Raw genomic sequence first — 112,424 nt, 5'->3', positions numbered from 1 at the left:
CTTCGGCACCAATGTCGGCATCGGCAGCCAGGGGCTCGTCATGGCCGGCAGTCCCGAACAGAAAGCGGAGTGGCTGCCCAGGATCGGGAGCGGCGAGATCATCACCAGCTTCGCGTTGACCGAACCCGATGTCGGCTCCGATTCGGGCGCGGTGAAGACCAAAGCCGTATGGGACGGCCAGGCTTATCGCCTGTCGGGTACCAAGCGCTTCATCACCAATGCCGACAAGGCCGACCTGTTCACCGTGATGGCGCGGACCGGCGACGCGCCGGGCGGGCGCGGCGTGTCCGCCTTCCTGGTCCCGCGCGATCTTGCCGGCGTATCGATCGGCGAACCCGAGAAGAAGATGGGGCAAAAGGGCGCCAAGGTTGCCGACGTGATCTTCGATGATGTCGTGGTGCCAGTCGAGAACCGGCTCGGCGCCGAGGGCGAAGGCTTCAAGATCGCGATGCGCGTGCTCGACCGCGGGCGGCTGCACATCTCGGCGGTGTGCGTCGGCGTCGCCGAGCGGCTGATCGCCGATTGCGTCGCTTATGCCAGCGAGCGCAAGCAGTTCGGCAAGCCGATCGCCGAACACCAATTGATCCAGGCGATGATCGCCGATTCGAAGACCGAGGCGCTCGCCGCCCGCGCTTTGGTGCTCGAGACGGCAGCGGCCAAGGACGAAGGCAAGGATGTCGTCATGGAGTCCGCCGCGGCCAAATATTTCGCCAGCGAGATGGTCGGCCGCGTCGCCGATCGCGCGGTGCAGATCTATGGCGGCGCCGGTTATATCGCCGATTACGGCATCGAGCGGCTGTACCGCGACGTCCGCCTGTTCCGCATTTACGAAGGCACCAGCCAGATCCAGCAACTCATCATCGCGCGCGAGACGCTGAAGCGCGGGGGGTGATCAAAACCCCCCTCCCGCTTGCGGGAGGGGTTGGGGGAGGGCGTGTCTCTTCTCGCTAATCGACGCAAACAAGCCCTCCCCTTGCCCCTCCCGCAAGCGGGAGGGGAAATAAGGAGACAGACATGGACACCAGCAAGTTCTTCAGCCTCGAAGGGCGCGTCGCGCTGATCACCGGGGGGTCGCGGGGCATCGGCAAGATGATCGCCGCGGGATACATCGCGCAGGGGGCCAAGGTGTACATCTCGTCGCGCAAGGCGCCGGCCTGCGAGGAAACCGCCGCCGAACTCGGCCCGAACTGCATTCCGCTGCCGATGGATGTCTCGACCGTCGACGGCTGCAAGGCACTCGCCGCCAAACTGGCCGAGCATGAGGATCATCTCGACATCCTGGTCAACAATGCCGGCGCCGCCTGGGGCGTGCCGTTCGAGGACTTCCCGGAAAGCGGCTGGGACAAGGTGATGGACCTGAACGTCAAGTCGCCCTTCTTCATGACCCAGGCACTGCATGGCCTGCTCAAGGCGCAGGCGAGCTACGACAAGCCAAGCAAGGTCATCAACATCACCTCGATCGACGGCCTGCGGCTCAACCCGTGGGAGACGTACAGCTATCACGCCTCGAAAGCGGCGCTGATCTATCTCACCAAGCGGATGGCGGCGCGGCTGATCAAGGACGCGATCATCGTCACCAGCCTGGCCCCCGGCGCCTTCGCGAGCGAGATGAACCGCGCCGCGCGCGATCATGGGGAGGAGGTCGCCAAGAGCATTCCGATGCGCCGTATCGGCACCGACGAGGACATGGCCGGCGCCGCGATCTTCCTCGCCAGCCGCGCGTCGGATTATGTCGTCGGCGATACGCTGGTGGTCGATGGCGGCCTGGTCAACGCGCAAGTGGGCACGTCGATCGACGCCTAGGGCCGAAATTCCCTCTCCCTGTGGGAGAGGGAGAGTTCGAGCTTTGGCCTGCCCCCGGCAGGTCAAGGTCCGGTCCGGGGGACCGGACCTCGCTCGAACTCGCCGCAGGCGCGGAAGGGTGAGGGCAGCGACCGCCCCTGCCCTCACCCTTCGCTACTTCGCAGCTCGACCCGCGTCGGGTGAATGGCGCCCCGCGCCATTCAGGTCATGCCGGGGGCATGACCGACCCGACGCGCCCAAAGGGAGGGGGTTAGGAAGCCGCCGTGCCTTTTCCATTCTGCGGATGGTTCGGCGTCAAAATCAGCGTCCGCCCCTCCACACGCCAGCTCTTGAGCCGCGACAGGAAGTTCATCCCGATCACGTCCATGTCGCCGAAGGCCGGCGAACTGACGACGGGCAGATCGCGCGCGACGATATTGCCGATGCGCAATTCGGGCACCGTCGCGGTATCGGCGCGAACCGATCCGTTAGCGGTCTGGATGATCATCGGGAATGGGCTCGGGCTGAGCCGCAGCCCCGCCGCGTCCACGGTATCGGTCGACAAAGCGGTCACCGTCGCGCCGCTGTCGACCAGCATCTTGCGTTCGACATGGCCGAACCGGACGGTAACCCAGAAATGGCCGTCATCAGCCATCGGCACGCGCATTTCCTTGCCGACGACCTGTTGCCCGTCCTCAAGGTGCAGCATCTTGGCGACACGCGCGAACATCGGATCGAACCGCCCGCGCTCGCCGACCAGCATCACGATCAGCCCGAGCGAGACGACCAGCGCCGTCATCGATAACAGGCGCCCGACCACCCGAAACCGCCGAGCGAGCAGCATCAGCACGATAACGATGCCGATCAGGATATATAGCGGCAACGAGCCACCCAGAGCGTCAGCCATGCGCGCCACCTGCCATGGACTAGATGTATGGCGGCTGAGCGTTATGTCCAGCCTCGTGGCGGCGGGGCGCGGCCGAGCAGGTCTGCGGACGGCGACCCGAAATCACGGCGCGCTGCCGACCACCTTCGCCTCGTGCCGCGCCAGGCTATAGGCACGGCGCATGTCGCGCGTCATGCCACTCATCGCCCAGGATCTTGCCATGTCGGGGCAATAATGCGGATCCTCCCGCGATTCGTAGGGCGTGATCTCGGCGCCATGATCGGCGCAGAATCGCCGCGTCGCATCGACCACACGTCGCCGCAATTCGGCCCGCCCCGATGGCGTATCGGTCGAAACGTCCGCGACCCGGATGCTCAGCCGAGGCTCGCTCGCCAATGCCGAATGGTCGGCGCAGGCGCCAAGCAGGATTGCGACAGCACAAATAGTGACCCGCATTCGTATCTCCTGAAATTGGGCAAGCCGGTCCCGTGGCGCGGAATCGCGCTTGCCTGGGTGACGTCGATGGATAGTGGCGGCTAGGTGCCGCTCAGTTTGTCGGCCTTGTTGTCGAGGTCGTCGGCACTACCGCGAAATCCCTTCGCGATAGCCAGATTGCTCGCCCGCACGGCGCTGGATTGTCCTGGCAGATTGGCGACGCGTTCGAGCTCTTCGGCGCGCGCGCGAAATCCCACGGCGGTGCCGCGCATCCCTTCGCCAAGGCCACGACGCTGTTCCTCCGCGCCGCGTTTGGCGGCAGCAGCGCCCCCCTCTTCCTCGCGCTTCGCCGCGGCGGCCTCTGCGTCCTGCGGCGAGTCATCGATCACTGCCCGCGCATCCGGCATGCCAGCCACCTGGCGATCCGTACCGCCCGTGGCCGCCAATGCGAACCGTGCGGTCGAGCTCCCCTTGATCCCGCTACCGAGGCGCTTCAACATTCGGCCGCCAGCCTGGCCGGTGCTGCGCACGGCATCGGGCCAAGCCGACGGTGCTGCTGCCGCTGCTGAGGGCGGGACAGGCGGCGCAGGCGGTTCGGGAATCGGCGGCTGCGGTGCGGGCGGCGCGGGAGCAATGCGCACGATATGCGCAGCCGCGAGCGGCACGGCGGTGCTCAGCGCCACCACGAGCAGCAACGCCGGCATCAGCGGCCGCATGCGCCCCCCCGCGTCACCGTCGAGTACGGTAATGATCCGGCGCGCCAGCGCGGTCCGCGAGAATGCCATGCCGTTGGCTTCGGAATGGACCGGGCGTCCGCCGGCGGCCGCGAGCAACGCCTGGGCATAATCGTAGCGGTCGACCCGGTCCAACGCATCGGCGTCGGCCGCCAGCTCGACCTCGCGCATCAATTGGCGAGCGACCAGCCACACCAATGGATTGAACCAGAACAAGGCAATGGCCATGCGGGCGGCGACTAGCCCCAGCCAATCGAAGCGGCGGATATGCGCCATTTCGTGCGCGATGACCGCCTTCGCCTGTTCGGGGTGATCATGCGTCGCCGAGCCGATCAGGATCCAGGCGGGCACGATTCCCCAGCTGAGCGGCGTCGCGGCATGTGGCGAAACCAGCAAGCGGAGCGGTCGGCGGAAGCCGGCGGCTTCCTGATCCATCACCCGCCGCCAGTGCGGATCGATCGCGGGCTGAGCGGCGTGCGTCCAGCGCCGCAACGTCCACAGTCCCGTCAGGAAACGGACCAGGAGCAGCACGACCCCGGCAGCGTAGAGCATCGCCACCATGACCGCGCCGTCGAGCGTCGCAGCAGGCGCGCGCGGCATTTCGGCCGCAGTCGCCGGGATGCTCCACGTTGCAACCGCGTTCGATACGGTCTCGGATGCCGGCAGCAAGGCGAGATCGAGTGGCGGCAACAGCGGCGCGAGCAGGAACAACGCGAGCGAAGCGACCAGCGCCGCCTGCAGCAAAGCGGCGCGCTCCGCCGCTGGCCGGCCACGCATCGCAGTGCTGACGAGCAAGGCCGCGCCGGCAATCAGCGCCGATTTGCAGCCGAGGTCGATCAGCAGCCCCAGCATCATTTCGCATCCCGCCGGGCTTGGTCGATCATACGCTGGAGCGCATCGATCTCGTTGGGCGCGAGCTTGGGCTCCATCCCCAGCAACGCGGTCGCCGCGCTCGCGGCAGAGCCGTGGAAGAAGGTCTGCACCAGCCGCTGCAATGCCCCTTCCGCGACCGCATTGGTCTGTGGCACGGGCGCATAGATATAGGCTTGGTTCTCGGTCCGGTGCGCGATCAGGCCCTTGGCCACCAGCCGCGCGAGCAGCGCGCGTACCGCCGAATCGCTGGGCGGGTCGATCATCGCGCCGCGGACGGCCGACGCAGTGCCCTCCCCCAGGCCGCACAGGATCTCGAAAATCTCACGCTCGCGGCGCGGCAACGAATCGATCATCACGACCTCCTGCTACGTTTGTAGCATGCTACAAACGTAGCAGCAAGAGGCGTGTTCTCAGTGTATGAAACCCATAGTCGCCATTGCCATAGTTGCGATCAGGTAAAAGACGATCAGCAACCCCGCGATCACCCCGCCGACTATTCGCAATATTGCCGCGTCTTTCGACGCGATCGCCCAGATGGCGAGGAACAGCGCACGCGCGATACCGACCGCGGCGCTGATGAGCGCGAACGTCGTCCCGATGCTCGCGGCAGACGAGAAGCCGCGATAAAAGGGGATCATCAGCGACAGGACCGGCATCAGCAGCGCCGGCACGATCGCCAATACCAGCCCGATGATCTTAAGCGCCGTTGCGTCGCGCGACTGCGCGGCCCACCAGACTAGCCAGAATGCGGCGGCGGTCCCCAGCCATTGCGGCAGCAGGACCCATACGCCCATCGCCGGGCTCACCGCGCGACCCCGCCCGCAGCGAGCACCGCCAGTGTGACCAACTCGCTCGCGGTCGAGGTCATCGGCGCGATCTGGACCGGCTTTTCCAGTCCGACCAGCATGGGCCCGATCACCGCGTCGCCACCCAATTCGCGCAGCAATTTGGCCGAGATATTGGCCGATTGCAGCCCGGGCATGATCAGCACATTGGCCGGGCCCGACAGACGGGCGAATGGATAATTCGCTAACTGGCGCGGATTGAGCGCGACGTCGGGCGCCATTTCGCCCTCATATTCGAAGCTGACCTGGCGCTGATCGAGCACGCCCACCGCGGCACGCAGATTCTCGAGCCAGCGCCCCTCCGGGTTGCCGAAGGTCGAATAGCTCAGGAACGCTACGCGCGGTTCGTGACCCATGCGACGGGCGACGGCGGCGGTCTGTTCGGCGATGTCGGCGAGTTCTTCGGCGCTCGGACGCTCGTTGATCGTGGTATCGGCCATGAACACGGTGTGCGTCTGGCCGACCATGACATGGATGCCGAACGCGGTCCGCCCGGCCTCGATGTCGATCACCTTGCGCACTTCGCGCATCGTCTGGGCATAGGTCCGGGTAACGCCGGTGATCATCGCATCGGCCTCGCCGAGCTGGAGCAGGACGGCGCCGAAGATGTTGCGGTCCTGGTTGATCATCCGCTCGCAATCGCGGCGCAGATAGCCACGGCGCTGGAGCCGCTGGTAGAGGAAATCGACCATCCGCGGCACCAGAGCCGAAGTGCGGCTGTTGTGGACCTCGTAACTCTCGACGTCCTTGACGCCGAGCGCACGCAGCCGGTCGTGGACGTCGTCGCGTCCGACCAGCACAGGTGTGCCATAACCGCCCTCGCGGAATGCCGCCGCGGCGCGCAACACGACTTCCTCCTCGCCTTCCGCGAACAGTACGCGCTTGGGCTGCGCGCGCGCGCCTTCATAGGCCTGGGCGAGCACACCGGTGGTCGGGTTGAGCCGGCCACGCAGCTGCTGGCGATAGGCCGCCATGTCGAGGATCGGCTTGGTCGCGACTCCCGAATCCATCGCCGCCTTGGCGACCGCGGACGGGACGAGCTCCATCAACCGCGGATCGAACGGCGCGGGGATGATATATTCGGGACCGAACGTATGGCGCACGCCATAAGCGACGGCGACTTCCTCGGGCACCGCCTCGCGCGCCAGTTCGGCGATCGCATGCGCGGCGGCGATCTTCATTTCCTCGTTGATCCCGGTCGCGCGGACGTCGAGCGCGCCGCGGAAGATGAACGGGAAGCCAATGACGTTGTTGACCTGGTTGGGATAGTCCGAGCGCCCGGTCGCGATAATCGCGTCGGGACGCGCTTCCTTGGCCAGTTCGGGGCGGATTTCAGGCTCGGGATTGGCCATCGCGAAGATGATCGGCGCTTTGGCCATGTCGCGCACCATGTCGGCGGTGACCGCGCCCGCCGCCGACAGGCCAAGAAAGACGTCGGCACCGTGCATCGCTTCCTTGAGCGTTCGCTTTTCGGTCACGACGGCATGCGCCGACTGCCATTGATTGATCTTGTCACGCCCCTGATAGATCACGCCCGAACGGTCGCACATGATGACGTTTTCATGCCGCACGCCCATCGCCTTGATCAGCTCGGTGCAGGCGATCGCCGCCGCGCCCGCGCCGTTGACCGCGACCTTGATGTCCGAAAGATGCCGGCCGGTCAGCAGGCAGGCGTTGATCAGGCCGGCCGCGGTGATGATCGCGGTGCCATGCTGGTCGTCATGGAAGACCGGGATGTTCATCCGCTCGCGCAGTGTCTGCTCGATGATGAAGCATTCGGGCGCCTTGATGTCCTCGAGGTTGATGCCGCCGAAGCTCGGCTCCATCAGCTCGACCGCGTCGATGATGCGGTCCACATCCTCGGTCTTGAGTTCGATATCGATCGCATCGACATCGGCGAACCGCTTGAAGAGGACCGCCTTGCCTTCCATCACCGGCTTGGACGCCAAGGCGCCGAGATTGCCCATGCCCAGGATCGCGGTCCCGTTCGAGATGACCGCGACCAGATTGCCCTTGGCGGTATAATCATAGGCGGTCGCGGGATCGTCGGCGATCGCTTGCACCGGAATGGCCACGCCGGGCGAATAAGCCAGCGCCAGGTCGCGCTGCGTCGTCAGCGGTTTCGACGCGATGATCTCGATCTTGCCGGGCCGCCCCTCCGAATGGAACAGCAATGCTTCGCGGTCGGAAAACTGCACGGAAGATTCGTCGGCCATCCTGGTCCTCTCTGTTGCGCCCGTCTTTAGGTGCGCGTTGGGGAGAAGGAAACCGGCTTCCGGGCCCTTGACGTACTTTTGCCGACAGGGATGCGCTGCCCGCCGGGCGGGAATCCGCACACTTTACCCACAGCAAAGGGCGAAAGCGGGATTTGCGCCGCAGATCGGCTGGGCTAACCGACGCCAATGGCTGACGCCGCCCCGACCCCGATGATGGCCCAGTATCTCGCCTTGAAGGCGGAGGCTGGAGATTGCCTGCTCTTCTACCGGATGGGCGATTTCTTCGAATTGTTCTTCGAAGACGCGAAAATCGCCAGCGCCGTGCTCGACATCGCCCTGACCGCGCGCGGCGAGCATGACGGGGAGAAGATCCCGATGTGCGGTGTGCCGGCGCATGCCGCGGTCGGTTATCTGCAACGGCTGATCAAGGCCGGCCACCGCGTCGCCATCGCCGACCAGACCGAGACCCCGGCCGAGGCCAAGAAGCGCGGCGGCTCCAAGGCCTTGGTCGCGCGGGCGATCATCCGCGTGGTGACTGCCGGCACCCTGACCGAGGAAGCCCTGCTCGATTCCCGCACCGCCAATTGGTGCGTCGCGATCGGCGAAGCGGCGGGCGGCATCGCTGTCGCCGCCGCCGACGTTTCGACCGGGCGGTTCGAATTGGTCGAAACCGATGCCGGCGGCTTGTCCGCCGAACTTGCGCGGCTGAACGCGGCCGAAGTGCTGGCGAGCGAAGGCAGCGCGTTTGGACATTATGCCACCGTGCTGCGCCCGCGCGGCGAGTTCGATTCGACCGCCGCCGAAACGCGGTTGAAGCGGGTTTATGGTGTCGCCACGCTTGACGGCTTCGGACAATTGAGCCGCGCCGGCATGGCCGCGGCCGGCGGGTTGGTCGCCTATCTCGACCATACGGCGAAAGGCTCGCTGCCGTTCCTGCGGCCGCCTCGGATCGGCAATGCCGGCGAAGCGATGGCGATCGACGCCGCGACGCGCGACAGCCTGGAACTCACCCAGACCCAGACCGGCCAGCGTAAGGGCAGCCTGCTCGACGCGGTCGATCGGACCGTGACCGGCGCCGGCGCGCGGTTGCTTGCCGGGGATATCGGCGCGCCGCTGATGGACCGCGCGGCGATCGAGGCGCGGCTCGACCTCGTCCAGCGGTTGCACGACGACGGCGCCTTGCGCGAAAGCCTGCGCGCGACCTTGCGCAGCCTGCCCGATATCGGCCGCGCGCTGGGACGTCTGGTCGCCGGCCGCGGCGGCCCGCGCGATCTTGGACAGTTGCGCGACGGCCTCGATGGTGCCTGGTTGCTCGGTGAGCGGGTCGACGCGCTCGATGCGCCGCCGCCATTGCTCCAGGACATCGTGCCTCGGCTTCGCGGCCACGGGGCGCTGATCGACCTGCTCAAGCGCGCGCTCGTCCCCTCACCGCCGATCGACGCGTCCGACGGCGGCTATATCGCCGAAGGGTATGACGCCGAGCTCGACGATCTGCGCGATATCGGCGCCGGCGGCCGCCGCGCGATCGCTGCGCTCGAGGCGGAATATCGCAACCGCACCGGCACGAGCGCGCTCAAAATCCGTCATAACGGCGTGCTCGGCTATCATGTCGAGGTTCCCGCCAAGACCGCCGATCCGCTGATGGCACCCGACAGCGGGTTCACCCATCGCCAGACGCTGGCCGGCGTCGTCCGCTTCAACGCGCCCGAACTCCACGAACTGGCGATGAAGGTCACCCAGGCCGGCAGCCATGCGCTTGCCGCCGAGGCGGCGCATCTCGAGGAACTGACCCAGACCGCGCTCGCCGGTCGCGAGGCGATCGCCGCGACCGCCGACGCGCTGGCGCGGCTCGACGTTGCGGCCGGGCTGGCCGAGCGCGCCGCCGAGGACGGCTGGGCTCGGCCCAGCTTGGTCGATCATGCCTGTTTCGAGGTCGAAGGCGGGCGCCACCCGGTGGTCGAGGCCGCCGTCCAGCGCAGCGGCGAACGCTTCGTCGCCAATGATTGCGTGCTTTCCGAAACCTCGCGGCTGTGGCTGGTCACCGGCCCGAACATGGGCGGCAAGTCGACTTTCCTCCGCCAGAACGCGCTGATCGCGGTACTCGCCCAGGCGGGCAGCTATGTCCCCGCCGCACGCGCCGAACTCGGGCTGGTCGACAAATTGTTCAGCCGCGTCGGCGCGTCGGACAATCTCGCGCGCGGGCGGTCGACCTTCATGGTCGAAATGGTCGAGACCGCCGCGATCCTGGCGCAAGCCACGCCGCGCAGCTTCGTCATCCTCGACGAAGTCGGGCGCGGTACGTCGACCTATGACGGCCTAGCCATTGCCTGGGCAGTGGTCGAGGCGATCCATGAAGACAATCGCTGCCGCTGCCTGTTCGCGACGCATTATCACGAGCTGACGCGGCTTGCCGAACGCTGTGATGCACTGAGCCTTCACCATGTCCGCGCGCGCGAATGGAAAGGCGATCTGGTCCTGCTCCACGAAGTCTCCGAGGGACCCGCCGACCGTTCCTACGGCCTCGCGGTGGCGCGCCTCGCCGGGCTGCCGCCGGCCACGGTCGCGCGTGCCAAGGCGGTGCTGGCCAAGCTCGAGGCGGGCCGCGCCAAGACTGGGGGGCTTGCTGCGGGACTCGACGACCTGCCGCTATTCGCCGCCGCGATCGAGGCGGAGGAAGAGGAATGCGACGCCGTCCGTGCCGAACTCGACAGCCTCGATGTCGACGCGCTCAGCCCGCGTGAGGCGCTGGACGTGCTGTATCGCCTGAAACGGCTAGCGCACGACGCTTAGGGTCAGATTGGCACAATAGCTGTCAAGTCGGGCGTTCGGTCCGTTGCGGCCATTTCCGAACTGTGGCAGAGATCGCCTCGGGGACAGGAGGGGATTCGATGGATCGCGATAAACGCGGTCCGGCACCAGATCATCTGGCCGCGAAAATGGAGGGAAGGGCCATTTCCGCGCCCAGCCAGATCGGCGAAGCCTTGTGGCGCGGCCGGTTGAGGATGGGTTTGTCGCTGGATGACGTGGCGCGCCGGGCCGGCACCGACCTGCAGATCGTCAGTGCGATCGAGAATTCGGATTTCGGCCGACTGCCTGGCGCCGGCGCGACGATCGCGGCGGCACGTGCTTATGCCCGGGTCGTCAAACTGCCTGAACGGTGGGTGGCGCTGACCCTTGCCGCCGAACTGGCACGGATCGCCGTCTCCTCGTTACCGATCACGTGATTCCGATGTGCCTCAGCTGAAATCGACCAGCGCCGGCCGTCCCGCAACATAAGCGCTTTTGGGGTCGTTGAACGGGAAGCCGCCGGGCACCAGTCGTCCGAACAGCGCCGCGGTCCGCATCGTCGCCGTGGCCCCCATGATCGCGGCTCCAGGCCCGGCCAGCAAATCGTCGGACAGCAGCACGCCGCGTCCGCGCTCGACCAGCTTGCCAGCCGCGACCGTCGCCAGGATCTGGCGTCGTACCGTCGAATAGGGGATCGTCAGCGCGCGCGAGATCGCCGCCGCGGAAACCGGATCGCGCTGCTCGATCGGCACGAAGGTAGCGGTTTCCGAATAACGACGCGCCAATTCGCTATCGAGCGTGATCCGCCGCACGCTCGCGACCAGCACCGCTCCGACGATGGCGAGTTCCAGCCAGTCCGACACGAACAAGCCGACATTGTCGAACGCGCCCAGTGCCAGGTCGATCGACGCCGCCAGCGTGATGTCGGCGCGATAGGGCTGATCGACTGTCGCGGTACGCGGGAGCGGCATGTCGAAGGCGTGGAATTCGTCGGCCAGCCAGACCAGCGAATCGTGCAGATGGACCAGCAATGCCGCGACATCGGGATCGTCGCGCAATGCAATCGGGATCACCACGCCATTATTCGTGCGCGCGCACAATCCAGCTTCGATTAGCGCGTTGACATGGCGGCGGACGGTTTCGAACGGGCGGTGCAGCGACTGCGACAGCGCGTTGATGCTGATGCCGCCACTATCGGCCTGGCTACGCGGCGCATTGGGCCAATCGGCCAGCACGTCGCCGCTGGCACGCAATATCGCCAGGAAGAAGATGCCGCGATCGAACACGAACGACCCGCCGGCAAGTTTGCGTACGATAGCGATCGCCCTGACCAGGCTGGTTAGCTGCGTTTCCACCAGCAGGCGCGAAGCCAGCCGCGATTGTGTCCGTTCCGGCGTTACCGGCGGCTCAAGGTTCATAATTCCCACCCCGCACCAAAAGAGGCGCCCTGCCAAGCCATTACAGTAAGATTACCGCGCCGCAAACCATCTGAGCGACCCAAATTCGGACGCTTTGTCAGCCGCAAAGCAGTCCTGGCCAATCAGCGTCGTTGCGGTAGCGGCACAATGGTGCGATCCTCCGATCGAGTCGGGGGGCTTCTGATGGATTTGTTTGGAGAGGAACTCGACCGCAACATGCCGGTCCTGTCCGCGGATGCGGTCGGTCGGGCGTTGCGGTCGGCGCGTGAGCAATTGGGATTGTCGCTGGCCGAGGTCGCCGACGTGACCCGGATGGCGGTGCGCCATCTCGAAGCGATCGAGCAGGCGCGCTTCGACGGTTTCTCCGCCCCGGTCTATGCGCTTGGATTCGCCCGCAACTACGCTCGTGCCGTCGGCCTACCGCTGCCTTGGATCACCGACTGCCTGCGCGGCGAGATCTCCGCGTTCTTCGCCGATCGCGAACGCTTCGATCTCGGCTGGACCGCCGAGGGGCTGCAGCACGGCCGCTAGAGGGAGTGGCCCGGCACCGTTACCGTTTCAGCTTTGCTGAAACAAATTCTAGGCCATAACCACGCGTGACGCCGCGTGCGTTCGCGACTATCGCCGGGTCATGCCCGCACGCTTCGACAGCCTGCCCCACCGCCGCGCGATCATCGATCGCCGCATATTGGCCGATGCGCTCAAGGCGCTGGAGGGCGACGACCGTACCAAGCTCCGCCACGCGGCGACCGCTCTGCTCAAACAGGCGCTGCAATCGGGCCGCGCCGAGATCGAGCGCCGGCTGCTCGAACACCCGTCGCGCGGGCTGGAGATCGCGGCCAGCCAGGCGTTCCTGATCGACCAGATTCTGCGCCTGCTCTACGATTTCACCGTCGAGCGGCTCTATCGGCTGAGCAACCCGACCGCCGCCGAGCGCCTGACCCTGATAGCGGTCGGCGGCTATGGCCGCGGCGAGATGGCGCCGCATTCGGACGTCGATATCGGTTTCCTGACGCCGTGGAAGGAAACGCCCTGGCACGAGCAAGTCGTCGAATCGATGCTCTATGCCTTGTGGGATCTGGGGCTGAAGGTCGGCCAGTCGACCCGCAGCCTCGACGATATGGTCCGCCAGGCAAAGGGCGACGTCACGGTCCGCACTGCTTTGCTCGAGGCGCGCTATGTCTGGGGCGACCAGGACCTTTACGACGAGGCCGCGCGCCGCTTCAAGGCGGAGGTCCAGTCGGATACCGCGCGCGTGTTCATCACCGAGAAGCTCGCCGAGCGCGACTTGCGCCATAAACGCATGGGCGACACGCGGTACGTGGTCGAACCCAATGTCAAAGAAGGCAAAGGCGGATTGCGCGATCTGCACGCGCTCTTCTGGATCGGCAAATATGCCTATAACGTCCAGAACGCCGCGCAACTGGTCGATGTCGGGCTGTTCACCCGCGCCGAATATGCCCAGTTCCACCGCGCCGACAATTTCCTATGGGCGGTGCGCTGCCACCTCCATTCGCTGTCGCGGCGGGCCGAAGACCGTCTGACCTTCGACATGCAGCGCGAGATCGCCGAGCGGATGCGCTTCGCCGACCGGCCGGGCAAGTCCAAGGTCGAGCGCTTCATGCATTATTATTTCCTGCAGGCGAAGGCGGTCGGCGACCTGACCGGGGTCTTTCTGGCGCATCTCGACGATAAATTCGCGGCGCGCGGGCGACGCTTCGGCCTGCCGGTGCTGCGCCGCCGCCCGAGCAAACTCAACGGCTTCGTGCTCGACCGTGGTCGGCTGGCGCTACCCGACGAGGATTTCCTCGCCCAGAAACCCAGCCGATTGATCGAGATGTTCGTGCTGGCCGACCGTCACGGTCTCGAAATCCATCCGCTGGCGATGCGCGCCGCCGCGCGCGACGCGAAGCTGGCCGACGACATTCGCCGCGACCCCGAAGCGAACGCCTTGTTCCTCGAGGTGCTGACCAGCCGCCACAATCCCGAGACCACGTTGCGCTGGATGAACGAGGCCGGGGTGTTCGGCCGTTTCGTACCCGATTTCGGCCGCGTCGTCGCGCAAATGCAGTTCGACATGTACCATCATTATACGGTCGACGAGCATACCATCCACGCGATCGGGCTGTTGAGCCGGATCGAACGCGGCGACCTGACCGAAGATCATCCACTCAGCCACGCGATCATGAAGCAGATCGCGTCGCGCCGCGTCCTCTATGTCGCGGTGCTGCTGCACGATATCGCCAAAGGGCGCGGCGGCGATCATTCGGTGCTCGGCGCCGAAGTCGCGCAGCGGCTGTGCCCGCGCTTCGGGATGACCGCGGCCGAGACCGAGACGGTCGCCTGGCTGGTCCGCTATCATCTGCTGATGTCGGCGACCGCGTTCAAGCGCGACCTGTCCGACTTCAAGACGATCCTCGATTTCTGCGAGGCAGTGCAGAGCCCGGAGCGGCTGCGCTTGCTGTTGACGCTGACGGTGGTCGATATCCGCGCGGTCGGTCCCGGCGTTTGGAATGGCTGGAAACGCCAGCTCCTCACTGACCTCTATGAAGCGGCGGAAGAAGTGCTCAGGCTGGGCCACAAGCAGAAGGGACGGAGCGAACGCGTCGCGGCCAAGCAGTACGCGGTCGCCGCCGCGCTCGGCTGGGACGACAAGACCTTCGCGTCGGTCGTCAAGCGCCTGCCCGAATCCTATTGGGTGGCGGAACCCGACCATGCGCTGATCGCCAATCTGAAGCTGATGGCCGAGGCCGGCGACGAGCCGTTATCGATCGCCAGCCAGGTCGATGCGGATCGCGGCGCGACGCTGGTCACCATCTACGCCGCCGACCATCCGGGGTTATTCTACCGCATCGCCGGTGCGATCAGCGTGGCGGGCGGCAACATCATCGACGCGCGGATCCATACGACCCGCGACGGCATGGCGATCGATAATTTCCTGGTCCAGGATCCGCTCGGCCGCCCGTTCGATGATTCCGCCCAGCTGACCCGATTGCGACGCGCGATCGAGGATGCGCTGGCCAATCGCAACAAGCTCAGCGACCGCCTCAAGGCGAAGCCACTACCGCGTCCGCGCGCCGAGGCGTTCGACATCAATCCCGCGGCCTTCGTCGACAACCATGCCTCGAACCGCTTCACCGTGATCGAGGTCAATGCGCGCGATCGCCCTGCCTTGCTGCACCAACTCGCCCAGGCGCTGTTCCAGTCGAAAGTGACAATCCACTCGGCGCATGTCGCGACCTATGGCGAGCGCGCGGTCGATACTTTCTATGTAACCGACCTGACCGGCGACAAGATCGAGGCGCCGGCACGGGTCAAGACACTCGAACGCCGGCTGGTCGATGCCGCGATGGGAGAGATGGCCGCCGAGGCGGCCTGACAGAGGAGAACACAATGCCGGTACTCGGAGTTGGTGGAATATTCTTCCGCGCAAAGGATCCCGACGCGCTCAACGCATGGTATCGCGAGCATCTCGGCATTGGCGCGGGTTGCGCGGCGGAGGATACCGGGCCGCCGGAAGAATGGACCTGGAAAGTACAGGGCGGTCCGATGGTATTCGCGCCGTTCAAGGCGGATACCGATTATTGGGCGACCGACCATCAGTTCATGCTCAATTTCCGCGTCAACGACCTCGACGGCCTGCTCGAGCAATTGAACGCCAGTGGGATCGACGTGATCGTGAAACCGGAATGGGACTCGCCCGAAACCGGGCGTTTCGCGCGTATCCATGATCCCGAGGGCAATCCGATCGAATTGTGGGAAGCGCCGGCTTGAGTCTATCCGATCCCCAACCGCCCGGCGCCGCGTTCCAAGCAAGGCTTAAAGACGATCTCGATGCGCTGACCCGCCGCCATCGCCGGCGTGCGCTGGCCGCCCGGACCGGCCACGATTTCGCCTCGAACGACTATCTCGGCCTCGCCGGGTCGCCCGAAATGCGGGCGATCGTCGCCGACGCGCTGGCGCGGGGCGTACCGATCGGCGCGGGCGGATCGCGTCTGTTGCGCGGCAATCACGAGGAGCATGAAGCGCTCGAAGCGGAGGCAGCGCGCTGGTTCGGTAGCGAGGCCGCGCTCTATTTCAGCACCGGCTTCGCCGCCAATGGCGGATTGTTCGCGGCTTTGCCCGGCGCCGACGACCTCGTCGTCCATGACGAATTGATCCATGCCAGCGCGCATGATGGCATGCGGCTCGGCCGCGCCGCGCGCGTATCGGCCAGGCACAACGATGCCGACGCCGTCGCCGATGCAATCGCGCAATGGCGGCGCGAGGGCGGCCGCGGCCGGCCATGGATCGCGGTCGAGAGCCTCTATTCGATGGATGGCGACCGCGCCCCGCTCGGCGATCTGGTGGCGATCGCCGACCGCGAGGATGCCGTGCTGATTGTCGACGAGGCGCATGCGACCGGCGTGTTCGGACCGGTCGGGCGCGGGCTCGCCGCCGAATGGGAAGGCCGCGGCAACCTCATTACCTTGCGCACCTGCGGCAAGGCGCTGGGGGCTGAGGGCGCGTTGGTCTGCGCCTCTCGCGCAGTATGCGATACCCTGATTAACCGCGCCCGCGGCTTCATCTTCTCGACCGCGCCCTCCCCACTGATGGCCGCGGCGGTGCGCGGTGCCCTCGCTTTGCTCGAGCGCGAACCGGAACGGATCGCCACGCTCGATGGCCTGGTGCGCCACGCGCACGATCGCCTCGTCCCGCTCGGCGCGCTTGCCAGCGGGTCGCCGATCATGCCGGTGATCATCGGCGATGACGCGCGGACGATGGAGATTGCCGGGCATCTCCAGGCACAGGGTTTCGACGTACGTGGCATCCGCCCGCCGACCGTCCCTGTCGGCACTGCGCGGCTACGACTGTCGATCACGCTCAACGTCGATGCCGCGACGATCGATGCGCTCGCCCAGGCGCTGAAAGAGGCATTGTGACTGCGATCGTCGTCACTGCCACCGGCACCGATATCGGCAAGACAGTGTTCGCCGCCGCGCTCACCGCCGCGCTCGACGGCTGCTATTGGAAGCCGGTCCAGGCCGGGCTCGACGATGGCAGCGACCTGGAGCGAGTCGGACGATTGTCGGGCCTGCCGGCCGCGCGTCTGCTGCCCGAAGCCTATCGTCTGACCACCCCCTGCTCGCCACACCGCGCGGCGGAGATCGATGGTGTGACGATCGATGTGGACGCGCTCGAACCACCGCGGTGCGACCGGCCCTTAGTGATCGAAGGCGCCGGCGGCGTGCTGGTGCCTTTCACGCGACAGGCGACGTTCGCGGACGTGATGGCGCGCTGGCAGCTGCCGGTGGTGCTCGTCGCCGCGACGTCGCTCGGCACGATCAGCCACAGCCTGGCCGCGATTGAAGCGTTGCGCGCACGCAAGGTCGATATTCGCGGGGTGGCCTTTGTCGGCGATGCTGTCGAGGATAGCGAAGCGACGATCGCGGATATGGGCGGGGTCAAACGGCTTGGCCGCCTGCCGATGCTCGACCCGCTCGACCCCGGTGCGCTGGCCGCAGCCTTCGCCGCCAATTTCGATCTGGCCGATTTCCGATGAGCGGTTCGCCAGTCTGGCACCCCTTCACCCAGCATGGCCTAGGCGAGCCGATCCCGCTGGTGACGCATGCCGAAGGTGCGGTGCTCCACACCGCCGACGGCCGACGCGTGATCGATGCCATCTCGTCCTGGTGGGTGACGACGCACGGCCATTGCCATCCGCGCATCATGGCCGCGATCGCCGCGCAGACGCAAAAGCTCGACCAGATCATCTATGCCGGCTGGACGCACGAGCCGGCCGAGACGCTGGCGCGCGGGCTGACCGCGATCATGCCCCCCGCGCTCACCCGCGTCTTCTATTCGGACAGCGGATCGACCAGCGTCGAGGTCGCGCTCAAGATGGCGCTCGGGTTCTGGACCAATCGCGGCGAGGCGCGGCACCGCATTCTGGTGTTGGAGCATAGCTATCACGGCGACACGATCGGCGCGATGTCGGTCGGCGCGCGCGGGGTATTCAACCGGGCCTATGCGCCATTGCTGTTCGATGTCGGCACGATCCCCTTTCCCGCCGAAGGTCATGAACAGGTGACGCTCGACGCGCTGGAGACGGCATGCCGCGAGCATCCCGCGGCGTTCATTGTCGAGCCGCTGATCCTCGGCGCCGGCGGGATGCTGATCTATCCGGCGCACGTCCTGGCCGAGATGCGCGCAATCTGTGCGCGGCACGACGTGCTGTTCATCGCCGACGAGGTGATGACCGCCTGGGGTCGCACCGGCACTCTGCTGGCCTGCGAACAAGCCGATGTCGTGCCGGACATTTTGTGCTTGTCGAAGGGGTTGACCGGCGGCGCGGTCCCGCTCGCGGTGACGATGGCGACGCGGCCGATCTTTGACGCGCATCTGTCCGACGATCGCGCCAAGATGTTCTTCCACTCATCGAGCTACACCGCCAACCCCATCGCCTGCGCTGCGGCGGTCGCCAATCTGGAGATCTGGCGCGACGAGCCGGTGCTACAGCGGATCGCCGATCTGGGCGCGCGGCAGCAGGCGCGACTCGATGCGCTGAGCGGCGTCACGGGAAAGCGGCGGATCGGGTCCATCGCAGCGATGGAAGTGCCGGTGGGCGACGGCGGCTATCTCGCCGCGATCGGGCCGCGCTTGCTGAAGCATTTTCGCGAGCGCGACGTGCTGCTGCGACCGCTCGGCAACACGGTGTACGTAATGCCGCCTTACTGCATCGACGATGCGGAATTGGATACGGTTTACGAGGCGATTGCGACGGCGGATTGAGCGACGTTCCGCCCTCTCACCCGTCATGCCGGACTTGTTCCGGCATCCAACGTGCAGATTAGGGAATAGCTGGAGCCTGTTGTCCAGCGCTTGCCGCCCGTTGGCCCCCGGGACAAGCCCGGGGTGACGTCGGTAGTTGGGGCGCCGGAGCCGGCGCGAAGTGAATTCGCGCCGTCGGCCGGCGCCTGCGGCGCCGCCGGCCGGGCTCGGTGCCGGGCGCGGAATAGCGACGCTATTCCGCCACACCGAGCCCTACTTCGGCGAGAGCACCATCAGCATCTGACGGCCTTCCATGCGCGGATAGCTTTCGACCTTCGCGTCCTCGGCGGTGTCATCCTGCACGCGCTTCAACAGGTTCATGCCGAGCTGGCCATGGCTCAGCTCGCGACCGCGGAAGCGGAGCGTCACCTTGACCTTGTCGCCCTCACCGATGAATTTGTGGATGGCCTTCATCTTCGTCTCATAATCATGATCGTCGATGTTCGGACGCATCTTGATCTCCTTGATCTCCTGCGTCTTCTGGCTCTTGCGAGCGAGGTTGGCCTTCTTCTGCGCCTCGTACTTGAACTTGCCGACATCGAGGAACTTGGCCACGGGCGGATCTGCGTTGGGCGACACTTCGACGAGGTCGAGACCAAGCCCTTGGGCCTGCTCCATCGCCTCTTTGGTGTACATAACACCCAGATTCTCGCCTTCATGGTCGATCACTCGAACCTTGGGCGACTGGATCCATTCGTTGAATCGGGGGCCGTTCATCGGCGGCGCCTGGTTTGGTCGGCGCATCGTGGGAGGACGGATAGGTACTGCTCCTTTGGGTTGTGAGGTGCCTGATATAGAATTTTGCCGACGGATTTAAAAGCCGCGACAGCAAAACTAGGCATTTATGATCGGGAATAGCGGTTCGCGATCGGCGCAATCCACGCCGGCGGCAACATTTCCTCACGATTGCGCACGATTACGGCAATGCGGGGGCGATAGTCAGAAGCCGCCGCCGGGACTCGGTCTCGCCATAGAAGACCCTGCCGGGCGGCCGCAGGAGGAACGTTCACCTCATCGCACAGGGGAATGTTCCATGATCTATCGCCTCGCCGCCATCGCGGCGGCGCCGTTGCTGGCCGCCATGCCTGCCGCCGCGCAGGAAGAGCCGCCCAAGCCGGTCACCGTGTCGGCCAATGTCGCCCTGGTGTCCGACTATCGTTTCCGCGGCGTGTCGCAGACCGACAAGCATGCTGCGTTGCAGGGCGGCGTCACCGTCACGCACGAAAGCGGCGTCTATGCCGGCGCCTGGGCCTCGAACCTTTCCGGCTGGGGCACGTTCGGCGGCGCCAACCTGGAACTCGACCTGTTTGCCGGGATCAAGAAGCCGATCGCCAGCGGCACCAATATCGACGTCGGCCTGACCTGGTACATGTACCCCGGTGGCGCCGACACGACCGATTTCGCCGAACCTTATGTCAAGCTTAGCACCACGATCGGACCGGCCAATCTGCTCGCCGGTATCGCTTATGCGCCGAAGCAGAAGGCGCTGGGCAATTTCTCCAACACGCCTGAGAGCCGGGGCCGGGCGCAGGACAATCTCTACCTCTGGGGCGATGCCAGCGTCGGTATTCCCAAGACCCCGCTGACCGCCAAGGCGCATCTCGGCCATTCCAACGGCAATCCCGGACTCGGGCCCAACGGCACCAGCGTCGCCCCGACCGGCGAATATTTCGACTGGTCGCTCGGGGTCGACTACGTGATCGGCCCGGTCACGCTGGGTGTGTCGTATGTCGATACCGATATCAGCAAGGCGAGGTCGGCTTATCTGCTGCCCAATTTCGCCTCGACCAAGAACGGGTCGTCGATCGCCGATGCCACCGCGGTGTTTTCGGTCAGCGCCGCCTTCTGAAAACAAACGGGCGGCGAAAAGCCGCCGCCCGCCGTTCGAATCAGGCCTGTGCCTCGGCCTCCGCCGCGACGGCGAGGTCGGGCGGCATCGCGGCGCGCTGCAATTGTCCGATCACCGCGGCCAAGGTCAGCACCTGCTGGCGATCGCTGCCCAGCTGGCGCAGCGCCACCGTGCCTTCGTCGGCTTCGCGCTTGCCGACGACGAGCAGGTTCGGGACCTTGGCCAGGCTGTGCTCGCGCACCTTGTAGTTGATCTTCTCGTTGCGCAGATCGGTTTCGACTCGCAGCCCCGCCTTGCGCAGCTCGGCCGCGACCTGTTCGGCATAATCGTCGGCGTCGGACACGATCGTCGCCACCACCACCTGGGTCGGCGCCAGCCAGAGCGGGAAACGCCCGGCGTGATGCTCGATCAGGATGCCGATGAAGCGCTCGAAACTGCCCAGGATCGCGCGATGAAGCATGATCGGGCGATGACGTTCGCCATCGTCGCCGACATAGCTCGCGTCGAGCCGCTCGGGCAGCACCGTGTCGGTCTGGATCGTGCCGACCTGCCATGTGCGCCCGATCGCATCGGTCAGATGGAATTCGAGCTTGGGCGCGTAGAAGGCCCCCTCGCCCGGCAATTCCTCCCAGCCGAATTCCTCGGTGTTGCGGCCCGTCGCCGCCACCGCGTCACGTAGCGATTGTTCGGACCAGTCCCACATCTCTTCGCTGCCGAAGCGCTTGTCAGGACGCAATGCGAGCTTGATCGCATATTTGTCGAAGCCCAGGTCCTTGTAGACGATATCGAGCAAGTCGATGAACGCCGCGACTTCGCCCACCAACTGGTCGGCGCGGACGAAGATATGTGCATCGTCCTGGGTGAACTGGCGCACGCGCATGATGCCGTGCAGCGCCCCGTGCGGCTCGTTGCGGTGGCAGCAGCCGAATTCGGCCATGCGGATCGGCAGGTCGCGATACGATTTGATCCCCTGGCGGAAGATCAGGATGTGCGCCGGGCAGTTCATCGGCTTGAGCGCCATCCATTGCGCGTCGTCAGAGACCAAAGGCCCCTCGTCGTCGATGTTCGGCACCTCATCGGGGATGACGAACATGTTCTCGCGATATTTGCCCCAATGGCCGGACTTTTCCCATTGGCGGGCGTCCATCACCTGCGGCGTCTTCACTTCCTCATAGCCCGCGGCGTCGAGCCGGCGGCGCATATAGGCTTCGAGCTCGCGCCAGATCATATAGCCCTTGGGGTGCCAGAACACCGATCCATGCGCTTCGGCCTGGAGGTGGAACAGGTCCATCTCCTGCCCGATCTTGCGGTGGTCGCGCTTGGCCGCTTCCTCGAGCATCACCATGTGCGCATCGAGCTGCTTCTTGTTGAGCCAGCCCGTGCCATAGATGCGCGAGAGCATCGCGTTATTCTGATCGCCGCGCCAATAGGCGCCCGACACGCGGGTCAACTTGAATGCCTGGGGATCGAGCTTGCCGGTCGAGGCGAGATGCGGACCGCGGCACATGTCGAGCCACGCATCGGGGCGATTGCCGGCCTTGTAGACCGTCAGTTCCTCGCCCTCGGGCAGTTCGGCGGCCCATTCGGCCTTGAACGTCTCGCCCTGCGCCTTCCAGCGCGCGATCAGATCGGCGCGGCTCCACACTTCGCGGATCAGCGGCTCGTCGCGCGCGATAATGGCGCGCATTTCGGCCTCGATCGCGGGAAGCTCTTCCTCGGTGAACGGTCCATGCTCGGGGGTCGGCGCGAAGTCGTAATAGAAGCCGTCATCGGTCGCCGGGCCGAAGGTGATCTGCGTGCCCGGGAACAGATTCTGCACCGCCTCGGCCAGGACATGCGCGAAATCGTGGCGCGCGAGTTCGAGCGCGTCCTTCTCGTCCCTGGATGTCACAAGCGCGAGTTGGGCATTGCCCTCGAAGGGCCGCATAATGTCGCGCAATTCGCCGTCGACGCGCGCGGCGATCGCCGCCTTGGCCAAACCGGGGCCGATCGCGGCGGCGATATCGGCCGGGGTCGTGCCGGGCGCGACCTCGCGAACCGAGCCGTCGGGGAGCGTGATCGAGAGCATTTCCATGGTCGTTCCTGTCAGTTGGCGCGCCTATGCACCGGGCAGCGTCCGAGGGAAAGACTGGAACGGGGGAGCGGACGCCGACCTCACCCGTTCCCGGGCGAGGCGATCGGCGAGAGCGTCAGTCGCGCGCGCCGAACACCCCCCGGAAACCCGGGGTAGTGGTGGTAGTCGTGGGGAACGCGCGGTTCATGGCCGGGGATATAGGGCGAGTTCGTAAACATCGCCACCCCCTCGATAAACACCCCTTATCATCGCCTTCCGAGCTTCGATTCATGCAGACGGCGGATCGCCGCTAAAGCATGCGCAGGAGGATCGCCCGATGGACAAGACCGTCATCCTGCGCCGCTGGTCGGCGCGCATCCGTACCGACGATGAGGCGGACTATGTCGCCTATATCGCCGGCACTGGGCTCGACGATTACCGCGCGACGCCGGGCAATCTCGGCGCGCAGATGCTGGTCCGCACGCTTGGCAACGGCGAAAGCGAGGTCACCACGCTCAGTTGGTGGGAGTCGATCGATGCGATCGCGGCGTTTGCCGGCGAGGATATCGACCGCGCGCGCTACTATCCGGAGGACGACCGCTTCCTGCTCACCCGACCCGAATATGTCGAGCATCACCGCGTGGTCGGCGGTGCCGAAATACGTCCCGGCGCTAGCGCATGACCATGGCGGCTGGCTGAGCCGTTAGGGTCCGTATTCAATTACCACGAGGTCGTGACGGAGCCGATTTTGGTGTCCGGCGAGGAGCAAGGAGGGAGCGATGCTTGTAGCATCGTGACCGACGCGCGACGACGTCCGGGCGGCAAAATCGGCCCGCCGCTGTGCGGTTGCCCGCAGGAGCCCGCCGAGCGTCGTCGCTTGCTTGCGCGTAGCTTTAAGCTACGCGTCTGCGCTGCGCTCCTAGTCGGCGGGCTCCTGCGGGCAATCACGATCCTCGTGGTAATTGAATACGGACCCTAGGCCGATCAGGCGGCCTGAGCACCGACAATGTCGTTGCGATGTGCGCGCAACCGCGCATGGTCATCGTCGCTCAAATCGGGTGCCATCATTTGGCGCACCTGGGCGATATGCGCGCGGACGCGGCCGTTGAACCAGGCAACCCCGGCGGCAACCCCGTCCCAGTCGAGCGGCGCGTCGGCGGCGCGCGCCATGAGTTCGCGGACGTTGAAGCGCAGATCCTCGGTCAGTGCGATACACTCGACCTTGAGCTCGTTGACCCGCGCACGCGTGCTGGCGTCGGCACGCTCCAGCATCGGTGCGAACACCTCGCGGTGGACGAACAATTGGTAGGAGGCGAGGACCAAAGCGGAATCGGCGATGCGCCGCTTGATCAGCTCTTCGCTCCCCGCGTCGCGCGCGATCAGCCAGGCCTCGCCTTCGGCCATCATGCGTTCGATCTTGGCGTGATATTCTTCCAGCGTCTGCGGCATCGGGGACCTCTCGATCACCCGATCGCTAACCGGAATTGGTTAGCAAAGGCTTTGGAGAACTACGTAGTTCAACGGATGTGGCCAATATGGGTACGATTATCCCCGGGATATGACCTGGCCGAACGGCACGACATGGTTGTTGCTGTCATGCCCGATCAGCGCGCGACCCTCATACGGGACCTTCATGATCTTGCTCCAGTCCCAGGCGATCTGGTCGGGATTGTGCCCGAAATCGGCCTGACCGTCGGCGGGCGGCAAGGTGATCGAGCCGACGCGCAATGAGGCGATCCCCGCCAACTGGGTCGAATTGGCGACGTGGAACATCATCCGGTCGACGCGATAGAGATGCTCGCTGACTTCCTCGACCAGCAGATCGTGATCGGTCAGATCGGGCAGCCACGGCGTGCCGATCATTGCGTCCAGGATCGACAGGTTGAACGCCGCCGCCGGGCGCCCCGAACCGATGATCCCGGGATCGAGTCCCGCTTTGTCGCCATGGACCAGCCAGCCCAATGTCCGCCGGACCGAGGCGCCATTGTCGTTGCGCGTGACGTCGATCGGCATCGGGCCGTGGATCGGCTTGCCGATCTTGTGCGCGTAGAGCGCGCCGAGCATGAACCCCATGTCCGAATAACCGATATAGGATTTGCGCTTGGCGGCGTCTTCGAGGTGCGGGAAGATCAGCGGGAACAGCCGGTTCGACCCATAGCCGCCGCGCGCGAACCAGACCGCATGGACACTGGGATCGTTGGCATATTTGAGGAAAGTGTCGGCGCGCAGCTGATCCGGGCCCGCCCAGGTATGGCCGCCACCCGAGGCCCAGCTTTGCGGATCGATCACCAATTCGACATCGTATTCGGCGGCGATTGCCGGCAGCGCGTCGAGCGAATGTTCGTCGACCCGGTTGGCGGGCGCCATCACCGCAATTTTCATGTGCCCTGCCGTCCCGTTCTTGCCGTCGTCCGTGAAAGCGGGGATAGCCCGGCGCGATGGATATGAGCAAACCCTGTTTCTTCGTCGGGATCGGCGGATCGGGCATGATGCCGCTGGCGATGATCCTGGCGGCGCGCGGCGCGACCGTCGCGGGATCGGACCGCAGCCTCGACCAGGCGCGGCTGCCCGCCAAGTTCGACTATCTGCGCGACCTGGGCGTCACCCTGTTCCCGCAGGATGGCAGCGGCATCACCTCGCCCGATCAGATCGTCATCGCCTCGGCGGCGATCGAGCCGACCGTGCCCGATATGATCGCCGCGGAACGGCTCGATTGCCCGCGCCGTACGCGCGCGGAAATGCTTGCCGATCTGTTCAACGCCAGCACGATGCCGATCGGCGTCGCCGGCACCAGCGGCAAGTCCACCGTGACCGGGATGATCGGCTGGATCCTCCATGCGCTGCGCCGCGATCCGTCGGTGATGAACGGCGCGGTGATGAAGAATTTCGCCACGCCCAACGCGGCCTTCGCCAGCGCGCTGGTCGGCGGCGGCGACGCCTTCGTCAGCGAAGTCGACGAAAGCGACGGCTCGATCGCCTTGTTCGCGCCGCGCATCGCGGTGCTCAACAATGTCAGCCTCGATCACAAGAGCCTCGACGAGCTCAACCAATTGTTCGGCGACTTCATCGCCAAATCCGAGATCGCAATCGTCAATCTCGATAACGAGGATGGGGCGCGGCTGGCCGGAACCTTGCCCGCCAATCGCGTGATCGGGGTCGCGCTCAAGGCCGACGCCGAGATCATGGCGACCGACATTGTCGAAGAGCCCTATGGCGCCAATTTCCAGCTCGTCGCGCGCGGGCAAGATCCGGTCGCGGTCGAACTCCAGGTGCCGGGGCGCCACAACATCGCCAACGCGCTCGCCGCGATCGCCGCATGCCACGCGGCCGGCATCTCGTTCGAGGATGCAGCGGTCGCGATCGGCGGATTCACCGGGCTGCGCCGCCGCTTCGAACTGGTCGGCGAAACCAACGGCATCGCTGTGCTCGACGATTTCGGGCACAATCCCGACAAGATCGCCGCGACGCTGACGACGCTCCATGCCTTTCCCGGCCGGCTGATCGTGCTGTTCCAACCGCACGGTTACGGTCCGCTCAAGACGATGCGCCGCGAACTCGTCGCCGCCTTTGCCGATGGGTTGAAGCAGGACGACGTCCTGATCCTGCCCGATCCGGCTTATTATGGTGGCACCGTCACGCGCGAAGTGACCAGCGCCGACATCGTCGCCGATATCCAGGCGGCCGGCCGCAACGCCAGCCACATCGCCGATCGCGCCGAAGCGGCGGACAGGATCGCGGGGATCGCCCGACCCGGCGACCGCGTGGTGGTGATGGGCGCGCGTGACGACACGCTGAGCCTGCTCGCGGGCGATATATTGGCGAAGATCGCGGGTAGCTGAGGTTGCGTAAGCGGCGCACCGCTCGATAGGCCGCAAAGAAAGAGCGGCGCGCGGGTGTCCCCACGCGCCGCCCGGTATCTCGCTCAGTCGAAATTACTGAACGGTGATCGGCTCAGCCGTCAGCGCCGGCACGGCCTGACCCTGCAACATCACGGCGGAGTGGCCGCTGATCAGCATCGATCCCAGCAGGGCGGCGACGGTGTTACCTTTGCCTTCCTGACGGTGCTTGCCTTTCAGCGCATAGGTACGCCCGCCGACGGTAACGGTCTGGAACGCGACTTCGAACTTCGCCGACTTGCCGCCGATTCCCTTGCCGGTCCGCCAGGTGATCTTGCCTTTCACAGCGGCGCCGCGCGGAATGACGACCACCCCTTTTTCGACCACGTCGTTGACGACTTGGAATGACGCCTCGTCGCCTTCCTTCATCTTCTTCGACGTGATGTCGGCAACCGGAGCCACGGTCACGGTCGTGTCCGCAGGCAGCACCGTTTCCGCCTGAGCGGGCACGGCAAATAACAGCGCACCCATCAGTGCGCCCATCAAATATAGCTTCATTTCTTTCCCCCTGCCCTGCACGTCGAATCGTGCACTAACGACGGCAAAATGAAACCATCTCAAGCTGCTCACGTCAATCTACCGCTCGCCCGCCTGGAGAGCGAACCAAGGCACACGCTTTTTTTGTAAAGCGCCCCTGAGCCGCCGGCGCCCGGGTTTCTACCCGTTCCCGGCGTCGCGTTGGTCCGTCAGCAAGCGCCGATCGTGACGCGCGAACAATCTGTTCCACAGCCGCACATTGGCGGCATGGCGCGCGGCGCGTTCACGGCGGCGTTTGCGGCGCTGCGGTTGCTGAACAGCGCGCATAACCAAGATCGCCGCCCCCGCCACGGCACCGATCGCCAATATGAACAGCAATACCGACTCCACGCCCGTTCTCCCCCCAAGGCGATCCAATCGGCTTCATATCACTTTCGATATAGCCACTCCACCGTCATGCCGTCGCAGAGCGGGACACCCTAGCCACCACAGCGGTCGCCTGTTTTGTAAAGCACCCTTGACTGACAAGCACGCTTTACTGTAAAGCTCCCTTTACCGATTCGAAAGGAGACTTTACATGATCATGAGCCCCGCCGGTTGGCGCTACAACAAACGGGTCATCGTCCTCAGCCTGATCTATTCCGCGTTCCTGATCGGCGCGGTTTATGGGTTCAAACATCATCTGGTGAGCGGCGCCTTCGCCTGGATCGTGGCGATCCTGCCCGCGCTTCCGATCATCGGCATCTTCGCGGCGATCGGGCTATATCTGGTCGAGGAGCAGGACGAATATGTCCGCATGCTGATGGTCCGCCAGACGCTCTGGGCGTCGGGCTTCTCGCTCTCGATCGCGACCGTGTGGGGCTTTCTCGAAAGCTTCGAACTGGTCAGCCATATCGAGGTCTATTGGGTCTCGGTCCTGTGGTTCGGCGGGCTCGGCCTCGGCAACTTTGCCAACCGGCTGACGATGGGAAGAGGTCAATGAACAACCGCCTCAAGGTGCTGCGCGCCGAGCGCAACTGGAGCCAGGGCGACCTTGCCGACAAGCTCGAAGTCAGCCGGCAAAGCGTCAACGCGATCGAGACCGGCCGCTACGACCCCTCACTCCCCCTCGCCTTCAAGATCGCCGAGCTGTTCGAGCTCGCCATCGAAGACATCTTCGTTTCTCCGTCAAAGGAAGCCTGAACCATGAACCACTTCGCTCTCCGTTTCGCGGTTGCCGTCCTCGCGCCGCTCGCGATCCTCCAGCCCAATATCGGCCATTGCGCCCCCGCCGCCGCGAGCGGCACCGCCGAGGCTCGGATGGACCACATCTCCATCACCGAGACCGGCAAGGGATCGCCGGTGATCCTGATCCCCGGCCTGTCCTCGCCGCGCGCGGTGTGGGACGGCGTGGTGCCCGATCTCGCCAAGTCGCACCGCGTCATCCTGGTCCAGGTCAACGGCTTTGCCGGCGACGATGCCGGCACCAATCTCAAGCCGGGCGTGCTCGACGGGATCGTCGGCGATCTCCACACCTACATCGCCAAGCAAAAGCTGCAGGGCGCGGCGGTGGTCGGCCATTCGATGGGCGGACTGGTCGGGCTGATGCTGGCCAAGGCGCAGCCCGGCGACGTCGGCAAGCTGATGATCGTCGACTCGCTGCCCTGGTACGGCATGTTGTTCGGCCCGGGCGCGACGGTTGATACGGTCAAGCCGCAAGCGGCGGCGATGCGCGACCGCTTCACGGCGAGCTATGGCAAGCCCAACCCGGCGGCGAACCAGGCGATGGCGGCGCGGTTCGCGCTGCGCCCCGAGGCCCAGGCCAAGGTCGCGGGCTGGATGGGCCAGACCGACGCGCGCGTCTCGGCCGAGGCGATGTATGAGGACATGATCACCGACCTGCGCGGCGACATGGGCAAGATCGCGACCCCGATCACGATGCTCTACCCGACCTCCCCGGCATTGCCCAAGGCGGCGGCCGAGCCGCTTTACACCGCCGCCTATAAGGATGCACCGCACGCGACGTTGGTCGAGGTGCCCGACAGCGCGCATTTCATCATGCTCGACCAGCCGGCGGTGTTTTTGAAGACGCTGATGGCGTTTGTTGGGTGACCTCTATCTCCCCTCCCTGCTTGCAGGGAGGGGCTGGGGGTGGGTGCGCGCGTCTGCGCGCCTAAAAAGACGCATTGATCGACCACCAAAACAGCGTCGGACGAGGCATCGAGCCTCGCCCGACGCTAAACCCACCCCTTAATCCCCTCCCTGCAAGCAGGGAGGGGAGCCCTAATTCACCCCTCCTACTTCGTGGGAGGGGCTTTTTGTTTGCCCGCCCTCCCCCTACAGCCCTCCCCATGACCGATACCCCTGCCCGCCCCGCGCTCGCTTATCATCTGACCGTCGGCAAAGGGCCGCCGGTAGTCTTCCTGCCCGGTTATGCTAGCGACATGAGCGGGTCGAAGGCGGTCGCGCTGGAGGAGTGGGCGAAGGCAGTCGGCCGGACCTATCTGCGCTTCGATTATGGCGGCTGCGGCGCGAGCGAGGGGGACTTCGCCGATCAGACGCTGACCGGCTGGCGCGACGACGTGCTGGCGATGCTCGACATGCTGGCCGAACCGGCGATCCTGGTCGGATCGTCGATGGGCGGCTGGATCATGCTGATGATCGCGCGCGACCATCCCGAGTTGGTCGCGGCGTTGGTCGGCATCGCGCCGGCGCCCGACTTCACCGACTGGGGCTTCTCGATGGAGGAGAAGATGAAGCTGCTCCAGGACGGCCAGTTCGAGCGGCCGTCGCCTTATTCGGACCAGCCCACCATCTATACCAGCCGCTTCTGGCAGTCGGGCGAGGCGTCGCGCCTGACCGCGTCGACGCTGGCGATCGACTGCCCGGTGCGCATCCTCCACGGCTGGGGCGATCGCGACGTGCCGCATGAGCGCACCGTCCATCTGGCGCGGATGATCCGTTCAGCCGATGTGCAGCTGACCTTGATCAAGGACGGCGACCACCGGTTGTCGCGCGACCAGGATATCGCGCTGCTGATCCGGACGATCGAAGGACTGTCACCGCACTCATGATCCTGCTCCCGCTGATGTTCCAGGTCGGGTCTACCCCGTCGCCGCTGTCGCCGAACGACCAGCGTTACGCTGCCTGCGTCTCCCTGGCGACGAGCGATCCCAAGGCGGCCGAAGCCGAGGCCGATCGCTTCCGCATCGCCGGCGGCGGCGCCAAGGCGCGACAATGCCAGGGCATGGCCTATGCGCAGGAATCGCGCTGGGGCGACGCGGCGACCGCGTTCGAGGGTGCGGCGCGCGATGCCGATGCGGCCCGCGATCCGCAGGCGGCGCGTTATTGGGCGCAGGCCGGCAATGCCTGGCTGGCGGCGGGCGACGCGGTCAAGGCGCAGACCGCGCTGACCACCGCGATCACCGCCGGGACGCTGGACAATTTCGGCCGTGGTGAGGCGCTGCTCGACCGCGCCCGCGCCCAGGTCGCGGCCGGGCGCCTCGCCTCGGCGCGCGGCGACATCGATGCCGCGCAGGAAGCGACGCCCAAGGATCCGCTCGCCTGGCTGTTGTCGGCGACGCTGGCGCGCCGGATGAACGACTTGCCGCGCGCCCAGACCGATATCACCGAGGCGCTGAAATTGTCGTCGGACGATGCCTCGGTCCAGCTCGAGGCCGGCAATATCGCCGCTTTGTCGGGCGATGCCGATGCGGCGAGGACGGCGTGGCAGGCCGCGGCCAAGCTCGCGCCGGGTACCGCGACCGCGGACAATGCCCGCGCCGCGCTCGCCCAGTTCGATACGCCGGCACCGGCAACGCCGGCAGCTCCGAGCCCGGCGCCAGCCAAGAAACCCTGACCGCGGGACTCCCCTCCCTTTTAGGGAGGGGCCGGGGGTGGGTGCGCGCGTCTGCGCGCCCACAAAGACTCAAATGCCGACCGCAAAACAGCATCGGACGAGGCATCGAGCCTCGCCCGACGCTGAACCCACCCCTTAATCCCCTCCCTGCAAGCAGGGAGGGGAGAACTGAATGTCGATCGCCCTGACCGTCATCTCGTACTGGCGCCGCCGCAGCCGCTTCCCTATCTCCCCGTTGCACTACCAGCAGGGAGAAGAAGGATGAAATATCTCCACACCATGATCCGGGTCAGCGATCCGGACGCGACGGTGCGGTTCTTCGAATTGCTGGGGCTGAAGGAAGTGCGCCGGTTCGACAATGAGAAGGGCCGCTTCACCTTGATCTTCCTCGCCGCGCCCGAGGATATGAACGAGCCCGGCCAGCGCGCCGAGGCCGAAGTCGAGCTGACCTATAACTGGCCGCCCGAAGACGGCGAGGCCGAGCTTTATTCGGGCGGGCGCAATTTCGGCCACCTCGCCTATCGCGTCGACAATATCTACGAGACCTGCCAGCGGCTGATGGACGCCGGCGTGACGATCAACCGTCCGCCGCGCGACGGCCACATGGCGTTCGTCCGCACCCCCGACAATATCTCGATCGAGTTGCTCCAGAACGGCGTGCTCGAGCCGGCCGAGCCCTGGGCATCGATGTCCAATACGGGGGAATGGTGACCCGGTGAGTGCGGCGACCGATCGCTTCCTGGCGCTGACTGGCGCGCGGCTGCCGCTGGTCCAAGCGCCGATGGCCAATTTCGCCGGCGGCGCGCTGGCGATCGCCGCGCTCAAGGCGGGCGCGGTCGGATCGCTCGCCTGCGCGGTGCTGTCGCCCGAGCAGGTCGCGGCCGAGGTTGCAGCGATCCGGGCGGCGGCAACGGGGCCGCTCAACGTCAATTTCTTCTGCCACAAACTCGGCCCGCAACCGAACGAGAGCGCCTGGCATGCGGCGCTCGCGCCCTTCTACCAGGCGGAGGGGGTCGCCCCACCCGCCCAGCCACCGGTGTTGCGCAAGCCGTTCGACGCGGCGATGGCCGAGGTGATCGAGGCGGTGCGGCCGGAGATCGTCAGCTTCCATTTCGGCCTGCCCGAGCGCGACCTGCTCGATCGCGTCCGGGCGACCGGCGCCAGGATCTTCGGCAATGCGACCAATGTGATGGAGGCGCAGTTTCTCGCCGGCGCCAAGGTCGACGCGATCGTCGCCCAGGGGTTCGAAGCGGGCGGCCATGCCGGGCATTTCCTGATCGGCCATCGTCCGATCGGCGTGCTGGCGCTGGTGCGGCAGATCCTGAAGGACGTGGACCTGCCGGTGATCGCGGCGGGCGGCATCGCCGATGTCGGCGCCGCCCGGGGCGCGACAGCGGCGGGCGCGGCGGCGGTGCAGGTCGGTACCGCCTATCTCCGCACCCCCGAAGCGACGACCAGCGCGGTGCACCGCCGGCGGTTGGCCGAGGCCGGGCCGGAGGATAGCGTCTTCACCAACCTGTTCTCCGGCGGGCTCGCGCGGGGGTTGCACAACCGGCTGATCGAGGCGCTGGGCCCCGTCAGCGAGCTTGCCCCGCCTTTCCCTTATGCCAGTGCCGCGCTGGCGCAATTGCGCGCCAAGGCCGAAGCCGAGGGCCGCGGCGACTATTCGCCGTTATGGGCGGGGCAAGGCGTCCGGCTGGTGGGCGACGAACCCGCCGAACAATTGACCGCCAGGCTCGGCGCCGCGGCGCTGGAAGGAAGCAGGATATGAGCAAGCTCGACATCGTTCGCATTGCCGCGCTCAGCGACAATTACATCTGGTTGGTCCACGATCCCGACAGCGGCGAGACGATGGTGGTCGATCCCGCCGAGGCTGCAGGCGTTGAGCTTGTGCTGGTCGAACGCGGCTGGCGGCTGACCGCTATCTGGAACACGCACTGGCACCCTGACCACACCGGCGGAAACGCCGATTTGAAGGCCGGTTGGAACGTGCCCGTAATCGCGCCCGCCGCCGAAGCCGCGAAGATCCCGACCGCCGACCGGCTGGTCGCGGAAGGCGATATCGTGATGCTCGGCGCGCACGCTGCCACGGTGCTCGAAACCCCCGCGCACACCGCCGGACACATCACTTATCATTTCGCCGATGACGGCGCCGTCTTCACCGGCGACACGCTGTTCGCGATGGGATGCGGCCGCTTGTTCGAAGGCACCGCTGAGCAGATGTATGCCAATATGCAACGGCTGGCCGACTTGCCGCCCGAGACATCGGTCTATTGTGCGCACGAATATACGCTGTCGAACGCCCGCTATGCGCGGGTCGCCGAGCCCGACAATGACGCGATTGCCGATCGCCTGGGCGAGGTGGAAAAGATGCGCGAGCGTGGCGAGGCGACGGTGCCGACGACGATCGCGCTGGAACGCGCCACCAATCCGTTCATGCGCGCACAATCGATTGAACAATTTGCCGAAAGGCGAGCCTCTAAGGATGTATTCCGCGGCTGAACCGGTGTAGGATCGGGCCGAGGGGATGCGAAGGAGCCGCTTATGCGTAACCGTATCTTTCCGCTCGCGTCGTTGTCCGTAGCGGCAATCGCGCTGTCGTCCTGCGCGATGACGCCCGCCGAGACCGCGCGCGCCGCCGATGCCAAGGCCGCGACCCAGGCGGCACTGGGCAAGGAACTCGCCGGGCTGACGCCGACCGAGACCACGGACTGTATGTACAGTTATCAGTCTTCGTCGCTCAAGGCCTATGGCGGGACCCTGGTCTATAGCGTCAGCAAATCGCTCAAATATGTCAATGACACGGGCGGCGGCTGCGAAGCGGTCGAACGCGGCGACATTCTGGTCACCAAATCGCCGAGCGGGCGGCTATGCCGCGGCGATATCGCGCGCACGGTGATGCAGGGATCGCACATGCCGTCGGGCAGCTGCGCGCTGGGATCGTTCACCACCTATCGCGCGAAGTGACGCCATGCGTATTGCATTGATCCCCATCGCCGCACTCGGCCTGATCGGCGCCGCCGCACCCGCCGCCCCGCGCCAGGAAACCGTAGAGAGCGCGCTTGCCGGACGAATTGCGGGCAAGCCCGTCGATTGCGTCGACCATTCGCGGCTCGACGGCCCACAAGTCATCGACGAAAAGACGCTGATCTATCATGAATCGGGCCGTCGTATCTGGCGTAACGACCTGATCGGGGAGTGCCGTGGCCTCAAGCCGATGGACACGTTGATCGTCGACGTCTTCGGCACCCAACTGTGCCGCAACGACCATTTCCGCGCGCTGACGCCCGGCACGACGATCCCCGGCGCGATCTGCCGGTTGGGCAAGTTCACGCCCTACGACAAGCCGGCCAAGGCGAAGTAGAGTCGATTCCCTCCCAGCCGTCATCCCGGCGGACACCCTCGTCAATCCGACGTTGGCCTCAGGCGGTCGCGCGATGCTGCTCGAGATCCCAGCTTTCGCTGGGATGACGAATAGGCCGGGATGACGAATTGGCGTTGAATGTCGATCCGTTCTGGTGTTGCAACCTTGCCCCGCACCCCGCCCCTCGTCAAAGCACGAAGCGGCTGAGGTCGGTGTCGCGCGCGATCGAGGCGAGTTGCTTGTCGACATAGGCGGCGTCGATCGTCAGGCTGGTGCCCGATCGGTCCTCGGCGTCGAAGCTCACTTCCTCGATCAGCTTTTCCATCACCGTCTGCAGCCGCCGCGCGCCGATATTCTCGACCGCGGCGTTCACTTCGGCGGCGATCTTCGCCACCGCGCGGATGCCGTCGTCGGTAAAGTCGATCGTCACGCCTTCCGTCGCAATCAGCGCCTTATACTGTTCGGGCAGCGACGCCTTGGTATCGTTGAGGATGGCGACGAAATCGTCCTCGGTCAGGCCCTTCAGTTCGACCCGGATCGGCAGGCGCCCTTGAAGCTCGGGCAGCAGGTCGGACGGCTTGGCGACGTGGAACGCCCCGCTCGCGATGAACAGGATGTGGTCGGTCTTCATCGGGCCGTATTTGGTCGCGACCGTGGTGCCCTCGATCAATGGCAGCAAGTCGCGCTGCACGCCTTCGCGGCTGACCGAGCCGCCGCGCACGTCACTGACCGCGATCTTATCGATCTCGTCGAGGAACACGATCCCGTTGGATTCGGCATCGATCAGCGCGACCCGCGCAACGTCTTCCTGATCGAGGCGCTTGTCGGCTTCCTCCTCGACGAGCTTGTCCCAGGCCGAGGGCACGGTCAGCTTGCGGCGCTTCATCTGGCCCTGGCCGAATGCCTTGCCCATCATCTCGCCCAGATTGATCATCCCGACCTGGCCGCCACCGGGAATCTCGAACGGCATCTGGGGTGCTGCCTCCAGTTCGACCTCGATCTCGGTCTCGTTCAGATGGCCGTCCTTGAAGCGCTGGCGGAACGCCTCGCGCGTCGCGGTCGAGCTGTCGCGCCCGGTCAGCGCGTCGAGCAGGCGGTTCATCGCCGCCTCCTCGGCTTTGTCCTTGACCGCGACACGGCGGCGCTCCTTCTCGAGCCGGATCGCTTCTTCGACCAGGTCGCGGGCAATCTGTTCGACGTCGCGGCCGACATAGCCGACCTCGGTGAACTTGGTCGCCTCGACCTTGACGAACGGCGCATCGGCAAGCTTGGCCAGGCGGCGCGAAATCTCGGTCTTGCCGCACCCGGTCGGGCCGATCATCAGAATGTTCTTCGGCGTCACCTCGTCGCGCAGATCGGCCGACAGCCGCTGGCGGCGCCAGCGGTTGCGCAGCGCGACGGCGACCGCTTTCTTGGCGTCTGTCTGGCCGATGATATGCGCGTCGAGTGCGGCAACGATCGCCTTGGGAGTCAGTTTGTCGTTCATGTTCTTCTTCTTCAGCCCCCCCCTCCAGGGGAGGGGTAAGGGGGTGGGGGATATCTCGTAGAGTGGGTCGCTTGCGACTGCCCCACCCCAACCCCTCCCCTGAAGGGGAGGGGCTTAGGTCAGGTAGCGCTGTCGAGGCTCTCCAGCGTCAGCCGGTCGTTGGTGTAAACGCAGACTTCCGCGGCGATCTTCATCGCCTTGCGGCAGATCGTCTCGGCATCGTCCTCATATTCGACCAGCGCGCGCGCGGCGGCGAGCGCGTAATTGCCGCCCGATCCGATCGCGGCGATCCCCGCTTCGGGTTCGAGCACGTCGCCATTCCCGGTCAGGATCAAGGTCACGTCCTTGTCGGCGACGATCATCATCGCTTCCAGGTTGCGCAGATATTTGTCGGTTCGCCAGTCCTTGGCGAGCTCGACCGCGGCCCGCATCAGCTGGCCGTTGGCGCGTTCGAGCTTGGCTTCGAGCCGCTCGAACAGGGTGAAGGCGTCGGCGGTCGCGCCGGCGAACCCGCCGATCACGCTGCCGTCGCCCAGGCGGCGCACTTTCTTGGCATTGGGTTTCATCACCGTCTGGCCGGCGCTCACCTGGCCGTCGCCAATGACGATCACTTTGCCGTTCTTGCGCACGGAGAGAATTGTCGTGCCGTGCCACGTCATCTTGTCGCTCATGCCTGCGGATGTAGTCATCGGTTGCGCGCGCGCAACATCACGCTCCCAGCGGCGGCAAAACGATGGTATCATCGCCGGGACGTGCTGCCGTTACGGCAGGCGATGTCGGGTCGATCCAATAAATAGGCCGCCCAACGCGGCAGAAGGTGACGGTAGCGGCGCGCTTCGGCGCGGAAAAGAAAGGGGTTTCAACACCATGGCGAGCGAATTTCCCAAGGACATCGGGCAGCCTCCGGTCGGTGGTGGCGGCATGATCGGGCGCATCCAGCGGCTGATATTGAAACCCAAGGACGAGTGGCCGGCGATCGACGCCGAACCGATGACCGTCCAGGGAATCCTGACGAGCTGGGTGGCGCCGCTCGCCGCGATCGGCCCGATCGCCTCGATCATCCAGCAGCAAGTCTTCCCAATGCGCTTTTTCGGCGTCGCCTATCGGCCGCCGATCATCGGATCGGTCGTTTCCGCGGTGCTGATGTGGGTGCTCGTCATCGGCATGGTCTATGTTTGGTCGCTGATCATCGACGCGCTCGCGCCGAGCTTCGGCGGCACCAAGAATCCGATCTCTGCCCTTAAGGTCGCAGCTTTCTCGGCAACGGCAGGCTGGATTTGCGGCATTCTCGGCATCCTGCCGTTCCTTGGCCTGCTTGCGATCCTCGGCGCGATCTACAACATCTATTTGCTGTGGATCGGCGGACCGTTGCTGATGAAGGTCCCGCAGGACAAGGCGCCAGGCTTCGTGATCGTCAGCATCATCGTCGGAATCGTCGCGAATATAATCGCCGGGTATATCGCCCTCGCGATCGCCGGTGCGATGTTTGCCATGACGCCGGGCGTCGGCAACTTCGGAAGTCCGGGCGGCGGCTCGATTTCGGTCGGCGACTCGACATACGATACCGGCAAGCTGACCGATTCGGCGGCCAAGATAGAAGCCGCTGGCAAGACGATGGAAGCATCGCTCAAGGGTGGCGACGGCGCGGTCAAGGCGGTCGATCCGGGCGCGCTCCAGAATTTGCTGCCCGGCTCGATCTCGGGCTGGAACCGCACCAGCGTCGAGAACCAGGGCGGCGCTGCGGCCGGCATCGGCGGCAGCAACGCGCGCGCCGAATTCCAGTCGGGTGACCAGAATTTCAGTCTCTCAGTCACCGACACCGGCGTCCTCGGCAACATCGCAACCCTGGGCGGCGCGCTGAACACGTCGTCCAACAAGCAGACCGCGACCGGCTATGAGAAGTCCGAAATGCAGGGCGGCAACATGGTCGAGGAGAAGTGGGACAACCAGTCGAAATCGGGCAGTTACTCAGTGCTGGTCGCCAGCCGCTTCTCGGTCGAGGCGAGCGGCTCTGCGCCCAGCATCGACACGCTGAAATCCGCGGTTGCCTCGGTCAATCTCGGCCAATTGCAGTCGATGGCGAAGTGAGCAGCCGAGCGCGCGTCCGCATCACTCGATCCTGCAGGCGAGCCCGATGAGGCTCCGCATCATTCTGGCCGGCGCCATGCTCACCATCGGTGGCTGCGAAGCCGGCAACGATAATCAATCCGCCGACGATCGCGGGCCGACCACCACCACTGCGGTTGCGGGGGCCGGCGGCGCCCCGGCCGATTGCAGCAAGCTGCCCGATTTCGTCCCGCTCTATGCCGATGCCCGCGTCGAAACCTGCGTTTCGGGCCTCGCCGGCGAACCGCGTCGCGAGAGCGGAACGGTGGTCTATACGACCGGCGCCACGCCCGACGCGATCATCGCCTGGTACAAGGACAAGGCCGTGCTCGACGGCCTCGTCCCTGCTCTGGCGACCCCCACCCTGTTCTCCGCACGTGACGGCGGCAAACGGTCGATGATGGCGATGGTCGAGACCGTCCGCGACGCGACCAAGGTCACGCTCAATTGGGGGCGGGATACCTGAAATTTCCTGGCTCCTCCCCTTCAGGGCAAGCCGGGCTTTTTCGTGTAAGGTCCCCACCCATGACGGGCACAGCCGCCATTCTCGGCATTCCGGTGCCCTCCACTGACCCGGCGTTTCTATCGGTCGTCGTCATCCACATCGGGTTCGGGGTCGGCGCTGTTGTCGCGGGCTTTTTAGCAATGATGAGTAGAAAGGGCCTTGGCAGACACGCTAGTTGGGGGAAGGTCTATTTCTGGTGCCTCGCGGGCCTGTCTGTCACGATGACCGCCCTTTCGGCCATCCGATGGGCAGAGGATTATCCTTTGTTCATTTTAGGTGCGATGGCGCTTGCGAGCGCTTACTCGGGACGCCGATTGCGCCTCCATCCGCGACTACATCTCACTGCGATGAGCGCGTCATACATCTTGATGTTGACCGCCTTCTACGTCGACAACGGCAAGGCGTTGCCGCTGTGGAAGGAGCTTCCCCAATTCGCCTTTTGGATTATCCCCACTGCCGTTGGAGTGCCGTTGGTCATCTGGGCGTGGTTTCGGCATCCGCCGACTGTGAGTCACACAGATATATAGGCCCGTGAAGGGGAGGGCTTTTTATGTATCAGCCCGCCAGAACCCCGACCAACAGCTTCACGTTCAGCACGACGATCGCCGCCGTGACCGCCCAAGCCGCGACGCGCAGCGCCCAAGGGCTGGCGAACTCGCCCATCATCCGTCGGTCGCCGGTAAACATCACCAGCGGAACCACCGCGAATGGCAGCTGCAGGCTGAGCACGACCTGGCTCAGCACCAGCAGGCTGGTGGTCGAGCCTTCGCCAGCGATCCCGATCACCAATGCCGCCGGTACGATCGCCAGCAGGCGCGTGACGATGCGGCGCAACCAGACCGGTAGCCGCAAATCGAGGAACCCCTCCATCACGATCTGCCCCGCCAGCGTGCCGGTGATGGTCGAATTCTGCCCCGAGGCGAGCAGTGCTAGCGCGAACACAACGCTCGCCGCCCCCGCGCCCAGCATCGGCGACAGCAAGCGGTGCGCCTGCTCGATATCCGCGACGTCGGCGCGGCCCGCCGCGTGAAACACCGAAGCCGCCAGGATCAGGATCGCCGCGTTGATCAGGAACGCCAGCCCGAGCGAGACAATCGTGTCGACCGTGGCCAGCCGGATCGCCCCGCGCTCGTCGCCCGCCGCGACCCGGCGCGTCTGCACCACCGAGGAATGGAGATAGAGATTGTGCGGCATTACCGTCGCGCCCAGGATGCCGATCGCAATGTAGAGCATCGCCGGGTTGGTGACGATCTCGGGCCGCGGCACCAGCCCGCCGGCGACCGCCCCCCAATCGGGCCGCGCCAGCCACAATTCGTAGGCAAAGCACCCCGCGATCACGACCAGCAGCGTGGCGATGAACGCCTCCAGCTTGCGGAAACCAAACCGTTGCAGCGAGAGCAACAACAGCACGTCGAACGACGTGATCGCCACGCCCGCCAGCAGCGGCAGCCCGAACAGCAATTTGAGCGCGACCGCGGTGCCCAGTACTTCCGCCAGATCGCAGGCGATGATCGCCACCTCGCACAGCAACCACAGCACGATCGTGGTCTTGCGCCCGTATCGCGCGCGGCACGCCTGGGCGAGGTCGAGCTTCGCCCCGATGCCGAGCCGCGCCGACAAGGTCTGGAGCAGGATCGCCATCAGGCTCGACAGCAGAACGACCGCGAGCAAGGTGTAGCCGAACGCCGATCCACCGGCGAGGTCGGTCGCCCAATTGCCCGGATCCATATAGCCGACCGCGACCAGATAGCCTGGCCCGATGAAGGCGAAGAACCGGCGCCAGGCACCCGTCGCCGGCACCGCGATGCTGGCATGGCTTTCGGCAAGCGACGGCCGCCCCCGCGCGAAAGGCGTGGTAGTGCTGATCGCGTCGCTGTTCGGCGGTGGCGTCATTCGGGTCCCTGTTCGCGTCCGCGCAGTCAAAGCCGCACGGCATCGATCGTTCCTAGCGCCGCAATGCCCGCCCCGCCACCGCGTCGAGCTTCGCCAGCAATGCCGGGTCGCGCTTGGTCGGGTCGGTGATCAACGCGACGTCGAGGCAGGTATCGATCGGCGACGGTGTGCGCTGATCAGGCAGCGCCTTGACGAATGCCTCGACCGTGCGGCGCGCGACTTCGCCATTCTTGTGCATCTGCGCGATCACTTCGGCCACCTCGACCGGCGCTTCGCTCTCCCGCCAGCAATCGTAATCGGTCACCATGCCGATCAGCGCGTAGGGGAGCTCGGCCTCGCGTGCGAGCTTGGCTTCGGGCATCGCGGTCATACCGATCACGTCAGCGCCCCAGTCGCGATAGAGCAGGCTTTCGGCGCGGGTCGAGAATTGCGGCCCCTCCATCGCCAGATAGGTGGCGCCGGTCGCGACCTTGCCGCCCGCCGCCTCGACCGCCGCCGCAGCGAAGCCCGACAGCCGCTCGCACACCGGATAGGCCATGCTGACATGCGCGACCATGCCGGTACCGAAGAAGCTCGACGCGCGGTGCACGGTGCGGTCGATGAACTGGTCGACCACGACGAAATGCCCGGGCGGCAAATCCTCTTCGAGCGATCCGATCGACGAGATCGCCAAGATATCGGTCACGCCCGAGCGCTTGAGCGCGTCGACATTGGCGCGGAAGTTGAGCTCCGACGGCGGGATGGCGTGGCCACGGCCATGGCGCGGCAGGAAGACGAGATTGATCTTGCCGATCCGCCCAAACAGCAACTCATCCGACGGCTGGCCCCAGGGTGTGTCGACGCGGCGCCATTCGGCATCCTCCAGCCCGTCGATCGCATAGAGTCCCGATCCGCCGATGATTCCGATCGTCCAACCGTCGCTCATATCGTCTCCTGTGGGTGCCGATTCGTTGCCTCCTTAGGCGATCAGGGAGCGGGGCGCAGCGCCCGATCGGCATCCATCCGCCGCGATGAACGGTTGGTTCGTCCGGCGGCACAAAGGCCTGCTATGCCCCCGTTTATGCCATCGCCGATGATTCGCCCGCTCCTTCTCGCCCTCGCCGCCGTCACCGCCGCGCTCCCCGCCCCGCTGTTCGCCGCGGCGCCGATCGCCGGCCGCTGGCTGACTGCCGATGGCGGCGCGGTGGTCGCGATCGGCGATTGCGGCGGCACGATCTGCGGCCGCGTCGTCAAGGTGATCAAGGGTCCACCAGCCGGCAAGCCCTGGGTCGATTCGCTCAATCCAGACCCCAAGCTCAAGACCCGCCCGCTGGTCGGCCTGCCGATCCTGACCGAGATGGCTTCGTCGGGCGACGGCTGGAAAGGCAAGATCTACGACCCCAAGAGCGGCAAGACCTACCGCGCCGTGGTCGCGCGTGATGGCGCCAATCTAAAAGTGCAGGGCTGTATCGCGATCTTCTGCCAGACGATGATCTGGACGCGAGCAGCGTAGGCAACCTCCGTTATTAGTTGGCTGCCATTCCCGGTCGTTAAAAATTGTTATCGGGATCCCAGTCTCGGACGCTCGGTGTGACAGGTAAGCCGAGACTCTGCCCGTCCAGCCATTCAACGAGACGGCTATCCATGTTCCGAGCCGCGAGAAGATCCTTGTGCGCGGTCATCATTGCCAGCAGGATCGCTTGAACCTCGTCGACGCCGCCCGCCCGTCGCATCTTCGAGCCCTCGGGCCAATCAATCTGATATCGGCAGAAGAAACTGCCGCGATCCTCGTCAGGCTTGAAGAAGCGACATTCTACGTCGCGCCCATCGACCTTGAACATTCGTCGGGCAATTACCTCATCAGCCACGCGCGTCCTCCATTGAGCTGGCGTAAACACGCCACCGCATGTCAGCAACCGGATCGCCCGTATGCGCTAGATCACGTCCATATCGACCTTGTAATGATGCCACGCCAGGATCGCCGCCGCGCCGCGATGCGGGCGCCAGGCTTCCGCCAGATCGCGCATCAGCTTTTCGGGCGGCCGCTCGTCATGCCCCAGGATGCGGCCGATCTCGATCTGCACCGCCAAATCGCCGGCCGGCCAGATATCCGGGCGTCCTTCGGCGAACAGCAGATAGATTTCCGCCGACCAGCGGCCGATGCCCTTGATCCGCACCAGCTGCGCGATCGCTTCTTCGTCATCCTCGGGCAATTGCGCGAAATCGAGCCGCCCGCTCGTCACTTCCTCGGCCAGGCTGCGCGCATAGCTCACCTTTTGCCGCGACAGGCCGGCAGCGCGGAGTTGCTCGTCGCTTGCCGCGGCAACGGTGACGGGATCGGTCAGGTCGCCGATCTGCGCCTCCAGCTTGTTCCAGATCGATTGCGCCGCCGCCACCGACACCTGTTGCCCGATGATCGTGCGCAGCAAGGTGGCATAGCCGCGGTCGCGCACGCGCGGTGGGGGATAGCCCGCGCGCTGTAGCGCGACGGCGAAGGCGGGTTCGATCGCGGCCAGCGCATCGAGCGCGTCATTCAACGACGTGGTGGTCTGGACCATAGAAACCTTATGCGAAACCTTGATCGATGCGCCCGGGCACGGCATGGCGCCTGACAACCGGACGGAGGAAAGACATGCCCAAGCTTATCGTCGTGACACGCGACGGGGAAGAACAGGAAATCACGGGCGAGTCCGGGCTTTCGGTGATGGAAGTGATCCGCGACGCCGGAATCGACGAGGTTTTGGCGCTATGCGGCGGCTGCTGCAGCTGCGCCACCTGCCACGTCCATGTCGACCCGGAATTTGCGGCCAAACTGAAACCGATGAGCGAGGACGAGAACGATCTGCTCGATTCATCCTCCGATCGCGATGAAACCAGCCGGCTGTCGTGCCAGATCGAGTTTGGCGATCATCTCGACGGGCTTAAGGTGCGGATCGCCGAAGAGGATTAGGCCGCGGCCTCCCATACCCAAACCGTCATGCCGGGCTCGTCCCGGCATCCACCGCGCCTCTGGCTGAGGAAATGGAGCCTCGAGTTCTGCGCTCGCCTCCCGGTGGATCCCGGCACAAGGCCGGGATGACGACGTAAAGACCTACTTGGCAGCTCCCGCAAACCGCACCACCGCCATCGGCGCGGTGGTCGATAGCGGGGTCGCCCTCCACGTCACGGTCTTGCGGCCGTTGGCGACTTTCGCCCCCTCCTCGTTATTCTGGCTGACGATCTCGGCGTCGGTGTCGAGGATGAAGGTGCCGTCGAGCTTGGCCGAGGCCTTGCTCGTGTCCGATCCGGGCATGCCCGCCGAATCCTTCGAATCGTTGGCGAAGCCCGGTGCCTTGACGCGCGCGGTGCCATTGGCGCGGACTTCGACCGCGACGAACGGGATGATGATCCCGGCATCGATGTTGTAGGGGAACAGATAGGTGTGATCGAGCTTCCCGCTGATCTGATAGTCGATCACAAACTTGTTATCACCGACATAGGTGACCTTGCGGAACCCGGCTTCCTTGGACAAAGTCGCGGCCATTTCGCGGTTCTTGGCGTCCGCCGCGGCCTGGGACTTGGCATCGTCCTTCGCGCCGCTCTTGCCATTCTTGTCGCCCTTCTGGCCGCTTTTGTCGAAGCCGATCTGCTGCAACGAGACGCCGTCGGTCTTCTTGGTGTCGTCGTCACCGCCCGACGGCATGTCCTTCATCGCTTCGTTAAGGTCGAAGGCATAGACCTCGCCCTGGTAGCTATAGGTGAAGGTGCGGTCGGCATTGATCGTCAGCGTCGAGGTGAACTTGCCCGGTGCAAGCAGGCAGCCGACCAGCATCAGAGGAACAAGCAACACCAGCGCGAGACGCGTCATCCGTGCCGTCATTTCCGATTCCCCCATCAGTCGCGCGCGGCCACCGCGTAGAGCGCGATCGCGGCGGCATTGGATACGTTCAAGCTTTCAATTCTAGGAGATATCGGCAGGCGCGCAAGCTGATCGCAATGCTGCATCGTGTTGTGCCGCATGCCCTCGCCTTCGGCCCCCAGCACCAAAGCGATCCGCGCCGCGCCGATCACATCGCCCAATGTTTCGGTCGCTTCCCCGGCCAGACCGACGCGCCAGAAACCGGCCTCGGCGATCTCGCCCAGCGCACGCGACAGGTTCACCACACGGACCCAGGGTACGATCTCGAGCGCGCCCGACGCGGTCCGCGCCACGGCGCCCGATTCGGGCGGAGAATGGCGATCCTGGGTGACGATGCCGAGCGCGTCGAACGCCGCGGCCGAGCGCAGGATCGCGCCGACATTGTGCGGATCGGTGACCTGATCGAGCACCACCAGCGGGCGGCGATCATCCTCTCCCTGGCCCTGCTCGAGCAGGTCGCCAAGCCAGATATCCTCGAGCGGCTCGACCTCGATCACCAGCCCCTGATGCGGCGCGTCGCCCGGTACCAGCCGGCCGAGATCGGCGACATCGGCATAGGTAATCGGGATCACAGGCGGGATGTCGAGCCCGGCCAGCGCCTCGCGCGTCGCCCACATCTTCCTGACCGTCCGCTCGGGATTGGCGAGCGCCGCCAGCACCGCATGGCGTCCCCAGAAACGGGGCCGCGACGCGGGCGCCTGGCTCGGACGGTGACCTCTACGCGCCACGACTACGCCGTCACCCCAGCGAAAGCTGGGGTCTCAGGCCGTTGCGCCATCGCTAGAGATCCCAGCTTTCGCTGGGATGACGGCTGAAGATTATTCGTCAGGATAAGCAAATGGATCGCTTTTCGTCGGTTGGGTCGGCAGCGGCGGACGCGGTAGCGCGTCGCCGTTCGCCGCATTCCACAGGAACGCCGCCAGCACAACCGCCGCCTGACGCATGTCGTCGCCCTTCAGGTGATCATAAGTGTCGATCGAGGTGTGGTGGATGCGGCTGCCATAATCGAGCGGATCCTGGATGAACTGGAAACCGGGCAACCCAACCGCTTGCATGAAGACATGGTCGGTGCCGCCGGTCTTGCGGATCACCACCGATGATGCACCCATCGCATTGAACGGCTCCAGCCATTGCTTGAAGATCGGCACTACCGCCGGATTGTTCTCGGCGTAGATGCCGCGCAATTTGCCTGAACCGTTGTCGATATTGAAATAGGCGGCCATTTTCGACCAGTCGGCCTTGGTCGCGATCGGCCAGCGATTGGCCCAGCCCTGATAACGCGCCAGGCCGGTCAGCTTGGGATCGCTGCCGCTGCCGCGGGTCGCGAAATGGTTCTCGACATAGGCCAGGCTGCCGAGCAGCCCCTGCTCCTCACCTGCCCAGAGCGCGAAGCGGATCGTCCGCTTCGACTTGACCTTCAAGGTCGACAGGATGCGCGCGGCTTCCATGATCATCGCGCTGCCAGCGCCGTTATCGGCGGCGCCGTCGCCCGCCACCCAGGAATCGAGATGCGCGCCGGCCATCACATAGCTGCCGTCCTTGGCGCTGCCGGGGATGTCGGCGATGATGTCATAGGCATTGACGTCGCTGTCGTCGAAGCGGACGTCGTTGTTGATCGACACAGTCGGCGCCGCGCCGACGATCGAGAGCCGAACGAGGCGGCGATAATCCTCCGCCGCGATCTCGACGCCCGGAGTCTTTACGGTATCGCCGGCGCCGAACAGATAGCCTTCGCCATGGACCAATTTGCCGTCGAGCCGTGACTTGGTGGCATAAGCGACCGCGCCTTCCTCTTGCAGAAAGGCGTCAAGCTTCTTGGCGAATTCCAGCCGCTTCATGCCACGATCGGCGGCGGCAGGATCGTATTTGGGCTGGACGAACTGATCGAGCTTGGCGAGATCGTCCGCGGTGTAGCGCTTGAACGGCGCATCGCCCGGTTCCGAGCCGTCATCGGGCTTGGTCACCAGCACGATCTTGCCCTTGAGCTTGCCTTTCCACTTGGCGAAGTCGGCCGGGGTCGCGATCGGCGCGACGATCACCTCGCCCGACACCACACCATTGGTCGAGGGCGTCCAGGCGATCGGGATCGCGGTCAGTTGGATCGGGCGCGGGCTGGTCATCCGCACCGACGAGCTTTCGATCCACCAGCCGCGGCCGAACTCGAACCCTTCCTTATGGACGTTGGTCAACCCCCATTCGCTGAACTTGGACGAGGTCCACGCTTCCGCTTTGCGCATATTGGGCGAATTGGTCAGCCGCGGGCCGATCTGGTCGGAGAGATATTCGGCGGTGGTCATCACCTGAGAGCGGTTGAAGCCCTCATCCATGATCCGGTTGACCATCGACAGGTCGTTGGAATGCAGCGACGCGGGAATGGCGACGGCGGCAGCCGCGGCAAAGGCGGCGATCATCTTGCGCATGAACGATTATGCTCCCCGGGGATTGTTATGCGGCGCACGCTATTGCCGCCGCGCGACCCGCGCAAGGGTGTGCCACACATATCGTACGCCTGGTTTCGGCAGCGCCGAAAACGTGCCCCAACCGCGTTGACATGACCGCCCGCCTTGGGCATGGGGCGCCCTCGCTTTTCGAAGCGACCGCCCTTCCCGCGAAGGGCGAAGACCTGGGGACAGGTGGCCGAGTGGTTAAAGGCAGCAGACTGTAAATCTGCCCGTGCAAGCGTACGCTGGTTCGAATCCAGCCCTGTCCACCATTTCCAAATCGACCAAACCCAGCGTCGTCGTCCTGGAGTGTAGGGATCGCTGCCACGCGTTTGTCGATGGACCCATTGCCGGTCCGACCGGTCTCGCGGGCAAGCAGACCCAAAGTAACGATACGCGATCGAGCAACGCCGCCAGACACGAACACTCCCGCGCCCAGTAAACAGTTGTAACGCGGGGCTAACATGACGACCGCGTCGTTGTAGGCCGCTTTCCAGCTCTGTTGATAAGTACTTGCCTGGCACGGATCGAACTATCGGGGTGGCGGTGCGCTCCTCCGGGTTCGGACCTTCGTTGCGCGGTGATGTACGGTTGGAAAGGTCGCCGATGCTCACGAGCCGTTCGCCCGACACTCCGATCGCCGCGATCGTCGAGGACATGCCGCTTCTCCGAATTCAGACGCGCGAGGCGGTCGAGGAGCTGGGATTCGAGGCGAGAGACGCGGCCAGCGTGACCGAAGCCCTCTCGATCATCGAGGCGATGACCCGACCCCTTTCGTTATTGGTCACCGACGTCGAGATGCCGGGCGAACGCCATGGCCTGGGTCTCGCCTGGGAAATTCACGAACGGTGGCCGCTAACGCGCATCCTGGTCGTTTCCGGTAACAGGTCTTTCGCAGCGGAGCGGCTGCCTCCTGGGGCGCTCTTTCTTGCCAAGCCATTTGGAGCGGTGCGATTGAAGGCGTGCATACACGCCTTGTTCGAGGGGCCGCGACACGGACCTATGCCTGCCCCTTCGGGCCGGTCGGATTTGACCAAATACTGTTGATGCGTTGGGGCGCATACCACGATGCCGGCGAATGTCGCCACGACGGCTTTGCGCGTGGATCAAGGCCCCAAGACGTAGCGGAAACTCGCCCGGGCGTTACAACTGTTTACAAGCCCGCGATTGTCGCTCTTCGGCCCCGTTGCTAGCAGCGGCGCATGTCGCGGAACAGCACCCCTTCCAGGAGAGTGAACCACCGGCCGCCAAGCGTGACGCCATCGCTCGGAGCGTTCCGTGCAGGGCAACACGACAATGGCTTGTCCGATTTCAGGCGGATGGCAGGGGCGCTTATGGCTGAGCCCTATTGAGTTCGCGCAAGGGCCTGGCATGCGAATCGCGGTAGTCGACGACGATGAAAGCGTGATCGAATATGCTTCGGCAGCACTCGCTGGCGCGGGGCATTCGTGCACGGGGTTTCGCAACGGCGCCTCTCTTCTCGCCGCATTGCGAAGGCAGACTTTCGACCTGATCCTGCTCGACTGGAATCTGCCCGACAGCTCCGGGATCGAACTGCTGCGATCGATCCGCGATGCGGTTTCGCGCGCAACGGCGATCATCATGCTCACGAGCCGGTCGGACAAGGACGATGTCGCCGCGGCGCTTCATGCCGGAGCAGACGACTATGTCGTGAAACCGGAAACCGGCACGGTCATCGTGGCGCGGGTACAGGCGGTGCTTCGCCGCGCGATGCCCGCGGCCGCGCAAAACCGCGTTCTGCAATTCGGAATCTATGCCTTCGACCGCCTGACAGAACGGGTGAGCATCGGCGACGAGGAAGTCGCGCTGAGCGCGAAGGAGTTCCAGCTCGCGCTGGTCCTTTTCGAGAACATGCACCGCGCACTGTCGAGGAGCTATCTGCTGGAGACGATCTGGCAGAGCGCCGCCGACCTCTCGACGCGAACGCTCGACATGCACGTCTCCCGGATACGAACGAAGCTCAAGCTAACCCCAGAGAACGGCTACCGAATCGTGGCCATATCTGGCTATGGTTATCGCTTGGAGCGTTTCGGGGCAGAAAATTGAGCATCTTACTCGCGGTCGCCGCGCACGCCGCCGCCATCGCGCCCGCCCAACCGCAGAATGACGATATCTGGTATGTCATCCGGCGAGGTGACACGCTCTACGGGCTGAGCCAGAGCTTTCTCGTGCCGGAGCGCCGCTGGGAGGCGCTGCTCCGGCTGGCGGCGATCCGCGATCCGAAGCGACTGCCCGTGGGCCGCAAGCTGCGTATCCCACGAACCTGGCTGCGCTTCAAAGTCGAGCCGGCACGGCTGGCCGGCTACCGTGGCACCCTGAGTCTGTCGATGAGCGGCCGGACGATGGCGCCCTCCGTTGGCATCGCCATCGGCGAAGGTGCCGAAATCGCCACTGCGGGCAACAGCTTCGCGACGCTCATGCTGGCGGACCGCTCGCAAGTGGTGATCCCGTCGCAAAGCCGGGTACGTATTCGGGAGCTGCGGCGGATCCTGCTGACCGGGGCGATCGACTATCGCATCGACGTCGAACAGGGCCGGCTCGAGACCAAGGTCACGCCGCTGGAGCAACCATCCGGTAGATACCAGATCCGTACGCCGATCAGCATGACTGCGGTCCGGGGAACGGAGTTTCGCGTCTCCTTCGAAGACCAACGCCGCGCGGCAGCCACCGAAGTCCTGGCGGGAACGGTGACGTTTTCGCCATCGCAGAGCGAGACGGGGTTGAGGCTGGAACGCAGTTTCGGCGCCACACTCGATCGGGAGGGCGGATCTCGCGTCGAAAAGCTGCTCGCCGCTCCCGACCTCGAGGAGCCGCCGGCATTGCAGACGAAGGACGCAGTCGAGTTTCGAGTGCGCAAGATGGAAGGCTCACTACGCTACAGGGCCGTGATAGCCTCCGACGCGGGCTTCATCGACAACATTGCCGAGCAATTCTCCAACGATGGCGCGTTCGCGCTGGCGGACATACCCAACGGCAACCTCTTCGTCCGCGTTTCCGCGATCGCCCCGAGCGGCCTCGAAGGAATGGCGCAATCCTACAGCTTCCAGCGTCGGCTCGCCTCGATACGCGGCAGCGTGGAACCCCAGGACGACGGCTATCGGTTCCGCTGGGCCGGGGCCGGCGCCGGCGTGCGCCGATACCGCTTTCAGCTGAGGCGGGATACGCCGCAGGGCGCACTCGTCGTCGACGAGGTGGCGCTCGCACGCGATGCGCTCACGCTGCGGCGGCTGAAGGCGGGCGTCTATTACTGGCGGGTTGGCCTCGCCCAGCTCGAAGACGGCGAACTCACCGAGTCCTGGACGGAACCGGAAAAGCTCACGGTCACCGATCCTTCTCGATCGCCGCGAGGCTGACGAGGTGTTCCGGCGGCTGTTAGTCGAATGGTGCGCCGTCGCCTTGCTGGTGCTGGGCCTCACGCTCGGCCTTACCCTGATCGGAGCCACGTCCAAGGCGGATGACGCGATCTATGATCAGATCGTGCAATTGCGCGCGCCGCCCGCCTCGGAGCGGATTCTTCTGGTCACGATCGACGATGCGAGCCTCGCGGCGCTCGGGCATTGGCCTTGGCCGAGAACCGTTCATGCAAAGGCGATCCAGGCCATCTCGGCGGCTCGACCGGCGGCAATCGCTTATGACGTGCTCTTCACCGAGCCCGCACGCGCGCCAAAAGAAGATGCGGCGCTTGCCGCGGCCTTCAGCGATGCGAAGAAGGTCACGCTGCCCATTCTTTTCGAGGCGCCGGGTGCGAATGGTCGTCCGTTCGACACGGTGCTTCCCATCCCGCCGATCGCTCATGCGGCGGCGGCGCTCGGGCATGTGGCGCTCCCTCAAGAGGCGGACGGCAAGGCGCGAGCTGCATTGCTCCAGGTGAACGACGGATCGCGCGCCTGGCCGCATCTGGCCGAACAGACGTTCCGGCTGGCGTACGGACGGTCGTCACCGGCATGGCGGCGCAGCGTCCGGCGAGGCGACATGTCGGTGCTGGTGCCGTACCGCGAAGCGGGCGCCTACCGCACCGTGTCCTTCAGCGATGTACTCGCGGGTCGGCTTCCGCCAGCCTTTATCCGCGATCGCATCGTGCTCGTCGGCGCGACCGCTGGGGGCCTTGGGGACCGTCATGACGTCGCCGGGGCCGGTACGCTGGCAGGGATCGAGATCCAGGCGAACCTGCTGAACGCGATGCTGGCCGACCGGTTCGTGCGGGAGGCGCCGCTTCCACTGCGTCTCGCGATCGGAGCGTTGCCCGCTTTCATCCTATTGCTCCTGTTCTGGCGCCTGCGACCCTCTGCAGCATTGGTGGCATCGCTCGTGATGTTCGGGCTCGTCGCTGCCGTGCCGGTCCTGCTGGTCGCCATCGCGGGCCTGTGGATCCCGCCCGCGACGGGCCTGGTCGGCGTGCTGTTCGTGTATCCGTTATGGGGGTGGCGGCGATTGCACACGATCGACAAGGCGGTCGCTCGCGAATTGTCCCAATTGTCGGACGACCTCGGCGGCTGGGTGGCGCCGACGATAGACCGGCTGGACCATCCGGGACGCAACGCACTCGCGTTGAGCGGCTCGATCACTGCGCTTCGCGACCTGAAAAGGCTCGTTGCGGACACTGTGGAGGGAGTTGCCGATCCTCTGATCGTCACCACGATGGAGGGCGATGTCCTGGTCGCCAATCGGCACGCGGAGGCGCTTCTCTCGCAGAATGCCAGCGTTCGCGATGCGCTGTACGGCCTGCCCGCTACCAACGATCTGATATCGGCGGATGGACGACATTTCTCGCACCGCCGCACGCCGCTTACCGGTGCCGACGGCGCACGACGCGGCTGGATTCACTTGCTGGCGGAAATCACGGGTATCAGGGCGGTCGAGCGGGATCGCGAGCAAGCACTCGAATTCCTGAGCCACGATATGCGCTCGCCGCAAGCGTCGATCCTCACATTGCTGGAGGGATCGGAAAAAAAGGGCATCGGCGCGGATGCGGCAGACAAGATCGCTTATCATGCCAGGCGTACTCTCAACCTTGCCGAGAATTTCGTGCAGCTTGCCCGGCTGCGCGAGACGCCCTTCACCCCGGAAGAAACCGACCTTCATGACTGCCTCGCGGAGGCAAGCGACGCATTATGGCCGCTGGCGTCGAAGAAAAGCGTCTGGATCGTCGCGCCACCAGCCGATCCCTGCTACGTGGCAGGAGAGCGCCACGCCCTCACCCGCGCCTTGCTGAACCTGCTCGACAACGCCGTCAGGTTCAGCCCTCCCGGCGCGAAGATCAGATGCGGGATCGACCTCGTGGAAACCACAGGCGCATCGCTGTTCGAGCTTTGGATCGAGGACCAGGGTCCGGGCATATCGGAGGAGCGGTTGACGGATCTGACCAGCCGGTTCGGCCCGCTGGCGGCGACCGGGCCGGGTCTCAGCGTCGGTCTCGGCCTCGCTTATGTCCGGACCGTTGCCGAACGCCATGGCGGCAGCGTGCGATACGAGGCGGTGTCACCCCATGGATCGCGCTTCATTTTCACGATCCCGGCGCTTAGAGCGTGATGTCCCTCATCCGTTGACGGCGGTCCGCACGAGTTCGGGTAATATCTTCGCCGGCGAGCCGCCGCAGTGACGCGCCGCCGCGGCGTTTCGGAACAATAACGAGCCATTGGTCCGGTCGATCATTCCGACCGTCAAGACATAGCGTTGCGGCCGGCAGAAGACGATGGGGTGCATCGTGCCCTTCACGCTTTCCGCGCTACTTTCTGGCCGCTGGACCTCGACATCGGGCGGCGCGCTCGCGAGACCGATCTCGAGCCGATAACGACCGTTCGGACTTTCGCGGTATCCTTTGCCGGCCAGAGCCGCGCGCACCAGCTCGGACGCCTCCATCACAGTGCTGCCGGCATCCCCTGGCGCTGGCGCGAATGTATAGCTGGCATCTGTCAGCCGCGCTCCCGCGGGCGGTAGCGCACCTTGCCGGCTCAGCGGGGAAGTGCACGCGCCGACGAGGGACAGCGCGGCCGCTGCGATCAACCGTGCTGTACGCATTACCTTCTCCGTGACCCCGCGTCCGGCCCATAGACGAAACAACGGCTTAGCCTCAACTCGGCGGGGCCTCGAAGGGCTCAGATCCGAGGCCGGTTGGACTACTTGCTCCATTTCGGATGGATCGGGTTGTGTTCTGGCCAACGCTCGACGAGGTCCTCATCTATACTGATATATGGGGGAAAATCGGATGAAGAAGGTTGGATTGATGCTGCTCGCGACGATGCTGGTTGCTGGCTGCGGACAGCGAGTGAATACGTCGAGCCCGGATGCGTACAGCAAGAGCATCGAAGCGATGGTCAAGGACATGTCCGCCGACAAGCAGGCCGCGCTCAAGGATTCGCTGATCGCGATCACTTTCAACACCCCCGAGCCCGAGACAGGCATCTGGTCGCAGGCCGAGCCGACCGCGCCGGTCTTTCTCGGCGCCAAGGACAAGATCAACGGACTGACCGCGGACCAGATCATCAAGCTCGGCTATCAGACCCGGATCAAGCTGCTCGATCAGAAGATCGCCGACGACGCGGCGAGCGCGCAACGCTATCAGGCGGCGCGTGCCAAGGTCGCCGACGTGTTCCAGGGCGTGAAGATCGACAATGCGCAATATCGCGTCGACAAGGGCGCTATCGACATCGATCGGCCGCAGATCATGCTGCATATCACCAACGGATCGAAACGCCCGATCAAGACGATCTATGTGAAGGGCATATTGACCTCACCCGGCCGTGCCGTGCCGTGGATTTCTTCGGACTTCAATTACGAGTTCCCGGGCGGCCTGGAACCGGGCGAATCGCAATCGCTGACCCTGGAGCCGAACATGTTCGGCGACTGGAAGCCGCAGGACAGCTTCGCCCACCGCGCCGATCTCCACCTCGATTTGACGCTGATCAACGCGGCCGGCGCCGACGGGACGATGTTGATCGACGAGACTATGGTCGACGACAAGACCGCCACCGCCGAGGCGACCAAGCTCCAGGGCGAGCGCAACGATCTGGCCGCCAAGCTCGCCAAGCTCTGATCGCGGCGCGCGGCCGAGTATTCGGCCGCCGGCTACTCGACGATCGGTGCCGCGCTCTGCCGGTTGACGCCGGCGGAGGCGGCGCTCCGTGCCCGCCGCTCCGGGTTCGCCAAAAAATTCGGCTCTCGCGAAGCCGCCAAAGCCTGATAGATTGGGGGCATCTTTGGAGGATGCGTGATGGGTCTGGGTGATTTCCTGAAGAAGCAGCTGGTCGATGTCATCGACTGGGTCGACGAGCCGGGCGTGCTGGCGATCCGCTATCCGATGCAGGATCGCGAGATCCAGAATGGCGGCCAGCTGACCGTGCGCGAGGGCCAGGTCGCGATGTTCCATAACGAGGGCAGATTGGCCGACGCGTTCGGGCCGGGCCAGCACACGCTGGTCACGCAGAACCTGCCGCTGCTGACGGCGATCATGAATTGGGACAAGGGCTTCAAGTCCCCGTTCAAGGCCGATGTCTATTTCTTCACCCAGCGCGAGCAGACCGGGCTCAAATGGGGCACGCCGCAGCCGATCACGGTGCGCGACAAGGAATTCGGTCCGTTGCGCATCCGCGCGTTCGGCAGCTATTCGTTCCGCATCGACGATGTCGCGACCTTCGCGGTCAAGATGATGGGGTCGCTGGATCGCCTGACCGTCACCGATCTCGACCAGCAATTGCGCGCGGTGATCAACACCGCGATCGCAACGGCTTTGGGCGGCGGCGAGATCGCGTTCATCGACCTTGCCGCCAACCAGCAGGCGATGTCGGAAAAGCTGAAGGGCGCGGTCGAAGCCGGGTTCAAGGAATGGGGCCTGTCGTGCCGTACCTTCTTCGTCGAGAGCGTGTCGCTGCCCGAGAATGTCCAGGAATATCTCGACAAGGGCAGCTCGATGCGGGTGCTCGGCAATCTCGACCAATATGCCAAGTTCCAGGCGGCCGACTCGATCCAGACCGCGGCGGCCAATCCGGGCGGCCTCGCCGGGATCGGCGCGAGTGCCGCGGCAGGGATGGCGATCGGGCAGCAAATGGCAGCGGGGCTCGGCGGCGTCGGCAGTGGCGGCGCGACCAGCATCCCCGCGGCCGCACCACAGCCCGAGGTCGATCCCTATGAACAAATCGAGAAGCTGCACAAATTGATGGTCGCTGGTGCGATCACACAAGAGGAGTTCGACGCCAAGAAGACCGCTTTGCTCGCCAAGATCTGACGCGCGCCAGTGCTCGACGCCAATTGCCCCAATTGCGGCGCCCCGATCCGGTTCAGGTCGAGCGACCTGCCGGTGAAGGTGTGCGACTATTGCCATAGTTCTGTGTTGCGCACGGGCGGCAACCTCCAGGCGATCGGCAAGATCGCCGAGGTGCCCGACGACGTCAGCCCGCTGCAATTGGGCGTGCGCGGGCGCGACGGCGCGCACAGTTTCGAGCTGATCGGTCGCGTGCGCTGGCGCTATGAGGACGGTGCGTGGAACGAATGGCTCGCGCTGTTCGACGACGGATCGACCGGCTGGGTCGGCGAATCGATGGGGCGTTACATGATGCTCCGCCAGCTTCCGACCGAACAGATACCGCCGGGCGTGATGAGCTACATCTCGTCCGGCAAGGCGATCAAGATCGGCGGCGAGATCAAGATGGCGGGGATCGATTTCATCGTCTCTGACGCCAAGGTTGTGACCTGCGTCGCGAGCGAGGGTGAGTTGCCGTTCAACGCGCCGCTCGGCCTGACCGCCACCAGCATCGACCTGATGGCCCCCGACGGCGAGTGCGCGAGCATCCAGAAGGATCAGGGCGGTGAGGTCGAGGCCTATACCGGCCGCTACATGTCGCTTGCCGAGCTCAACGCGACCGGGCTGCGATCGTTCGAGGGCTGGCCGATGCCAGCGGCGGCGCGCGCATGAGCGACGACGCGCTCCCCGTCGATACCGCGCCGTCGGCCCCCGCGCCACCGCCGGTTGCGCCCGTCACACCGGCGTCGACCGTCCGCGCGCTGAGTTGTCCCAATTGCGGCGGCATCGTCAACGTCCGCGCACAGGGTCTGACGGTCAGCGTGTTGTGCGAGCATTGCGGCTCGACGCTCGATGCGACCCGCCCCGACCTCCAGGTCATCGCGCGCGCCAACGAAGCGCTCAAGACGCCGCAAATCCCGCTCGGCACGCGCGGCACACTTATTGGCCGCGTCTGGGAAGTCGTCGGCTATATGGAGCGCACCGACGAGGAGATCGTCTGGGCCGAGTATCTGCTGTTCAACCCTTACGAAGGTTATGCCTTCCTGGTCGACGACGGCCGCCGCTTCAGCCTGGGCATCATGCTCGATCGCCTGCCGCAGTCCAGCTGGGGTGCGGCGTTGCTCGACGGCAAGGGCTATTCGCGGTTCGGCCAGACCTATCCGGTCCACGTCACGTTCGTCGTCGGCGAATTCTATTGGCGAGTCGCGGTCGGGGAAACGGTCGACGAGACCGATTTCGTCCGCCCCGGCACGATGCTGTCATGCGAGGTCTATCAGACCGAGCGCACCTGGACCCGGCTCGACCTGCTCGACTGGGGAGTCGCGGAAACGGCGTTCGGCATTGCCGCGCGTCGCCGCGAATACAGCCATCCCGCGCCGCATGAGCCGTCGCCCTACAAGCGCCAGCTAGGCGAGGCGATGATCATCGGCATCGTCGCTTTGTTCACGCTGATGGTCATCTCGACCTTCGCCGGCGGCGAGCAACAGATCGGGCAGACCACCACCGATGCAGTGCTCGACGGGCCCGAAAAGACCGTCGTCATCCGCGGGCTCGACCTCCCTTCGGCGCGGTCGCGCGTGGTGGTCGATGCCGATGCCGGCGCGATCGACAATGCCTGGGTCGACCTGGATTATTCGCTGACCGACGAAAAGACCCAGGACAGCGTCGATACTTATGGCCTGGCCGAACATTATTCGGGCAGCGACAGCGACGGATCGTGGACCGAGGGCGATCCGCGCCCCGAAGTCAGCCTGTCGAGCATCCCCGGCGGCAAATACGATCTGGTCGTCACGCTTTCCGCGCATCGCTGGAACGGCGGTTCGAGCAGCAGCAGTTACTCCATGCCGACCGGTTTCGCCGGCGGCAGCATGTTCGGACAGGATAGCGGCCAGACCATCCCGGTCACGGTCACGATCAAGCGCGGCGGCGTGTTCGGTGGCAATCTCCTGCTTGCCTTCCTGTTGATCGGGGCCTGGCCGTTGATCGTATTGTTCAAGCATTTCGGGTTCGAAAAGCGCCGCATGGCGCCGGTCAGCGGCAGCGGCGGCAGCGATGACGACGACAGCGGGGGAGACGACGACTGATGAGGCACATCGTGATCTACGGGCTCTACTGTCTCGGCATCGTCTTCCTGTCGATGTTCGCCGTCCGCGACGGTTATTCGCCCTTTGCCACTGGCGGCGCGCGCGGGCCGATGATGTTCGGCTCCTACGGCCCCACCCACAAATAACGAAAGGATCGGACCATGATCTCCATCCCCGTTCTCGTCTCGACGCTGCTCTATACCGGCATCGGCCTCGTCATCTTCATCGGCGGCTTCTGGCTGTGGGACAAGATCAGTCCGGTCGACATGTGGGGCGAGATCTGCCGCGAGAAGAATGTCGCGCTGGCGATCTTCACCGGATCGATCGCGATCGCCGTCGCGATGATCATCGCCGCCGCCATCCATGGGTGAACGGCCAAGTTTGAGTCGAAATCGATTGTGCCAAGCTCGTCGTCACCCGGACTTGTTCCGGGGTCCAAGCCTCCACAAGGGAATCCAGCCGTTGTTGCACGTTGGATGCCGGAACAAGTCCGGCATGACGGCTGAGCTGCATGACTGAGCAGCAGGGCGGTCGCGCCATTCCTTCCCGCTCCGGCGCGTTGCTGCTGGCGTCGGCATTCGTCGTCGCGACGTGCGGGCTGATCTACGAACTGCTCGCCGGCACCTTGGCGAGCTATCTGCTCGGCGACAGCGTCACCCAGTTCTCGATCATCATCGGCATCTATCTGTTCGCCATGGGCATGGGCTCATGGTGCTCGCGTTACGTGCGCAAGAACGAGCTCGTGATCTTCGTCCGGGTCGAGGTGCTGATCGCCGCGATCGGCGGTTGTTCGGCGGCATTGCTGTTCCTGCTGTTCGATCGCGTCCAGGATTTCCGCTTGCCGCTCTATGGACTGGTGCTTGCGATCGGCTTCCTGGTCGGGCTCGAAATCCCGCTCCTCATGCGCATCCTCAAGGACCGGCTTGAATTCAGCGACCTGGTCTCGAAAGTGCTGACCTTCGATTATGTCGGCGCGCTTGCCGCCTCGCTGCTGTTCCCGCTGCTGCTCGTCCCGCATCTCGGACTGATCCGCACCGGTTTCCTGTTCGGCCTGTTCAATGTCGGCGTCGCGATCGCGGTGATCCTGATGCTGCCGCAGCGGCGCCGGATGACGATCGAATTGCTCGTCGCGATCCTGGTCGCAATCGTGCTCGCCACCGGCTTCGTCGCGTCGGAAAAGATCGAGCGCACCGCCGAGGTCGCGGCTTACGGCGACCCGATCATCTATGCCGACGCGACGCCTTACCAGCGCATCGTCATCACCAAGCGCGCCAACGACTTGCGGCTGTTCCTCAACGGCAATCTGCAATTCTCGTCGCGCGACGAATATCGCTATCACGAGGCGCTGGTGCATCCGGTGCTGAGCCGTGTCGCCAATCCACGCAACGTACTGGTGCTGGGCGGCGGCGATGGCCTCGCGGTGCGCGAGGTCCTTAAATATCCGGGCGTACAATCGGTCACGTTGGTCGATCTCGACCCGGCGATGACGACCTTGTTCCGCAAGAGCTCGATGCTCGTCGCGCTCAACCACGGGTCTTTGCTGTCCCCCAAGGTCCATGTCGTTACCGCCGACGCGTTCAGCTGGCTGCGGACCAACCGGCAGCGGTTCGACGCGGTGCTGGTCGACTTCCCCGACCCGACCAACTTCGCGATCGGCAAACTCTACACGGTGAGCTTCTATCGCGAGCTCGCCCGCGCGCTCAGTCCCGGCGCGATGATCAGCGTCCAGAGCACCTCTCCTTTGGTCGCGCCCAAGGCCTATTGGACCGTCGCGACCACGCTGGAGGCGGCCGGGCTGACCACGCGCGGCTATCACGTCTATGTGCCGAGCTTCGGCGAATGGGGGTTCGTCCTCGCCTCGAACCGGCCGATCGGCGCGCCCGGCGCCTTGCCGGCGGGACTGCGGTTCCTGACACCGCGGGTCGACACGCTCGCTTTCTTCTTCCCGCCCGACATGGCGCGACGCCCGACCCCGGTGAATCGGCTCGACAACCAGGCCCTGGTTCGCGAGTTCGACGCCGAATGGTCGGTGTTCGAGGGCTAGGGTGCCAACACGCCGCACCGTCATCGCAGGATCGATCGCCGGGGCCGCGGCGCTCGGTGCGGGTGCGATCGCGCTCGCCCCACATGACGAGACGATCCCCGGTACGCTGAGCGGCGCCGATTTCCGCCGCGGGCATCGCTTACGCAGCGGCAAATTCCCCGAGCCGAGTGAGACGGTGCGGACCAGGATCGCGATCGTCGGCGGCGGCGTCGCTGGGCTCGCGGCGGCATGGACGCTGGCAGACGCCGGCGTGCAGGATTTTCGCCTGCTCGAACTCGAGGATCGTACCGGCGGCAATGCGCGCAGCGGACGCAACACTGTCTCCGCTTACCCGCTAGGCGCGCACTATCTGCCGCTGCCCAATGCCGAGGCGAAGGGCGTCATCCATTTGCTCGAACAGCTCGGCATCATCACCGGCTGGCAGGATGGCAAGCCGGTCTACGATCCCTATCAGCTCGTCTCCGACCCCGAGGAGCGCCTGCTCTATCTCGGCAAATGGCAGGAAGGACTGGTCCCGCAAAAGGGGCTGAGCGAGGCCGACGTCCATGACCTCAAGGCCTTCTTCGCCGCGATGAAGGCCTATCAAGAGCGCCGCGACGCCCAAGGACGCCCCGCTTTCGCGATCCCGATGGAGCTGAGTTCGCGCGATCCCGATCTGCTCGCGCTGGACAAATTGAGCTTCGCCCAATGGCTCGACCAGCAGGGCTGGCACTCATCGGTGCTGCGCGTGCACGTCCGCTATGCCTGCCGAGACGATTACGGCACCGAGCCCGACCAGGTCTCGGCCTGGGCCGGGATCCATTATTTCGCCAGCCGCCGCGGGCTCGCCGCCAATGCCGATCCCGACACGATGCTGAGCTGGCCCGAGGGCAATGGCCATCTCGTCGGGCGAATGGCGGCGCGGTTGCAGGATCATCTCGACTGCGGGCGGATCATCCATCGCGTTACCCGCACCGACAAGGGCGCGACGGTCGATGCGCTCGACGTCGCGACCGGCCGTGGCGTCAGGGTCGAAGCCGATGCTGTGGTCCTCGCCACCCCGCATTTCGTCAGCGCCCGCCTAACCGCCGATGCGCCGTCGGCCAGCGGGTTCGACTATGCGCCCTGGGTGGTCGCCGCGGTCACCGTCGACCGCCTGCCCGCCGGACCGGGGTTCGAGGTCGCCTGGGACAATGTGTCGTGGACCAGCCGCTCGCTCGGCTATGTCGTCGACACGCATCAATCGCTCGACCGCGTGCCCCGCGCGACGGTGCTGAGTTGGTATCTGCCCTTATCCGACATGGCCCCCGCCGATGCGCGCCGCGACCTGCTCGATCGTCCGCTTGCTTACTGGCAGGACATGGTCCGGGACGATCTGCTCCGCACCAATCCCGACCTCAAGGGCGCGATCCGGCGGATCGATGTGTGGCGCTGGGGCCATGCCATGATCCGCCCGGTGCCGGGCTATTTCTGGGACGACCGCCGCGAGGCCGCCGCCGCGCCGCGCCCGCCGTTGTTCTTCGCGCATTCCGACCTGAGCGGGCTCTCGCTGTTCGAGGAAGCGCAATATCGCGGCATCCGCGCGGCGGAGGATGCGATGACGCATCTCGCCATTTCCTATCGCTCGGTGCTGGCGTAGGATTAGGGTCCGTACTCAATTATCGCGAGGATCGTGATTGCCCAGAGGAGCCCGCCGACAAGGAGCGCAGCGCAGTCGCGTAGCCGAAGCTACGCGCAAGCAAGCGACGATGCTCGGCGGGCTCCTCCGGGCAACCGCGAAGCGGCGGGCCGATTTTGGCGTCCGGACGTCGTCGCGCGTCGGTCACGATGCTACCAGCATCGCTCCCTCCTTGCTCCTAGCCGGACACCAAAATCGGCTCCGTCACGACCTCGCGATAATTGAGTACGGACCCTAGCGGCGTGGACTTCAGTGGGACCCACCTTCTTGCCGACCTGTTCGACTGCGATCATCTCGACGATGAAGCGCGGGTCGAGGCGGCGTTGCGCGCGGCGGTAGCCGCGGCGAACGCGACTCTGATCGACCTCAAGGTCCATGGTTTCGGTACTGGTCAGGGCGTGACCGGCATCGCCTTGCTCGCCGAATCGCACATCTCGATCCATTCCTGGCCCGAGCGCGACTATGCCGCAGTCGACATGTTCCTGTGCGGACGGCGCCACGATCTCGACGCCGCGCTGGCGGCGCTGGCCGGGATGCTCGACGCCGGGCGGGTCGAGCAACGCCGCTTCGCCCGCGGCTTCAGCCTGGAGGCCACCGGCCAATGACCGGCACGCCGTTACCCCCGAAGCGCCAATCGACGGCACGCCTCGTCTTGATTCTCCTGCTCGGGCTGCTCGGCCTGTGGGTCATCCACGCATTCCTGCCCGTTCTCATCTGGGCGGTAGTCATCGCCGTCGCGGTCGATCCGCTCGTCCAGCGCGCCGAGCGCCAGTTTCCGCGCCCCAATCTCGTTGCCGCGGCTTTCACCGTGGGTTTCGCCCTGATCGTGCTGGCGCCGATCGCGATCGGCATCGCCCAGGCCGCACGCGAGGCGCACGATGTCGCGACCTGGGTGAAGGAGGCGCAGCAATACGGGGTGCCGCCGCCCGGCTGGCTCGCCAATTTGCCGTACAGCGCCGAGGCGACCGATTGGTGGCGCACCAATCTGTCCGATCCGGCGGCGGCCCATCATCATTTCGAGGTGCTGAGCCACAGCCTGCTCGGCGCGCAAGCACGGTTGCTCGGCTTCGGGCTGGTCCATCGCGCGGTGGTGTTCGGCTTCACCTTGATCGCGCTCTTTTTCCTGATCCGCGACCGTGATGCCTTGGCGGTGCAGTTCCGCACCGCCAGCGCGAAGCTGCTCGGGCCGCAGGGCGAACGGATCGGGCAACAAGCTCTCGCCTCGGTCCGCGGGACGATCGACGGGCTGGTGCTGGTCGGACTTGGCTTCGGCGCGGTCATGACCGTCGTCTATTTCTTCCTCGGCGTGCCGCATCCTATTCTGCTCGGCGCCGTCACCGCGATCGCCGCGATGATCCCGTTTGGCGCGCCGGTCGCGTTCGGGCTCGCCGCCTTGCTGCTGCTCGGACAAGGATCACCCGGTGCCGCGATCGCGGTCGTCGTGATCGGCTTTGCCGCCGAATTCGTCGCGGGCCATTTCGTCCGCCCCGTCTTGATCGGCAGCGCGACCAAACTGCCGTTCTTCTGGGCGTTGGTCGGTATCCTCGGCGGCGTCGAGACGCTGGGGTTACTCGGGCTTTTTGTCGGGCCGGCGACGATGGCGGTATTGGTGATGCTGTGGCGCGAACTCGTCGAGGGCGATGCGACCCCCGTTGCCTGACGTCTATAGCTGACCGTCGGCGTTACGATTGCCCCGAACGGATCGGAACCTTAGATGGGCGGCAAATCCCCCGCCCTCAGGAGTCCCTATGACCTATTCCGCCAAGCTCGGCCTCTATATCGACGGCGAGTGGCTGACCGGCGATGGCCGGGACGTGCATTCGGTGCTCAACCCGGCGACCGGCGCGGGCCAGGCCGACTTGCCGCTGGCCACCACCGCCGACCTCGATCGCGCGCTTGCCGCGGCGCAGCAGGGGTTCGAGGCGTGGCGCGCGGTCGCGCCGGAACAGCGCGCGGCCGTGCTCAACAAGACCGCCGCTTTGGTCCGCGAACGCGCCGACGCGATCGCCCGCATCGCGACGATGGAGGAAGGCAAGCCGGTCGCCGAGGCCAAGGGCGAGGTCATGGCCGCTGCGGCGATGCTCGAATTCCACGCCGGCGAAGCGGTGCGCGTCTATGGCCGCGTGCTGATGCGCGCGCCGGGCATGCGCTCAATGGTGCTTCATCATCCGGTCGGTCCGGTCGCGGCGTTCTGCGCCTGGAATTTCCCCGCGCTCAACGTCGTCCGCAAGATCGCGCCCGCGATCGCCGCCGGCTGCTCGATCATCCTTAAGCCGAGCGAGGAAACCCCGGGCTCGGCTGTCGAGATCATGCGCTGCTTCCAGGATGCCGGGCTCCCCGGCAATGTCGCGCAGATTGTGTTCGGCGTGCCCGACATGATCTCGCGCCACCTGCTCGCCTCGCCAGTCACGCGCAAACTGAGTTTCACCGGATCGGTGCCGGTCGGTAAGCATCTGATGAAGCTGGCGTCGGATAGCGTCATGCGGATGACGATGGAATTGGGCGGTCATGCGCCGGTGCTGGTGTTCGACGATTGCGATCTCGAAAAGACGCTCGATATCTTGGTCACGCACAAGTTCAGGAATGCTGGCCAGGTTTGCGTCGCGCCAACCCGCTTTCACGTCCAGGACGGCATCTACGAGAAGTTCGTCCAGGGGTTCGCCGAGCGCACGAAGAAGCTGCAGATCGGCAGCGGCCTCGACGCCGCCAACCAGATGGGTCCGCTCGCCAATCCGCGCCGCCCGGACACGATCTCAGCGCTGGTCGAGGATGCGCGCTCGATCGGCGCGCGTGTGCTGGCCGGCGGCGAGCGCGAGGAAAAGGACGGCGGCTTCTTCTTCCAGCCGACGGTGATCGCCGATGTGCCGCTGGGAGCCAAGGCGATGAACGACGAGCCGTTCGGGCCGCTTGCCTTGATCCGCCCGTTCGGCACGGTCGAGGACGCGATCGCCGAAGCCAACCGCCTGCCCTTCGGCCTTGCAGCCTATTGCTTCACCGAGAGCGGTCGCCGCCAGAATCTGCTCGCCGAAACGGTGGAGGCGGGGATGGTCGCGATCAATCAGGTTCGCATGACCTGGCCCGACGCGCCGTTCGGCGGCATGAAGGAATCGGGCTTCGGCTCCGAGGATGGTCCCGAGGGGATCATGGCGCATCTGACCACCAAGGCGGTACACATCGCATGACGAAACGCACCGCCGCGCGCATCCTCGTCGACCAGCTGATCGCGCAAGGCGTCGATCGCGCCACCTGCGTACCCGGCGAAAGCTATCTGTCGGTGCTCGACGCGCTGATCGGGAGTGGGATCGACCTGCTCACCTGTCGCGCAGAGGGTGGCGCGGCGATGATGGCCGAGGCTTATGGCAAGCTGACCGGCCGCCCCGGTATCTGCTTCGTGACGCGCGGCCCCGGCGCGACCAATGCGTCGCCCGGCCTGCACATCGCGATGCAGGATTCGACTCCGATGATCCTGTTCGTCGGCCAGATCGAACGCGGCATGCGGGATCGCGAGGCGTTCCAGGAGCTCGATTATCGCGCCACGTTCGGCGCGTTGGCGAAATGGGTGGTCGAGATCGACGACGCCGATCGCATTCCGGAAATCATCGCTCGCGCTTTCCGCGTTTCGATGCAGGGACGGCCGGGTCCGGTGGTGATCGCGTTGCCCGAAGACATGCTCGATGAGGTCGCCGAGGTTGCCGACGCCCCGCGCGTCGATCCGGTCGAAACCGCGCCCGCGCCGGCCGATGTCGACCGGCTCGGCGAATTGCTCGCGACAGCCAAAAACCCCGTCGCGATCGTCGGCGGCTCGCGCTGGACGCCGCAAGCGCGCGACGCGATGATCGACTTCGCACACCGCTTTGATTTGCCCGTCGCGGCGCAATTCCGCCGCGCCCCGCTCTTCCCCGCGATCGACGACCATTTCATCGGCGATCTCGGGCTCGCGCCCAATCCCAAGCTGATCGAGCGCATCAAGGCCGCCGACCTGATCCTGCTGATCGGCGGGCGGATGTCGGAAATCGCTTCGCAATCCTATACATTGCTCGGCATCCCTGCCTCGGCGCAGCAGCTCGTCCATATCCATCCCGACCCGCTTGAACTCGGCCGCGTTTACCAGCCGGTGCTGGCGATCAACGCCACGCCGCCGGCCTTCTTCGCCGCGCTCGACGGTATCGAGGCGAGCCCGACCTGGTCCGCCAACCGTGAGGCGGCACGCGCCGATTACCTCGCCTGGTCCGACACGCCGCCGCCGGTGCCGGGCGATTTCCAATATGGCGACGTCATGGCGTGGCTGCGCGACCGGCTGCCGCCCGACGCGACGATCTGCAACGGCGCGGGCAATTTCGCGAGCTGGATCCATCGTTATTACCGCTTCCGCGATTTCGGCACCCAACTCGCGCCGACCAGCGGGTCGATGGGATACGGCCTGCCCGCGGGCGTGATGGCCAAGCGGCAAAAGCCCGACAGCATCGCGCTGACCATCGCCGGCGACGGCGACTTCCTGATGAACGGCCAGGAATTTGCCACCGCGGTGCATCATGACATTCCGCTGATCGTCGTGCTGATCGACAACGGCATTTACGGCACGATCCGCATGCACCAGGAAAAGACCTTCCCCGGGCGCGTCTCGGCGACCAACCTCACCAATCCCGATTTTGCTGCGCTGGCGCGTGCCTATGGTGGCCATGGCGAAACGGTGACGACCACGGCTGAATTCGCCCCCGCCTTCGAGCGCGCGCTAGCATCGGGCAAGCCGGCCATCCTGCATTGCCATCTCGACAGCCAGGCGATCACCCCGACCGCGACGCTGGATGGGCTTAGGGCAGCGGCGGAGAAGAGCTGAAGCCGGCTGACCCTCCGCTTGATCCGTGATCCAGTTTCTGCGGCATCGCTGCGAAAGTTGGAGCGGGTAACGGGAATCGAACCCGTGTATTCAGCTTGGAAGGCTGCTGCACTACCATTGTGCTATACCCGCATCCGGTTGAATTCACTCGCTAAAGTGATTTCCGGCGCTTGACGATCCAACCGGCGTCCCGCTGGAAATCCAACGAAGGTCCGATCGGCGGCGCGGCGCATCGGTTAGCGCGCCGATCGGCAAGGCGCAAGGGTCAGGCGCTTTGATCGGGCTGGGCGAGCACCCGCGTTCAAGCTTAACCGATCATTCACCAAACCCTCGCACTAAGCGGCATGGATTACGAAGGACGTTCGGCCTTTGCCACCAGGGTGGCGCTTCATGCGCGCGATGATCTCGCGACCATCGGGCGCGGAATCCGGCCTGCCACGCTGGCAGGTGTGCTGGTCTCGTTCCTGTTGGTTGACCAAGTCCTGCTCTGGCATTTCCTCGGCCTTGTACCACCGATAGCTGTCGTATCGGCGTTGGTCCTGTTGCCCGTCGCGTTCTGGCCGCTGACGCGGCGCACGGACCCGGGACGCGCGAGATTGCCATGGAAGCTTTTGGGCATCTGCTTCGCCGTTTCGCTGGTCGTCTATATCCTGGGCGGCGAAGGGCGGCTGTTTTACGCCAATAGGGATTGGCAGGTGCGCGGCGCGGTGCTGCGCGATCTCGTCAACTATCCCTGGCCGGTCATCTATGACGGCACCGATCCGAAGATATTGCGTCTGCCGTTGGGCATGTATTTGATCCCGGCCTGGATCGGCAAATCCTATGGCTTCGCGGCTGCCGAACTGACGGAGCTGCTGCAAAACAGCTTGCTGCTGACGGCCGTGCTGGCGCTCGGTTCGACCCTATTCACCGGTACGCGCGCGCGCCTGATCGCGCTGGGCGTCTTCCTCGGCTTTAGCGGCATGGACGTTATCGGCGCGCTACTCACCGGCCAGCCGCCCCACGGCCATATCGAGCAATGGAATGTCTACCAATTCTCGTCCCACATTACCCAGGCATTCTGGGTTCCGCAGCATGCTTTGGCGGGCTGGATCGGGGCCTTGTGTTATCTGTTGTGGCGCGACGACAAGGCACCCGCGGCATTGCTGTTCTGCGTCGTCCCTCTGTCGGCATTGATGTCGCCGCTAGCCTTTATGGGCCTGTTGCCGTTTGCCGCGCACGCTGCGGTCACCGTCGTCGTTCGGCACGAAGTGCGTGTCCGCCAACTCGTTCTACCGGTGCTCGGCGTGCTGATCTCGCTGCCGTCGCTAGTGTACCTCACGTCCGCCGCCGATACGGTCGGCGGACATTTCGAGGCGCCCAGGATTCTCCAATATCTCCTTATCGAACTTCTCGAGATCGTGCCCTTCCTGGTCGGACTCAAACTCGCGACGAGAAGCGATCGATTTGGCCGGACGACGTTCGTAATCGTCGCGCTCATCCTGTTGTTCGCGCCGCTCGGGAAGGTGGGCAGAGGGATCGACTTCGTGATGCGCGTTTCCATACCGGCGCTGGCGATCCTTTCGATGCTGATCGCCGACCTGTTCAGCACGCCGGCGGAGCCTTCCGCGCGGCGTGGCCGCCAGATCGTGCTTGGTGCTTTCCTGATTGGCCTGGCAACGCCGGCCACGGAGATTGGCCGCGCACTCCTCTTTCCCCGGTCGCCTGCCCCGCTTTGCAGCTATCTCGGCGTCGTACCCGGTGGCGCTACCGACTATGTAGCGTCTCTCTCGAGACTACCCGCCTGGATTAGGCCGAGCGAGCCGGCAATGGTTCGGCCTCGCGATCCCGAGCAATGCTGGGACGGACCCTGGCCAAAACCTGTCACTTAGAGCTGTCGCATCGCTTTTTGCGGAAAACCGGTACCCGCTCTTCCGCGCGATGCTCTAAGCCCGAGAAAGCGCCCTGCTTTACAAATGATGTGTGCGCCTTAGCGGCGCGCGCGTCCGACATCCTTCACGGCTTGCTTACCATTCCGCGCGTATCCCCGCGCGCATGTATCACGACCCTGCATTGGGCACGGCCGCCAAGGCCGATCCGCGCCCCAAGTCCGCCGTGTCGACCGGGACCGGCATATCCGGGCTAGCTGGGCTATTCACCTGGATAGCAATCGCGCGCTGGCTCGGGATGGACGGTCCCTATGCCGCCCTGATCAACGTCGCCGCGACCGCACTGCCGATGGTGCTGTGGTCGGTGTTCGTCGACAAGGTCCACCGTAACCCCTCGACCGGGATCGACTGGGCCAATCCGAAACCGTGGCGCGAGACGCTCGACATCTCGATCACCAAGCTCGCCGGGCTATGGCTGACCTGGGCCGGGATCGCCTGCCTCTACGCGGTCGGACGCTTCTATTGGGAAGGCAATTTCCAGTTCTCGATGTGGTGCTTCATGTGGGCGGCGCCGGCGCTGTTCGTGCTGTCGATCCCCTACACATTGTGGCTCGACCGCCGCATGGTCGAGCCCAAGGACGGCTGCTGGGCCTTGGGCGCCTGGATGATGGGACTCAAGGAACCGATCGACAAGGAAGCGATCTGGAACCACCTGAAGAGCTGGGGCGTGAAGATGTTCTTCACCGCCTTCATGCTGGCAATCGTCCCGCCGGGGTTCGGCGATTTCGTCCGCGGCGATTTCAGCCGGGTGCTCGCCAGTCCCGTGGCGCTGGCCAATTGGCTGATCACTTTCATGTTCCTGGTCGACGTGGCGTTCGCCACCGCAGGCTATCTGCTCGCCTTGCGCCCGCTCGATTCGCACATCCGCACCGCTAATCCCTATGCAGCAGGCTGGATGGCGGCGCTGATCTGCTACCCTCCCTTCGTCCTGATGGGCGATAACGGCCCGCTCGATTACCATCCCGGCACCTATGGCGAGGCCGGCTGGTCGACCTGGTTCGCGGATTATCCGGTGCTGCTGGTCGGCATCGGCACCTTGCTGGTGCTGCTGACCGCGATCTACGCCTGGGCTACGGTCACGTTCGGCATCCGTTTCTCCAACCTCACGCATCGCGGCATCCTGACCAACGGGCCCTATGCCTTTTCGCGGCACCCCGCCTACCTCTCCAAGAACCTGTTCTGGCTGATCGCCACCGTACCGCTGCTGACCACCGGCAGCTGGCTCGACGCGGTGCGATCGACCGCGATCATGGCCATCGTCGCCGGGATCTATTATTGGCGCGCGCGGACCGAGGAGCGCCATCTGCGCGCCGATCCGGCGTACGAGGAATATTATCAGTGGATGGAGCGCAACGGCCTGGTGCCGCGCTTTTTCCGATGGATCAGCGGCAAGTCGGCAGCGGTCACGCCAGACACAGCATGAACCCGATCGCGCCGGCCATCGCCACCGCACTCGCGGCCAGCGCACGGTGCAGATGGGGACCGTCCGGACAAAGCCGGGCATAATCGCGCCAGACCAGGATCGCCGGACGCCAGAGCGATCGCGAGCGTTGCTCGGTCGCCCGGACGGTGATCGCCATCCGCCCGTTTTCCAGGGTCGCAACCACCAGCCCGGTGATCACCGCGACAAGACAGATGACCGCGGCGACCGACCGCGGTCCGGCCATCAGAAGCTCATCTCGTCATAGATTTTCGAAATGTCGCCGTTCCACTCACCGTTATAGCGGTCGAGCAGGACCTGTGCGGGCACCTTGCCCGACCGCACCACTTCGCGCAGCGGATCGAGGAACCCGGTCTCGTTGGTCCCGCCGGCATCGGTCCGCGCGCGCGCGGTCAATCCGGCATGCGCGATGTCGAGCACTTCCCCAGCGATGTCACGAAGCTTGCCGCCACCCGGCAACGGCGCGTCGAGCGCCAGCGCGGGCACCGAATTCCGCAATTCCTCGCGCTCAGCCATGGTCCAGTGCCGCACCAGATCCCATGCCGCGTCGAGCGCGCCCTGATCGTAGAGCAGTCCGACCCAGAATGCCGGCAAGGCGCAGATCCGCCCCCAAGGCCCGCCATCGGCGCCGCGCATTTCGAGGAACGTCTTGAGCCGCACTTCGGGGAAAGCGGTCGAGAGGTGATCCGACCAATCCTCGATCGTCGGCTTCTCACCCGGCAGGATGTCGAGCTTGCCGTCGAGGAAGTCGCGGAAGCTTAGCCCCGCGGCGTCGAGATACTGGCCGTCGCGATAGACGAAGTACATCGGCACATCGAGCGCGTAATCGGCATAGCGCTCGTAGCCGAACCCGTCCTCGAACACGAACGGCAGCATGCCGGTGCGCGCGGGATCGGTGTCCGACCAGATATGGCTGCGGAACGACAGCATGCCGTTCGCCTTGCTCTCGGTGAACGGCGAATTGGCGAACAGAGCGGTCGCCAGCGGCTGCAGCGCGAGTCCGACACGGAACTTCTTCACCATGTCGGCTTCGGACGCATAGTCCAGATTGACCTGGATCGTGCAGGTCCGGAGCATCATGTCGAGCCCCAGGCTGCCGACCCGCGGCATGTGGCGCAGCATGATCGCATAGCGGCCCTTGGGCATGATCGGCAGATCCTGCCGCGCCTTGTCGGGCCACATCCCCATGCCGAGGAAGCCGAGCCCGAGCCGGTCGCCGATCGTCTTGACCTGTTGCAAGTGACGGCCGGTTTCGGCGCAAGTCTCGTGCAGATTTTCGAGCGGCGCGCCCGACAGCTCGAATTGCCCGGCGGGCTCGAGGCTGACCGATCCATCGGCGCCGGTCAGCGCGATGATCTTGCCATTCTCCTCGACCGGCCGCCAGCCGAACTCGGTCAGGCCATTGAGTAGGTCGCGGATGCCGCCGGGCTCGTCCCACGACGGCGCGCGATGATCGACGGTGCGATAGACAAATTTCTCATGCTCGGTGCCGATCCGCCAACGCTCGGCGGGCTTTTCCCCACCGGCGAAAAAATCGATCAGCTGCTGACGGTCTTCGATGACCGCTGCGTTCGTGTCCGTAACGGTCTTCGTCGTCATGGCGCGCATGTAGCGACGACGAAACGGTTGCGCTAGCCGTCGTTCGAAAGGCCCCGGTTAACCCCGCCAATCGCCCGCCGCTGACATCCAGATTGTCACCGCTGCTGCCGCCGCAGTCTCGGCACGAAGAATACGCGGACCGAGGCCGATTCCTACCGCTTGGGGCAACGCACGGATCGCCTCGCGTTCGGCGTCATCGAACCCGCCTTCGGGTCCGATCAGGATCGCCGCCGGCCCGCGATGCGCCGCCATCGCCTCGGCGGCGGGCGCGCCGCCCGTCTCGTCGGCGAAGAAGAGCGCGCGATCCTCGGGCCAGTCGCGGAGCAAGGCGTCCAGCTTCACCGCCTCGGACAGTTCCGGCAACGCGGTGCGGTCGCATTGCTCCGCCGCCTCGATCATGTGGCTGCGCAGGCGGTCGAGGTTGAGTCGGTCGATTATCGTGCGGCGAGTCAGCACCGGCATCAGCCGCGCGACGCCCAGCTCGCAGGCTTTTTCCGCGACCCAGTCGATCCGGCCTTTCTTGATCGGCGCCGCGCACAGCCACAGGTCCGGGACCGGCTCGCGGCCGCGCAGATGCGCCGAGACGGTCAGAATCAGGTCGCGCTTGCCGATCGCGCTGGCGATGCCGAGCCATTCGCCGGTAGCGTCATCGAACAACTTTACCGGATCGCCCGCCTTCAGCCGCAGCACCGACAGCAGATAATGCGCCTGCCCGCCCTCGACGCGGACATCGGCGCCTTCGGCCAGCGGGACGTCGATGAACAGACGCGGCGTCGATCGCGGCGGCCAGGCGGGAGTTGCTGCCATGGCTGGCGACTTAGCGAGTTCGTCTCGGTCGGGCCAGCGTCACCTCCCCTCCCGCTTGCGGGAGGGGAACGTCGGTCACGGCTTCGGCTTGCGCCGCATCATCCGCCAGCCGACCACCAGCGCCGCGATCCCGAACGCGCCGCCGACTAGCGCCAGCCCCGCCGCCTGGGCGATGCCCCAGAACAGCGTCTCTGCGAACCGGGCAATGGCGACGGAGAGATGGACCATGAACTGGCCCTAACACGCCAACCCGCCTAGCGTATCCGTTTCCAGTGCCGGACCTGGCAGCCGAAACCGAATAAGGTACAACCGCTGGCGGTGATGCTGTCGGAATCGGTCAGTTCGATTCGCCCCGAAATCGTCTGGTCGAGCGCCGGCACATAGACCTTGCCCTTCCATTCATTGGGACCGGTCTGACGAAATTCGCGGAACACTTGCGTTCCGATCAAGGTCCGGCCGCGCGAGGCGATGTCCGCCTTGGTCTTGTCGTCCGCCCAGATCACGGTGCCGCACATCGCATCGCCGCAGCGGCCGGCGCGGACGTGCATCGTGTTGTTCATATTGGTCCAGGTGCCCACCCAGGCCGCGCCGGCACGCGCCGGATCGGGTTCGGGACCAGCCTGGGCAGACGCCGCAACGACGGTCAGCGTCAGCGCGGCGCAGGCCAGAAGTCGGGGCATGATCGTCGACATCGCAAACTCCAAAAACACACTCCCCCACCCCTTCCGCCTAGAAATAGAAATTGTCCGTCTTGGGGCAAGGCGTGGCGCTGGTGCGGCAATTCGCACGCGGCTAGTGAATAGGTGATGACTGTCGAACCCGAGTCCGAGATCGTCCCAGACACCCAATATCGCGGGTTGGTCGGGCGATTGCCACCTTATCCGCGCGCATTCGCCTTGCTGGCGCGATTCGATCGGCCGATCGGCTGGCAATTGCTGTTCTGGCCCGGCGCCTGGGCGATCGCGCTGGCGCATGGCGCGATCGACCGCTGGGATCTGATTCTGTGGATCGCGCTCGGCGCCATCGCCATGCGCGGCGCCGGCTGCGTCTATAACGATATTGTCGACCGCGACCTCGATCGCCAGGTCGAACGCACGCGGAGCCGCCCGCTCGCCTCGGGCGCGGTGTCGCTGAAGGCGGCGTGGATCTGGCTGGTGTTCCTGTGCCTGATCGGGCTGGTCGTGCTGCTCCAGCTGCACCGTTATGCCGCGATCGTGGCGCTGGTCAGCCTGGCGCCCGTCGCGGCCTATCCGTTCATGAAGCGGATCACCTGGTGGCCGCAGGCGTGGCTGGGCATCGTCTTTTCCTGGGCGGCGTTGGTCGGGTGGAGCGAGATCGCCGGGTCGCTGATGATGCCGGGACCCTTGCTCTATCTGGGGTCGATCTTCTGGGTGATCGGCTATGACACGATCTACGCGCTCCAGGATATCGAGGACGATACGCTTGTAGGCGTCCGCTCCTCGGCGCGCGCGCTGGGTAGCCGGGTCAGATCGGGCGTCGGGACTTTCTATGCCCTCGCGGTCGCCTGCTGGGCGCTGGCCTTGTGGGAATTGCGGCCCGACCCGCTGGTGCTCGTCGCGCTCGCCCCGGCCGCGCTGCATTTCGCCTGGCAGGTCGCGACGCTCAAGCCCGCCGATGGCGCCAACGCGCTCCGCCGCTTCCGCTCGAACCGATTCGCCGGACTGCTGGTGTTCCTCGCCTGCTTCGTCGTCGGACAAACGAGTTTTTGAGCGACTACCGCCACCCGATCTCGGTCAGTTTTGCCGACGCCCTTTGACCGGCGCGCCTGCGCTTCCTAAGTGCCGGTCATGTTGACTCCCGACGCCGCGCGCGACCGCGCTCTCGATATCGTTACACGCGCGCGCAAAGCCGGCGCCGATGCCGCTGACGCAATGCTCGGCGCCTCGGCCAGTGTCGAGGTGTCGGTGCGGCTGGGCGAGCTCGAAGATGTCGGCCGTTCCGAAGAGGAGCAATTGGGTCTGCGCGTATTCGTCGGCCAGCGTTCAGCCTCGGTCTCGACCTCCGATCTGTCGTCGGCCGCGATGGACGCGCTGGTCGAGCGCGCGGTGGCGATGGCGCGCGAGGCGCCCGAGGACAAATGGGCCGGTCTCGCGCCCGAGGATCGGCTGATGACCGGGCCGATCCCCGATCTCGACCTGCAGGATGCGGACGATCCCGCCCCCGCCACGCTCAAGCAAACCGCGCTCGCCGCCGAGGATGCGGCACGCGCGGTGCCCGGCGTCACCAACAGCGAAGGCGGCGGGGCTTCGGCCGCGCGCGTCGCCTGGGCGCTCGCCACCAGCCACGGTTTCTCCGGCGCCTATGCCACGACCAGCCACTCGGTCTCTGCCAGCGTGCTGGCGGGCAGCGGTGGCGCGATGCAGCGCGATTACGGACACCGCACGGCGCGCCACCGCGCGCACCTCCCGTCGCCCCAGGCGATCGGCCGCGAGGCAGGCGAACGCGCCGTCGCCCGGCTCAACCCCGGCAAGGTCGCCAGCGGGCCGATGCCGGTGCTGTTCGATCCGCGCGTCGGCGCGTCGCTGATCGGGCATCTGACCGGCGCGATTTCGGGCGCGGCGATCGCGCGCGGCACCAGCTTCCTGCTCGGCAAATTGGACGAGCAGATCTTCGCGAGCGGGATCGACATCGTCGATGATCCGCTCCGCCCGCACGGCCTGCGCTCGCGGCCATTCGATGGCGAGGGACTGGCAGTATCCGCAACCAGCCTGATCCAGAACGGTGTGCTGACGACCTGGCTGCTCGACTCGGCGTCGGCACGGCAGCTCGGGCTCGAGCCCACCGGCCATGCCGCGCGCGGCGGCGCCGGGGCACCTGGCGTCAGCACCACCAACACCTATCTCGCCGCGGGCAAGACCAGCCGCGACGGCCTGATCGCTGGGGTGAAGCGCGGCGTCTACGTCACCGAGTTGATCGGCCAGGGAGTCAATGGCGTCACCGGCGATTACAGCCGCGGCGCGGCCGGTTTCCTGATCGAGGATGGCGTGCTCACCACACCGGTCGACGAATTTACGATTGCCGGCAATTTGAAGGACATGTTCCTCCAGCTAACTGCTGCCGACGATCTCGAATTCCGCTACGCGACCAATGTCCCCACGCTCCGGATCGATGGAATGACGGTCGCGGGTGGCTGAGCTGATCGACGACATCGCCGAGGTCGCAGCAGAGGCGAGCGCCTATGCGCTGGCGCGCTGGCGGACCGATTTCGCGCGCTGGGAAAAGGCGCCTGGCAACCCGGTCTGCCAGGTCGATATCGACGTCAACAATCTGCTCCGCGAGCGATTGACCGCGCTCGCCCCCGATGTCGGCTGGCTGTCGGAGGAGACGGTCGACGACGCGGTGCGGCTCAACCATCGCCGCTGCTGGGTGGTCGATCCGATCGACGGCACCCGCGACTATATCCGCGGGCGCGAGGGGTGGGCGGTATCGATCGCGCTGGTCGACGGCGAGCAGCCGGTGGCGGCGGTGCTCGATGCCCCTGCCCTGGCCGAGGTCTGGCGAGCCGAAACGGGCAAGGGCGCGACGCTCAACGGCGATCCGATCGCGCATAGCGGACGCGCGGTCTTCATCGGCGCGCGCACGCCAACCGACACGCTGCCCGACGTCGACGCCGATCTGGTCGCGGTCACCAAACCCAATTCGATTGCGCTGCGAATCGCGATGGTCGCGTCGGGTCAGGCCGATCTGCTCGCGACGATCCGCTGGGGCAACGAATGGGACATCGCCGCCGCCGTGCTGATCGCGCGCGAAGCGGGCTGTGCGGTCAGCGATGCAGTCGGGCGCAAGCTGCGCTTCAACACCCCGCGCGCCGAGGCGTTTGGCGTGCTCGCGACCGCTCCGGGCATTCACCTCGCTGCGATCGCGCGGCTGCATGAGCGCGCGGTGGCGGGATTGGGCAAGCCGCGCTGAAATACGATGCTCCTGCTTTCGCAGGAGTCGGTGGTTCTTCAGACGGTGTCAGCCCTCGAGCTGGCGGATCAGGCTGCGCACCGCGCCGTCGATCTCGTGATCGCTACCGCGTAGCTCCTCGATGCGGCGCACCGCGTGGATCACAGTCGAATGGTCGCGCCCGCCGAACTTGCGCCCGATCTCGGGCAGCGAGCGCGTGGTCAGGCGTTTGGCGAGGTACATGGCGATCTGGCGCGGGCGGGCAACCACCACGGCGCGCCGCGCGGAAACCAGGTCGACCGGCTTGAGGTCGTAATGCGCCGACACCGCGCGCTGGATCTCATCGATCGTGATCCGCTTGGTGCCGCCGCGCAGCACGTCGCCGAGCGTCGCCTGGGCGAACTCCAGGTTGATCTCCTCGCCGGTCAGCTGGGCATAAGCGACCAGGCGGTTGAGCGCGCCCTCGACTTCGCGCAGGCTGCCGGTGACCTTGTGCGCGAGCAGTTCGAGCACGTCTTCGGGCACCTTGACCTCGGGCAACTCGCCGAGGCGATGATCGAGCAATGCGCGGCGCAAGGTCGCGTCGGGCATCTTGATGTCGGCGACCAAGCCCATCGCCAGCCGCGACACGATCCGCGCCTCGACATCGTCGAGTCCCTGGGGATGACGATCGGCGGTGATGACCAGGCGCTTGCCCGCCGCGGTCAGCTCGTTGATCGTGTGGAAGAATTCGTCCTGGGTCGGCTTCTTGCCGGAGATGAAGTGCAGATCGTCGATCATCAGCAGATCGGCACCGCGCAGCCGGGTCTTGAAGGCATGCGTATCATTGGCGCGAATCGCCGCGACGAATTCGAACATGAACCGCTCGGCCGACATCAGGAACACGCGCGCCTCGGGAACCGCCGCCAGATAGGCATGGCCGATCGCGTGCATCAGATGGGTCTTGCCGAGCCCGGTGCCCGAATGGAGGAATAATGGGCTGAACCGCGGCACGCCCGGTTCGGCCAATGCCTTGGCTGCGTTGAAGGCGACGCGGTTCGACGGGTCGACCACGAAGCGGTCGAACGTCAGGCGCGGATCGAGCGTGGGGCGCTCGGCGGCTTCGACGGGCGCGGCAGGCGATTCGGCCGGCTGGTCGGTGGCGATACGCAGCACTGCCGGCGCGGACGCCTGACGTACTTCGATCGACACGGTGCGAATCGCCGGGATCGCGGCGCGGAATTCCTGGACCAGCCGGTCCTGATAATGGTTGCGGACCCAATTGGCGGTGAACGCCGACGGCAGCGTCAGGCGCACATTGGTCTCGTCGTCGCTATCGTCGAGCTCGATTGGCTTGAGCCATTGCTCGAACAACCGCGCGCCAGCCGACTCCCTCAGATTCTTGCGGATTCTCGCCCAGGCATTGAGAACTTCCCCGGGCACAACACCGTCCTTTGCTAACGAAACCGCCACCCGCAACAACCCCTTCCAAGCCTGCCCACGCCCCCGCGACGGGCCCGATTCTTTAGGCAGACGCCTCCCCCCAGCCGGAATTGCCATCCGCCTGAACGCGAGTACTGCTATGATTCGGCGAGCACCTGATGGGCGCTGCGAGGGCTGATTATGAAGCTCGAAGCCCATCGATCAACCCCGTCGATGACAGAAATATTAAAATAAAAAAGTTGACTCGCTCTGACCCGCAGAAATCCGGGCTTCTCTAAATAAGCCTCTGAATTTAGGTAGATTTCACATTACGCTTCTGTGAACTATTTGCGAATCGCTAGGTTTTCCCATGGTTAGGGAATTCGTTAGAAGATCGGGTATGGTTATCGCTGCGGAGCAGCATGGCGGGAGCACCAGACAGCAAAAAGCCCGCCGGTGAATTTCACACCGGCGGGCGCCATCCCTGCTACCAAATCGGGTATCTTACAGCGAAGCGAGTCGCTTGGTCAGGCGCGAGAATTTGCGGCTCGCGGTGTTCTTGTGGAGCACGCCCTTGGCGACGCCACGCTGCAGCTCGGGCTGCACGGCGGCAAGCGCGACGGTGGCGGCTTCCTTGTCGCCGGCGGCCAGCGCCGATTCGACCTTCTTGACGAACGTACGGATGCGACCGACGCGGTTGCCGTTGATTTCCGCGCGACGGTCGTTGCGACGGATACGCTTTTTCGCTTGCGGCGTGTTCGCCATGAAAGTCCTCTGAATTTCGCAAAAAATGGGACAGGCAAGACGTATAGCCGTGCCCGGAAGCGGTGGCCCTTAGCGAGGTGGGGAGATTCGGTCAACCGGGTTGATGTGGTTCATGCTGCCGCCCAGACCTAAGTCTGGCACGCCGGACACCAGAACGTCGATCGTCCGCCCTCGACATAACGATGCACCGTCCCGCCGCAGCCGCATGGTTCGCCCTCGCGGCCATAAACCGCGAACTGCTTGGAGAAATAGCCGAGCTCGCCGTCCGGCCGGGCGAAATCGCGCAGGCTCGACCCGCCCGCCGCGATTGCCGATTCGAGCACGGCATGGATCTCGCGCACCAGCCGTTCGAGCCGCGCCAGGCTGATCCTTCCGGCTTCTCGCCTGGGCGAAATGCGCGCCGCATAGAGCGCCTCGCAGACATAGATGTTGCCCAGGCCCGCTACGATCCGCTGGTCGAGCAGCATCTGCTTGATCGAGGCGAACCGGCTCTTGAGCGCGGCTTTCAGATAAGGCGCGGTGAAGTCCGGGCCGAGCGGCTCGGGGCCGAGCGTCTTGAACGCGGGGAAGTCGGCCAGCTCTTCGCTCGGCACCAGGTCGACCGACCCGAATCGCCGCGGGTCGTTGAGCACGACGCGGCGTCCTTCCTGGGTATCGATCACCAGGTGATCGTGCGGCAGCAATTCGTGCGGATCGACTCGCCAGCGCCCCGACATGCCGAGATGGAAGATCATCGTGTCGCCGCGATCGGTCTCGATCAGCCCGTATTTGGCGCGGCGCCCCAGCCCGGTCACCGTCGCCCCGGTCATCCGCTGCGCGAGATCGGGCGGAAACGGCCGGCGCAAATCGCCGCGCCGCGTCACGACATGCGTCAGCCGCTGGTCCTTGAGCACGGGCTCCAGCCCGCGGACGGTGGTTTCGACTTCGGGGAGTTCAGGCATCGGCTCCTCATATCGTCATTCCAGCGAAAGCGGGAATGACGAAGATAAGGGCGGGGATGACGGCGCCTGATTGCCTCGCTACAGCCCGCGCATGACCGATAAAGTCTCCTTCGGCTACGAAGATGTCAGCCCCGAGGAAAAGACCCGCCGCGTCGGCGGTGTCTTCGCCAGCGTCGCCAGCAAATATGACGTGATGAACGACGCCATGTCGGGCGGGCTGCACCGCGTCTGGAAGGACGTGTTCGTCCGCCGGGTGAAGCCCCGGGCGGGCGAAGCGATCCTCGACATGGCCGGCGGCACCGGCGACATCGCCTTCCGCATGGAGAAATCGGGCGCCGCGATCACCGTCGCCGATATCAACCCGGCGATGCTCGAGGTCGGGATCGAGCGCGCCGCCAATCGCGGCATCGACGGCTTGGTGTGGAGCGAGGCCAATGCCGAGACGCTGCAATGGCCGGACCGCTTCTTTGACGCCTATACGATCGCGTTCGGCATCCGCAACGTCACCGACATTCCGAAGGCGCTGCGCGAGGCGCATCGCGTGCTCAAGCGCGGCGGCCGCTTCTTCTGCCTCGAATTCTCGACCACCTTGTGGCCGGGTTTCGGCGATATCTATGACGCTTACTCGCACCATGTCGTGCCCAAGGTCGGCCAGGCGATCGCCGGCGACGCCGAAAGCTATCGCTATCTGGTCGAGTCGATCCGCCGCTTTCCCACCATGGAGCGGTTCAAGGAAATGATCGGCGAGGCCGGTTTCGTCCAGACCAAGGTCGAACCGATGCTCGGCGGACTGGTCGCGATCCATAGCGGCTGGAAGATTTGATGGGGCACCAAAAATTCCTCCCCGGCACGGGGAGGGGGACCAGCCGAAGGCTGGTGGAGGGGGCCCGCCACACGGGTATCGCTTGGTGGAGGGCCCCCTCCACCACCGGCTACGCCGGCGGTCCCCCTCCCCGTGCCGGGGAGGAATTTAGGTGACCGCCCCCGCCGTCCATCTCTGGCGCCTGCTCAAATGGGGTCGCATCCTTGCGCGTCACGGTGCACTCAAGGGAATCGAGCGCGACCCCAATACCCCGGTCAAGGTCCGCCGGCTGGTCAGGATCGCGCGCTTCGGTGCGCGCGTGCCCGCGGTGCCGCGCTATGCCGATGCGTTCCAGGCGATCGGCCCGGCCGCGATCAAGCTCGGCCAGACATTGGCGACGCGACCGGACCTGGTCGGCGAAGAAGCCGCGCACGACCTGCTGCGCCTGCAGGACGCGCTACCGCCGTTGCCCTACGACACGATCCGGGCGGCGATCGAACGCGGGCTGGGCCGTCCGGTCGACGAGGTGTTTGCCTCGATCGACGAGACTCCGGTCGGCGCCGCCTCGATCGCGCAGGTGCATCGCGCCGTCACCCCCGACGGACGTCAGGTCGCGGTCAAGGTGCTGCGTCCGGGCGTCGAGGACGAGTTCGCGCGGGCGATCGACACCTATCAATGGGCGGCGGCGCAGGCCGAGGGGTTGGGCGGTGAACTCGCCCGACTGCGCCCGCGCCTCGTCATCGAGACGTTCAAGCGCTGGACCTTGCGCGAACTCGACTTGCGGCGCGAGGCGGCGTCGGCATCCGAACTTGCCGAGTCGATGCGCGCCGAGCCCGATTATCAGGTCCCGGCGATCGACTGGCAGCGCACCACCGGCAGCGTGCTGACGCTCGAATGGATCGACGGGATCAAGCTGACCAACCGCGAGGCGCTGATCGCCGCCGGGCACGATCCGAGCAAGCTCGCCGGCATCCTGGTCAACGCCTTTCTGCGCCAGGCGATCTCGGAAGGCTTCTTCCACGCCGACATGCACCAGGGCAATCTGTTCGCGACTCCCCAGGGCCATATCGCCGCGATCGATTTCGGCATCATGGGGCGGATCGACCGGCGCGCGCGGGTCTGGCTGGCGGAAATCCTCTACGGGCTGATCACCGGCAATTATCAGCGCGTCGCGGAAATCCATTTCGAAGCGGGATACGTCCCGCCGCATCACAATGTCGGCGAATTCGCCACTGCCCTGCGCGCGGTCGGCGAGCCGATGCGCGGACTGCCGGTCAAGGACATGTCGGTCGGGATGATGCTCGACGGACTATTCCGCATCACCCGCGATTTCGACATGCAGACCCAGCCGCATCTGCTGCTGCTGCAGAAGACGATGGTGATGGTCGAGGGCGTTGCCACCAGCCTCGATCCCGAGATCAACATGTGGGACACGGCGGCGCCGTTCATCCGCGAATGGATCCGGACCGAATTGGGACCTGAGGCGGCGATCGGCGACCGGCTGATCACCGATCTGCGCACGCTGATGCGACTGCCCGAACTGATCCGCAATATCGAGGCGCGCTTCCCCTCACCCGGCGGCGCGCCGCCTGCCCCGCCGCTGCGCGAGATCGAGGTCGTGCGTCTGGGTGGTGGCTGGCGCTATGTCGCGGTCGCTCTGTTGAGCGCCGCAATCTCGATCGCGGCGACGTGGTGGTTCCTCCACGGATGACGCTCTGGCTGGCCGAACCGTCGCGCTTCGCCGGCCTGTCGAAAGGCAAGGCCCGGCTCGCGCTCGCCGGGCTCGTCCTGCTGCTGTTCGCGACGCTGACCGCGCTCACCGTGCCCGGCCCGCCGGCCGTCAGCGGCGATTCGGCCAAGCGCGGCGACGACCAGGCGGACATCGTCCTCTATGAAGCGATCGTCGACGGCGTCCGCCATGGCGGCAATTATTACGCAGTCGCGGCGCAGGAGCTGCGGCGCGGCGATTATCCGTTGCGCCCGTTCATCACCTTTCGCCTGCCGACGCTGGCGATGGTCCAGGCGCTGATGCCGCATTGGGCGGTGGTCGGTCTGCTCTGGGCGCTGGCCGCCGGCGTCATGGTGGCGTGGTTCAACCGCCTGCGTCCCGCCTTTGCGCGACCGCCACCCTTGTTCATTGCGATGGTCCTGCTCGCGGGCGGGATGGGCGCATTCATCCAGGCCGATCTCGCCGCGTTCCATGAGGTCTGGGCCGGCCTGTTGATCGCGCTTAGCCTCGCCCTGCGCCGACCTGGCCATTGGGTGGCCGCGGTCGGGATCGGCGCGATCGCGTTGCTGATCCGGGAGACCAGCGCGCTTTATGTCGGGATCATGGTCGTGCTCGCCTGGCTCGAGGGCGATCGGCGCGAGGCGTTGGGATGGGCCGGTGGCCTCGCATTGCTGGCAATCGCGGTCGTCGCTCATGCTTATGCCGTCGCGCAAGTCGTGACGCCGATCGACCCCGCCTCGCCCGGCTGGGTCGGGATGCTCGGTTTCGGCTTCTTCGTCGAGGCGCTGACCTTGTCGACCGCACTCCGGCTCGCGCCGATGTGGCTAGCGTCGTTGCTGATGGGGTTCACCTTGTTCGGCTGGGCGGCGTGGCGCGACCTCACCGGGATTCGCGCGCTGGCGACCTTCACTGCCTATGCCGCGCTGATCGGCCTGTTCGGGCGGGTCGACACCTTCTATTGGGGACTGATGGTGGCACCCGCGATCCTGATCGGCCTGGCCTTCGCGCCTGACGGCTTGAGGGACCTGGTCGCCGCCGCCTTTCCCAAGCGTCGCAAGATCACGGTCACGAGGCTCACTCCATGAAGCGTATCCTGTTGATCGTCGGCGGCGGCATCGCGGCGTACAAGGCTTGCGAGCTGATCCGGCTGGCGAAGAAGGCCGGGATCGGGGTCAAATGCGTGTTGACCGCAGGGGGAGCACATTTCGTCACCCCGATGACGCTCGCCGCTTTGTCCGAGGAACAGGTCTATACGACCTTGTGGGACCTCAAGGACGAGACCGAGATGGGGCATATCCAGCTCAGCCGCGAGGCCGATCTGATCGTCGTCGCGCCCGCTACTGCCGATCTTATGGCCAAGATGGCCGCGGGCATTGCCGACGATCTCGCCACCACCTTGCTGCTCGCGACCGACAAGCCGGTGTTGGCTGCGCCGGCGATGAACTGGCGGATGTGGACGCACCCGGCGACGAAACGCAACGTCGCGACCCTGCGCGGCGATGGTATCATGGTCATGGAGCCCGACGAAGGCGCGATGGCGTGCGGCGAATACGGGCCTGGGCGCCTGCCCGAGCCGCCGGCGATATTGGCGGCGATTCAAGACAAATTGGGGCGGTGACTCCTGCCCAGCCCCCACCCTTCCCMCCCGGCTGCGCCGGGCGGGCCCCTTCCCTCTCCCGACGGGAGAGGGAGGGAGCGCCGAAGGCGCGGAAGGGTGAGGGCAGTTAGGTGCTGACCGGCCACCACATCATCGTCACTGCCGGCCCGACCCACGAGCCGATCGACCCGGTGCGCTACATCGCCAATCGCTCGTCGGGGAAACAGGGCTTCGCGATCGCCGGCGCGCTGGCGGCGCTGGGAGCGCGGGTGACGTTGGTTGCCGGGCCAGTGACGTTGCCCACACCTCCCGGCGTCGACCGTATCGACGTCGAAACCGCGCTCGAGATGAGTGAGGCGGTCGATACCGCCCTCCCCGCTGATGCCGCGGTGATGGTCGCCGCGGTGGCCGATTGGCGGGTCGACTCATCCTCGCAGAAGATCAAGAAAGGCGCGAGCGGCCCGCCCGTCCTCCACTTGGTCGAAAACCCCGACATCCTCGCGACGCTTGCCCGCGGCCCACGCCGCCCTCGCCTGGTCATCGGCTTTGCCGCCGAGACCGAGCATGTGGTCGAGCACGCCCGCGCCAAGCTGGCCAGGAAAGGCGCTGATTGGATCGTCGCCAACGACGTGTCGGGCGACGTGATGGGCGGCGACGCCAACACCGTGCACATCGTCTCGACCGACGGCGTCGAGAGCTGGGACAAGCTGCCCAAGGGCGATGTCGCCACGCGGCTCGCGGGCCGAATCGCCGCCGCGCTCGATTAGAGCGTCATCGCCATGAATACCGTGCCCGGCGGCGTCGGCGCGTAATAAGGCTCGATCCGCTCGAACCCGAGCCCTTCGTACAACGCGATCGCGCTAGTCATCGATGGTAAGGTGTCGAGGCGGAGCTCGCGATAGCCGCGATCGCGCGCCGCCGCGATGATCGCCTCGGCCAGAGCCCGGCCCAGCCCCATGCCGCGCGCTGCGGGGACCAGAAACAGCCGCTTCATCTCGCAAACGCGCTCGTCGAGCGGGCGCAAAGCAATACAGCCGAGCGATGCCCCGGCCTGGTCGCGCGCGAGCAGCAGCGCGCCTCGTGGCTCCGCATATTTGCCCGGCAACCCCGCCAGCTCGGTGGCGAAATCCTGATAGCCGAGATCGACCGGTAGCGAGGCGGCATAGCCCTGAAACAAGTCCGAAACGGACTGCACGTCCGCCGCGGTAATGGCGACATCTATCTGGAAACGTTCGGTCATGGGCTCATTGTGGCGTCACCTGCGCAATGCTTGCAACTCCCCTTTCCCCATCGCGGTCGAGGCTCCTACAACGCGACCATGATCTTGATTCGGCCGCACCGGATCGAGACCCGTCGCAAAGGTGACCAAGACCAGATGACCGCCCCCATTCGTATCGCCGTCAAGCGCTTGCCCCATGGCGACGATCTGCCTCTTCCCGCTTATGCCACCACCGGCGCCGCCGGGATGGACGTGGTCGCGGCCGAATCCCTGACGCTCGCACCCGGCGCCCGCCACGCGGTCGCGACCGGCTTCGCGATCGCCATCCCGGAAGGCTATGAGGTTCAGGTCCGCCCGCGGTCGGGTCTCGCCCTCAAACACGGTGTCACTTGCCTCAACACCCCTGGTACGATCGATCATGACTATCGCGGCGAAGTGAAAGTCATCCTCGCCAACCTGGGCGATCAGCCGTTCGATATTGGCCGCGGCGACCGGATTGCCCAGCTCGTCCCCGCCCCGGTTCAGCGCGCGACGCTCGACGAAGTGGCCGATCTCGACGACACTGATCGAGGTAGTGGCGGTTTCGGCTCTACTGGTCGATAATCGGCGAATGATGTTCGGATTCTTTCTGCTCTTCCAGGCGGCCGTTGCCACGGTCGTCCCGACGGCTGTCCCCAGCGACTGGTCGAAACTGCCCGACCTCCGGCTGACGACCACGCCCGATTATGCGGCGATCATGACCAAGTTCGTCCATGACGAGATCGCAGCGGGCCGCTGTGCCGCGCCCGCCCCGATCGATGGCAAGACCAGCATCAAGGTCGATATGGTCGTGCTCGTCTCGTCGGTCAGTGGCGAGGCGGTGAAGATCGTGCCCAGGGCGATCAATTGCCCGACCGTCGAGCAATTCGCCGCGGGCGTCATCCAAAAGGCAGCGCGCGGCAACATCGCCGGCCCGCCGCCCGCTGCCGACAGCTGGTACCATACCGGCGTCACCCTTACATGGGGGCCGTGAGCCTCTCCACGACCACCCTTTCCGATACCGACCTCTCACGGTTCGCCCGGCATATCGTCTTGAAGGAAATCGGCGGCGGCGGACAGCTGGCCTTGCGCCGCGCCCATGCCGTAGTGGTCGGTGCGGGCGGGATCGGGTCCCCAGCGCTGCAATATCTCGTCGGGGCCGGGATCGGGCGGATCACGATCGTCGATGACGATGCGGTCGACCTCTCCAATCTCCAGCGCCAGACCCTGTTCGGGACCGCCGATATCGACGCTGCCAAAGCGGATGCCGCAGCCGCCGCGCTCGCCAGGCTGGATCCCGATGTGACGATCGACCGCCACCGCGTGCGGATCGATTCGGCCAATGTGCGCGAGATCCTGGCCGGGGCCGATGTCGTGCTCGACGGCACCGACAATTTCGCGACACGCCTGACGGTCGCCGACGCCGCGCAGGCGCTGCGGATACCGCTGGTCTCGGCGGCAGTCAGCCAGTTCGAGGGTCAACTCGGTGTCTATCGCGGCTGGGAAAGCGACAAGCCCTGCTATCGATGTTTCGTCGGGCACGACCCCGAGCGCGAGGGCGTCAGCTGCGCCGATGTCGGCGTGCTCGGCGCAATGGCGGGCGTGATGGGCAGCCTGGCCGCGCTCGAAGTCATCCGCGCGATCGTACCGTTCGGCGATGACACTGCCGGCACCTTGCTGCTCGCCGACGGCCTATCGCTACGCTTCCGCACGATCCGCCTGCCCAAGGATCCGGGCTGCCCGGGCTGCGCGGCTTAGAGTTCGTCGATGAATTTTCGGATCGCCGGACCGATTTCCGGGCGATCGAGCGCCAGTGCGATGTTCGCCTGGATATAGCCGGCCTTGTCGCCGCAATCGAAGCGGCGCCCGCCGAACTTATAGGCATGAAAGGGCTGGCCGCCGATCATCTGTGCCATCGCGTCGGTCAGCTGGATCTCGCCGCCCGCGCCTTTCCCCTGCGTCTCCAGCACCCGCATCACTTCGGGCTGCAGGATATAACGGCCCGGGATCATCAGGTTCGATGGCGCGGTCCCGAGCGCGGGCTTTTCGACCAATGCGGTCACTTCGACCAGGTTGCCGTCGTGCCGCCCCGGTGAGATGATGCCGTAGCGATCGGTCTCTTCCGGCGGGACTTCATAGCCACAGACCAGATTGCCGCCGACCCGATTATAGGCGTCGACCATCTGCTTCATGCAGCCGGGCTGGCCGACCATCAGCTCGTCGGCGAGGAAGATCGCGAACGGCTCGTCACCGACGATGTCGCGCGCGCACCATACCGCATGCCCCAGCCCCATCGGCTCCTGCTGGCGGACATAGGCGACCGCGCCGGGCTTAAGACGCGTTTGATGCAGTATTTCCAGCGACTTGCCGCGGTTCGACATCGTCGTTTCGAGTTCGTAGGCGATGTCGAAATGATCCTCGATCGCCGATTTGCCGCGGCCAGTGACGAAGATCATCTGCTCGATCCCCGCCTCCAGCGCTTCGTCGACCGCATATTGGATCAGCGGGCGGTCGACGATCGGCAGCATCTCCTTGGGCAGCGCCTTGGTCGCGGGCAGGAATCGGGTACCGAGCCCCCCGACGGGGAACACGGCCTTGCGCAGCGGCTTGATCGACATTCAATTCTCCTGGCGGGCGCGCATAGGGCTCCGCGCCGTCCGCGAAAAGCCCCGATCGACCATCCGGCGCGCGGCACGGCCAATCCGGGCGGCTGGGCTGATCAACAGATAAAGCGGCCGCGCGGCACGCGGCAGCGGTAGCGCCAAGGCGTCGGCCGTCGACACCCAACTGCTCCAGGCAGCGTTGGCGAGGTAGGCGGGGCTCGATTTGAGCAACAACGCCGATACATGACCGACCGCCATGTAGCGCCGCGGCACCCGATGCTGTTCGGCCAGTTCGTCGGCACCGCGCATCAGCGTGTCGGATAAAGCGGCGAGCCAGCGGACGCGGCGCGATCGCCCGACATCGTCGGGCACGGCCGTCCCGAACAGGCGATTCGCCTGTAATAGCGCAAGATCCATCGCCCTCATCACGCCGTCGCGCTTCGCCCGGGCACGCAAGGCCGCTACCGCCGCTTCATCCCTTACCGCCAGCAGCGCGTTGAAATCCGCCAGCCATTTGAGCCGCGACCAGCCGTGCCGCGCACCGTGGACCGCGAGATAGACCATTAACGGCTCATCGCCGAGCGTTGGCAGCCGATGGTTGCCAATGGTCACGATCCGCAAGTCTCGTATCAGATCGGGCTCGGCCAGCAGCCCCTCGATCGAGGTCATGCGCCAATGGAGGTCGATCATCGCCTTGTTGCCTGGTCGCACCAGGGTGCATTCCTTGACCAGGTCGATCAACACCGACAGCCGCTTCCCATCGAGCGGCACCGCCGGATCGACAACACGATAACCCATAGGTTCGAGCAGCTTGATCGTCGCCGCGACCTGGTCGGGGCCGACCAGCAAATCGTTGTCGAGCGTCTGCTTCACCGCCTGGTTGCCATAAGCCAGTTGGGCCAGCGTCGCGCCTTTGAGAAACGCTGCGGGAATGTCGGCGTCCGCCAGCATCGCGGCGATCCGCGCCGCCTCGTCGAGCAACAACAGGTTGCGCGCGGTCTGGCGGCGATGCGCCGCGACAAGCCCGGGCGGAACATCGATCGCCGCCGCCTCCAGCCCGATCCGCGCGAACCCCCGCACGCGATGGCGCCGCGCCAGCGCCGCGAAATGGGGCCAATCGATCGCGGTCTGGGCAGCCTTGTGGATAGCAATCGTGTCAGTCGGCCAGCGGCAGCATGCCGCGAGCAGCAGGAATTCGGCGGAGGCCCCGCCGCCGCTCACGTCGCGAGGAACCAGCGGTGCCCCGCCTCGATCCCGATCGCGGTCAGCGTCCCGCTGGCATAGGCGCCGGTATCGATGCCGATGCGGTTGTGCCTTTCCTCGACCGCCGGGCTGATCGAATGGCCGTGGACGACGATCGTACCGTGGCTGCCCTCGAAATCGAGGAAGCGTTCGCGGATCCAGCGCAGATCCTCGGCCTTCTGGCGATCGAGCGGCACCCCTGGACGGAGGCCGGCATGGACGAAGCAATAGCCGCCGACCACAAGGGTATCAGTCATGCGGTTGAGGAACATGGCATGCGCGTCCGGCACGCGCCTGGCGAAGTCCTCACACAAGGACAATGTATCGCCCGAGTCGATCAGCGACTGGGAAACCCCATAGCTCGCCATCGTCTCGGCACCGCCGATCCGCGTCCAGAACCGCGCCGCCTCCAGATTGCCGCCGAGCGTCAGCAGGAACACTTCCTCATGATTGCCCTTCAGGAACACCGGTCGCCGCGTGCCCCAGTCGCGCGTCAACACATGGTCGATCACCTGTTTCGATTGCGGTCCGCGATCGACAAGGTCGCCGAGCAGGATGATCCGCGTCTCCGCCGCGCCGCGTGCCGCATCGTCGCGATCGATCGCGTCGAGCAAGTGCGTCAACAAATCGAGTCGACCGTGCACGTCGCCGATTGCATAGAGCCGCTCGCCCGGTGGCACGTGCGCGCCGTTGGACGAGGCCGCCTCGCCACCAGCACCCCCGCCGCCGAACAAAGACTTCAACCGCCGGGCGATCATGACGCGTATCGCCCGGCAAAACAGATAACCCGGATATCCATTCTTGCAGATAGGCACCGCGCTCGCCTGCGATCAAGCAAGCATTGGCGAGGCAGCATCGCCAAGCGGGCATGTCGGCTGTTTACCGCGCGCTTATCCCCCTATAGCGGTGCGACCGGGCGAGACGGCCAAATCATCGAAGGGGCGATAGTGCGGCAATTCTACAGGTTATGCCTTGGCGGCCCGCAACAGGCTCGCGAATGACCCTGCCCGCTGCCGTCCGGCCCGTCCGGATGATGATCGCCAGCGAGTTCATTCACGGCTCGACCGCACGCGGCCTGGTCGGGGGGTTCCGTGCGCTGGGCTGGGACGTTGCCGAGGTCGACCTGCTCCATTTCGTGGTGCGCGGCCGTGGCCGGCTGGCACGCGGCGCCGCGCGGCTGTTGTGGAAGAACTCGATCGCCGAATATAACGCCGAGATCCTGCGGGTCGCCGAGCTCAACAAGGTCGAGCTCCTGCTGACCATCAAGGGCGTCAACATCGCGCGATCGACGGTCGAGCGCTTGCGCGCGAACGGCACGCGCGTCGTCGTCTTCTATCCCGATGTGCTGTTCGATCACGCCGGCGTCGACGAGGCGGTGCTGGCCGCGACCGACCTCATCGTCACCTCCAAGAGTTACCATGCGCCGTATCTCGATCAACTGGTCGGGCCGGCACGGCATGCGTTCGTCCATCACGGCTATTGCCCCAGCGCGCATTCGCGCCGCCACGCGCCGGGCGCGATTCCCTATCGCTGGGATATCGGCTTCATCGGCAATGCCTCGCCGCACAAGGCCGCACATCTGTCCGCGGTCGCGCACGCCTTCCCTGATCAGCGTTTCGTCGTCGTCGGCAACGGCTGGACCGATCTTGCCAAGGGAACGCCGCTGGCTCGCTTTGTCATGGGCGCTCCGCTCACCGGCGATTATTTCGCCCGCGCGATCGAGGAAACGCGGATCAACCTCGCGATCCACCATGGCGAGGTCGGGCCGGACAAATGGCAGGACCTCACGTCAACCAGGACATTCGAGATCCCCGCCGCCGGCGGGTTCATGCTCCATGTCGATAACGACGAGGTGCGGGCGCTTTACGAACCCGGACGGGAGATCGATGTGTTCACCGGCGAGGAGCAGTTGATCGAGCGGATTGGGCACTACCTCGCGAACGAAGCCGAGCGCGCGACCATTGCGGAAGCCGGTCATGCCCGTTGCGTACCCGCTTATTCGCTGGAAACGCGGGCGGAAGAGATTGCAGCGCTGCTGAGGGAACGGGGATTGCTCGACGAAGTTCGCTGAGCGATACCGCCCGCATTCGACCTAATTCTACAGGACTTCAAATCGACGGCACCTTCGGGCGATTGCGCGCCGGCGTTACCGCATTGACCCCCTCGGATCGACCCGCCTAGGACGGCGTGGACAAAAACGCATTGGCGGAAACGACTCTATCCATGTTGGCAAAGCTGTTCGGAGATTTCAGGGGCATCGCCCGCGTTGCCGGCATTGGCACCGCGCTGCGCTGGCTGGCCTGCGTCGTCGTGACGCTGCCGAGCGCGCTGAAGACCCGCAACCTGCTGGCGGCCGATCGCTTGATGGGCACCGGGCCATTTCGCGTGCACCACGCCATCGGCGACGCGCTCCTGACCGGCGACAGCGCGTTCAGCGGGTTGCGCGAAATATGGGTCCGCGACGTTTATGCCGGCGGCGACTTCCTGCGCGTGCCTGACCGCGGCACCGTCGTTGATCTTGGCGCCAATATGGGCAATTTCTCCGCCCAGGCGCTTGCCGCCAATCCCACAGCGCGGTTGATCGCGATCGAACCCAGCGCGCCGCTCGGCGCCAAATGGGCGGCGACGATGGCGGCCAACGGCTTCCAGGATCGCGCGCAATTGTGCCGGGCCTTCATTGGCATCTTCACCGATAAACAGCAGCGCGATTTCGAAAATGATCCCGCTTATGGCGATGCGCCGACGATCAACGAAGACGAATTCCTGCGGCGATACGCGATCGATCATATCGACTTCCTCAAATGCGATATCGAAGGCAGCGAGTTCTTCATGACAGAACGCGGCAGTCGCTTGCTCGACATCACCGATCGCGTCGCGATTGAGCTTCACGATTTCGGCGGCGATCCGCAGCATTTCCTCGACACGCTCAAGGCAAAAGGCTTTGCCGACCTGCAGGTCGATTGGTATGGCCGCGAATGCATCGCACGCGCCGCGCGCGCGGCGTCACTGCGAATGGCAGCCTGATCATGGCGACCCTCGCCATCTCACGATATGCGCCCAAGGCCGAGCGGCGCCAACCCAGGTCGTCGATGATCGCCGATCTGGAGCCGACCTATCGCGAAGTTCTGTTTTCCGCGCTTATCGCCTTGTGGTTCGCGATCGGCTCAGGCGCGCTCGCCGGTTCGGAAGATTGGATCAATACGATCGGGCTGATCGGCTTTTCGATCATGCTAGCCTGGGCCGGCTATCGCCAAATGAAGCTCAACGTCGCCTCGCTCTGGACGCCTTTGCTGTGGTACAGAGTGGCGCTATTGAGCTATTACGGCATCGGCTCGCTAGTGCCGATCTGGACCAACGCCGATACACAGGAGTTGATGAAGGGGTTCTACAGCTACTTTTCCTACGAAATTGTTAAACTAAACTTAGTCATTACGTTATTCAATTTCGTATTTATCGCCGCGACCAAGATATTATTCATAGCTATTAACAATAGATCTATAACTAATATCTTCCACAACAGAAAGTTTATTAGCACATCCAATTTCAGTATGATTGCATTCGGGTCGATGTGCCTGATTGTTGGTTCCGCTGTTAACTATCTGATCATTTTCCCGCAGATCGTTGGATGGATTAATCTTAGTCTTTTCAGTACCCTAGCGAACTTATCTGTCCTTTCGTGGCTCGGATATTTCATGGTGATTTTCTGGGGGCTTGAGAATAAGCGGCGCGAATTCATCATCTGGCCGATCGCTCTTGCACTCGGAGAGTGCGTGATCGGATTCTTCGCGATGAGCAAGTCAGTCATGCTCATGCCGCTGGTCATGGTCAGCATTGCGTTCATCTATCATCGTCGCAGCCTGCTCCGTATCTCACTTCTAGCCGGATCCTTTGTGACTTTGTTCATGTTTCTTTCTCCGATCATCACTCACGTAAGAGATATGAACGGTAAATATTACGATAGCGCCGTCCAGGCTAAAGATATTCCGGGTCTATATCTCTCCTATTTCACTACGGGTCGTGAGAGCGATCAATTTGCCGAGGTCGAAACGGGCTGGATGCGACTGAGTTTCGTCAATGCCGGCACTTTCGTGATCAATCAGTACGATCACGGCATGCCCGGAAACTCTTACCGCTACTGGTCTATCGTCTGGATCCCGCGAATAATCTATCCGACAAAACCAATCATCACCGATGTCGGCAGAGAATTATCCTATGCCGCCAACGGCAACTATAATTCGTCCTCCAGCGCGGGCATTGCGGCGGAGGCATATTGGAATGGTGGCTGGGTATTGTCGATGGGCATCGCGATATTCTTGGCGCTGGTCTTTGGTCTTTGGACGATCTATTCTTATGAGGTCATCCAACGCAAAGCCTGGCACCTGTTCTTTATCGTTTTGATCGGGATGAGAATGGCCCTCCGCGTCGATGGCGCTTTCGTATCCGACATTTTGGGCCCCATAGCGCTGGTGATCCTGGCGCACATCGCCCTGGAGTTGATGAACCGATTCCTTCCGCAGGCGCTGGCTGGCGTGATGCGTCGACCTTCCGCACAGCCCTAAGCTTCCATCATGTGCGGCTTGGCCGGTTTCTTTGCACATGCCGCACACGGCGCGCCCATCGGTCGCGCTACGCTGATCGCGATGCGCGACAGGATGGCGGCCCGCGGCCCCGATGGTGTCGGCCTTTGGATCGCGCCCGATGGCCGCGCCGGCTTCGGTCATCGTCGGCTGTCGATCATCGATCTCAGCGAAACCGGCGCGCAACCAATGCCGACTCCGGATGGCCGGTATACGATCGCCTATAATGGCGAGATCTATAATTACCGCGCGCTCCGCGCCGAGTTGATCGAGCAGGGCGCCACTTTTGCCGGCGACTCCGACACCGAGGTCGTGCTCCACCTCTACGCCCGATATGGTGCGGGCATGCTGGAAAAGCTGCGCGGGATGTTCGCGCTGGCAATCTGGGATGCCCATGCCCGGACGATGTTTCTGGCGCGCGATCCGCTCGGCATCAAACCGCTTTATTACGCCGACAGCGCCGGGACGTTGCGATTCGCATCGCAAGTCAAAGGACTGCTGGTCGATCCCGCCATCTCCCGCGATCCTTCCCCCGCAGGCCTGGCGGGTTTCCACCTTACCGGGTCGGTGCCTGAACCGTTCACGTCCTATCGCGCGATCCGCGCACTGCCTGCCGGACACTGGCTGACCTGCACCGAGGAGGGACCGGGCGCCCCAGCGCGTTACGCCAATGTCGCTGCCACCCTCGCCGACGCGCGTGGGCGAGTGATCAGCGATAACGATATTCGCGCGGCGTTGCGCGACAGCGTTCGCCATCATCTCGTCGCCGATGTGGAAGTCGGCGCCTTCCTGTCCGGCGGGGTCGATTCAGGCGCGTTGATCGGGCTGATGCGCGATTGCGGCCAGCAACGGATCCGTGCCTGCACGCTCACTTATCGCGAGTTCGCCGGGACTGCCGACGACGAAATGCCCGGCGCGGTCGATATGGCGCGACGTTATGGCGTCGACCACCATGTCCGATCCGTCACCGCCGCCGAATTCGCCGAGGATCTGGATACGATCTTCAATGCGATGGACCAGCCGAGCATCGACGGCATCAACACCTGGTTCGTCAGCAAGGCCTGCCGCGAAATGGGGTTGAAAGTCGCGTTGTCAGGACTGGGCGGCGACGAGTTGCTGGCGGGCTACTCGACGTTCCGGTCGGTCCCTCGAATGTTCCACCGCGCCGGGCCGCTAACCAGGATACCCGGAGCGGCAAAGGCCGCCAGAATGCTGATCCGAACCTTCGCGCCGCGGCTTGCTCGCCGCAACCCGAAGGCGCTGGGTGTGCTCGATCATGCAGGGACCTGGGCCGGCGCCTATCTGTTACGCCGCGCGGTGCTACTTCCCTTCGAACTCGACGACGCGATGGACCCGGACATGGCGCGCGAGGGTCTGGCCGAACTCGATCTGCTCGGTCTGTTCGCCGACAGCCTCCAGCCCGATCCTGGCTCCGACAATGGCCGGGTCGGTGCGCTCGAAACGTGCAATTACATGCGCAACCAATTGCTGCGCGACAGCGATTGGGCGAGCATGGCGCATTCGGTCGAAATCCGCGTGCCGCTGGTAGATTTCACGCTGCTCGAGACGATCGCCCCGCGCATCGCTTCGCTCAGGCCGGGCGAAGGCAAGATCCTGCTCGCCAATGCACCCGTCATTCCGGTCCCGGCCGAGGTCGTCGCGCGTCCGAAGACCGGCTTCGGCATTCCCGTGGGCGACTGGCTGCGCGGCGATGTCGAGCATCGCGAGGACCGCCGCACCTCGCGCCGCTGGGCGCACGTGGTCGAAGCGCGCTACGCGGGATCGGTCGACGCGCTGCCGACGGCCTGAACGGTGGCGCTGACGTCCGCGAACGGCTAGGCGATCAATCTGTGAGGATACTCGCGCTCTCCCATTATTACCCGCCCGAGGTGAACGCGCCCGCGTCGCGCCTGTCCGAACATGCGCGCATCTGGCGCGAGGCGGGGCATGAGGTGACTGTCGTCACCTGCGCGCCCAACCACCCCGCCGGGCAACTCTATCCGGGCTACCGCAACCGGTTGTGGCAGGAAGAGACGGTCGATGGCATCCGCGTCATCCGGCTGTGGACCTACCTTGCCGCGAACGAAGGTTTCCTACCGCGGATCGCCAATTACCTCACTTATCTGTTTTCGGTGCTGGTCTGGATGTGGCGCCTGCCGCGCGCCGACATAGTGATGTCGACCAGCCCGCAATTCTTCTGCGGCCTCGCCGGCTGGTTCCTCAAGCGCGACAAGCGACCCTGGGTGCTCGAGATCCGCGACCTGTGGCCCGAGAGCATCGTCACCGTCGGCGCGATGAAGCGCGGCGCCGTGATCCGCACGATCGAGAAGGTGGAGGCGTTCGCCTATCGCAAGGCCGACCTCGTCGTGTCGGTGACCGACGGCTTCGTCCCGCACATCCGCGCGCACCGCGCCAAGGGCCCAATCGCGGTGATCAAGAACGGTGTCGACCTGTCGCGCTTCGCCAGCGATCCCGCCGCCGCCGACGCGTTCCGCGCCGAGCACGGCCTGACCGGCAAGTTCGTCGCTTCTTATGTCGGCACGCACGGCCTGGCGCATGGGCTACAGGCGGTGATCGCGGCCGCCGAACGACTTCGCGATCGCGACGACATAGCGTTCCTGATGGTCGGCGGCGGCGCCCAGCGCGACACGATCAAGACGATACGAGACGCGAAGGGCCTGACCAACATCGTCATGCTCGACCAACTGCCCAAGGCGGCGATGCCCGCGGTGTGGGGAGCGAGTGATGCAGCGCTCGTGCTGCTCAAGCGCGTCGACACGTTCAAGACCGTGATCCCGTCCAAGATGTTCGAGGCGATGGCGCTCGGCGTGCCGATGATCCTCGGCGTCGAGGGCGAGGCGAAGGCGCTGATGGAAGCGGGCGGTGCCGGCATCGCGATCACGCCCGAGGACGATGCCGAACTCGCCACGGCGATCCTGCGCCTCGCCGACGACCGCGCGCTCGGCCGCCAGATCGGCGCTTCGGCCCGGGCCTTCGTCCGCGCGCAGTTCGACCGCGAGAGCCTCGCGCACGCCTATCTCGCCGAATTCGAAGCGCTCCGGCGATGAAGATCGCCCGCAGTCTTGCCTTTGCCCGCCACATTCCGCCGCGCCAGATCGCCGCGCGCTTGTGGCTCGAGGCGAAGCGTCGCTGGTCGCTGCGGGCGCCGCCACGCCTCCAAACGCTCGCTTATCCCGCCGCCGACGCGCCACAGCCGATCTTCCCCCCACGCACCGGCATGATCGAGCGCCTCCCCGCTGGCTGGTGCTTCACCTTTGTCGGCCGCTCCGTCGACACCGGCGAGGCGATCGACTGGCAAGCCGATCCCGACCAATTGTGGTGCATGAACCTCCATTACATGGAGTATCTGGAGGAGCTCGACCGCGACACCGGCATCGCGCTGATCCGTCAGTGGATCGCGGCAAATCCCCCCTGGCGCCCGGGCTATTGGCGCGACAGCTGGAACAGCTATGCACTGTCGTCGCGCGTCGTGGTGTGGATGCAGCGGCTGACTGCCTGGGAGGTCGATCTCGCCGATCCCGATATCCGCCGCATCGTCGCCAGCCTGGCTGCGCAACTCGACTTCCTGCTGAAAAATCTCGAGCGCGATCTTGGCGGCAACCACCTGGTCAAGAATATCAAGGCGCTCGCCTGGGGCGGGGCGTTCTTCGCCGGTCCGTTCGGCCAAAGGCTGCGTGATCGCGCGCTCCGGCTGCTGGCGCGCGAAATCCCGCGCCAGATCCTGCCAGACGGGATGCATTACGAGCGGTCCTCCTCCTATCACGCCCAGGTCTTCGCCGATTTGATCGAGACGCGCGTGGCGCTCGGTGACCAGGCGCTCGACCCGGTGCTGGATCGCATGGCGCAGGTCGTCGCGACGCTCACCCATCCCGATGCCGGCCCGGCGGTGTTCAACGATGCAGGGCTGAATATGGCCTATGCCCCCGACGATTGCCTCGCCGCGTTCTCGCGCGTCACCGGCCGAACCATTCCGCAGCGCGACGGCGCGTTCGGCTTTCGCGATGCCGGCTATTTCGGGCTCCACGCGCCAGGCTTCGCGCTGATCGCGGACATGGGGCGGATCGGTCCCGACAGCCTGCCAGCGCATGCACATGGCGATATCGGCTCGATCGAACTGTCGATCGGCGGCGAACGGCTGGTGGTCGACCAGGGCGTCTACGAATATGTCGCCGGTGATCGCCGCCAGGCCTCGCGGAGCGCGCATCACCACAATTGCCTGGCGATCCTTGGCGCCGAGCCCGCCGACTTCTACGGCGCGTTCCGCTGCGGCCGCCGCCCGCAGGTCGGCGTCGCGCAGTTCGTCGGCGGCGATGGCGGCATGCTGCTTCGCGGCCATCATGACGGCTATCGTCGCCTCAAGGGCAAGCCGATCGTCGTTCGCCGTATCGAGGCCAGCGCCGATGGTATCACGATCCACGACCGGATCGACGGCAAGACTTGGCACGAGGCGACGTCGCGATTGTTGCTTCACCCCGAGTGCCGCGCCGAACTGCATGGCGATCTCGCCATCCTGCATCGCGGCGAAGTGTCGATCGCGGTCCGTGGCTCCGCCCCGCTCTATGTCGAGCCCGCGGTCTGGTGGCCCGACATGGGGGTAGAGGTTGCGACACGGCGCCTCTGCTTGACACTCCCGCCCGGTTGCTTTGAAGCCACATTAGAATTCGGCGCTGTGGTGCCGGCCGGATCGGAGTTTGCGTGAAACAGGTCGAACAAAATTACCGCAGCGGCGTGCTCCGCCTGATCGACGCGCCCGTGCCGCGCGCGGGCGGCGGGCGCAACCTGGTCGCGACGCGCGTCTCGCTGATCAGCGCAGGCACCGAGAAGCAGATCATCGATCTAGCGCGGTCGAGCCTGGCGGGCAAAGCGATGGCGCGCCCCGACCTCGTCCGCAAGACGCTGCAGAAGGTCCGCAACGAAGGTCTGTTGCCGACGGTGCAGAAGGTGTTCGCCAAGCTCGATACGCCAATCCCGCTCGGCTATTCGCTCGCCGGCATTGTCGCCGAGGCGGGTAGCGATGCCGGCGGTTATGCCGTCGGTGATCGCATCGCCTGTGCGGGCGCGGCCGTCGCCAACCACGCCGAATATAACGCCGTGCCCAAGAACCTGTCGGTACGCATCCCGGCGGGCGTCGATGACGAAGCGGCGAGCTTCGTCACGATCGGCGCGATCGCGCTGCAGGGTGTGCGGGTGGCCAACCCAACCTTGGGCGAGCGTGTCGTCGTCATGGGGCTCGGGCTGATCGGCCAGCTCACCGTGCAATTGCTCAAGGCCAATGGCTGCCGCGTGCTGGGCTTCGATCCCAATCCGGCGCGCGCCAAGCTCGCGCTTGAGATGGGCGCCGATGTCGCGGTCAGCGACGCGCTCGAGGACGCTGTGCGCGGATTCACCGATGGCTATGGCGCCGACGCGGTGATCGTGACGGCGTCCAGCAAGTCGTCGGCGCCGCCCAACCAGGCCGCGGAGATCAGCCGGATGAAGGGCCGCGTCGTGATGGTCGGGCTGACCGGCATGGAGATCGACCGCGAGCCTTATTACAAGCGCGAACTCGATCTCAGGCTGTCGATGTCCTACGGCCCCGGGCGTCACGACCCGGCCTATGAGCTGGAGGGGCATGATTACCCGCTCGCCTATGTCCGCTGGACCGAGCAGCGCAACATGCAGGCGTTCCTCGAACTGGTCGCCGAAGGCCGCGTCACGCCGCTCAAGCTCGTCACCCACCGCTTCCCGATCGAGCAGGCCGAGGCAGCCTACAAATTGATGGATGGCGACGAGCCGTATCTCGCCATCCTGCTGACCTATTCGGACACGCCTACCCCGATCGAACGATCGATCCCCGTGGCGAGCAAGAAGGCGTCGACCACGACGGGCCGCGGCACCGGCTTCATCGGCTTCGGCAATTACGCCAAGGCGGTGCTGCTCCCCGCGCTCAAGAAAGCAGGCAACGAGCGGCTGACCACCGTCGTCACCTCGACCGGCCTGTCCGCGCACGATGCCGCCGAACGCCAGGGCTTCGCCCACGCTGCGACCGACCCGCAGGCGGTGCTGGGTGACGCCGACACCGATTGCGTGTTCATCGCCACGCGCCACGACAGCCACGCGCGCCTGACGGTCGAGGCGCTCAAGGCAGGCAAGCACGTGTTCGTCGAAAAGCCGCTCGCGTTGACTCTCGACCAACTTGCCGCGGTCCAAACCGCGGCGATCGCGGCGCCCGGCGTGCTGACGGTCGGCTTCAACCGCCGCTTCGCGCCGATGATGGTCGAGGCCAAGGCCGCGCTCGCCAATCGCGGCGGCCCGATCGCGATGCATTACCGCATCAACGCCGGGCACGTGCCGGGCGATAGCTGGCTGCACGGCAGCGAAGGTGGCGGCCGCATCGCCGGCGAGGCTTGCCATTTCGTCGACGCGCTCACTTTCCTCGCTGGCGGCCCGCCGGTCGCAATCGAGTCGTTCAGCCCTGACGGCGTCGGCGACACCGTCTCCGCGGTGCTGCGCTTCGCCGACGGTTCGACCGGCACGATCCTCTATTCCTCGCTCGGCGACTCTTCGCTGCCCAAGGAATATCTCGAAGTGTTCGCCAGCGGGCTCGTCATCCGGCTCGACGATTTTCGCAAGGTCCACATCACCCGCGGCGGCAAGACCGTTACCAAGTCGGCATCGGCGCAGGACAAGGGCCAGACCGGGCTGGTCAAGGCCTTCTATGCCGCCGCCCGCGATGGCGCCCCGCCGCCGATCCCGCTCGACGAGCTGATCGCGGTCAGCGCCGCCACGCTGGACATGGCCGGGTCGGACTGAGACCCCGCGTGACCGCGCCCTCGCTCACCGCAGTGATCCTCTCGTATAATGAAGAGATCCATATCGGCCGCTGCCTCGACCGCATCGCGCCGCTGGTCGAGCGGATGATCGTGATCGACAGCTTCTCGACCGACCGCACAGTGGAGATCGCGCGCGAAAAGGGCGCCGAAGTCCACCAGCACGCCTTCTCCAACCAGGCGGCGCAGCTGCAATGGGCGCTCGACACGATTCCGATCGCCAGCGACTGGATCATCCGCGTCGATTGCGACGAATATCTCGAACCCGCGCTGATCGACGAGATTCGGACCAAGCTCCCTTCCCTCCCCGGCGACGTCACCGCGCTCGACGTCAAACTGAAGGTGCTGTTCAAGGGCAAGTTCATCCGCTGGGGCGGCTATTACCGCACCTGGCTGACGCGGCTGTGGCGCCCCGATGCCGGGCGGATGGAACAGCGCTGGATGGACGAGCGGCTGCTGATCACGCGTGGCGATGCCGAGCGGCTGACCGGCGGCGATCTGGTCGATGCCAGTCTCAAGGACATCGGCTGGTGGACCGACAAGCATAACGGCTACGCCACGCGCCAGATGATCGACTTCATCGCGCGCGAGCACGGGCTGATCGACGAGGAAGACGGCCAGCTCACTGCTTCGGCGAAGAAACGCCGGGGCTTGCGCAAATTCTATGGCGGTGCCCCGCTCTATCTCCGCGCGGTGCTCTATTTCATCCGGCGCTATTTCCTGCTGCTCGGCTTTCTCGACGGCCGGCTCGGCTTCGTCTGGCATTTCCTCCACGGCTTCTGGTTTTTCGTACTGATGGACGCCAAGATCGACGAGGCGCGGACCTGGATCGCAGCCAATTCGATCGAGGAATTCCCGCGCTACCTCGCCGAACGCTATCGCATCGCCGAGACGGGGATCGCATGGCGGCGGTAAGGCCGAAGGTCATCATCCTGATCGGAGCGTTCTGGCCGGGACACGAATCCGCCGGCCCCAACCTCAGCGTCAAGGCGATGTGCGAGAGCCTCTCGGACAAGGTCGAGTTCTTTCTGGTCGCCCGCGACCGCCCGTTTGGTGCGGCCGAGCCGATGGTGGCCAACGGAGAATGGCGCGACCTTGGCTGGGCGAAGATCCACTATCTGACCGTCGGATCGAAGGGCGCCGAGGGCCTGGCCGAATTGCTCCGCGAGACGCCGCACGACCTATTGTTCGTCAACGGCTTCTTCGACCGCGAATTCACCATTCCCGCGATGCTCGCGCGCCGCTTCGGCAGGGCGCCGCGCACGCCGGTGGTGATCTCGCCGCGCGGTGAGTTCTCGTCGGGGGCGCTCGGCCTCAAGAATGCACGCAAGGGTCTCTACATGGCGCTGGTTCGTCTGCTCGGGCTGGCGAAACAAGTCACCTTCCACGTCACCAGCGGGGAAGAAGAAGCGGACACCCGGAAAATCTTTCCGAGCAACCGGATCGAGCGGATCACCAACGTCCGCCCGCTCTTCCCGCTGCCGCCCTATCAGCCCGGCAACCTCTTCCGCCTCGCCTTTCTCGGCCGCATCTCGCCCGTCAAGGGCCTCGACGTCGCGCTCGAGGCACTGGCGCTGGTTACCGAGCGCGTCGATTTCACCATCTTCGGCCCCGTCAGCGACCCCGCGCATTGGGCCCGCTGCGAGGAATTGATCGCGGCTCTCCCCGCCAACGTCACCGCGCATCGCGACGGCGAGTTGACCAACGACGCCGTCCCCGCCGCGATGGCCAGGCAGGACCTGATGTTCATGCCCTCGCGCTCGGAGAATTTCGGGCACGCGATCTTCGAGGCTTTGTGCGCCGGCACTCCCGTCCTGATCGGCGACCGCACGCCGTGGCAGGACCTCAAAACCGTCAAAGCCGGATTCGATATACCCCTGCCCAACCCCGCCGCGCTCGCCGCCGCGATCGACCGCCTCGCGGCGATGACCCCGGCCGAATACGCCCAATGGCGCGCGGGCGCGCGGGCAATGGCCGAGCGCTTCGTCGTCGGCTCGACCGCGCGCGCCGATATGACGCGGCTGTTCCTCAACTTGACCGGTAAGGGTGCTTCACCCATGGCCGAGCACGCATGACCAGCCTCGCCACCCACGCCAAGCGCTTTATCGGGCCTTTGCTGGCCAATCGCTGGACCGGGATCGTCGCTGCGCGCGTACTCGGCAACCGCATCCCGCATCGCGGACTGATCATCGACACGTCGAGCCCGGTGGTCACGCCCAAGATCAAGGCTGCCTTGCTGCTCCAGGGTTATGAGTCCGGCGAATATCGCTTCGTCCGCCGCTACGTGCCGACCGATTGCGACGTGATCGAACTTGGCGGCAGCCTCGGCGTGATCAGCTGCACGATCCGCCGCCGCATCGATCCCGCCCGCCGCCAATTCATCGTCGAGGCCGATCCGCGCCTTGCCAAGGCGCTTCGTCGCAACCTGGCGATCAACCAGTGCGACGCCAATGTCGAGGTGATCGAGGCGGCGATCAGCTACGATCCGGGCGATACCGTGTCGTTCGCGTTGGGGGAAAGCTCGGTCAGCGGCCGCGTCGCCACCGACGCCGGGTCGCTGCCGACGATCGAGGTCCCCGCCTGCACGCTCAGCCAGCTGATCGCGCGCCATAACCTCACCGACTTCGCGCTGGTCAGCGATATCGAGGGCGTCGAATGGCGTATCCTCAAGAACGATCTGGAGGCGCTGGCAAGCGCGCGAATGATCGTCATGGAGACGCACGACAGTCCGGGCAACGGCAGCTACGAGGATCTGATCGCCGCGCTCCAGGCGACCGGCCGCTTCGATCTGATCGACCGCCACGGCCCCGTCGTGGTGCTCAAGCCCAAAGCGGCCTGAGCCCGCTCATGCCCACGCGCCCCGCGCCCGTACGGCTCGCCATCGTCGTCACCCACCCGATCCAGCATTTCGTCCCCTTCTATCGCGCCCTTGCCGCCGATCCGGGGATCGATCTCCACGTCCTCTACGGTGCGCCGATCGGGGTAAAGTCGTATTTCGACAAGGAGATGCAGTCCGAGATCAGCTGGAACATGGACATGCTCGGCGGCTACGGCCACGAGTTCCTGGGCGAAGTCCCGGCCAACGGCCAGTCGAGCGTCCGCGAACCCAGCTCGCCTGAAATCGGCAAGCGATTGGAGGCGTTCGGGCCGGATGTGGTATTAGTCTATGGCCATGCCCAGGCTAACGTCTATCGCGCGATCTGGTGGTGCCGTCGCAACAAGGTGCCGTTGATGACGATCGGCGACAGCGAATTGCTGCGCGAGCGCACCACCACCACGCGGATGGCCAAGGAAATCGTCGTCCGCCAGATCTTCCGTCGTTATTCGGCGTTCCTGTCGGTCGGCGACCGCAACGCCGACTTCTATGCCTATTATGGCGCCCCGCGCGATCGCATCTTCCGCTGCCCGTTCACCATCGACGAGACGACCTATCGCGCGGCGAAAGCCAACCGCGCAATGCTACGGGCCGAGGCGCGCCGCACCTACGACATCGCCGACGATGCGATCGTCGCCCTGTTCGTCGGCAAGCTCTCCGGCCGCAAACGCCCGATCGACCTGATCGAGGCACTGGCGCAGACCAAGGGTCGCAAGGTCACGGCTCTGTTCGCCGGCAATGGCGAGCAGATGGAGCCGGCCAAAGCGCGTGCCGCCGAAGCCGGGGTCGACGCCCGTTTCGCCGGGTTCGTCAATGTCGACAAACTCCCCGCGCTCTACGCCGCCGCCGACATGCTGGTGCACCCGTCGCAAGCCGACCCGCATCCGCTGATCTGTTCGGAAAGCGCGTGCATCGGGTTGCCGATGCTGCTCAGCGATCGGGTAGGTGCCGCCGGCCCGACCGACGTCGCGCGGCCGGGTGAGAATGCGTTGATCTTTCCCTGCGCCGACACTGCTGCCTTGGCCGGCCTGATCGACGAATTGGCCAGCGACGACGCCCGCCGCGCGGCGATGGGTGCGCGCTCGGTCGAGATTTTCGACGAACTCGACATCAAGGCGAGTGTCGCCGGCGTCCATCGCGGGATCGATACCGCGTTGGCGCGACCGCGATGAACGCCGTTCGCAAGCTGCTCAGTCCGAGCTATTGGCTGAGCGACAGCCCGATCGCGGCCTGGCTGCGCGGCGCTGGCTGGCTGTTCACCTCGTCGCTGATCGAACGCGGCGCCGCGCTCGTCCAGACGGTGATGATCGCGCGCGCGATTGGGATCGACAATTACGGACGCTACGCGCTGCTGTTCTCGACGATCAGCCTGCTGACCCCGCTGATCAGCCTGCAATTGCCCTATGCGATCATCTATTTCGTCTCGCGCTACCAGTTGCGCGAGCCCGAACGAGCAGGCGCCGTCGTCTTGCTGGGCCGCCGGCTGACCGCGGCGACGACCGGCCTGATGCTGGCGATCGCCCTGCTGTTCGCGAGCCCGCTTGCCGCCTGGCTGTTTGCCGCGCCTGGCTATGCCTGGCCGCTGATCCTGGGCGCGATCCTGTTGTTGGCCTCGATCCAGGCGGGGCTCAACGACACCCTGCTCCAGGCGAGCGAGCGCTTCCGCACCTTGGCGATCGCGCGGCTCTCGACCGCCATCGTCGGCGTGCTGATATTGGTCGTCGTCGCGAAGCTGACACCCGGTCTCACGCCGGTGATGATCGTGCTCGCCGGCAGTGCCGTGCTGCGCTGGCTGGCGGTGGCGATCCCCGCGCGATCGGTCAGCAACCGGCTCGTCGCGCACAGCAATTTCCGCGAAGCCATTCGCCAGGGGTCGGTGATCCTGCAATTCTCGCTGCCGAGCGGTATGCTCGCGTTCGCGCAAGGCATCGCCATGTGGATCGGCAATTATTATCTCACCCGCAGCCCCTATGGTCTGCGCGACCTGGCGGTGATCAATACCGGGCTGCAATGGCGCTCGCCGATCCTAGTGGTGATGGCGTCGCTGGCCAGCGCGCTGCTGCCGATGCTCGGCCGCTATATCGGTCAGGACGACCATAGCCAGACGCAGCGGCTGCAACGCTACAACATGATCCTGAACGTCGGCATCGCTTTGATCTTCTCGATCCTGGTCATCCTGTTTTCGAGCTTCATCCTGAAGCTGTACGGCCGCGACTTTCACGGCCAGACGTTCCTGTTCGGGCTGTTCCTGATCGTGCTGGTGCCGACCGTCTATTGCAACGTCCACCAGCAATATCTCGTCGCGACCGGGCGGATGTGGGCGCAGTTCCTGCTGTTCGTGCCCTATACGTTGATCATCGTCGGCGGGACGATGTGGTTCGCGCCTGGACTGCGTGGGGTTGCTCTGGGCTATATTCAGCTACTCGCCTGGGTGGTAACGGCGATCCTCATCACCGTCGTCGTCTCGATCCAGGCGGCGGCCGATCGCAAGAGCCAGGAATCGACCCAGTCATGAGTGCCCAGGACCAGTTCCGATCGTTGAACGCCGCGCGCTTTTGCGAAAGCACAGGCTTCGCCGCGGTCGATATCGGCGCGCGCGGCGGACTCGACGCGGCGATGCTGCCGCTCGCCTGGGCGACCGAGATGATCGGCTTCGAGCCCGAGCCGGCCGAGGCTGCCGCGCTGCAGGGCGGCGATCCCAAGCCGTGGAAAGTCCGGCGCGTGATCGCCGCCGCGGTCGGCGGGGTCGACGGCACCGCGACGCTGCACATCCCGCCCTCGCCCGAAAGCGCCTCGCTGCTGCCGCACAATGAGGAAATGGTCGAATGGTTCGGCGTGTCCGAACAGCACAGCATCGACCGCTCGATTTCGGTCGAGACGCGCACGCTTGACGGCCTGCTCGCTGAAGGCACGCTGCCGACCGCCGACTATATCAAGATCGACGTCGAGGGTGCCGAAGGCGCGATCCTCGAACATGCCACGCGCTATCTCGAAACCACCTTGGCGCTACGTGTCGAGGTGTCGTTCCTCGAACAGCGCGTGGGGCAGCCGCTCGGCTGGGACGTCGCCAAGCTGCTGACCGATAGCGGTTTCCTCATCCTCGACCTGATCGCGGTGCAGCGCTGGCGCGCCAAGCGACTTGCCGGCCATCCCTATCGGACCAAGGCGGACCTTCCTTATTCCAAGCCGGTGCTGGCGCAGGGCGACCTGATCGCGGTGCGCGACTTCCGCCGGGTGAGCGATGCGACCCAAGCCGCCAAGCTGGTGATCCTCACTGCCGCGCTCGGCTATGTCGATTTCGCCGCAACCATCCTGCGCCATCACCAGGCGGCGATCGCCGCGCTGGGGCTGGACCTGACGGCTGATCTCAGGTCATTGTCGGGATCGCTTGGCGGCGCCGCGCCTGCCGAGGCGATCCGCGCCAATCTGCGCGACCTCGTGCCGCTCGGCCGCTCGCTGCTCGGCGGGCTGCCGGCGCGATAGGAGACAAAGCATGTGCGGTATCCTGGGGCTGGTGTCGAAGGACCCGATCGACCGCGGGCGCGCGCACGCCGCGCTCGACCTGATCGCCCATCGCGGCCCCGACGGCGACAATAGCTGGCACGATTCGGCCGACCACGTCTGGTTCGGCCATCGCCGCTTGTCGATCATCGACCTCAGCCACGCCGGCGACCAGCCGATGCACTCGGCCGATGGCCGCTTCGTGCTGATCTTCAATGGCGAGATCTACAATTATGTCGAGTTGCGCAATGAGCTGATCGCCGCTGGCGCGACCTTCCAATCGGCAAGCGACAGCGAAGTCATCATCGAGGGGTATCGCGCCTGGGGCGTCGGCGTGCTGTCGAAGCTCAACGGCATGTTCGCGCTCGCGCTCTATGACCGTGGCCAGCGGATGATGCTGTGCGCGCGCGACCGCTATGGCGAAAAGCCGTTCCTCTATACGATGCGCGACCGCTTCTTCGCCTTCGGGTCGGAGTATAAGGCGCTGCTCGCCTTGCCGGGCGTGCCGCACGACCATGACGAATTGCGCGTCGTCACCGAGACCTGCCAGCCGGGATCGAGCGCCGATCGCCAGCGCCAGACCGTCTTCACCGCGATCGAACAATTGCTCCCGGGCGAGGCGATGGTGGTCAATTGCGCCACGCTGGAGAGCAAGACCTGGCGCTATTTCGACATCGACCTGACACGCGAGCGCAAATTCGCGGACCCGAAGGACGCGATGGCCGAATTCCGTGACCTGTTCGTCGATTCGGTGCGCATCCGCATGCGCTCGGACGTCGAAGTCGGGTCGTGCCTCTCGGGCGGGCTCGATTCGTCTGCGATCGTCGGCGCGGTACGGCATCTGCTTGGGCCGGACGCGGTCTATCATACCTTCACCGGCCGCTTCCCCGGCACGCCCGCCGACGAATGGCATTTCGCCGAGCAGGTGGTGAATGCCTCGGGCGTGGTCAGCCATATCGTCGAGCCGACCGTCGACCGCTTCATCGCCGATCTGCCCAACTTCATGTGGCACAACGAGCTGCCGGTCGGATCGTCGAGCCAGTTCGCGCAATGGTGCGTGTTTCACCTCGCCAAGGAGCATAACATCACCGTGCTGCTCGACGGCCAGGGCGCCGACGAGCTGATGGGCGGCTATGAGCAATATTTCGCCTTTTACATCCGCTCGCTCAAGGCGCGCGGCGAGACCGCGCGGCTGGCGCGCGAACTGCCCGAGATCGAACGCCGCTATCCTGCCGCGCAGATGGACCGCGCGATGCGGATGAAGTCCGCGGTGCCGCAGCGACTGCGCCACGCGCTCGCACACATGCTCAATCGCGGCTCGGACATCCGCTTCGGGTTGAAGCCCGGCTATAGCGAGGCGGTGTCCGAACAAAGAGGGCGTAACGACCATGGCAGCGGCGATCCGCTGCGCGACGCGCTCTACGAGGACAGTTTCGAGCGTTTCCTGACTACTTTGCTGCGCTACGGCGATCGCAACTCGATGGCGCATTCGCGCGAGGTGCGCCTGCCGTTCTGCGACCATCGCCTGTCCGAATTCGTCCTGTCCCTGCCGCCCGAGCTGATCATGGGCGACGTCCAGACCAAGCGCCCGATCCGCGAGGGCCTGCGCGAGTTTCTGCCCGAGGCGATCGCGACGCGCTGGAACAAGCAGGGTTTCCGTCCGCCGCAGGATCTGTGGTTCACCTCGCCCGGCTTCCTCGAGCTGATGCAGGATACGCTGACCTCGACCTCGTTCCGCCAGTCCGAGATCTGGGACCAAAAATGGTGGCTCAAGGTGCTCGACCGCATCCGCGCCGGTGACCTCGGGCTCGGCTGGAATTTGTGGCAGCCGTTCATCCACGAAATGTGGAAACAGCATTTCCTCAAACCCGCGACGCAGGGCATCGAGCCGAAGCGCCTCGCCGCCTGACGACGCGCGCGATGGACATCCTGCTGATCAACGGGACGCACCCCGCGGCGCCGCACATTTCGGGCGTGCGTGCAGGACGGTTCGCCGCCGAGTTGGCGCGGAAGGGGCATCGCTGCGTCCTGATCTGCCCGCCGCTGCCGGGCCTGGCGGCGAAAGACCCTGCCCCGATCGCCTCGCATGACTGGTCGCGTCCGCTGATCGTCGAGGCGGACGATCCGCCGCCTGCGGGCGGCAACGCGATCGCCACGTTCGCCAATTTACTGCGCTATGGCGGCCGCCGCACCGGTTTCCAGCGCAACCTTGTCGCCCGTGGTCGCGCGCTTGTCGCCAAGTTCCAGCCGCAGGTCGGTTGGGCGACGTTCGGCTCGCTCGAAACGGTGACCGCGCTGCGGACGCTGGCGCGCGAGCAGCATTTCCCGTGGATTTTCGACGACAAGGACAATCCCGAAATCTATGTGCCCGGCGCCGTGCGCTTGCCGCTCGCCTGGCGGCTGCGCGGCTATGCTGCGCTCCAGGCCAATTCGATGCTCCATGCCGATGCCGCGCGGCGCTGGCTCGGGGACACCGCCGAAGTGATCTATAGCGGCGTCGATAGCTGCTTCTTCGAGCCCCATCCCTCACCCGAGCCCGCACGGCGATATGTGACCCTGGTCGGCAGCCTTTATCATCGCGACCTGGTCGACGCGATCGTCAGGGCGGTCGGGGATTTCAACGCCGCGAGCGGGCGACCACCGGTCAGCATCGTCCATCTCGGCAAGCAGGGCGACTGGCTGGCGAACGACCGCGGCGTGCCGATCGAGATTCCCGGCTACGTCTCGCCCGACGAGATGGCCCGGCTATGCCAGCACGCGCTCGCCAATATCTATGTGTTCCTCGGCCGCACCTTTCATCACAAGCTCTTCGAACTGCTCGCCTGCCGCCGCCCGGTGATCGCTTATGGCGGCGAGTTGCCGGAAAGCGTCGCCGAGGCGGAACGGCTTCACGCCCCGCTTGCCGTGCCGACCGATCCTGCCGCGCTCGTCGCGGCGCTGACCGCGGCCGAACGCTTCACCCCCGACCCCCGGATGCCCGAACGCTTCTTCACCTGGCCCGAACAGGCTGCCATGGTCGAGGCCGCGATGAGGAGATTGATTGGATGACCGACGCCGCCGTGCCGACCACGCAGGAACGCGTGATCGACCAATATTTCGAGACGACTTCGTCGCGCACTGCCTTCACCGAGGAAATGAAGGCCAATGCCGTGGCGACGCTCGGCCGCCTGCTGGGCGATTGGGGCGCGCAACCGGGCGAGGTGATGGTCGATCTCGGCTCAGGTATGGGCGAAGGTTGTCTTTTCGCGCTGTCCCGCGGGGCGGCGAGCGCGACCGGCATCAATCTGTCGGGCAGCGAGAATGCGCTGGCGCGCGAGCGCGTGCCGGATGCGACCTTTCTCGACACCGATCTCGTCTCGGGCCTCAAGGGGCTGGCCGACAATAGCGTCGACCGCATCATGGCGCTCAATATCCTCGAACATATCGACAAGCAGACGCTGGCCACCGTGCTTGAAGAAGCGGCGCGGGTGCTCAAGCCGAGCGGCTATCTCGTCGCGATGACGCCCAATGCCGGATCGCCGTTCGGGTCGATGACGCGCTATTGGGATATCACCCACGAGATCGCCTACACCCCCTCGGCTTTCCGCCAGATCGGCTTATTGTGCGGGTTCAAGCGCTTCGATTTCCGCGAATGCGGACCCCGCCCACACGGCGTCGTCAGCATGATCCGCTTTGTCCTGTGGCAGATGATCCGGCTGAGCATCAAATTCCGGCTGCTGGTCGAAATGGCCTCGACCAAGGGCGGTATCTACACCGCCGACATGCTCACGCGGATGGCGAAATAGCTTCGGCTACCAGGCGCTTCACCAGCTCCTCGCCGACAACGCTCGCGCGCCAGCCGATCAGTTCGGCGGCGCGTGACGGGTCGGCGTACTGCTCGGCGATGTCGGCGGGACGACGCAGACCGGGTACGCTCGTCACATGGTCGCGCCAATCGAGGCCGATCGCGGTGAAGGCGGCGGCAACGAAATCCTCCAACCGCATGCTGCTACCGGTGGCGATGATAAGATCCTCGGGCGTTTCGCGCTGGAGCATCGCCCACATCGCCGCGGCATAGTCGGGCGCCCAGCCCCAGTCGCGCACCACGCTGAGATCGCCCAATTCGAGCGGCGTGCGATTGCCCGCGGCGAAGCGGCGGATCGCCGCCATCAACTTGCCGATGACGAAGCTGTCGGGCCGGAGCGGCGATTCGTGCGAGAAAAGGAAAGCCGAGCAGGCGCGCTGCCGATAGGCGATGCGATTGGCCCCGATCAGCAGATGCGCGCTGCACTTGGCAACGGCATAGGGGCTGCGCGGGCGAAAGCGCGATCCCTCGGTCGCCGGCTCGACGGTTTCGCCGAAGCAATCGCCCGACGCGGCGTTGAGCAACGCGGCATCCGGCGCCTCGCGCCGCGCCGCTTCCAGGACATTGAGCAATCCGGACGCCGCCCCCGCGAACGTCGCCTCCGGCTCGGCGAACGACCGTCCGACCGAGCTTTGTCCAGCAAGATAATAGATCTCGTCAGGCGCCGCCGCGGCGATGACCTCGGTGACCGTGGCGCTGTCGGACGGATCGGCCCGATGAAGCCTGATCTTGTCGGCGATTCCCAGCCGCGCAAGATTGTCCGGTATCGCGCCGCCGCGACTGGTCCCGTGCACGCGATAATCCTTGTCGAGCAGCAACCGCGCCAGATAGGCGCCGTCCTGCCCCCCGACGCCCCAGATCAGCGCCGACCGCGCCGTCATGCTCGCGCCATCAGCGTGCCGGTCATCGCCGCGAGCCGCCGCGCGAAGGCCGGGAAGGCGAAATAATCGAGCCCTTCGGGAATGGCGCGCGGCCGCTCCAGGCTGGCGATCACCGCATCGACCACCGCCTGCTGGTCGAGCGGGTCGACGATCGGCCCGAGCAGTCCCTCGCGCATCGCCTCGCGCGTGCCGTCGCGCGTGCTGCCGATCGACGGGATTCCGCACGCCATGGCTTCGAGCAGGACGAAGCCAAACCCTTCGCCGCGGCTCGGCATGACATAGACGTCGGCAAGCCGGTAATGATCGGCCTTCTCCGCTTCGGGCACCATGCCGGTGAAGACGACATGGTCGGTCAGACCCATGTCGCGCACCCTGTCCTCCAGCCGCGCACGATCGTTGCCGTCGCCGGCGATCACATAGCTGACGTCCGGCCGTTGTTCGATGATCGCGGGAAGCGCGTCGAGCACGGCGTCGAACCCCTTGTAACGCTCGCTGCCCGCCAACCGCCCGAAGGTCATCAGCACCTTGCGGCCCTGGAGGCCATAGCGCGCCTCAAGATCGGGGTTCTTCGGTCCCAGCGCGAACTCGTCGAGGTGAATCGCGTTGGGCATCAACGTGGTCGTTGCGTCGGGATACGGCGCCCAGGAGTGGAACCGGTCGAGCGTCACCTGGCTGATCGACATGACGTGATCGGCCGATCGCGCCAGCCGCCGCGACAAGGCGCGCGTACTCGGTTCCCACGCGTCGATGCCGTAGATCGCGAGAACGAGCGGCTTTCCGAGCAACGTCGCGACCGCGCGCGCCAGCGGCAACAGGTTGAGGTGCGCGCAATAGACTAGGTCATAGCGCCCGCGCCGCATTGCCCGCATCACTGCCCGAACATAGGCCCCGAACCCGCCCAGCGCGGACAGGTCGAAATCGAGCTTGGCGGGCAGATCGCCAGCCAGCGGCAATGTCGCGACGCGCGGCAACGCCACCACCTGATCGATCGTCGGGTCGAGACACATCGCCTCGATCACATCGCGATTGTAGAGCGCAATGCCGCCATGCCCGCCCCACGCGTCGGTCAGGAGCATCAGCACCCGCCGCCCGCGCGGCGTGGCCGTCATCAGGCGCCGCCTCGGTTGCTCTGCCCCGCGGCCTGACGCAGGTCCGCCTCGACCATTTCGGTGATCAGCGCATCGATCGAGGTAGTCGGCGTCCAGCCGAGCACGCGCTTGGCCTTCGATGCATCGCCGATCAACAGATCCACCTCCGTCGGCCTGAAATAGCGCGGGTCGATCCGCACCAATATACGGCCACTTTCGGTACAACGGCCGATCTCGTCGATCCCTTCGCCTTCCCAGGCGATAGTGATGCCGGCCACCGCGAAGGAGCGTTCGACAAAGCTGCGCACGCTGTGGGTTTCCCCGGTGGCGAGCACATAGTCATCGCCTTGGGGTTGCTGTAGGATGCGCCACATCCCCTCGACATAGTCTCGGGCATGGCCCCAATCGCGCTGGGCATCGAGGTTGCCCAAATACAGCGTGTCCTGGTGCCCGTGACGGATCGCCGCGACCGCTCGCGTGATCTTGCGCGTGACGAAGGTCTCGCCGCGCAGCGGACTCTCATGGTTGAACAGAATGCCGTTCGAGGCGTGCATCCCGTACGCCTCGCGATAATTGACCGTGATCCAATAGCCGTAGAGCTTGGCCACCGCATATGGACTGCGCGGATAGAAAGGCGTGTTTTCGGTCTGCGGCACTTCGCCCACCTTGCCGAACAGTTCCGAGGTGGACGCCTGGTAGAAGCGCGTCTTGTCGGTCAGCCCGGCCACCCTGATCGCCTCGAGCACGCGCGCCACGCCGACGCCATCGGCATTGGCGGTATATTCGGGTGTCTCGAAGCTCACCGCGACATGGCTTTGCGCGGCCAGGTTGTAGACCTCGTCGGGCTGGATCTCGGCAATGACGCGGCCGATATTGGTCGCGTCGGTCATGTCCGAATAATGCAGGAACAGCCGCACACCCTCGACATGCGGGTCGTCATAAAGATGGTCGATCCGCGACGTGTTGAACGACGAGGCGCGGCGGCGCAGGCCGTGCACCTCATATCCCTTGGCGAGCAGGAGCTCCGCCAGATACGCGCCGTCCTGGCCGGTGATCCCGGTGATGACCGCCTTTTTGCCGTTCAACTCCTGGTCCCTCTTCTACGTCGACGCCGCCGATCGACGGGTCGGGAGCCCGGGTAACCGGCGCACGATCAAAAGCAACCCCCAGCCAGGCGTGGCATCAAGCTTGGCAGCGCGCATAGCAGTCGCTAGGGCCTCGGCTTCGCGGGCATCGCCGCGGCAACGACAGACCGACCGAGCCGGAGGAAGTTTGCCCAATCCGTTCAGCACCAACCGGCCGCAGACGCTCTACGCGGCACTCGCGCTGCTTGGCGTCGCTGTCCTGTTTGGCGGAGCGACGCGCTACGAGGTCGGG

At 65.4% G+C, this 112,424-nt stretch carries 110 protein-coding genes, 2 tRNA genes and 1 pseudogene (2 of these 113 running past the window's edge); 74 read left to right on the top strand and 39 right to left on the bottom strand.

Annotated features, from left to right (window positions below):
• Positions 1-892: the 3' portion of an acyl-CoA dehydrogenase family protein gene (locus AC1DSD_RS02330; protein ID WP_478028147.1), read on the top strand. Its footprint begins 254 nt before the window's first position; 892 of the gene's 1,146 nt are visible here — the last part of the coding sequence; its start codon lies off the left edge, out of view; it ends in the stop codon at positions 890-892.
• Positions 893-1,014: 122 nt separating this feature from the next.
• Positions 1,015-1,803 (top strand): SDR family oxidoreductase, encoded by a 789-nt coding sequence (locus AC1DSD_RS02325; protein WP_478028145.1) that lies wholly within the window; start codon positions 1,015-1,017, stop codon positions 1,801-1,803.
• Positions 1,804-2,053: 250 nt separating this feature from the next.
• Here AC1DSD_RS02325 and AC1DSD_RS02320 read toward each other — a convergent pair whose 3' ends face one another.
• The 6 genes from AC1DSD_RS02320 to AC1DSD_RS02295 all read right to left on the bottom strand — a co-directional run bounded on the left by AC1DSD_RS02320 (position 2,054) and on the right by AC1DSD_RS02295 (position 7,771).
• Entirely contained in the window at positions 2,054-2,689 is a 636-nt protein-coding gene (locus tag AC1DSD_RS02320) for a retropepsin-like aspartic protease family protein (protein WP_478028143.1), read from the bottom strand.
• A 102-nt stretch (positions 2,690-2,791) separates the two neighbouring features.
• On the bottom strand, positions 2,792-3,124 hold the full coding sequence (locus tag AC1DSD_RS02315; protein WP_478028141.1) for a UrcA family protein: 333 nt from the start codon (positions 3,122-3,124) through the stop codon (positions 2,792-2,794).
• A gap of 80 nt (positions 3,125-3,204) precedes the next feature.
• Complete coding sequence (locus AC1DSD_RS02310) at positions 3,205-4,692, bottom strand: M56 family metallopeptidase (RefSeq protein WP_478028139.1); 1,488 nt, start codon at positions 4,690-4,692, stop codon at positions 3,205-3,207.
• Positions 4,689-5,063 (bottom strand): BlaI/MecI/CopY family transcriptional regulator, encoded by a 375-nt coding sequence (locus AC1DSD_RS02305; protein WP_478028138.1) that lies wholly within the window; start codon positions 5,061-5,063, stop codon positions 4,689-4,691. Before AC1DSD_RS02305 ends, AC1DSD_RS02310 begins: the two co-directional genes overlap by 4 nt.
• 57 nt (positions 5,064-5,120) lie before the next feature.
• Entirely contained in the window at positions 5,121-5,504 is a 384-nt protein-coding gene (locus AC1DSD_RS02300; protein WP_478028136.1) for a hypothetical protein, read from the bottom strand.
• An 8-nt stretch (positions 5,505-5,512) separates the two neighbouring features.
• Positions 5,513-7,771, bottom strand: coding sequence for an NADP-dependent malic enzyme (locus AC1DSD_RS02295; RefSeq protein WP_478028135.1), 2,259 nt, complete (start codon positions 7,769-7,771; stop codon positions 5,513-5,515).
• 210 nt (positions 7,772-7,981) lie between these two features.
• Between AC1DSD_RS02295 and mutS the strand changes: the two genes are divergently transcribed.
• Together mutS and AC1DSD_RS02285 are read left to right on the top strand one after the other, a co-directional pair.
• A complete protein-coding gene (mutS, locus tag AC1DSD_RS02290; protein WP_478028260.1) occupies positions 7,982-10,561 on the top strand; it encodes a DNA mismatch repair protein MutS in 2,580 nt (859 codons plus the stop codon).
• Positions 10,562-10,659: 98 nt separating this feature from the next.
• The gene (locus AC1DSD_RS02285; protein WP_478028133.1) at positions 10,660-10,995 is read left to right on the top strand and encodes a helix-turn-helix domain-containing protein; all 336 of its coding nucleotides are present in this window, start codon (positions 10,660-10,662) and stop codon (positions 10,993-10,995) included.
• A gap of 12 nt (positions 10,996-11,007) precedes the next feature.
• Here the strand turns inward: AC1DSD_RS02285 and AC1DSD_RS02280 are convergent, their stop codons facing one another.
• A complete protein-coding gene (locus tag AC1DSD_RS02280; protein ID WP_478028132.1) occupies positions 11,008-11,976 on the bottom strand; it encodes a hypothetical protein in 969 nt (322 codons plus the stop codon).
• A gap of 183 nt (positions 11,977-12,159) precedes the next feature.
• Here AC1DSD_RS02280 and AC1DSD_RS02275 point away from each other — a divergent pair, with 183 nt between their 5' ends.
• The 6 genes from AC1DSD_RS02275 to AC1DSD_RS02250 all read left to right on the top strand — a co-directional run bounded on the left by AC1DSD_RS02275 (position 12,160) and on the right by AC1DSD_RS02250 (position 18,747).
• Positions 12,160-12,507 (top strand): helix-turn-helix domain-containing protein, encoded by a 348-nt coding sequence (locus tag AC1DSD_RS02275; RefSeq protein ID WP_478028130.1) that lies wholly within the window; start codon positions 12,160-12,162, stop codon positions 12,505-12,507.
• A 100-nt stretch (positions 12,508-12,607) separates the two neighbouring features.
• Positions 12,608-15,355 carry a [protein-PII] uridylyltransferase gene (locus AC1DSD_RS02270; RefSeq protein ID WP_478028128.1) on the top strand — a complete coding sequence of 916 codons (2,748 nt, stop codon included), beginning with the start codon at positions 12,608-12,610 and terminating at the stop codon, positions 15,353-15,355.
• 14 nt (positions 15,356-15,369) lie between these two features.
• Complete coding sequence (locus AC1DSD_RS02265) at positions 15,370-15,750, top strand: VOC family protein (RefSeq protein ID WP_478028127.1); 381 nt, start codon at positions 15,370-15,372, stop codon at positions 15,748-15,750.
• On the top strand, positions 15,747-16,898 hold the full coding sequence (locus AC1DSD_RS02260) for an 8-amino-7-oxononanoate synthase (RefSeq protein WP_478028125.1): 1,152 nt from the start codon (positions 15,747-15,749) through the stop codon (positions 16,896-16,898). The genes AC1DSD_RS02265 and AC1DSD_RS02260 overlap by 4 nt, the downstream gene beginning before the upstream one ends.
• Positions 16,895-17,518, top strand: coding sequence for a dethiobiotin synthase (gene bioD / locus AC1DSD_RS02255; protein ID WP_478028123.1), 624 nt, complete (start codon positions 16,895-16,897; stop codon positions 17,516-17,518). The genes AC1DSD_RS02260 and bioD overlap by 4 nt, the downstream gene beginning before the upstream one ends.
• Positions 17,515-18,747, top strand: coding sequence for an adenosylmethionine--8-amino-7-oxononanoate transaminase (locus AC1DSD_RS02250; protein WP_478028121.1), 1,233 nt, complete (start codon positions 17,515-17,517; stop codon positions 18,745-18,747). The genes bioD and AC1DSD_RS02250 overlap by 4 nt, the downstream gene beginning before the upstream one ends.
• Before the next feature lie 252 nt (positions 18,748-18,999).
• Here AC1DSD_RS02250 and infC read toward each other — a convergent pair whose 3' ends face one another.
• Positions 19,000-19,530 carry a translation initiation factor IF-3 gene (gene infC / locus AC1DSD_RS02245; protein ID WP_066808683.1) on the bottom strand — a complete coding sequence of 177 codons (531 nt, stop codon included), beginning with the start codon at positions 19,528-19,530 and terminating at the stop codon, positions 19,000-19,002.
• 289 nt (positions 19,531-19,819) lie between these two features.
• Here infC and AC1DSD_RS02240 point away from each other — a divergent pair, with 289 nt between their 5' ends.
• On the top strand, positions 19,820-20,635 hold the full coding sequence (locus tag AC1DSD_RS02240) for a TorF family putative porin (protein WP_478028119.1): 816 nt from the start codon (positions 19,820-19,822) through the stop codon (positions 20,633-20,635).
• Positions 20,636-20,675: 40 nt separating this feature from the next.
• On the opposite strand, the gene thrS is transcribed toward AC1DSD_RS02240, so the two are convergent.
• On the bottom strand, positions 20,676-22,703 hold the full coding sequence (gene thrS / locus AC1DSD_RS02235; protein WP_478028258.1) for a threonine--tRNA ligase: 2,028 nt from the start codon (positions 22,701-22,703) through the stop codon (positions 20,676-20,678).
• 322 nt (positions 22,704-23,025) lie between these two features.
• Between thrS and AC1DSD_RS02230 the strand changes: the two genes are divergently transcribed.
• Complete coding sequence (locus AC1DSD_RS02230) at positions 23,026-23,370, top strand: hypothetical protein (protein WP_478028117.1); 345 nt, start codon at positions 23,026-23,028, stop codon at positions 23,368-23,370.
• 302 nt (positions 23,371-23,672) lie between these two features.
• Here the strand turns inward: AC1DSD_RS02230 and AC1DSD_RS02225 are convergent, their stop codons facing one another.
• Entirely contained in the window at positions 23,673-24,137 is a 465-nt protein-coding gene (locus tag AC1DSD_RS02225; RefSeq protein WP_478028116.1) for a hypothetical protein, read from the bottom strand.
• 96 nt (positions 24,138-24,233) lie between these two features.
• Complete coding sequence (locus tag AC1DSD_RS02220; protein ID WP_478028114.1) at positions 24,234-25,070, bottom strand: LD-carboxypeptidase; 837 nt, start codon at positions 25,068-25,070, stop codon at positions 24,234-24,236.
• Positions 25,071-25,126: 56 nt separating this feature from the next.
• Here AC1DSD_RS02220 and AC1DSD_RS02215 point away from each other — a divergent pair, with 56 nt between their 5' ends.
• The gene (locus AC1DSD_RS02215) at positions 25,127-26,527 is read left to right on the top strand and encodes a UDP-N-acetylmuramate--L-alanine ligase (RefSeq protein WP_478028112.1); all 1,401 of its coding nucleotides are present in this window, start codon (positions 25,127-25,129) and stop codon (positions 26,525-26,527) included.
• A 93-nt stretch (positions 26,528-26,620) separates the two neighbouring features.
• On the opposite strand, the gene AC1DSD_RS02210 is transcribed toward AC1DSD_RS02215, so the two are convergent.
• Positions 26,621-27,067 (bottom strand): hypothetical protein, encoded by a 447-nt coding sequence (locus tag AC1DSD_RS02210; RefSeq protein ID WP_478028110.1) that lies wholly within the window; start codon positions 27,065-27,067, stop codon positions 26,621-26,623.
• Between the two features lie 174 nt (positions 27,068-27,241).
• Entirely contained in the window at positions 27,242-27,451 is a 210-nt protein-coding gene (locus AC1DSD_RS02205; RefSeq protein ID WP_478028109.1) for a hypothetical protein, read from the bottom strand.
• Positions 27,452-27,638: 187 nt separating this feature from the next.
• On the opposite strand from AC1DSD_RS02205, the gene AC1DSD_RS02200 reads away from it, so the two are divergent.
• The 10 genes from AC1DSD_RS02200 to AC1DSD_RS02155 all read left to right on the top strand — a co-directional run bounded on the left by AC1DSD_RS02200 (position 27,639) and on the right by AC1DSD_RS02155 (position 34,263).
• Positions 27,639-28,043, top strand: coding sequence for a hypothetical protein (locus AC1DSD_RS02200; RefSeq protein WP_478028107.1), 405 nt, complete (start codon positions 27,639-27,641; stop codon positions 28,041-28,043).
• The gene (locus AC1DSD_RS02195) at positions 28,040-28,243 is read left to right on the top strand and encodes a helix-turn-helix transcriptional regulator (protein WP_066592615.1); all 204 of its coding nucleotides are present in this window, start codon (positions 28,040-28,042) and stop codon (positions 28,241-28,243) included. Before AC1DSD_RS02200 ends, AC1DSD_RS02195 begins: the two co-directional genes overlap by 4 nt.
• A 3-nt stretch (positions 28,244-28,246) precedes the next feature.
• On the top strand, positions 28,247-29,152 hold the full coding sequence (locus tag AC1DSD_RS02190; RefSeq protein WP_478028106.1) for an alpha/beta fold hydrolase: 906 nt from the start codon (positions 28,247-28,249) through the stop codon (positions 29,150-29,152).
• Between the two features lie 239 nt (positions 29,153-29,391).
• Entirely contained in the window at positions 29,392-30,114 is a 723-nt protein-coding gene (locus AC1DSD_RS02185) for an alpha/beta fold hydrolase (RefSeq protein ID WP_478028104.1), read from the top strand.
• Positions 30,111-30,899, top strand: coding sequence for a tetratricopeptide repeat protein (locus AC1DSD_RS02180; RefSeq protein WP_478028103.1), 789 nt, complete (start codon positions 30,111-30,113; stop codon positions 30,897-30,899). Before AC1DSD_RS02185 ends, AC1DSD_RS02180 begins: the two co-directional genes overlap by 4 nt.
• A 261-nt stretch (positions 30,900-31,160) precedes the next feature.
• Positions 31,161-31,610: a VOC family protein gene (locus AC1DSD_RS02175; protein WP_478028101.1), complete on the top strand. Its 450-nt coding sequence runs from the start codon at positions 31,161-31,163 to the stop codon at positions 31,608-31,610.
• Between the two features lie 4 nt (positions 31,611-31,614).
• Positions 31,615-32,670, top strand: coding sequence for an NAD(P)H-dependent flavin oxidoreductase (locus AC1DSD_RS02170; RefSeq protein WP_478028099.1), 1,056 nt, complete (start codon positions 31,615-31,617; stop codon positions 32,668-32,670).
• Positions 32,667-33,401: a hydroxyacylglutathione hydrolase gene (gene gloB / locus AC1DSD_RS02165; RefSeq protein WP_478028098.1), complete on the top strand. Its 735-nt coding sequence runs from the start codon at positions 32,667-32,669 to the stop codon at positions 33,399-33,401. The genes AC1DSD_RS02170 and gloB overlap by 4 nt, the downstream gene beginning before the upstream one ends.
• Positions 33,402-33,443: 42 nt before the next feature.
• Positions 33,444-33,866 carry a hypothetical protein gene (locus AC1DSD_RS02160; RefSeq protein WP_478028097.1) on the top strand — a complete coding sequence of 141 codons (423 nt, stop codon included), beginning with the start codon at positions 33,444-33,446 and terminating at the stop codon, positions 33,864-33,866.
• A gap of 4 nt (positions 33,867-33,870) precedes the next feature.
• Positions 33,871-34,263 carry a DUF6491 family protein gene (locus AC1DSD_RS02155; RefSeq protein WP_478028095.1) on the top strand — a complete coding sequence of 131 codons (393 nt, stop codon included), beginning with the start codon at positions 33,871-33,873 and terminating at the stop codon, positions 34,261-34,263.
• Positions 34,264-34,450: 187 nt separating this feature from the next.
• Here the strand turns inward: AC1DSD_RS02155 and hslU are convergent, their stop codons facing one another.
• The gene (hslU, locus tag AC1DSD_RS02150; RefSeq protein ID WP_478028093.1) at positions 34,451-35,749 is read right to left on the bottom strand and encodes an ATP-dependent protease ATPase subunit HslU; all 1,299 of its coding nucleotides are present in this window, start codon (positions 35,747-35,749) and stop codon (positions 34,451-34,453) included.
• Between the two features lie 119 nt (positions 35,750-35,868).
• The gene (gene hslV / locus AC1DSD_RS02145) at positions 35,869-36,438 is read right to left on the bottom strand and encodes an ATP-dependent protease subunit HslV (RefSeq protein WP_478028092.1); all 570 of its coding nucleotides are present in this window, start codon (positions 36,436-36,438) and stop codon (positions 35,869-35,871) included.
• A 178-nt stretch (positions 36,439-36,616) separates the two neighbouring features.
• Between hslV and AC1DSD_RS02140 the strand changes: the two genes are divergently transcribed.
• The 3 genes from AC1DSD_RS02140 to AC1DSD_RS02130 are packed head-to-tail and all read left to right on the top strand — an operon-like array spanning position 36,617 to position 38,887.
• Positions 36,617-37,837: a Yip1 family protein gene (locus AC1DSD_RS02140; protein WP_478028090.1), complete on the top strand. Its 1,221-nt coding sequence runs from the start codon at positions 36,617-36,619 to the stop codon at positions 37,835-37,837.
• A gap of 46 nt (positions 37,838-37,883) precedes the next feature.
• Complete coding sequence (locus AC1DSD_RS02135; protein WP_478028088.1) at positions 37,884-38,321, top strand: hypothetical protein; 438 nt, start codon at positions 37,884-37,886, stop codon at positions 38,319-38,321.
• Between the two features lie 59 nt (positions 38,322-38,380).
• Positions 38,381-38,887, top strand: coding sequence for a hypothetical protein (locus AC1DSD_RS02130; protein WP_478028087.1), 507 nt, complete (start codon positions 38,381-38,383; stop codon positions 38,885-38,887).
• A gap of 28 nt (positions 38,888-38,915) precedes the next feature.
• On the opposite strand, the gene AC1DSD_RS02125 is transcribed toward AC1DSD_RS02130, so the two are convergent.
• On the bottom strand, positions 38,916-40,253 hold the full coding sequence (locus AC1DSD_RS02125; protein WP_478028086.1) for an Nramp family divalent metal transporter: 1,338 nt from the start codon (positions 40,251-40,253) through the stop codon (positions 38,916-38,918).
• A gap of 52 nt (positions 40,254-40,305) precedes the next feature.
• Entirely contained in the window at positions 40,306-41,178 is an 873-nt protein-coding gene (locus AC1DSD_RS02120) for an S-methyl-5'-thioadenosine phosphorylase (protein WP_478028084.1), read from the bottom strand.
• A 147-nt stretch (positions 41,179-41,325) separates the two neighbouring features.
• Between AC1DSD_RS02120 and AC1DSD_RS02115 the strand changes: the two genes are divergently transcribed.
• A complete protein-coding gene (locus tag AC1DSD_RS02115) occupies positions 41,326-41,745 on the top strand; it encodes a DUF2147 domain-containing protein (RefSeq protein ID WP_478028082.1) in 420 nt (139 codons plus the stop codon).
• A 37-nt stretch (positions 41,746-41,782) separates the two neighbouring features.
• Here AC1DSD_RS02115 and AC1DSD_RS02110 read toward each other — a convergent pair whose 3' ends face one another.
• A complete protein-coding gene (locus AC1DSD_RS02110; RefSeq protein WP_478028080.1) occupies positions 41,783-42,100 on the bottom strand; it encodes a DUF6968 family protein in 318 nt (105 codons plus the stop codon).
• A gap of 66 nt (positions 42,101-42,166) precedes the next feature.
• Positions 42,167-42,790 (bottom strand): DNA-3-methyladenine glycosylase family protein, encoded by a 624-nt coding sequence (locus AC1DSD_RS02105; protein WP_478028078.1) that lies wholly within the window; start codon positions 42,788-42,790, stop codon positions 42,167-42,169.
• A gap of 74 nt (positions 42,791-42,864) precedes the next feature.
• Between AC1DSD_RS02105 and AC1DSD_RS02100 the strand changes: the two genes are divergently transcribed.
• A complete protein-coding gene (locus AC1DSD_RS02100; RefSeq protein WP_478028077.1) occupies positions 42,865-43,182 on the top strand; it encodes a 2Fe-2S iron-sulfur cluster-binding protein in 318 nt (105 codons plus the stop codon).
• Between the two features lie 141 nt (positions 43,183-43,323).
• Here the strand turns inward: AC1DSD_RS02100 and AC1DSD_RS02095 are convergent, their stop codons facing one another.
• The 3 genes from AC1DSD_RS02095 to AC1DSD_RS02085 form a co-directional block, all read right to left on the bottom strand.
• On the bottom strand, positions 43,324-44,091 hold the full coding sequence (locus tag AC1DSD_RS02095; RefSeq protein WP_478028076.1) for a hypothetical protein: 768 nt from the start codon (positions 44,089-44,091) through the stop codon (positions 43,324-43,326).
• Positions 44,092-44,105: 14 nt separating this feature from the next.
• The gene (rlmB, locus tag AC1DSD_RS02090) at positions 44,106-44,858 is read right to left on the bottom strand and encodes a 23S rRNA (guanosine(2251)-2'-O)-methyltransferase RlmB (RefSeq protein WP_478028074.1); all 753 of its coding nucleotides are present in this window, start codon (positions 44,856-44,858) and stop codon (positions 44,106-44,108) included.
• 90 nt (positions 44,859-44,948) lie between these two features.
• A complete protein-coding gene (locus AC1DSD_RS02085; protein WP_478028072.1) occupies positions 44,949-46,550 on the bottom strand; it encodes a M20/M25/M40 family metallo-hydrolase in 1,602 nt (533 codons plus the stop codon).
• A gap of 207 nt (positions 46,551-46,757) precedes the next feature.
• On the opposite strand from AC1DSD_RS02085, the gene AC1DSD_RS02080 reads away from it, so the two are divergent.
• The 5 genes from AC1DSD_RS02080 to AC1DSD_RS02060 all read left to right on the top strand — a co-directional run bounded on the left by AC1DSD_RS02080 (position 46,758) and on the right by AC1DSD_RS02060 (position 52,121).
• Positions 46,758-46,843: transfer RNA gene (locus tag AC1DSD_RS02080), tRNA-Tyr, on the top strand.
• A gap of 334 nt (positions 46,844-47,177) precedes the next feature.
• Entirely contained in the window at positions 47,178-47,618 is a 441-nt protein-coding gene (locus tag AC1DSD_RS02075) for a response regulator (RefSeq protein WP_478028070.1), read from the top strand.
• A 231-nt stretch (positions 47,619-47,849) separates the two neighbouring features.
• A complete protein-coding gene (locus AC1DSD_RS02070; protein WP_478028068.1) occupies positions 47,850-48,638 on the top strand; it encodes a response regulator transcription factor in 789 nt (262 codons plus the stop codon).
• Positions 48,635-49,945, top strand: a complete 1,311-nt coding sequence (locus tag AC1DSD_RS02065; protein ID WP_478028067.1) for a FecR family protein — start codon at positions 48,635-48,637, stop codon at positions 49,943-49,945. The genes AC1DSD_RS02070 and AC1DSD_RS02065 overlap by 4 nt, the downstream gene beginning before the upstream one ends.
• A 4-nt stretch (positions 49,946-49,949) precedes the next feature.
• Positions 49,950-52,121 (top strand): CHASE2 domain-containing protein, encoded by a 2,172-nt coding sequence (locus AC1DSD_RS02060; protein ID WP_478028066.1) that lies wholly within the window; start codon positions 49,950-49,952, stop codon positions 52,119-52,121.
• A gap of 6 nt (positions 52,122-52,127) precedes the next feature.
• Here AC1DSD_RS02060 and AC1DSD_RS02055 read toward each other — a convergent pair whose 3' ends face one another.
• Positions 52,128-52,610, bottom strand: coding sequence for a hypothetical protein (locus AC1DSD_RS02055; protein WP_478028064.1), 483 nt, complete (start codon positions 52,608-52,610; stop codon positions 52,128-52,130).
• A 187-nt stretch (positions 52,611-52,797) separates the two neighbouring features.
• Here AC1DSD_RS02055 and AC1DSD_RS02050 point away from each other — a divergent pair, with 187 nt between their 5' ends.
• From AC1DSD_RS02050 to AC1DSD_RS01995, 12 genes are all read left to right on the top strand, one after another.
• The gene (locus tag AC1DSD_RS02050; protein ID WP_478028063.1) at positions 52,798-53,625 is read left to right on the top strand and encodes a hypothetical protein; all 828 of its coding nucleotides are present in this window, start codon (positions 52,798-52,800) and stop codon (positions 53,623-53,625) included.
• A 177-nt stretch (positions 53,626-53,802) separates the two neighbouring features.
• Positions 53,803-54,813: an SPFH domain-containing protein gene (locus AC1DSD_RS02045; RefSeq protein ID WP_478028062.1), complete on the top strand. Its 1,011-nt coding sequence runs from the start codon at positions 53,803-53,805 to the stop codon at positions 54,811-54,813.
• 9 nt (positions 54,814-54,822) lie between these two features.
• Positions 54,823-55,500 carry a DUF4178 domain-containing protein gene (locus AC1DSD_RS02040; protein WP_478028061.1) on the top strand — a complete coding sequence of 226 codons (678 nt, stop codon included), beginning with the start codon at positions 54,823-54,825 and terminating at the stop codon, positions 55,498-55,500.
• Positions 55,497-56,912: a DUF4178 domain-containing protein gene (locus tag AC1DSD_RS02035; RefSeq protein WP_478028059.1), complete on the top strand. Its 1,416-nt coding sequence runs from the start codon at positions 55,497-55,499 to the stop codon at positions 56,910-56,912. The genes AC1DSD_RS02040 and AC1DSD_RS02035 overlap by 4 nt, the downstream gene beginning before the upstream one ends.
• A complete protein-coding gene (locus tag AC1DSD_RS02030; RefSeq protein WP_478028058.1) occupies positions 56,912-57,058 on the top strand; it encodes a hypothetical protein in 147 nt (48 codons plus the stop codon). Before AC1DSD_RS02035 ends, AC1DSD_RS02030 begins: the two co-directional genes overlap by 1 nt.
• A gap of 15 nt (positions 57,059-57,073) precedes the next feature.
• Positions 57,074-57,283 (top strand): DUF350 domain-containing protein, encoded by a 210-nt coding sequence (locus AC1DSD_RS02025; protein ID WP_478028056.1) that lies wholly within the window; start codon positions 57,074-57,076, stop codon positions 57,281-57,283.
• A gap of 140 nt (positions 57,284-57,423) precedes the next feature.
• Complete coding sequence (locus tag AC1DSD_RS02020; protein WP_478028055.1) at positions 57,424-58,956, top strand: polyamine aminopropyltransferase; 1,533 nt, start codon at positions 57,424-57,426, stop codon at positions 58,954-58,956.
• Between the two features lies 1 nt (position 58,957).
• Entirely contained in the window at positions 58,958-60,574 is a 1,617-nt protein-coding gene (locus AC1DSD_RS02015) for an FAD-dependent oxidoreductase (protein WP_478028054.1), read from the top strand.
• Positions 60,575-60,855: 281 nt separating this feature from the next.
• Complete coding sequence (speD, locus tag AC1DSD_RS02010; RefSeq protein ID WP_478028052.1) at positions 60,856-61,218, top strand: adenosylmethionine decarboxylase; 363 nt, start codon at positions 60,856-60,858, stop codon at positions 61,216-61,218.
• Entirely contained in the window at positions 61,215-62,273 is a 1,059-nt protein-coding gene (locus AC1DSD_RS02005; protein WP_478028050.1) for an AI-2E family transporter, read from the top strand. Before speD ends, AC1DSD_RS02005 begins: the two co-directional genes overlap by 4 nt.
• A gap of 88 nt (positions 62,274-62,361) precedes the next feature.
• On the top strand, positions 62,362-63,795 hold the full coding sequence (locus tag AC1DSD_RS02000; RefSeq protein WP_478028049.1) for an NAD-dependent succinate-semialdehyde dehydrogenase: 1,434 nt from the start codon (positions 62,362-62,364) through the stop codon (positions 63,793-63,795).
• Positions 63,792-65,450 (top strand): thiamine pyrophosphate-binding protein, encoded by a 1,659-nt coding sequence (locus AC1DSD_RS01995; RefSeq protein ID WP_478028047.1) that lies wholly within the window; start codon positions 63,792-63,794, stop codon positions 65,448-65,450. The genes AC1DSD_RS02000 and AC1DSD_RS01995 overlap by 4 nt, the downstream gene beginning before the upstream one ends.
• 58 nt (positions 65,451-65,508) lie before the next feature.
• On the opposite strand, the gene AC1DSD_RS01990 is transcribed toward AC1DSD_RS01995, so the two are convergent.
• A tRNA-Gly gene (locus AC1DSD_RS01990) sits at positions 65,509-65,582 on the bottom strand.
• A 212-nt stretch (positions 65,583-65,794) separates the two neighbouring features.
• On the opposite strand from AC1DSD_RS01990, the gene AC1DSD_RS01985 reads away from it, so the two are divergent.
• Both AC1DSD_RS01985 and AC1DSD_RS01980 read left to right on the top strand, forming a co-directional pair.
• Positions 65,795-67,321 (top strand): hypothetical protein, encoded by a 1,527-nt coding sequence (locus tag AC1DSD_RS01985; RefSeq protein WP_478028046.1) that lies wholly within the window; start codon positions 65,795-65,797, stop codon positions 67,319-67,321.
• A gap of 163 nt (positions 67,322-67,484) precedes the next feature.
• Positions 67,485-68,801, top strand: a complete 1,317-nt coding sequence (locus AC1DSD_RS01980; protein ID WP_478028045.1) for a methyltransferase family protein — start codon at positions 67,485-67,487, stop codon at positions 68,799-68,801.
• Here the strand turns inward: AC1DSD_RS01980 and AC1DSD_RS01975 are convergent.
• The 5 genes from AC1DSD_RS01975 to AC1DSD_RS01955 form a co-directional block, all read right to left on the bottom strand.
• Entirely contained in the window at positions 68,782-69,045 is a 264-nt protein-coding gene (locus AC1DSD_RS01975) for a hypothetical protein (protein WP_478028043.1), read from the bottom strand. The genes AC1DSD_RS01980 and AC1DSD_RS01975 overlap by 20 nt on opposite strands.
• Entirely contained in the window at positions 69,045-70,418 is a 1,374-nt protein-coding gene (locus tag AC1DSD_RS01970; RefSeq protein ID WP_478028041.1) for a glutamate--cysteine ligase, read from the bottom strand. Before AC1DSD_RS01970 ends, AC1DSD_RS01975 begins: the two co-directional genes overlap by 1 nt.
• 57 nt (positions 70,419-70,475) lie before the next feature.
• A complete protein-coding gene (locus tag AC1DSD_RS01965) occupies positions 70,476-71,225 on the bottom strand; it encodes a 16S rRNA (uracil(1498)-N(3))-methyltransferase (protein ID WP_478028040.1) in 750 nt (249 codons plus the stop codon).
• Between the two features lie 75 nt (positions 71,226-71,300).
• Positions 71,301-71,453 carry a hypothetical protein gene (locus AC1DSD_RS01960; RefSeq protein ID WP_478028038.1) on the bottom strand — a complete coding sequence of 51 codons (153 nt, stop codon included), beginning with the start codon at positions 71,451-71,453 and terminating at the stop codon, positions 71,301-71,303.
• A 26-nt stretch (positions 71,454-71,479) separates the two neighbouring features.
• Entirely contained in the window at positions 71,480-71,917 is a 438-nt protein-coding gene (locus tag AC1DSD_RS01955) for a DUF2147 domain-containing protein (RefSeq protein ID WP_478028036.1), read from the bottom strand.
• A 114-nt stretch (positions 71,918-72,031) separates the two neighbouring features.
• Between AC1DSD_RS01955 and ubiA the strand changes: the two genes are divergently transcribed.
• From ubiA to AC1DSD_RS01940, 3 genes are all read left to right on the top strand, one after another.
• Positions 72,032-72,955, top strand: a complete 924-nt coding sequence (gene ubiA / locus AC1DSD_RS01950; RefSeq protein WP_478028034.1) for a 4-hydroxybenzoate octaprenyltransferase — start codon at positions 72,032-72,034, stop codon at positions 72,953-72,955.
• Between the two features lie 78 nt (positions 72,956-73,033).
• Complete coding sequence (locus AC1DSD_RS01945; RefSeq protein ID WP_478028032.1) at positions 73,034-74,380, top strand: TldD/PmbA family protein; 1,347 nt, start codon at positions 73,034-73,036, stop codon at positions 74,378-74,380.
• A complete protein-coding gene (locus tag AC1DSD_RS01940) occupies positions 74,373-75,155 on the top strand; it encodes a 3'(2'),5'-bisphosphate nucleotidase CysQ (protein ID WP_478028030.1) in 783 nt (260 codons plus the stop codon). Before AC1DSD_RS01945 ends, AC1DSD_RS01940 begins: the two co-directional genes overlap by 8 nt.
• Before the next feature lie 48 nt (positions 75,156-75,203).
• Here AC1DSD_RS01940 and dnaA read toward each other — a convergent pair whose 3' ends face one another.
• From dnaA to mutM, 3 genes are all read right to left on the bottom strand, one after another.
• The gene (dnaA, locus tag AC1DSD_RS01935; RefSeq protein ID WP_478028029.1) at positions 75,204-76,556 is read right to left on the bottom strand and encodes a chromosomal replication initiator protein DnaA; all 1,353 of its coding nucleotides are present in this window, start codon (positions 76,554-76,556) and stop codon (positions 75,204-75,206) included.
• Between the two features lie 483 nt (positions 76,557-77,039).
• Positions 77,040-77,300: a 30S ribosomal protein S20 gene (gene rpsT, locus AC1DSD_RS01930; protein ID WP_066813132.1), complete on the bottom strand. Its 261-nt coding sequence runs from the start codon at positions 77,298-77,300 to the stop codon at positions 77,040-77,042.
• Between the two features lie 128 nt (positions 77,301-77,428).
• Positions 77,429-78,241 carry a bifunctional DNA-formamidopyrimidine glycosylase/DNA-(apurinic or apyrimidinic site) lyase gene (gene mutM, locus AC1DSD_RS01925; protein WP_478028028.1) on the bottom strand — a complete coding sequence of 271 codons (813 nt, stop codon included), beginning with the start codon at positions 78,239-78,241 and terminating at the stop codon, positions 77,429-77,431.
• Positions 78,242-78,332: 91 nt separating this feature from the next.
• Here mutM and AC1DSD_RS01920 point away from each other — a divergent pair, with 91 nt between their 5' ends.
• The 4 genes and pseudogenes from AC1DSD_RS01920 to AC1DSD_RS01905 all read left to right on the top strand — a co-directional run bounded on the left by AC1DSD_RS01920 (position 78,333) and on the right by AC1DSD_RS01905 (position 83,136).
• Positions 78,333-79,064 (top strand): class I SAM-dependent methyltransferase, encoded by a 732-nt coding sequence (locus tag AC1DSD_RS01920; protein WP_478028027.1) that lies wholly within the window; start codon positions 78,333-78,335, stop codon positions 79,062-79,064.
• Positions 79,065-79,215: 151 nt separating this feature from the next.
• A complete protein-coding gene (gene ubiB, locus AC1DSD_RS01915) occupies positions 79,216-80,754 on the top strand; it encodes a 2-polyprenylphenol 6-hydroxylase (RefSeq protein WP_478028025.1) in 1,539 nt (512 codons plus the stop codon).
• The gene (locus AC1DSD_RS01910) at positions 80,751-81,857 is read left to right on the top strand and encodes a hypothetical protein (protein ID WP_478028023.1); all 1,107 of its coding nucleotides are present in this window, start codon (positions 80,751-80,753) and stop codon (positions 81,855-81,857) included. Before ubiB ends, AC1DSD_RS01910 begins: the two co-directional genes overlap by 4 nt.
• Positions 81,854-83,136: pseudogene (locus tag AC1DSD_RS01905) on the top strand (bifunctional phosphopantothenoylcysteine decarboxylase/phosphopantothenate synthase). The gene AC1DSD_RS01910 and the pseudogene AC1DSD_RS01905 overlap by 4 nt, the downstream one beginning before the upstream one ends.
• On the opposite strand, the gene AC1DSD_RS01900 reads toward AC1DSD_RS01905, so the two are convergent.
• Positions 83,133-83,609, bottom strand: a complete 477-nt coding sequence (locus tag AC1DSD_RS01900) for a GNAT family N-acetyltransferase (protein WP_478028022.1) — start codon at positions 83,607-83,609, stop codon at positions 83,133-83,135. The pseudogene AC1DSD_RS01905 and the gene AC1DSD_RS01900 sit on opposite strands and share 4 nt — an antisense overlap.
• Before the next feature lie 135 nt (positions 83,610-83,744).
• On the opposite strand from AC1DSD_RS01900, the gene dut reads away from it, so the two are divergent.
• Genes dut through AC1DSD_RS01885 form a run of 3 tightly spaced genes read left to right on the top strand, consistent with a single transcriptional unit; the run spans position 83,745 to position 85,364 of the window.
• Positions 83,745-84,191 carry a dUTP diphosphatase gene (dut, locus tag AC1DSD_RS01895; RefSeq protein WP_478028021.1) on the top strand — a complete coding sequence of 149 codons (447 nt, stop codon included), beginning with the start codon at positions 83,745-83,747 and terminating at the stop codon, positions 84,189-84,191.
• A 10-nt stretch (positions 84,192-84,201) separates the two neighbouring features.
• Positions 84,202-84,600: a hypothetical protein gene (locus AC1DSD_RS01890; RefSeq protein ID WP_478028019.1), complete on the top strand. Its 399-nt coding sequence runs from the start codon at positions 84,202-84,204 to the stop codon at positions 84,598-84,600.
• Complete coding sequence (locus tag AC1DSD_RS01885; RefSeq protein ID WP_478028017.1) at positions 84,597-85,364, top strand: HesA/MoeB/ThiF family protein; 768 nt, start codon at positions 84,597-84,599, stop codon at positions 85,362-85,364. Before AC1DSD_RS01890 ends, AC1DSD_RS01885 begins: the two co-directional genes overlap by 4 nt.
• Here the strand turns inward: AC1DSD_RS01885 and galU are convergent.
• Genes galU through AC1DSD_RS01870 form a run of 3 tightly spaced genes read right to left on the bottom strand, consistent with a single transcriptional unit; the run spans position 85,361 to position 88,209 of the window.
• Complete coding sequence (gene galU / locus AC1DSD_RS01880; RefSeq protein WP_478028015.1) at positions 85,361-86,224, bottom strand: UTP--glucose-1-phosphate uridylyltransferase GalU; 864 nt, start codon at positions 86,222-86,224, stop codon at positions 85,361-85,363. The genes AC1DSD_RS01885 and galU overlap by 4 nt on opposite strands.
• A complete protein-coding gene (locus tag AC1DSD_RS01875; RefSeq protein ID WP_478028014.1) occupies positions 86,225-87,430 on the bottom strand; it encodes a nucleotidyltransferase domain-containing protein in 1,206 nt (401 codons plus the stop codon).
• The gene (locus AC1DSD_RS01870) at positions 87,427-88,209 is read right to left on the bottom strand and encodes a metallophosphoesterase family protein (RefSeq protein ID WP_478028012.1); all 783 of its coding nucleotides are present in this window, start codon (positions 88,207-88,209) and stop codon (positions 87,427-87,429) included. The genes AC1DSD_RS01875 and AC1DSD_RS01870 overlap by 4 nt, the downstream gene beginning before the upstream one ends.
• A gap of 239 nt (positions 88,210-88,448) precedes the next feature.
• Between AC1DSD_RS01870 and AC1DSD_RS01865 the strand changes: the two genes are divergently transcribed.
• From AC1DSD_RS01865 to AC1DSD_RS01790, 16 genes are all read left to right on the top strand, one after another.
• On the top strand, positions 88,449-89,522 hold the full coding sequence (locus tag AC1DSD_RS01865; RefSeq protein ID WP_478028011.1) for a CgeB family protein: 1,074 nt from the start codon (positions 88,449-88,451) through the stop codon (positions 89,520-89,522).
• Positions 89,523-89,674: 152 nt separating this feature from the next.
• Entirely contained in the window at positions 89,675-90,475 is an 801-nt protein-coding gene (locus tag AC1DSD_RS01860; RefSeq protein WP_478028009.1) for an FkbM family methyltransferase, read from the top strand.
• Positions 90,427-92,010, top strand: a complete 1,584-nt coding sequence (locus AC1DSD_RS01855; RefSeq protein ID WP_478028008.1) for a hypothetical protein — start codon at positions 90,427-90,429, stop codon at positions 92,008-92,010. The genes AC1DSD_RS01860 and AC1DSD_RS01855 overlap by 49 nt, the downstream gene beginning before the upstream one ends.
• A gap of 9 nt (positions 92,011-92,019) precedes the next feature.
• Entirely contained in the window at positions 92,020-93,837 is a 1,818-nt protein-coding gene (gene asnB / locus AC1DSD_RS01850) for an asparagine synthase (glutamine-hydrolyzing) (protein ID WP_478028007.1), read from the top strand.
• A gap of 41 nt (positions 93,838-93,878) precedes the next feature.
• A complete protein-coding gene (locus tag AC1DSD_RS01845; protein WP_478028005.1) occupies positions 93,879-95,096 on the top strand; it encodes a glycosyltransferase family 4 protein in 1,218 nt (405 codons plus the stop codon).
• Entirely contained in the window at positions 95,093-96,748 is a 1,656-nt protein-coding gene (locus AC1DSD_RS01840; RefSeq protein ID WP_478028004.1) for a heparinase II/III domain-containing protein, read from the top strand. Before AC1DSD_RS01845 ends, AC1DSD_RS01840 begins: the two co-directional genes overlap by 4 nt.
• Positions 96,745-98,841, top strand: coding sequence for a bi-domain-containing oxidoreductase (locus tag AC1DSD_RS01835; protein WP_478028002.1), 2,097 nt, complete (start codon positions 96,745-96,747; stop codon positions 98,839-98,841). Before AC1DSD_RS01840 ends, AC1DSD_RS01835 begins: the two co-directional genes overlap by 4 nt.
• An 8-nt stretch (positions 98,842-98,849) precedes the next feature.
• Entirely contained in the window at positions 98,850-99,773 is a 924-nt protein-coding gene (locus tag AC1DSD_RS01830) for a glycosyltransferase family 2 protein (RefSeq protein ID WP_478028000.1), read from the top strand.
• On the top strand, positions 99,761-100,933 hold the full coding sequence (locus tag AC1DSD_RS01825) for a glycosyltransferase (protein WP_478027999.1): 1,173 nt from the start codon (positions 99,761-99,763) through the stop codon (positions 100,931-100,933). Before AC1DSD_RS01830 ends, AC1DSD_RS01825 begins: the two co-directional genes overlap by 13 nt.
• Positions 100,930-101,697 (top strand): FkbM family methyltransferase, encoded by a 768-nt coding sequence (locus AC1DSD_RS01820; protein WP_478027998.1) that lies wholly within the window; start codon positions 100,930-100,932, stop codon positions 101,695-101,697. Before AC1DSD_RS01825 ends, AC1DSD_RS01820 begins: the two co-directional genes overlap by 4 nt.
• An 8-nt stretch (positions 101,698-101,705) precedes the next feature.
• The gene (locus AC1DSD_RS01815; protein ID WP_478027996.1) at positions 101,706-102,905 is read left to right on the top strand and encodes a glycosyltransferase family 4 protein; all 1,200 of its coding nucleotides are present in this window, start codon (positions 101,706-101,708) and stop codon (positions 102,903-102,905) included.
• A complete protein-coding gene (locus AC1DSD_RS01810) occupies positions 102,902-104,248 on the top strand; it encodes an oligosaccharide flippase family protein (protein WP_478027995.1) in 1,347 nt (448 codons plus the stop codon). The genes AC1DSD_RS01815 and AC1DSD_RS01810 overlap by 4 nt, the downstream gene beginning before the upstream one ends.
• Positions 104,245-105,216 (top strand): FkbM family methyltransferase, encoded by a 972-nt coding sequence (locus tag AC1DSD_RS01805; protein WP_478027994.1) that lies wholly within the window; start codon positions 104,245-104,247, stop codon positions 105,214-105,216. The genes AC1DSD_RS01810 and AC1DSD_RS01805 overlap by 4 nt, the downstream gene beginning before the upstream one ends.
• A gap of 10 nt (positions 105,217-105,226) precedes the next feature.
• The gene (gene asnB / locus AC1DSD_RS01800; RefSeq protein WP_478027993.1) at positions 105,227-107,143 is read left to right on the top strand and encodes an asparagine synthase (glutamine-hydrolyzing); all 1,917 of its coding nucleotides are present in this window, start codon (positions 105,227-105,229) and stop codon (positions 107,141-107,143) included.
• 11 nt (positions 107,144-107,154) lie between these two features.
• Positions 107,155-108,282: a glycosyltransferase gene (locus AC1DSD_RS01795; protein ID WP_478027991.1), complete on the top strand. Its 1,128-nt coding sequence runs from the start codon at positions 107,155-107,157 to the stop codon at positions 108,280-108,282.
• Positions 108,279-109,019, top strand: coding sequence for a class I SAM-dependent methyltransferase (locus tag AC1DSD_RS01790; protein WP_478027990.1), 741 nt, complete (start codon positions 108,279-108,281; stop codon positions 109,017-109,019). The genes AC1DSD_RS01795 and AC1DSD_RS01790 overlap by 4 nt, the downstream gene beginning before the upstream one ends.
• Here AC1DSD_RS01790 and AC1DSD_RS01785 read toward each other — a convergent pair.
• From AC1DSD_RS01785 to gmd, 3 genes are read right to left on the bottom strand one after another with little or no spacing between them, the layout of a single operon-like run.
• Complete coding sequence (locus AC1DSD_RS01785) at positions 109,000-109,959, bottom strand: GDP-mannose 4,6-dehydratase (RefSeq protein WP_478027989.1); 960 nt, start codon at positions 109,957-109,959, stop codon at positions 109,000-109,002. The genes AC1DSD_RS01790 and AC1DSD_RS01785 overlap by 20 nt on opposite strands.
• Complete coding sequence (locus AC1DSD_RS01780) at positions 109,956-111,068, bottom strand: glycosyltransferase family 4 protein (protein WP_478027987.1); 1,113 nt, start codon at positions 111,066-111,068, stop codon at positions 109,956-109,958. The genes AC1DSD_RS01785 and AC1DSD_RS01780 overlap by 4 nt, the downstream gene beginning before the upstream one ends.
• Positions 111,068-112,132: a GDP-mannose 4,6-dehydratase gene (gene gmd / locus AC1DSD_RS01775; RefSeq protein ID WP_478027986.1), complete on the bottom strand. Its 1,065-nt coding sequence runs from the start codon at positions 112,130-112,132 to the stop codon at positions 111,068-111,070. Before gmd ends, AC1DSD_RS01780 begins: the two co-directional genes overlap by 1 nt.
• Positions 112,133-112,319: 187 nt before the next feature.
• Between gmd and AC1DSD_RS01770 the strand changes: the two genes are divergently transcribed.
• On the top strand, positions 112,320-112,424 hold the beginning of the coding sequence (locus tag AC1DSD_RS01770; RefSeq protein ID WP_478027985.1) for an O-antigen ligase family protein. 1,368 nt of this gene lie beyond the right edge of the window; 105 of the gene's 1,473 nt are visible here — the first part of the coding sequence; its start codon is at positions 112,320-112,322; the stop codon falls past the right edge of the window.

This window comes from Sphingomonas sp. P4_D12, assembly GCF_056401895.1.
This window is presented reverse-complemented; position numbering and strand designations above follow the sequence as displayed.

Excerpts from the sequence above, each read along its gene's own strand:
- AC1DSD_RS02325 (WP_478028145.1), top strand. The coding sequence starts at position 1,015 with ATGGACACCAGCAAGTTCTTCAGCCTCGAAGGGCGCGTCGCGCTGATC.
- AC1DSD_RS02320 (WP_478028143.1), bottom strand. The coding sequence starts at position 2,689 with ATGGCTGACGCTCTGGGTGGCTCGTTGCCGCTATATATCCTGATCGGC.
- AC1DSD_RS02315 (WP_478028141.1), bottom strand. The coding sequence starts at position 3,124 with ATGCGGGTCACTATTTGTGCTGTCGCAATCCTGCTTGGCGCCTGCGCC.
- AC1DSD_RS02310 (WP_478028139.1), bottom strand. The coding sequence starts at position 4,692 with ATGATGCTGGGGCTGCTGATCGACCTCGGCTGCAAATCGGCGCTGATT.
- AC1DSD_RS02305 (WP_478028138.1), bottom strand. The coding sequence starts at position 5,063 with ATGATCGATTCGTTGCCGCGCCGCGAGCGTGAGATTTTCGAGATCCTG.
- AC1DSD_RS02300 (WP_478028136.1), bottom strand. The coding sequence starts at position 5,504 with ATGGGCGTATGGGTCCTGCTGCCGCAATGGCTGGGGACCGCCGCCGCA.
- AC1DSD_RS02295 (WP_478028135.1), bottom strand. The coding sequence starts at position 7,771 with ATGGCCGACGAATCTTCCGTGCAGTTTTCCGACCGCGAAGCATTGCTG.
- mutS (WP_478028260.1), top strand. The coding sequence starts at position 7,982 with ATGATGGCCCAGTATCTCGCCTTGAAGGCGGAGGCTGGAGATTGCCTG.
- AC1DSD_RS02285 (WP_478028133.1), top strand. The coding sequence starts at position 10,660 with ATGGATCGCGATAAACGCGGTCCGGCACCAGATCATCTGGCCGCGAAA.
- AC1DSD_RS02280 (WP_478028132.1), bottom strand. The coding sequence starts at position 11,976 with ATGAACCTTGAGCCGCCGGTAACGCCGGAACGGACACAATCGCGGCTG.
- AC1DSD_RS02275 (WP_478028130.1), top strand. The coding sequence starts at position 12,160 with ATGGATTTGTTTGGAGAGGAACTCGACCGCAACATGCCGGTCCTGTCC.
- AC1DSD_RS02270 (WP_478028128.1), top strand. The coding sequence starts at position 12,608 with ATGCCCGCACGCTTCGACAGCCTGCCCCACCGCCGCGCGATCATCGAT.
- AC1DSD_RS02265 (WP_478028127.1), top strand. The coding sequence starts at position 15,370 with ATGCCGGTACTCGGAGTTGGTGGAATATTCTTCCGCGCAAAGGATCCC.
- AC1DSD_RS02250 (WP_478028121.1), top strand. The coding sequence starts at position 17,515 with ATGAGCGGTTCGCCAGTCTGGCACCCCTTCACCCAGCATGGCCTAGGC.
- infC (WP_066808683.1), bottom strand. The coding sequence starts at position 19,530 with ATGCGCCGACCAAACCAGGCGCCGCCGATGAACGGCCCCCGATTCAAC.
- AC1DSD_RS02240 (WP_478028119.1), top strand. The coding sequence starts at position 19,820 with ATGATCTATCGCCTCGCCGCCATCGCGGCGGCGCCGTTGCTGGCCGCC.
- thrS (WP_478028258.1), bottom strand. The coding sequence starts at position 22,703 with ATGCTCTCGATCACGCTCCCCGACGGCTCGGTTCGCGAGGTCGCGCCC.
- AC1DSD_RS02230 (WP_478028117.1), top strand. The coding sequence starts at position 23,026 with ATGGACAAGACCGTCATCCTGCGCCGCTGGTCGGCGCGCATCCGTACC.
- AC1DSD_RS02225 (WP_478028116.1), bottom strand. The coding sequence starts at position 24,137 with ATGCCGCAGACGCTGGAAGAATATCACGCCAAGATCGAACGCATGATG.
- AC1DSD_RS02220 (WP_478028114.1), bottom strand. The coding sequence starts at position 25,070 with ATGAAAATTGCGGTGATGGCGCCCGCCAACCGGGTCGACGAACATTCG.
- AC1DSD_RS02215 (WP_478028112.1), top strand. The coding sequence starts at position 25,127 with ATGGATATGAGCAAACCCTGTTTCTTCGTCGGGATCGGCGGATCGGGC.
- AC1DSD_RS02210 (WP_478028110.1), bottom strand. The coding sequence starts at position 27,067 with ATGGGCGCACTGATGGGTGCGCTGTTATTTGCCGTGCCCGCTCAGGCG.
- AC1DSD_RS02200 (WP_478028107.1), top strand. The coding sequence starts at position 27,639 with ATGATCATGAGCCCCGCCGGTTGGCGCTACAACAAACGGGTCATCGTC.
- AC1DSD_RS02195 (WP_066592615.1), top strand. The coding sequence starts at position 28,040 with ATGAACAACCGCCTCAAGGTGCTGCGCGCCGAGCGCAACTGGAGCCAG.
- AC1DSD_RS02190 (WP_478028106.1), top strand. The coding sequence starts at position 28,247 with ATGAACCACTTCGCTCTCCGTTTCGCGGTTGCCGTCCTCGCGCCGCTC.
- AC1DSD_RS02185 (WP_478028104.1), top strand. The coding sequence starts at position 29,392 with ATGACCGATACCCCTGCCCGCCCCGCGCTCGCTTATCATCTGACCGTC.
- AC1DSD_RS02180 (WP_478028103.1), top strand. The coding sequence starts at position 30,111 with ATGATCCTGCTCCCGCTGATGTTCCAGGTCGGGTCTACCCCGTCGCCG.
- AC1DSD_RS02175 (WP_478028101.1), top strand. The coding sequence starts at position 31,161 with ATGAAATATCTCCACACCATGATCCGGGTCAGCGATCCGGACGCGACG.
- gloB (WP_478028098.1), top strand. The coding sequence starts at position 32,667 with ATGAGCAAGCTCGACATCGTTCGCATTGCCGCGCTCAGCGACAATTAC.
- AC1DSD_RS02160 (WP_478028097.1), top strand. The coding sequence starts at position 33,444 with ATGCGTAACCGTATCTTTCCGCTCGCGTCGTTGTCCGTAGCGGCAATC.
- AC1DSD_RS02155 (WP_478028095.1), top strand. The coding sequence starts at position 33,871 with ATGCGTATTGCATTGATCCCCATCGCCGCACTCGGCCTGATCGGCGCC.
- hslU (WP_478028093.1), bottom strand. The coding sequence starts at position 35,749 with ATGAACGACAAACTGACTCCCAAGGCGATCGTTGCCGCACTCGACGCG.
- hslV (WP_478028092.1), bottom strand. The coding sequence starts at position 36,438 with ATGACTACATCCGCAGGCATGAGCGACAAGATGACGTGGCACGGCACG.
- AC1DSD_RS02140 (WP_478028090.1), top strand. The coding sequence starts at position 36,617 with ATGGCGAGCGAATTTCCCAAGGACATCGGGCAGCCTCCGGTCGGTGGT.
- AC1DSD_RS02135 (WP_478028088.1), top strand. The coding sequence starts at position 37,884 with ATGAGGCTCCGCATCATTCTGGCCGGCGCCATGCTCACCATCGGTGGC.
- AC1DSD_RS02130 (WP_478028087.1), top strand. The coding sequence starts at position 38,381 with ATGACGGGCACAGCCGCCATTCTCGGCATTCCGGTGCCCTCCACTGAC.
- AC1DSD_RS02125 (WP_478028086.1), bottom strand. The coding sequence starts at position 40,253 with ATGACGCCACCGCCGAACAGCGACGCGATCAGCACTACCACGCCTTTC.
- AC1DSD_RS02120 (WP_478028084.1), bottom strand. The coding sequence starts at position 41,178 with ATGAGCGACGGTTGGACGATCGGAATCATCGGCGGATCGGGACTCTAT.
- AC1DSD_RS02115 (WP_478028082.1), top strand. The coding sequence starts at position 41,326 with ATGATTCGCCCGCTCCTTCTCGCCCTCGCCGCCGTCACCGCCGCGCTC.
- AC1DSD_RS02105 (WP_478028078.1), bottom strand. The coding sequence starts at position 42,790 with ATGGTCCAGACCACCACGTCGTTGAATGACGCGCTCGATGCGCTGGCC.
- AC1DSD_RS02100 (WP_478028077.1), top strand. The coding sequence starts at position 42,865 with ATGCCCAAGCTTATCGTCGTGACACGCGACGGGGAAGAACAGGAAATC.
- AC1DSD_RS02095 (WP_478028076.1), bottom strand. The coding sequence starts at position 44,091 with ATGACGGCACGGATGACGCGTCTCGCGCTGGTGTTGCTTGTTCCTCTG.
- AC1DSD_RS02085 (WP_478028072.1), bottom strand. The coding sequence starts at position 46,550 with ATGCGCAAGATGATCGCCGCCTTTGCCGCGGCTGCCGCCGTCGCCATT.
- AC1DSD_RS02075 (WP_478028070.1), top strand. The coding sequence starts at position 47,178 with ATGCTCACGAGCCGTTCGCCCGACACTCCGATCGCCGCGATCGTCGAG.
- AC1DSD_RS02055 (WP_478028064.1), bottom strand. The coding sequence starts at position 52,610 with ATGCGTACAGCACGGTTGATCGCAGCGGCCGCGCTGTCCCTCGTCGGC.
- AC1DSD_RS02050 (WP_478028063.1), top strand. The coding sequence starts at position 52,798 with ATGAAGAAGGTTGGATTGATGCTGCTCGCGACGATGCTGGTTGCTGGC.
- AC1DSD_RS02045 (WP_478028062.1), top strand. The coding sequence starts at position 53,803 with ATGGGTCTGGGTGATTTCCTGAAGAAGCAGCTGGTCGATGTCATCGAC.
- AC1DSD_RS02035 (WP_478028059.1), top strand. The coding sequence starts at position 55,497 with ATGAGCGACGACGCGCTCCCCGTCGATACCGCGCCGTCGGCCCCCGCG.
- AC1DSD_RS02030 (WP_478028058.1), top strand. The coding sequence starts at position 56,912 with ATGAGGCACATCGTGATCTACGGGCTCTACTGTCTCGGCATCGTCTTC.
- AC1DSD_RS02025 (WP_478028056.1), top strand. The coding sequence starts at position 57,074 with ATGATCTCCATCCCCGTTCTCGTCTCGACGCTGCTCTATACCGGCATC.
- AC1DSD_RS02020 (WP_478028055.1), top strand. The coding sequence starts at position 57,424 with ATGACTGAGCAGCAGGGCGGTCGCGCCATTCCTTCCCGCTCCGGCGCG.
- AC1DSD_RS02005 (WP_478028050.1), top strand. The coding sequence starts at position 61,215 with ATGACCGGCACGCCGTTACCCCCGAAGCGCCAATCGACGGCACGCCTC.
- AC1DSD_RS02000 (WP_478028049.1), top strand. The coding sequence starts at position 62,362 with ATGACCTATTCCGCCAAGCTCGGCCTCTATATCGACGGCGAGTGGCTG.
- AC1DSD_RS01995 (WP_478028047.1), top strand. The coding sequence starts at position 63,792 with ATGACGAAACGCACCGCCGCGCGCATCCTCGTCGACCAGCTGATCGCG.
- AC1DSD_RS01985 (WP_478028046.1), top strand. The coding sequence starts at position 65,795 with ATGGATTACGAAGGACGTTCGGCCTTTGCCACCAGGGTGGCGCTTCAT.
- AC1DSD_RS01980 (WP_478028045.1), top strand. The coding sequence starts at position 67,485 with ATGTATCACGACCCTGCATTGGGCACGGCCGCCAAGGCCGATCCGCGC.
- AC1DSD_RS01975 (WP_478028043.1), bottom strand. The coding sequence starts at position 69,045 with ATGGCCGGACCGCGGTCGGTCGCCGCGGTCATCTGTCTTGTCGCGGTG.
- AC1DSD_RS01970 (WP_478028041.1), bottom strand. The coding sequence starts at position 70,418 with ATGACGACGAAGACCGTTACGGACACGAACGCAGCGGTCATCGAAGAC.
- AC1DSD_RS01965 (WP_478028040.1), bottom strand. The coding sequence starts at position 71,225 with ATGGCAGCAACTCCCGCCTGGCCGCCGCGATCGACGCCGCGTCTGTTC.
- AC1DSD_RS01960 (WP_478028038.1), bottom strand. The coding sequence starts at position 71,453 with ATGGTCCATCTCTCCGTCGCCATTGCCCGGTTCGCAGAGACGCTGTTC.
- AC1DSD_RS01955 (WP_478028036.1), bottom strand. The coding sequence starts at position 71,917 with ATGTCGACGATCATGCCCCGACTTCTGGCCTGCGCCGCGCTGACGCTG.
- ubiA (WP_478028034.1), top strand. The coding sequence starts at position 72,032 with ATGACTGTCGAACCCGAGTCCGAGATCGTCCCAGACACCCAATATCGC.
- AC1DSD_RS01945 (WP_478028032.1), top strand. The coding sequence starts at position 73,034 with ATGTTGACTCCCGACGCCGCGCGCGACCGCGCTCTCGATATCGTTACA.
- rpsT (WP_066813132.1), bottom strand. The coding sequence starts at position 77,300 with ATGGCGAACACGCCGCAAGCGAAAAAGCGTATCCGTCGCAACGACCGT.
- mutM (WP_478028028.1), bottom strand. The coding sequence starts at position 78,241 with ATGCCTGAACTCCCCGAAGTCGAAACCACCGTCCGCGGGCTGGAGCCC.
- AC1DSD_RS01920 (WP_478028027.1), top strand. The coding sequence starts at position 78,333 with ATGACCGATAAAGTCTCCTTCGGCTACGAAGATGTCAGCCCCGAGGAA.
- AC1DSD_RS01910 (WP_478028023.1), top strand. The coding sequence starts at position 80,751 with ATGACGCTCTGGCTGGCCGAACCGTCGCGCTTCGCCGGCCTGTCGAAA.
- AC1DSD_RS01900 (WP_478028022.1), bottom strand. The coding sequence starts at position 83,609 with ATGACCGAACGTTTCCAGATAGATGTCGCCATTACCGCGGCGGACGTG.
- dut (WP_478028021.1), top strand. The coding sequence starts at position 83,745 with ATGACCGCCCCCATTCGTATCGCCGTCAAGCGCTTGCCCCATGGCGAC.
- AC1DSD_RS01890 (WP_478028019.1), top strand. The coding sequence starts at position 84,202 with ATGTTCGGATTCTTTCTGCTCTTCCAGGCGGCCGTTGCCACGGTCGTC.
- galU (WP_478028015.1), bottom strand. The coding sequence starts at position 86,224 with ATGTCGATCAAGCCGCTGCGCAAGGCCGTGTTCCCCGTCGGGGGGCTC.
- AC1DSD_RS01870 (WP_478028012.1), bottom strand. The coding sequence starts at position 88,209 with ATGATCGCCCGGCGGTTGAAGTCTTTGTTCGGCGGCGGGGGTGCTGGT.
- AC1DSD_RS01865 (WP_478028011.1), top strand. The coding sequence starts at position 88,449 with ATGACCCTGCCCGCTGCCGTCCGGCCCGTCCGGATGATGATCGCCAGC.
- AC1DSD_RS01860 (WP_478028009.1), top strand. The coding sequence starts at position 89,675 with ATGTTGGCAAAGCTGTTCGGAGATTTCAGGGGCATCGCCCGCGTTGCC.
- AC1DSD_RS01855 (WP_478028008.1), top strand. The coding sequence starts at position 90,427 with ATGCATCGCACGCGCCGCGCGCGCGGCGTCACTGCGAATGGCAGCCTG.
- asnB (WP_478028007.1), top strand. The coding sequence starts at position 92,020 with ATGTGCGGCTTGGCCGGTTTCTTTGCACATGCCGCACACGGCGCGCCC.
- AC1DSD_RS01840 (WP_478028004.1), top strand. The coding sequence starts at position 95,093 with ATGAAGATCGCCCGCAGTCTTGCCTTTGCCCGCCACATTCCGCCGCGC.
- AC1DSD_RS01825 (WP_478027999.1), top strand. The coding sequence starts at position 99,761 with ATGGCGGCGGTAAGGCCGAAGGTCATCATCCTGATCGGAGCGTTCTGG.
- AC1DSD_RS01820 (WP_478027998.1), top strand. The coding sequence starts at position 100,930 with ATGACCAGCCTCGCCACCCACGCCAAGCGCTTTATCGGGCCTTTGCTG.
- AC1DSD_RS01815 (WP_478027996.1), top strand. The coding sequence starts at position 101,706 with ATGCCCACGCGCCCCGCGCCCGTACGGCTCGCCATCGTCGTCACCCAC.
- AC1DSD_RS01810 (WP_478027995.1), top strand. The coding sequence starts at position 102,902 with ATGAACGCCGTTCGCAAGCTGCTCAGTCCGAGCTATTGGCTGAGCGAC.
- AC1DSD_RS01805 (WP_478027994.1), top strand. The coding sequence starts at position 104,245 with ATGAGTGCCCAGGACCAGTTCCGATCGTTGAACGCCGCGCGCTTTTGC.
- asnB (WP_478027993.1), top strand. The coding sequence starts at position 105,227 with ATGTGCGGTATCCTGGGGCTGGTGTCGAAGGACCCGATCGACCGCGGG.
- AC1DSD_RS01795 (WP_478027991.1), top strand. The coding sequence starts at position 107,155 with ATGGACATCCTGCTGATCAACGGGACGCACCCCGCGGCGCCGCACATT.
- AC1DSD_RS01790 (WP_478027990.1), top strand. The coding sequence starts at position 108,279 with ATGACCGACGCCGCCGTGCCGACCACGCAGGAACGCGTGATCGACCAA.
- AC1DSD_RS01785 (WP_478027989.1), bottom strand. The coding sequence starts at position 109,959 with ATGACGGCGCGGTCGGCGCTGATCTGGGGCGTCGGGGGGCAGGACGGC.
- AC1DSD_RS01780 (WP_478027987.1), bottom strand. The coding sequence starts at position 111,068 with ATGACGGCCACGCCGCGCGGGCGGCGGGTGCTGATGCTCCTGACCGAC.